This is a genomic window from Cryobacterium sp. 10S3, from assembly GCF_034344045.1.
In the GTDB taxonomy this organism is placed as follows: Bacteria; Actinomycetota; Actinomycetes; order Actinomycetales; family Microbacteriaceae; genus Cryobacterium; species Cryobacterium glucosi.
Window position 1 is genome coordinate 345,848 of sequence record NZ_CP133773.1, and the last position, 115,343, is coordinate 461,190.

Consider the following 115,343-nt stretch of genomic DNA (forward strand, 5'->3'; position numbering starts at 1 on the left):
CCGTCCGAGACGCGAGCCAGATGGTGATCCAGATAGGTCCGGGAGCGGAGACCACCGTCTCAACGGGCTGGGGTGCCGAATAGTCCCATGGAACGTCCAGGACGGAGGTGCAGTACGTCCCGGGGAGAAGCGAGATCCCGAAACCGCCGCTGGACCACTGGTTCGTTGCGGTGATGTTTTGCCAGACGCCCTGGCCCGCGGATGCACAAGATCCCTGACGGATGAACGCTGTGACGCCATTTATTCCGTAGCCGAGCGAGTTCTTCGCGACGACGGCGCCGGCCAGCGGCCCGGGCAGCCACACGGTGACCCAGTTGCCTGTTCCGGACCCCATCTGGAACGGGGTGTTCGCTGGCATCCCGTACGGTGCCGGAACGGAGAGGGTAACGACGCAGTAGGCGCCGGGTGCGAGGCCGATCCCGAATGCGCCATAAGCACTGGGGGTATTGCCGGTGGTCGTTCGCCAAACTGCTGGCCCGGAGCAGTCACCCTGCCGAATCTCGACAGTCGCGCCTGGGACGAGTTCTGAACTCTGGCCCTTGATCGAAACGGCACCGGTACCGATGCTCGCGGCTTGTGCCGGTGCTGCAACGGTGAGCCCAAATAGGAGGCTCACTGCCAGCGCCAACCCAAGAAACGAAGATCTCTGCGTGCGGTGCGCTCGTGCGCGAGGCCTGACCCCACGAACGGCCGCTGCTGACAACAATTTCAACAAGTTTCCCCCAGATTTTTTCAGTTATGCGTGATCTCACGCTGGCGCGTGGTTGGGCGCTCGTCAAGACCCGTGTTCGAGGGTGTGACCGTTCAGGTTTGGAGTTTTTGGTTCGTGTCGACGCCGGCCCAAGACAGTGCCGCACAGTGCAGGCCCGATCTGGCCGAGTCCGTCCTGGCCGGTGCCACCGCGTCTAGTGCGTGGGCGGGCCCGGTATCCATGCGGTGATCCAGAGGGGTCCTGGGGCGGCCACGGTGACGTCTGCTGGAGCGGGAATCGAAAAGCCGCTCGGGACCTGGACGATAGTGGTGCAATAGGCCCCTGGGCTCAGGGAAATTCCGAATCCGCCTGAAGACCATTGGTTTGTTGCGGTCGTGTTCAGCCACACCCCGGGTCCTTGCGTCGCACAGGATCCCTGACGGATAAGTGCTGTGACACCGTTGATTCCGATTCCTTGCGCGTCTTTGGCGACGAGGGCCCCCGAGATCGGTCCAGGAAGCCACACTGTGACCCAGTTCCCGGCTCCCGCGCCCATCTGGAACAGTGTGTTCCCGGACGGCATGCCGTAGGGGGCCGGAACGGCGAGGGTGACGATGCAGTACGAGCCCGGCGTCAGGCCGATTCCGAAGGCGCCGTATGCGCTGGGAATGCTTCCGGTGGTTGTGCGCCACACGGCCGGGCCAGCACAGTCGCCTTGACGGATCTCGACAGTCGTCCCGGGCACGAGCTCGGAATTCTGGCCCTTGATGGCTACGGCCCCCGTCCCCATTTTCGGCGCGCCAGCCGCGTCGCCGAGGGAGACGGTGACGCCGGCTGTCCCGGAGACACTCGTGACGGCGACGGTCACCCCGCCGGAACGTGATGTGAGCGACTGGGACACCCCCAATGCCATCGACCGGGTGCCGTCATCGTTCGGCAAAGTCAGGACGGCGGAGGTGGAATCGTCCCGCTGGCGCAGAACACGAACGCCTCGCGTCATCCCTGGTACACGACCGGAGGCGTAGAGCGAGCCGGCGTCCATGCCGGTTCCGGATCGGTACTCCACGAAATACACGCCCCCGTCCCTAGGGTCCGTGATCTTCAAGCCGCGCACCCCAGTGGCGTCGGAGATCGGGTGCAGGGTGAAACTACCGGCGCCGGAGGTGACGCCTGCGACGAGGCTCACGGGAACCAGATCAGCGCTCGTGATGGCATCCAATTTGTACTTCTGGGTGATATTCAGGGCGGGCAATTGGGCGTTGGTCATGCCGTCGTAGCTCAAGCCTCCGCCCATGACATCGTAGAAGTCCTGATATTCCACGTCACTGCAGCCGTCGGAAAAAGTTCCACCAGAAAAGGCGCCCTCGACTATCGGATTCGGACAGGTGTGTTTGTTCGAGTGCCTCAGCCCGAGGTTGTGGCCGATCTCGTGGGCCACAGCGTTCGTCCCGAACAGGGCGCTGTAGCTGGCCCAGACGACTCCGCCGGACGGCACCAGCCCGACACTTCCCAGCCCGCTCCCCTCGCCGCATGATGCGGGAGCGAGGATGACCAGGTGGTGAGCGTTGAAGCCGGTGGTGTACCAGCCTTGCGGATGACCGAAAGCGGCAGCCGCCTCCTTGAACATGCTCGTCGCCTGGCAGGAATTCGCAGTGACGACGCGCTTCGTTGCGAGCGGTTGGGTGAAGCCGATGATCTGGCCGGCACTTTGTGATGACCAAAAGGTGCTCACCGTCGCCTCGAGCGCAGCGATCCCGGGGTCGTCGAGGACAGGCGTCGTCGGAGCCGCCGGCAAGGTGGCCACGAATACGTCGAACGCATGCGTTGCTGCGGCGGACGTCTGGGCGACCTGCGCCTCGATCGTCGCGGAAACGACGGGCAAGGCTGCGTCCAGTGCGACACTGGCCGATACGACCTCCTTACCGGTTTCCGACGTTGCCTCCACCGGCCCGGTTACCTCGGTCACGGCGGGGACGGCGGCGACGACAGAGGTGGGGACGGTGAGCGTTCCGCTGAATGTGCTGCCCGACGTCACGTCGTCTGGCAGGTTCCCGGTCAGTTCGACGGATGCGCCGTCATCGGTGAGCAGGCGCACTTGGTCGGCGAGGTTCTGAACGGGACTGGAGGGGTCTTCCTCACCCGAGAGGATGACAATGGTGCCCGTCGCGTGAAGAGTCGCGGTGTCGGCGGTGTCGGCCGTGGTTGCCGGGAGCGCTTGCGCGGGGACTACTGCCGCACTGACGACCAGCACTGCAGCGAGCACTGTGCCTGATCCCAAGCGGGAGAAGTGGAGCATGCAGTGTCCGATCCTGTTGTGATGCGGGGCCTCACCTGACGGTGAACGCTCCGGAACCACGACCGTCGAATCCGCGCCGCCCCCTGAGTCATCCGTTCCTCACTCTACCGACTTGGCCGCACGCTGCTCCTGTCCCTGAACCGGGGGGTACATGCCATCGAGGACCGGAGAAGATCACCGTCGGGTCGCGGAAAGAGCGCCCGCTCGCCGGCTAGGACTTCGGGTGCCTACGTTCCGAAACGGCAGCCCGAAGCCGAAGGCCGGCTGCTAGGAGGAGGCGGACCGGCAGGAGAAGCGGTCCAGAATATTTCTTGGACAGGAAGCGTTCGGCACTGGCGTGGTGTGCCCGAATCATTCGGGCGTTGTCGTCCTGGGTCGAGTGCGCCCCGGAGTGGACTACCGTGGCCGACGGTTCGTATACGTTCCGCAGACCGAGCTTTCCGATCCGGAATCCGAGGTCAACGTCTTCGAAGTACATGAAGTAGCCCTCGTCGAACCCGCCCAGCTCGTCCAGCACCGAGCGGCGCACCATCACGAATGCGCCGGACAACCATCCGGCGTCGCGACGAGAGACGCTCGCCGCACCTTGTTGCCGATAGCTGCGGCTCCAGGGATTGTTGGGCCACACCAACGCGAACAGGCCGTGGCCGATGCCCGTTCGCAACGAGGGAATAACGCGGGCGGATGGGTAGACCTCGCCGGCCGAGGTGAGGATGCCCGGTCCGATCGCGGCGATCTTCGCGTCATCCCCGACGGACTTCAGGAGCGTGTCGATCGCGCCCGCCCGGGCGATGATGTCCGGATTGCTCACAACAACCCAGTCGATTTCAGCGGGCAGTGTCTTGAGGGCTTGATTGATGGCGTGACCATAACCCAGATTGTCGGCGAGAGGCAGGTATTCGGCGTGGGCGGCACGAGCGAGACCCGAGACCGTCGTGTCACCCTCGAGTACCTTGTTGTCTGCGACGACGATGTGCAGCGGACCGGTGAGCGCCGAACCGAGGGAACCGAGAAAATCGCCCAGCACTTTTCCCGACCCGTAGCTCACGGTCACGACGGCCACGTGGGCGGTCGTTGACTGTGATTTGGCTGCGACGGCCATACGGTTGCTCCTCATCGTTCTAGGCTAGATTGGTTTGCGGCCATCCGACCGGCCACTCAGTGAGGCTACATGCGATACATGAAGGAAGTTCTCGATTCCCGGGAGCTCTTGGCCAATCTCACCTTGCGTGAGATTCGTGGCCAGTACAAACGCACAATATTCGGGCAGCTGTGGTCGTTGGTCAACCCACTGGCGACGATGCTGGTGTACACAATTGTGTTCGCGTTTATTCTCCGGGTCACTCCACCTCCCGGCAATCCCAGTGGGCTCAACATCTTCGCGGTCTGGCTGCTCTGCGGCTTGCTGCCGTGGGCCTTTTTCGCGAACGTCGTGCAGACCGGCATGGGATCGATCATTGCCAACGCGGGCCTGGTGCAGAAGGTCTATTTCTCTCGAATTGTGCTCCCGCTCTCGACGGTCGGTTCCATCGGCTACAACTGGCTCTTCGAGATGGGCGTCCTCGTCCTCGTCCTGGCGATCTGCGGGTCGTTCGTCTGGCCGTGGATCCCGCTGGTGCTCTTCGTCATGGTGCTGCTCGCTATTTTCGCGTCAGGCCTGGCCCTGATGCTCTCGGTGGCGAACGTCCGTTTCCGGGACACGCAGTACCTCGTCTCGATCGTCATGCAGATCTGGATGTACCTCACGCCGATCATCTATCCCATCAGCCTGGTCGAGGACCAGTCTCGGGCGCATGGGGGGCTGTTCGGGACGTCTATCACCCTGATGGACATCTACCGGCTCAATCCGCTCGAACGGTTTGTCGCCGTTTTCCGGCAGTTGCTCTACGACAACACCTGGCCCAACCCACAGGACCTCTTATTCTGTGCTGTGTGGGCGTTCGCGGCAATCGTCGTGGGCGTGTGGGTGTTTCGTAAGAGCGAGAAGGGCCTGGCGGAGGCATTATGAGTGACATTGCAGTGAGCGTTGACCATGTCAGCAAGAGATTCCGTTTGTATCACGAACGAAACCAGTCCCTTAAGTCCGCGATTATGCGAGGGCGCCGGTCGGTTCACGAGGATTTCTGGGCGCTCAAGGACGTGAGCTTCGAGGTCCCGACCGGGTCGACGTTCGGTCTGATCGGCAGCAACGGTTCCGGCAAGTCCACCTTGCTCAAATGCCTCGCCAAGATCTACTTCCCGCAGAAGGGCTCCATCACCTACAACGGGAAGATCGCAGCCCTGCTTGAAGTGGGGTCCGGCTTCCACCCGGAGCTGTCCGGCCGTGAGAACGTGTTCCTCAACGGATCGATCCTCGGGATGTCCAAGCGCGAAATCACCCGCAAGTTCGACGAAATCGTCGACTTCTCCGGGGTGGAACAGTTCATCGACCAGCCCGTCAAGAACTACTCCTCGGGAATGTATGTCCGTCTTGGATTCGCGATCGCCATCAATGTCGACCCGGACGTACTCGTGGTCGATGAGGTGCTTTCCGTAGGCGATGCAGAGTTCCAGGAGAAATGCAGTCAGAAGTTCATCGATTTCAAGCGCGCGGGAAAGACCGTGATCCTGGTCAGCCATGCGATGACCGCGGTCCAGGAGATGTGCGATCACGCCGCCTGGCTGAGGCACGGCGAACTCGTCACCGTGGGGGAGGCAGAACCAACAATCGCGGCGTATCTCGACTCTCTGAACCGGGGCGAGACCAGTGCCGCCTGAGAGATCGGATGTCGCACCCCGACAGGTGGGGCTGACGATTGCGGAGGCCCTCGGTGGACACCGCAACTCTCTGGGGTTACTCAGACTGCTGTTGGCCTCGCTGGTCATCTTCGACCACGCCTTTCCCACGGGTGGCTTCGGACGGGACCCGTTCTGGGAACTCACCCGCGGCCAGGCCTCGCTGGGAAGCATCGCCGTCGGAGGGTTCTTCGCGATCAGCGGCTACCTCATCGCCAAGAGCGGGATGTCGAGTGACATCCTCCAGTTCATGTGGAGGCGCATTCTTAGGATCTTTCCCGCGTACTGGGGCGTCCTTCTCATCACCGCGTTCGTCGTTGCTCCGGTGATCTGGGTCACGGCGGGCGGCGCCCTCGGCGACTTCTTCGCCCGCGCCCCGAACGGTCCGTTCCACTATGTCGCCGGCAACTGGACCATGAACATCGGCACCTACGGGATCTACGATATTTTTGCGGAGACGACGCCATACGGGCAGAGCGTCAAGGCATCGGTCTTCAACGGTTCGATCTGGACACTCATCTATGAATGGCGCTGTTATCTGGTCATCGGGGTCTTCGTTGCGTTCGGCGTGCTGGCCAGAGCGAAGGCAGTTGTCCCGGCTCTCACCGTCGGCTTCTTCGTACTGCAGATCATCAACCTGTCGAATCCGGCGAGTCTCGGGTCCATCGCGCCCTTCCTCGCAGACACCCAGCTTGTCGCCCTGACCTTCACCTTCCTGGTCGGCTCCACGCTCGCGGTGTATTCCAGGTCGGTCCCCTTCGACGATCGTCTGGGTGTGCTTGCCGGACTCATCGTGATCGTCACCTTGCGTTATGGCGCGTTCAACACCCTCGGCATCATCGCCGGAGCCTATTTCGTCCTCTATCTCGCGGCCCGACTTCCTCGCCGGCTCCAGTGGATCGGTGCACGGAACGACTACTCATACGGTGTGTACATCTATGGCTTCCTTGTCCAGCAGGTCCTTGCCTACCTGGGCGTCTACCGCTGGGGCTACGGCTGGTTCGCACTCACCGCCCTCGTCATTTCTCTTGGCTGCGCCTGGCTGAGCTGGCACGGCGTCGAGAAATGGGCGATGTCGCTCAAAAATTGGGGCCCGGGAAAGGGACTCGTATTCTGGGCTGCGATGATTCGGGGCCGGTGGCCGGGACGGAAACGGATCCGATCCACGGTGGGGGCGGACAAGACTGACCGCATCCTTGATTCAGAGACAAAGAGGAACGCAAAGTAATGGACATGTTCTGTGTGACGCCAGGTACCGACAAGAGCGGCGACTGGAGCACGGGGTTACCCCGTGGCTGACCCTCGGTCGGTGTCGGTGCAGTCCGTATTGTTCGGCAACGATGCGCACGAAGTCCTCCGAGCCGCCCAGGCGATGGCCAACTCCGTGAAGTGGGCGCGGTCAGACGGCCTGGTCGGGGCGTGGACGCTTCTCCTGGGTGACTGCAGCGCCGAACCCGTTCTGGGCGCGGACATTCTCGAGGAGATCCGCGCCGTCGTCGCGGCGGAAGCCGGAGAGCTCATCTACCGGGTCTTCGGCAAGAACCTTGGGTCTGCAGCGGGCCACAATGCTCTCGCCGCGCTCTCGGACGCGGACCTGATCCTCATCCTCAACCCCGATGCCATCGTTGCGCCGGACACGGTGCGCGCGCTCACCCGAGCCGTCACAGGTTCGGTAGGAATCGCTGAAGCCCGCCAGATCCCCATCGAGCACCCTAAAGACTTCGAGGTGAACACCGGCAACACGAGCTGGGCTTCGACGGCTTGTGCGCTGACCCCCCGGGCGGCATTCGACACGATCGGCGGATTCGATTCCGACACGTTCTTTCTCTACTGCGATGACGTCGATTACTCGTGGCGGCTGCGCCTGGCCGGCTATCGGGTCGTGTTCGAACCCTCCGCTCGGGTCTTCCACGACAAACGTCTCACTCAAACCGGTGATTGGCCACCGACGAGCGCCGAGGTGTACTACTCGGCTGAGGCCGCGCTGTTCATCGCGCACAAGTATTCGCATCCCGAGATCGTCGAGAAGCTCATCGCCCAATTCCAGAATGAGGGCACCGACGCCGTTCTGAAGGCTGTTGCGGCCTTCCACACGAAGAGCAAGAGTGGATCGCTGCCGGCGCCCCTCGACGCCGGGCACCTGGTGGGACAGTTCATTGGAGACAAGTATGCAGTCCACCGCTTCTGACGTGACCGTGGGTGATGATCGTCGCTCTCCCCAGACGGCGACAATCCAGATCCTGCTGTCCGAGCTGATGTCGGGACCGCGCATCGACCCGCGCCTCCGGAACGCGCTGGAGAGCGCGAAACAGCTCATCGCAGAGGAGCAGGAGGGTGGGGTCTTCCTCAGCGTGCTTCTGCGGACTCAGGGAAAACGACCAGAGCCTCTCCGCGACGCGCTGCTGTGCCTGGCGGCGCAGAGCGACCAGGACTTTGAGGTCATTGTGATCGATCACGATGCCACCCCGGCCGATGCCGCCGAAGTCCGCGCGATTGTCGCTCAGCAGTCGACGGGCTTCCTCGATCGGATTTCCCTCATTGAAGTTCACGGCGGAAACCGGGGAAAGCCACTGAACGCGGGTATCCGCGCCGCACAGGGTCGGTTCGTCGCGGTCTACGACGATGACGATCTCCTGTTCGGGAACTGGGTGGAAGAGTTCAAGATCGCCTCACGAACGAGCGAGGGACGGCTTCTTCGCTCCCTGGTCGCCACCCAGATGGTCAAGCCGGAGCTCTGGCCACAGGACCAGATCGGCTTCCGCACCCTGTCCTGGCCCAAGGCGGAGTACCCGCGCGAATTCGATCAGCTGGCCCACCTGCAGATGAACTACTCACCGTTCATGTCGTGGGCGTTTCCTGCGGCGCTCTTCAGCATCCTCGGATTCGAGTTCGACGAAGAATTGACCGTCTGCGAGGACTGGGACATGATCCTGCGCGGTTCCCTGCTCCTCGGCGTCACCGAAGTCGACTCATTGACGGCCATCTATCGCCGTTGGGAGGGAGGAAACTCGTCATACACCGAGCACTCCAAGAAGTCCTGGGCCTGGTCGGAGGCGAAAGTGCTCGATCGACTCGAGAGTTCACTTCTGATCATGCCCGGGGACATCGTTCCCTATCTGCGGAAATCCTTCGCCCTTCTCGGCGTTCACGAGCAGCTTGCCGGGCTGCTGCACAGCCGCGCGTGGCGGTATGGGCGTCCCATCCGCGGGGCGCTCCGAGTAGCCGGCTTCGTGAAGCGGCGGGTGAACCGAATCCGCGGTGCGACCGAACCGAGCCGCACCGACGTTCCCGCAGATTTTGCGCCCATGATCCACCCGGTCTCGGATGAATCGCTCCGGTCCGTCGTCGACGTTCTCGACGACGTGCACGGTCTGACCGACCCCGCCGGGAGGACCACCGACTGAATATTCCACTGCGATTCCTTTTCGTCCACGCATGCACGTAACGTGTACCTATCTAGCTGGAAGATCAGGGTGAGCCAATGTTCGAGATCGTAGCCTTTTCCGTCGCAGAACTGATATTGCCGGCACAGCCGTTTCCCGGTGTAGACCTGTGACAGTGCTCGTGAGCGAGGTTCGACCGAGCAGGCGGCCGCTGCGCCGATTCGGGGCAATGATCGCAATGGCGTCCCTCGTGGCAGCCGTGCTCACAGTACCGACGTTTGTCACCCCGGTCGACAGCGCTGCCGCGGTCACCGGCTCGCAGTTCCAACCAGGCAATATCATCAGCGATCAGGTTTTCTTTAACACGCAGACAATGAGTGAGGCTGATATTCAGGCGTTCCTCGTTGGCAAGGAGAGCGCGTGCAATGCGGGCTATACCTGCCTCAAGGACTATCGGATGGACACGGTGTCGCGTGCAGCCGTCGCCCCGGGGCACTGCGCCGCGTACGACGGCGTGCCCAACGAACTGGCGAGCAGCATCATCTACAAAGCGGCACAGGCGTGCGGTATCAATCCGCAAGTCCTCTTGGTCCTTCTCCAGAAAGAGACGTCGCTCGTGTCGAGTTCCAGCCCGACGGCGAGCACCTACCGGAAGGCGGCGGGCTATGGCTGTCCAGACACGAGTAACTGCGACGCGGCCTTCTACGGATTCTACAATCAGGTCTACAAGGCAGCGTGGCAGTTTCGGCAGTACACGAACTTCCCCGCGCGAACATACGCCATAGGTCCCACCAGGATCCAGTGGAGTCCTGACGCCAGTTGTGGGGCATCGACAGTCACGATCGAGAACCAGGCAACGGCAAACCTGTACAACTACACGCCTTACCAGCCCAATGGTGCCTCTTTGGCCAGCCTGTACACCACGGGTGATAACTGCTCCTCGTATGGGAACCGCAACTTCTGGGTCTTCTTCAACAATTGGTTCGGTCCGAGCACAACGGCCCTCGGCTCGCCCGTCGGCCAGGTCAAGGAGATTTGGGCGACCAACAACATGATCAATATGTGGGGCTGGGCTGTCGATGGCAGCGCTTCCAGCAACGCGCTGGCAATCCACGTGAAGGTCAACGACCAATGGGTTGCCTGGACCGCTGATGCGCCCAATTCAACCGCCGAAACGATGTATCCAGGTGCCGGACAGAACCACGGCTTCGGGGGAAGCATCGCCGTTCCCCAGGCTGGTCCCTACAGTGTGTGCGTTTTCGCTGTGAACCAAGGGGTAGGCGAGAATACCCAGCTCGGTTGCTATAACATCACGGTTCCCGACGGCTCGCCTGCCGGCGAACTGAAGGATGTCTTTTCCAGCCCCGGGTCCGTAAGCCTCTGGGGTTGGGGACTGGACCCGGACACGACGAATCCGATTCAGATACACGTCACGGTGAATGGGATCTGGACCGTTCTGCAGGCGAACAGTCCGAGCACAGCCAGCCTGGGAACTTATCCGGCCAGCGGCTCCAACCATGGGTTCGGGGGGGTCATACCTGCAGCAGGTGGACCTGCAACGGTCTGTGTCTACGCTGTGAATATCGGGGCTGGATCGAATACTACCCTCGGGTGTCGAACGGTCGTCGTGCCGTCAGGTTCGCCGATCGGTGTCATGAGCGACATGTGGACCACTCCTAATGGAATCAGCATGTGGGGTTGGGCACTTGATCCCGACACCGTCGCTGCCATCCCGGTTCACGTCACGGTCGACGGCGTCTGGACCGTATTCACTGCCGACGCAGCGAACGCGGGCGTTGGGCAGGCCTATCCCGCATATGGTCCGAACCACGGATTCGGCGGGACGATCAAGGCGACCCCTGGAAAACACACGGTCTGCGCCTGGGGCGTCAATCAGGGCCTTGGCGCAAACCTGGCCCTCGGTTGCCGCACTGTCATGGTCTTGTCGGGTTCGCCCGTTGGCGCGCTGAACCAGGTGTGGGGAACCGCGGGCGGTGTGAGCATGTGGGGTTGGGCGCTCGACCCTGACCAGACAGGACCAATCCCGGTCCAGGTGCGCATCGACGGACAATGGACCGTGCTTAGCGCAAACTCCGCGAACGCCGCGGTCGGCGCCGCCTATCCCGGCTACGGACCCAATCATGGTTTCGGCGCCACGATTGCCGCAGCGCCGGGAGCTCACGAAGTGTGTGCATGGGGTATCAACGTGGCGTCTGGCGCGAACCTTAATTTCGGGTGCCAGACCATCATCGTGCCCGCGGCGCCGAGTGGTCCGCCCGTGGGCCTCGTCCAGGACCTGTGGGCGACCGCGGGAACCGTCGAGTCGTGGGGATGGGCGATCGATCCCGATTCGACCGGCCCTGTCACTGTCATCGTCACGGTCAATGGAACGAAGACGACAGTGGTGGCCGACGCCCCGAGTGCAGCTGCCGCTGCGCAGATGCCGGGATACGGCGCCAACCACGGCTATGGGATTCGCATCCCTGCCCAAACCGGCTCAAACGACGTGTGCGTGACGGCGCAGAATATCGGCGCGGGTGCGGACACCCCGCTGCTGTGTCGAACCATCACGGTTCCGTGAACGGGAGGCGCGGCGGCTGCCGCTGAAAGCGTGGTACCGGACAGAGTCCGGCGTTGCGTCAGCGGGGGCTTGGTAGGGTTTATGCGCACACCCACAAGTCAGGAAGCCATTCATGCCGAAGAAGCAAGCGGGCGTAGTGTCCGTCATCCTCGTTAATTTCCGAGGAACCGATGACACCATCGAGGCCATCGCCCAGCTCGGCCGGATCGATTGGCCGGCAGATCTCCTCGAAATCGTCGTGGTCGAGAATGCCTCCGGTGACGACAGCGCCGCGCGAATCCGAGCTGCAGCACCTCATGTCGTTCTGGTCGAATCAAAGGATAACCTCGGGTTCGCCGGGGGCTGCAATCTGGGCGTGAAGGCATCCTCAGGAGAATTTCTGGCGTTCCTGAACAACGATGCCAAGCCTGACTCCGCCTGGGTGAGGTCCGCAATCAGTCGTTTCGACCAGGATCCAGAGATCGGCGCCATCGCGAGTCGAGTGCTCGATTGGGACGGTCTTCTCGTCGACTACATCGGATCGGCCATGACCTGGTTCGGGCAGGGTTATAAGCCCTTGACCGCCCAGGCGGTCCCCACCGAACCAGACCACGCGCGCGACGTGCTGTTCGGGACGGGTTCGGCGATGTTCGTTCGTCGAAGTGTCTACGATGCGCTCGGCGGGTTTGATGAGCGATTCTTCATGTTCTTCGAGGATGTCGACTTCGGCTGGAGACTCAACCTCCGCGGATGGCGTTTCGTGTACGAGCCGGCGTCCCTGGCGTTCCACAAACACCACGCGTCCATGACGTCGTTCGGCGCCTTCAAGGAAACCTATCTTCTCGAACGAAACGCACTGTTCACCCAGTACAAGAACCTCGGCGACGAGGCGCTCGCGAAGATCTTTCCAGCGACCCTGGCGCTGACTGTTCGTCGGGCAGTGGCTCGTGGCAAATTGGATTCGACGTCACTCGATCTTCGCAAGGGTGGCGACAACGGCCCCGTTCAGGAAGTCGCCAGGGATACCCTCGCCGGTGTATACGCCATTGACCAATTCGTCGAGAACCTGCCATCCCTCGTGGAGTCTCGGGACCTGATCCAGTCGACTCGTGTCGTTCCCGACAAGACCATCTGGCGATTCTTCGGTGAGACCGACGCCCCGTCCTACCATTCAGAGCATTATCTGAAGGGCTATGAAAAGATCGTCAACGCGTTCGGTGTCACGGAAGCTCCGGTCGTGACGCGTGTCCTCGTGATCACAGGCGATCCCATCGGCGCCAAAATGGCAGGTCCGGCGATCCGAGCCTGGAACATGGCCGCAGCCCTCGCCCGTGAAAATGACGTCACGCTGGTCACCCTCGCCGGTGCCGAACCCGTGGATGCTCCGTTCGAGATCGTGCATGTGCACCCGGGCGATGACCGAATGATGGGTCGCCTGGAGCAGCGGGCGGACGTGATTGTCTTCCAGGGGCTCGCGATGGCGCTCTTCGATTCACTGAGGAAGACCAACAAGATCGTCGTTGCCGATATTTACGACCCGATGCACCTCGAACAACTGGAGCAGGGCCGCGAGCAGGGTGCGGTGCAGTGGAACAAGCAGGTTTCCGATGCGACCGACGTGCTGAATGAACAACTTTCGCGCGGCGACTTCTTCATGTGCGCCTCCGAGCGCCAGCGGCATTTCTATCTCGGCCAGCTCGCAGCCCTTGGTCGTCTGAACCCCGCGAATTATGCCTCCGATCCGGATCTGACCGGTTTGATCGAAGTCGTCCCGTTCGGCCTCAACGGAGTATTTCCTCCTGCGACTCGGCCCGTACTGAAGGGTGTCCTGCCGGGAATCGGGGCGACTGACAAGCTTCTGCTCTGGAGCGGAGGTTTGTATAACTGGTTCGACCCGGAAACCCTGATTCGCGCCGTTGCCCGACTGTCGGAAACTCACAACAACGTCCGGCTCTATTTCCAGGGGACGAAGCATCCGCACCCTGGCGTACCCGAGATGGGCATCGTCGCCGAATCACGGTCCCTCGCCTCAGATCTCGGCGTGCTCGACAGCAGCGTCTTCTTCAACTCCTCGTGGGTCGACTACGCGGAAAGGCACAACTACCTCGGAGAGGCCGATGCAGGTGTCAGTACCCACTTCGCTCATGTCGAGACGACCTTCTCCTTCCGCACCCGAATCCTGGACTATCTGTGGGCCGGGCTCCCCATGGTCGTCACAGAGGGCGACCACTTTGCGGCCCTCGTCCAGAGTGAAGGCCTCGGTATTGTCGTACCGCCCAACGACATCGACGCACTCGCGGTCGCATTGGAAAGAGTTCTCTTCGACGACGAATTCGCTCAGGGAGCGCGGGCGAACATTCAGCGCGTGCGCGCTGACTATGAATGGAAGACGGTCCTTGCTCCGCTCGTCGACTTCGTCGCCAATCCTCGTCATTCGCCCGATCTCCTGGCCAGCGGCGTCGTGACTCCCGGAGAAGCCAGAAAGTCGCATCGACGTCCAGAGGTGCGACGCAAGAAGCATGGTCTTCGCTATGACGCTGGACTCTTTGTGCACTACTGGCGCGCCGGAGGCGTCAGGGCAGTCGCCAAGAAGGTTCGGAGCCGGCTCAGCTATATGCGCTAGTCCGGAGCCCGACCCGTCTGCCATCGCTCGGTGGTGCGCTCGGTGGCGGCGGGCTCCACTTCGAAGAGGCCGACGTACCGGGATTGAGTCATCATCAGCAGAACGGCTGCAACACCGGCGAACGCCAAAGTCCCGGTGATCCAAACGGCCATCGGTGACGGACCGATTTTCCACCACCATTCGAGACCAGCGTTGAGATTCCAACCGATGGCATCGCTCCCTGTGACATAACGCCGAAGGTTGAAGTGCAGAGCCACGGAATTGGCGACACTGAGACCGACGACGATGAGACCCGCTTGAACCCGTCCAAGTGCGAGCGCGCGCCCGACGGGCTGGAGAAGGGTAATCCCCGCCAGCAGGATCATGAGCGGCAAGATGTAACGGGGCTGGACCTGCTCTCCTACGAAGGCCTGGGAGCGCACGAGAACGTAGGTCGGAATCGCCCACATCATGCTGAATACAGCAGTGGTCGCCAGACCCTTGCGCCATGACGTCGACTGAAGGCCGGCAAAGACCGTTGCGCTGAATACGGAGACGGCCAGAACCCATACAAGACTCGGAAGTATTGTGTCCAGCCAGCCGAGCCCCCAGAAGCCCAAGGCGCCCACCCAGAGTTGGGGAACATTGAGGACGTTCACGAACAGAAGCTGCTGCCAATCGCTTCCGCTTGCGTTCGAGGCAAGCCCGGATTCGGCAAACGAAGACTGGCCCGACGAGAAGTAGAAGAACGCAGCCGTCAGCGCCAGGGCGACAGGCAGGGCCAATGACACCAGAAAACGCCGGGTTCGCCGGGCGGCGATCAGGACGACAATCCCGATGGCAAGGACTGCGTAGAGGGCGGCATCGGCTCGCGCCGCAGATCCGATGACCGTGGCTGCTGCGGCTAGCAGGCCGAGTCCCAGACGGCGCCGACCGTGCGTCTCAAAGTATCCCAGAAGGGAGATCCAGAGGGTGCCGGCCGAAAGAATCGCCCAACTGCCGGGATTGGTCGACGGGATCAGGAACATACCCAGTGGAACGACCGAGACGACCAGGGCGATGGGTAACAGCGGTCGTCTGGCGGGTGGCAACAGCCAGAACAACGCCGTCGTGAACGCGACGAACAGGAGGGCGTTGAACGCTCGCATCAGGAGGACTGAGATCGTGATGTTCGGCCCGGCAAACATCCCCATGACGGAATAGAACAGTGGGGGGTATGCGCCGGTCCAGTTGCCGCGACCAGTCGCGATCATCGTCGTGACGCTGGATGCGATGTCTCCGCCCTGGCAGGACGCGGTCTCCGTGGGTTTGAACGCGTAACACGCGGAGGTCGTCACCGATTCAGGCACAACTCGCTCTGCCTCCGACGGCCCCGTCTCGCAGAGGCCCGCACGCAGTCCGTCCCCGCACCAGATGCTCGCGAGGTGAAAGTCGTCATCGGGGCTCGCGCCGACAGGCGAGGCTGTCGCCCAGCTCAGGAGAGCCACGAGAGCGAGGAGGGGAACCATCACCGCCGTCAACATCCGCGCCTGCGCAGGAGAAATCACAGTGAGTGTCACGTGGTGAGCTTACCTGCCGCCCGTTCGCGGTCGTCCGGAACACCGGACCGCGGATGCCGCCCCGAGCGGATGCCCCGCGACCGTCCCCGTCGACGCGAACCGCAGGGGGAATAGACTCAGAGCGAAAACGGATATCCGGGGGAGCACCGTGGCGATAGAGGTCGAACCGGGTGACTCTGGTGCCGTTCACGTGGCGATCATCGTCAACAGTTATCCCCCACGCCTGGGCGGACTCGAGAGCCACGTCTTCCAGCTGGCCAACGCCGTGCGCGCTGCGGGCGCACGGGTGACGGTGGTGACACTGGACGTCACCCCCTCCGACGTCGACGAGGACGGAATTCGTGTTGTCCGGTTGCGCAGGCATGTCCCGGTCGCATCCGTCATATCGTTTCCGGCGTGGGGAACGGCTCGTCGGCTCAGTATCCTGCTTTCAACGATCGGTGCGACTGTAGTGTCCACCCACACGCGCTTCTTCCCGATGTCCTACGTCGGGCTCCGGGCCGCGCGGCTCGCGGGCATTCCCGTGATCCACACGGAGCACGGAGCCGGGTTCGTCCGAACCCCTTCCCGCGTCATCCAACTTGCCTCACGTCTGGTCGACCTCAGCGTCGGCCGGACCGTCTTGCGGCGTGCGGCTGCAGTGCTCGCCGTGTCGGCACCGGTTGCCGAGTTCGTTTCCGCGCTCGCTCGCCGGGAGTCTGTAATCTTCCCCAACGCCCTCCGGATGGAGGACTGGCCCGCGTTTGCCGATGATGCCCCGCCGACTGGAATAGCGTTCATCGGCCGGCTGGTGGGGGGAAAGGGATGGGAGGAATTCGTCGACGTTGCAGCGACGCTTCTGACGGAACCCGAGTTCGACGGGCTTCAGGTCCATATGCTCGGTGACGGGCCGGACCGTGAGAATCTCCGGACGCGGATTCGGTCTCGCGGGATTGACGGTCGTGTCCATCTCTACGGCCACGCGGATATCGCGGTCATCAGGTCAGTCCTGCACGGTTCGGTGCTCGTCAACCCCAGCCGGCTGGCGGAGGGATTCCAGATCACGCTGCTCGAGGCCGCAGCATCCGGTGCCCAGATCGTTTCGTTTCCGGTTCCGTCGGTTGCGCCTATTCGTGCGGATGGAGGTCCCGTGCGTGAAGTCCGCGAGCTCTCACTGCAACCACTCATTGACGGCGTTCGGGATGCCTTGCGACGCCCATTGCCCGCCATGCCCAGGCCCGTTCTGGAGGCCCACTGGGCATGGGCGAGCCGGGCTCGGGAATATCTCGCGATCGTCTCGCGCCTGCATGGCGGGCACCCAACGCAGACTCCGGGCGCCCCCACGCGCCCGGAAGACGTGACGGGCCGAGAATAAGATGGAGCACGTGCAAACGGCTTTGGAGAAAACCCTCATCGTGATGCCTGCATTCAACGAGGAAGAATCGGTGGGCGCCGTCGTCCGTGAAGTACTCGACCAGCTGCCCGGTGCCGGGTGCCTCGTGGTTGACGATGGCTCGTCAGACAACACGGCCGTTGCGGCGCGTGCGGCGGGAGCGCTGGTGGCCGTTCTGCCGATCAACCTGGGCGTGGGTGGGGCGATGCGACTGGGATTTCGCTACGCCCTCGAACATGGCTACTCGAACGTCGTCCAAATCGATTCCGATGGCCAGCACGATCCGGGCACCGTACCGGCGATGCTCGCCGGTCTCGCAGACGCGGATCTGGTCATCGGCGCCCGATTCGCCGGGGCAGGAGAGTATGTGGCGTCCGGTCCCAGACGGTGGGCGATGATCGTTCTCTCGTCACTCTTGAGCAGAATATCCGGGACCAGGCTCACCGACACCACGTCCGGCCTGAGAGCCAGTGGCCCCCGAGCGGTCATGCTCTTTTCGAAGCACTATCCGGCCGAGTACCTCGGCGACACGGTCGAGTCTCTCGTCATTGCCGTTCGTGGAGGGTGTCGTGTCATGCAGGTTCCCGCATCCATGCGCGTGCGATCCGGCGGAACGCCCTCGCATGGCGCCGGCAAGTCGGCGGTCTATCTCGGCAGGGCGATGATCGCACTGTTGTTCGCCCTCCTAAGACCCCCACTGGGCCGACGCGCCGAGGGCGGCACAGCATGACCCTGACGAGCTATGTGCTCGGGATAGCCGCCGCGCTCCTGACACTGGTCATCGTCGTCGAGCTGCTCCGCCGAGGACGCCTGCGCGAGAGGCATGCCATCTGGTGGATGGTCGCCGGCATTGCCGCGCTCCTGGCCAGCATCTTCCCGGTCACGCTCGAGTGGACCGCGCAGCTCCTCGGTATTCAGGTTCCGACGAACCTCGTTTTCTTCGTGAGCATCGCGATCCTCTTCCTCGTCTGCCTTCAGCACAGTTCCGAGCTGACCCGCATGGAGGGGCGGGCGAGAAGTCTCGCGGAATCCATCGCCCTGCTCGAACTGCGGCTGCGCGACGTCGAAGGAGAGGTGCCCGAACGGCAGCCTCCACCCCGCTGACGACCCAAAGTGGTGCTCCGCCGCGACTATGGGGCTTTCCACGGGGCGTCTAGACTGGTCGAGTTGTCCAAACGGGGCAGGGGGAGGACGGTCACACCATGTCGGCTGGCACTGTACTGATTACGGGAGGAGCGGGCTTCATCGGCTCGCGACTCTCACATTCGCTCATCAACCATTTTGACGAGGTCGTCATCGTGGACAACTTCAGTCCGCAGGTGCACAACGGCCGCCGGCACTCACAAGACCTCCATCCCGCCGCGGTTGTAATCGAAGGCGATGTGACCGAGGTCGAGACGTGGAACCGCGTCCTCGACCGTACCCACCCTCGCGTCGTCGTGCATCTGGCCGCCGAGACGGGCACAGCCCAGTCCTACGACGAAGCCACGCTCCACAGCATGACCAACGTGGTCGGGACGACCCGCATGCTGGACGCCCTCGGTGCGTCCGGAGCGCTGCCCGAGGAGATCGTGCTCGCCAGCAGCCGTGCCGTGTACGGGGAAGGATCCCTCCGCAACGCCGACGGCATCGTCGTGCCCGCGGAACCGCGGACCACAGCAGACCTCACCCAGGGAATCTGGGCTGCGGCGGGCTCCGAACCTGTTGCCATGGACGCGCGCTTCACGCAGACACGCCCGGTCAGTATCTACGGTGCCACCAAGGTCGCGCAGGAGCTCCTGCTCAGGGCATGGTGCACCCCGCGCGATGTTGCTCTCGGAATCGTCCGGCTTCAGAACGTCTACGGTGCGGGCCAGTCGCCGACGAATTCGTACACGGGAATTCTCCCGCTGTTCTGCGGCGTCGCCAGAAGCGGTGAGAGCATTCCTGTCTACGAGGACGGCGAGATCCTGCGTGACTTCGTTCACGTCAGCGACGTCGTTGAAAGCATCCGCCTGGCGATCGTTCACGGACGCAGCGGACTCTGGGACATCGGATCCGGAGTCCCGGCGACGATCGGCCAGGTCGCCACGATGATCGCGGACAGGTATTCCGCGCCGGCCCCCACGGTCACCGGCCAGTACCGTCCGGGCGATGTCCGCGCCGCGTTTGCGGACAATTCCGCTGCGACTGCGGACCTCGGCTGGTCGCCGCGAGTCTCCCTCGATGAAGGGCTGACCGAACTCATCTCCTGGCTGGAAGACATCCGTGCCTGAGTACGCTGAACAGTCCGTCACCGTTCAGTGCGTCCTCTACAATAACGACGTCGGCGCCATCGAACGGGCACTCGAAAGTCTCAACCGCTGCGCTGAACTGGCCGTCCCCGAGGGAGCCGTCTGGCCTATGCAGGTGGCCTACGGGGATGCGTCCCCGCGTCCCCTGCTCGACACCGACGTCCTTGAGGCCTGGGCCGAGAGGTTTCCCTCCCTCCGAATCCGCTACGAATGGTTCGGCAGGAATACCGGTTCCGCTCTCGGGCACAATCTCATTGCCGAGCATCTGGACACGGACCTCGTCCTCATCATGAACCCGGATGTCGTGCTCGCCCCCCGTGCCCTCGGGTTCCTGATCCGTTCTCTGGACGACCCGCTCGTGGGCATGGCCGAGGCGAAACAGCTCCCCATCGAACACCCCAAGGACTACGACCCGGTGACCGGGGAGACGATGTGGGCTACCACGGCCTGCGCGCTGATCCCGCGCGATCTCTTCGTCGAACTCGGCGGCTTCGACAGCGACACCTTCTTCATGTACTGCGATGATGTGGACTTCTCGTGGCGTGTTCGTCTAGCCGGCCGGCTGGTCGTCTTCCAGCCCGCCGCGACGGTGTTCCATGACAAGCGCCTCGGCGACGACGGACAGTGGCAGCCCACCTCGGCCGAGCAGTATTACTCGGCTGAGGCAGGGCTCCTCCTGGCGCACAAGTGGTCTCGCGATGACCTCGTCGAGAAGATAGCCGGCTACTTCCGCTCTTCCAAGGACGAAACACTGCTTCGCGCGGTCGCCGAGTATGAGCGGCGGCGTCTTGCCGGTTTACTCGCCCCCCAGGTGGATTCCGACCATGTCGTCGGAGTGTTCACTCCGACGAACGAATACGCGAAGCACAGGTACCTTCTATGAGCGGCAACCCGTATGACAACGCCTATGCGGTGGACAACGTCTATGGGCACACGATCGCGCTCCTCAAGGAGTACCGGATTTCCGACGGGGACGGTGTCCACCTCGACCTCGCGGCCGGATTCGGCGTCATCGGCGAGGTCGTCCAATCGGAACTGGGCAGGCAGTACGTGGGGGTTGACCTCGATTCCGAGGGTCTTCGCTCGGCACGCGCCCGTGGCCTCGAGATGCACGCTCACGACCTGACACTGCCGGACACGTTCTCGTTCATCGAGAAGATCCTGGCCGGTCGCAGGGTGCGTTCCATCTCCATCCTGGACGGGCTCGAGCACATCGGCACCGCGAGCGGCCTTCTCGATGTCATCGCCCAGCTCTGCCGCAGCAACGACGCGCACGTCGTCGTCAGCGTGCCCAACGTCACGCACCAGGACGTGACCCACAAGCTTCTGCTCGGCGAGTGGGACTACACCGTGTCCGGTCTCCTCGACGCGACGCACATCGAATTCTTCAGCGAAAAGTCCCTCGTGGCGAAGTTGGGCGCTGCCGGACTGCACAGGGTCGGGATGCAGAACGTCGAGCTGTCGCAGAGCGACCAGCATTTCCCGTCCACCCATCCTGCGTTGCAGGACGGAACGACTCTCAACTCCTTCCTCCGCTACGTCCGTGAATCCGCCGAGTCCAATGGCCGCGTGAACCAATTCGTGTGGTCCTGCGTTGCGGGTCCCGCGCAGGCGTCTCATCTTGTCGACAGCACCGACGTCCAGGACGACCGCCCGTTCCTGACGATTCTCACTCGCACACAAGGCCGACGCATCGCTGAACTGCGGGAAGTGTTCAACTGCCTCGCAGGACAAACGTCTGACGACTTTGAGGTCCTTGTCCTCGGGCACAAAGTGCTCACCTCTGACCAAATTCAGGTAGAACAAGCCATCGAAGATAATCCGCGGTGGCTCAGAGAGCGAATTCGTTATGTCAAGGTGGACCACGGTGGGCGTGCGACTCCGCTGAACGTCGGAATGCAGTCTGCACGTGGTCGGTATGTCGTTGTGCTGGATGACGACGACAATGTGTTCGCCCACTGGGTCGAGGCCTTCCTGACCAGCGAGAGAAGGAAGCCCGGTGCGCTCCTGCGCGCGGTCGCGACCATGCAATCGGTCGATCGGGTCACGGTGCGTCAGGTTCCGGGGATCCGGGCGATCGGCAGCCCCAAGTTCCCATACGCCCCGAGTTTTTCGTTCACATCGCACCTCGTGAGCAACAGCACGCCGCTTATGTCGATCGCTTTCCCGCGAGGGATTTTCGACGACCTCGGAATGACCTTCGACGAGACCATGACGACCACCGAGGACTGGGACCTGATCCTGCGCAGTGCGGCGATCGTCGGCGTGGAGGACTCCAAGAAGATCACCGCGATCTATCACTGGTGGGAGACCGAAGAGTCCTCGAGAACGGAACATGAATCCCGCGAGTGGCAACTCAACCATCTCGCCATCGACCGAAAGCTCGATGCCTTACCCATACTTCTGCCGATCGGGGAGGCCCGCGCGGTACGGGACCTCGTGACAGGACGGGCGGGGAATGGCGGCGATGAGGACCACAATTCGGCAGTCCAGACCAACACGCACCTTCGGATCGGGCTGCTGCGGCGGATCGCGACCATCCTCGAATCGCGATCGTGGCGCATCCAGGCGCCCATGCGTGCCCTGTCGCAGCTCTTCGGCGGCGGACCGGCCCTTCGCATGAGCGACTGCGTCACCTACTCCACGGACGAGCTGGCATCGACGATCCAGAAGCTCGAGGCATCGCGGTCCTGGCGAACGACGTCCTGGATGAGACGGGCGCGTCGCGTCCAATAGGACCGGCGGGGTCTGCGGGGAGAGGGCACGATGACTGGCGAATCCACACCACCCTCACACGTTTCGGTTGCTTTGTGCACGTACAACGGGGCCGCATTCGTCGGTGAGCAACTCGCCAGCATCCTGGGCCAGACGCTCCGGCCCGACCAGATCGTTGTTTCGGATGATGGGTCAAACGACGCGACCCTGGATGTGATCGATCGTGTCGTTCGCGAGTGGCGCAGGACGAACGCGGGGCTCGGCATCGAGCTCGTCATCATCCGGAACCCCGAACCACTGGGCGTGGCAGTGAACTTCGAGCAGGCTCTGGGCGCATGCACCGGCGACCTCCTTGCGCTGAGCGACCAGGACGATGTCTGGAAGCCGAACCGCCTTGAGCGGATGGAGACGGAATTTGCGCGGCGCTCTGACTTGCTGCTCCTGCACACCGACGCCCGGCTCGTAGACGGCGCCGGGCATCCGCTCGGCACCACCCTTCTGCGGACCCTTTGCGTGACCGACGCGGAACAGAACCTGGAACACCAGGGCCGGGCCTTCGAACTCCTCCTCCGACGCAACATCGTCACCGGGGCCACCACGATGCTGCGGCGGGAGCTCCTGGAGCGCGCCCGCCCGTTTCCGATCGCGTGGGTGCACGACGAATGGCTGGCCATCGTGGCCGCAGCGACCGGGAGCATGGATCTCCTCGACGAGCAACTCGTCGACTACCGACAGCATGGCGGGAATCAGATCGGGGTGACGACCTTGGATGCCGCGGGTCGACTCGGGCGCCTGCAGGCATCCCGCAGTGAACGAAACCGGCGCCTGCTGGAGAGGGCTGAGGTTCTCGCCCAACGCGCACCTGAACTCGCCCCACAACCTGGACCGACCGAGCTCGCACTCATTAACGAAAAGCTCGATCATGAGCTGATGCGCAGTTCGTTGCCCGCAGCGTACGCGGCGCGCATCCTCCCCGTTGTCCGTGAGTGGCGTACCGGACGCTACGCCCGGTTCGGGCGTGGCGCCCAGGACGTGCTGCGCGACCTTGTGCAGCCCGTCTAGGCCCTTTCGATGGCCCTGGCACCAATCGTCTACTCTGGGTGAGGGTCGGCGCCGGGGGTGCCCGTGGCCCCGATGCGGACGTATTCCGCGCAAGTGATGGAGGAACTCGCCGTGCCACAGGATCTGACGCCCGTTGTCGGGCGATCGCGGCTGCACGCCTGGCGCGACGGCTATCGGCGGTTCACCGAACCGGGTACGGACGGCCTGCCGCGCACGCGGGTCCTCCTCGCCTTCCCCGCGCTGCTCCTGATCCTGGGCATCGTGCTCGTCGCACTCGGAATCAACGGGTCGTCCTCAGGCGTCTTCCACAGCCAGATCGCCTACGGCAGTGACTCGAGCCTGATCGCGGGCACGCCACAGCTCACCAGGTCCGATGAATGGAACGTGCAGACGGTGTGGGCGATCGCCCAGGTGCAGCAGGGGCTTCCGCTCGTGAACGAGACGTTCCCCGGCGGGATGGATGCGACGTTGCCGCAGGACCTGCCCCGGGTCGACTGGACGGTGGCCTTCCGGCCCCACCTCTGGGGATTCATGGTCATGGACGTCGACCACGCGATCGCCTTCAAATGGTGGCTCCCCGGGCTCGCACTGGCGGCCGCCGCGTACATGTTCCTCGTCACGTTGCTGCCCAGGCGGCCCGGCGTCTCCGCGATGATCGCCGTCGGATTCCTCTACAGCCCGCTCTTCCAGTGGTGGTACCTGTCCACGACGCTGTGGCCGGTCGTGTGGGCACTCACCGCCATGACGGCGTTGATCCACGCGTTCTCGAGCAGCTCCCTGCGGTCCCGATGGGGCTGGGCGGCCCTCGTGGGCTACCTCACGGTGGTCATGGCGACAGGCATCTACGTGCCCTTCATCGTCCCGGCGGTACTCGTCGTGCTGTTCTTCGCGATCGGCCTCGTGATCGAGCGTCGCCGGGAGAACAGAGGGCTGCGGGCAGTGCTCTCGCGGGTCGGACCGGTGCTCGTGGCCGGGCTCGCGGCATCCGCCGTGACGGTTCTCTGGCTCGCGACCAAACTCACGACCGTCGAGGCGTTCCTCGGCACCACATACCCGGGCAACCGGGTGACACCGACCGGTGGCGGCAGCCTGCTGAGCTTCGCCTCTGCGATCGGATCCTCGTTCACGCAGACCCTCAATGCGCAACGCCCAGGACTGCTCGGAGCGAACGGCTCTGAAGCATCGACCTTCTTCTACATCGGCATCTACCTGCTGCCCGTCGTCGGGTGGATCGTGTTCAGGCAGGCCAGGGCGAAGCGGATGCTGCCCTGGACCCTCATCGGGCTCACCGCGGTGGTCCTGCTGCTGCTCGCCTACCTGTACGTGCCCGGATGGGATGCGATCGCCCGGCTCCTGCTGCTCGACAAGACCAGCCAGAACCGCGTGCGGCTGGGCATGGGGCTCGCGTCCCTCGGCCTGCTCGCCTACGTGCTGCGGTACCTGGACGAACACCGGGTGCGGGCAGGCTTCTGGATCGCCGCGATCTCGGCCGGCCTGTTCGCGCTCTCCCAGGCTGCGATCGGATATGTGGCCATCCGGCACCTCCCCGGAATGCTCGAGGCCGTGCAGCTCTGGTGGCTCTGGGCGCTGCTCTCAGCGGCGGCCATCTACTTCGCCGCGCGGCGTCAGCCGAGGCTCGCCGCGACCGCGTTCCTGATCGTGACGATCGCCGGCTCTGGCCTGAGCAACCCGATCTACAGCGGGGTACTCGACCTGCGCGAGACGGCGGTGTCCCGGGCCGTTGTCGCCCTCGACGCTTCGGCGCCGAAGACGTGGGTCGGGATCGGCGGCGGACTCACGACTGCGGTACTGCTGGAGTCCGGCGTGCGTGCGGAGAACGGCTTCCAGGGTGCACCCTCCCGCGCCATGTGGGGCGTCATCGACCCGGCGAACCAGTATGCCTTCCAGTGGAACCGACTCGCCGGCGTGAGCTGGGTCGCGGGCCCCGGGGAGCCCGTGGTCTCCAATCCCGCTGAGGACCAGATTCGGGTCACCTTCGACGCCTGCTCCGCGTTCGCCCAAGCGAACGTGGGCTACGTGCTCGCAGACGACCACCGTCTTGACGCGACCTGCCTGAAGCCCGTGCAGGCTTTCGAGCTGCCGAAGGCGACCCTGGAGATCTACCAGGTCGTCCCGCGCTAGAAACACGCCGCCCGGCTCTCGCCGGCACCTACCGGCGTTCGACCGGCTCTGCGAGGCTCAGGCCGAGGGCGTGCCTGGCCAGAATGCGGATGCCGGCCGTCTGACGAGCGGAGACGGCCTCGGGCAGGCGTGTGAGGGCATTGATCCGCGAGGAGATGTGCCAGCGGGCCGTGCGGGCCGCTCGAGGCCAGCCGTGCTCCTCGAACTCGGCCGCGAGTGCCCGGAAGAAGCGCTGCTCCTCGACGAACCTGCTGCCCTCCGCCGCCCGCCACGACGAGACGCTCGAGGCATGGCGGCGATATTCGAAGACGACCTCGTCGTCGAGCAGCAGGCTGCCGCCCTGGAACGCCACGTCGAGGGCGAGGCCGAGGTCCTGGATGACCGAGAGGTTCGGCCGGAACCCCACCGAGGCAACGGCCGAGCGGCGCCAGGCGATCGCGGGGAAGTTCATCCAGTTGCCCCTCGTCACGCTCACGGCGAGCTTCTCGCCGCCCAGCTCGATGGTGCCGCGCACGTGCGGGCGGTAGAGCGCCTTCATCCGGTCGACGAGCGGCCGGTAGACCCGGCCGTCGCCGTCGATGACCCGGGTGCCCGGGTGGATGAAGTCCGCGGTCGGATGCGCCTGGCCGAGCGCCTTGACCCGGGCGACATAGCCGGGCAGCATCACGTCGTCGCAGCCGAAGATGGTCAGCCACTCGTTCACGGCCAGGTCGATCGAGGCCTGGAAGTTCACGTTGATGCCCGCGTTCACCGGGTTGCGCCGGTAGACGATCCGCGGGTCGGCGAGGCCGACGAGCCACTCGCCGGCCGTGACGTCGGGATAGCAATCGTCGATGACGACGAGACGCCAGTCGGGATCCGTCTGCGCGAGGACGCTCTCCACGGCGATGCGGAAATGGTCGACGCGGCCGTAGAACGGCATCATGATGTCGAGTGTCACGCGGTTCTCCCTCGCGGCATCCGGTTTGGAACCGCTGCTTCCGTGTTCGCCGAGTAGCATTCACAGGTGAAACCATCTTCGCTCATGTCCCAGGCAGCCATCTCCACCGGTGGTGTCCTCGCCCAGGGACTGGCCCGTTTTGCCTATACGGTGTTGATCGGCCGTGTGATGGGGCCGGAGGATCTGGCTCACGTTTCGGCCTGGATCGCCCTGGCCCTGATCCTCTCACTGCTCTGGCCGACCGGAGCGGGAAACGCGGCCGCGCACTTCCTCGCGCACGAGCGCGCCCTCGGCCATTCTCCTGTGACCGCCCTCCGACTGATCCAGCGATCGTTCTGGATCTCCTGCGCCGGAATGCTGCTGATCGGGCTTCCTGTCGCCATGATCGCGCTCGGGGCGGACATCGGCGACACCATCGCGATCGGGGTTCTGATCGTGACGTGGTCCGGCTATGTCCTCGCGCGGGGGATCGAGGTCGGCCTCGGCCGGATCACGTCTGCGGCAATCTGGGACGTCATCTCCTCGGCGACGACGATCGGTCTCCTCACGATCGTCCTGGTGACACGCCTTCCCGGGGCGCTCCTCTGGCCGATCGCGATCGGCTACGCCGTCTTCGCGCTGCACTCGCTCCGTGGCGCACACCTCGGCCACGACGAGCTCCGGCAGGAGAGCGCGCTGGAGCCGGCGCGCATCCTGAAGTTCATCTCCTGGAATTCCCTCGGATTGCTCGCCTCGAACGGGCTGATCCAGTTCGCGATGGTGTTCGTATTCATCGTCGAGCCACCGCTCACGGCCGGGTTGTTCGCCGCGGCGATGTCGCTCGCCACCCCCGCGTCGATGCTCAGCCAGGCCATCACCCAGGTGCTGATCCCGCGCTTCACCGAGTGGGTGGCGGCCGATCGGGTCGCGTCGCGGCGCCGGTACCTGATCGTGTTCGGAGTAATGTTCCTCGGCCTCGGCGCCGTCTTCGGAGCTGTCGCCCTCGCCAGCCCGATCGTCGTCGACGTCGTCTTCCACGCGACCTACCGGGAAGCCGCACCGATCATGGCCTTCCTCCTGATCGGCGTCTTCGCCTTCTCGATCTCCCTGGTCGCCACGGCATACCTGCTGACGACGGGGCGCACCCGGGTTGCGACGGCCGCGTCGGTCGTCGGCCTGGTCGTCGGCCTGATCGTCATGGTCGCGGGCACGCCGGTCCTGACCGGGTCGTGGGCGGCCGTGGCCGGAGTCATCTCCGGGTATACCGTGACCGCAGTGTGGGTCATCGCCGCGTCGTTCGGGCGCGTGCAGGCGGATGCACCGCGCGGCATCCGTGTTCCACTCGTCTAGGGTGAAGGATTAGCTGTACCCGCCGTCCCGAAGGAAATGATGTCCGACACGTCTGTCGCCGAGCTCGAACTGTCCATTGTCATGCCGTGCCTGAACGAGGCCGAGACGCTGGCGATCTGCATCGACAAAGCGCAGGGCTACCTGGTACGGTCGGGAGTCCGCGGAGAAGTCGTCATCGCCGACAACGGCAGCACCGACGGATCCCAGCAGATCGCGATCGAGCACGGCGCCCGCGTCGTCGACGTCGCGGCCAAGGGCTACGGCAACGCCCTGATGGGCGGCATCGAAGCAGCCAAGGGCACCTACGTGATCATGGGTGACGCCGACGACAGCTACGACTTCAGTTCCCTCGACCAGTTCGTCGAACGGCTCAGGGCCGGCGACGAGCTCGTGATGGGCAACCGGTTCCGCGGCGGCATCGAGCCCGGCGCCATGCCGCCCCTGCACAAGTACCTCGGCAATCCCGTGCTCTCGACCATCGGGCGGATGCTGTTCCGCTCGGAGATCCGCGACTTCCACTGCGGCCTGCGCGGCTTCAACCGGCAGTCGATTCTCGACCTCGGCCTGATCACGACCGGCATGGAATTCGCCAGCGAGATCGTCGTCAAGTCGACCCTCGACGGCCTCCGGGTGAGCGAAGTGCCCACGACGCTCAAAAAGGACGGCCGCAGCCGTCCGCCGCACCTCCGCAGCTGGCACGACGGCTGGCGCCACCTCCGGTTCCTGCTGCTCTTCAACCCGCGCTGGTTGTTCCTGATCCCGGGTTCCGTCGCGTTCGCCCTCGGAATCCTCGGCTCCATCCTGCTCGCCTTCGGACCGGTGAAGATCGGCACCGTGGGCCTCGACGTATCCAGCCAGGTCTACCTCGCAGCGCTCGCCGTCGTGGGCTACCAGGCGATGCTCTTTGCGCTGCTGACGAAGCTCTACGCGCAACACGAGGGTTTCCACCTGCCGCGCAGCCGGGCCTTCGAACGATTCGCCCAGCGGGCGAGCCTCGAAAGCGGCGTGATCGTCGGCCTGATCCTCTTCGTGATCGGCTTCGCCGTTGCCATCCTCCAGCTGAGCGTCTGGGCCGCCTCCGGATTCGGCGCCCAGGACCCTGTCGACACGATGCGGCTCGCGGTTCCGGCGGCCCTGTTCATGATGCTCGGGTTCCAGACCGCGATGTCGGGGATGTTCCTCGGGATCCTGTCCATCGACATCCGTCGCCCGCGCTAGCGCCCCGAGCGGCGTCGCGGGCCTAGGTGAGGTGTCGCAGATCGACGTTCGTGAGCACTTTTAACGTCGATATGCGACACCTCACGTGGGGTGTTCGGCCTCGTCGTCGGTCTCGGGCGGGCGGGGCCTGGGCGGCAGGGCGCTGCGCCAGCTCTTGCCCTGCGCGGCGGAGAGGGCGCAGATCAGGAGCAGCAGCCAGCCGGCCTCCACGAGAACAGTGCTCTCCGCGAGGCTCGTGACGATCAGCACCACGAGGATGAGCGGCGCCCACGCGTAGATGAGGGTGCGCTTGTTGGAGGCGAGCACCCAGGACCGCCAGAAGGCGAGTACGACGAGGACCAGGAAGCTCAGGAAGCCGATCACGCCGAGCTGGAAGTACACATCGAGGAACGCGTTCAGTCCGGTCTCGTAGTGTCGGCGGGTGCTGAAGTCGAGCCACCCGTACGGGGTCGCGGTCCCCGGCCACAGGCCCGACCAGCCCCAGCCCTCGAGCGGGTGCAGACCCACGAGGCGCCACATCTCCCGCCACAGGGTCGCGCGCACGCCGAATTCGCTGCGGGCGTTGAGCGCTTCGACAATGGCCCCGCGGGTGAGGAACGCGACGACCCCGGCGACGACGGTCACGCCGAGGAGGGCGAACTGCAGCAACCGGCGGCGCGGCTGGGGAGTGTTGCGCAGCCAGGTCAGGGCGAGACCGGCGAGACCGACGAAGACCGCGACGATGAAGATGACCGGAGACCCGGTGAGCAGGAGGCAGGCGGTCGCCCCGATCAGTGAGACGATCGCCACCCCGCGCCGCACCGACCGGGTCCGCAGCTCGATGACGAAGGTGACACCCGCGATGAGGGCAGCGAACCCGAGCGCGTTGCGGGAGCCGAAGATGCCCTGGATCGGGCCGAGCTCGTCAAGATGCCCCTGGATGTCGAGGAACCGGATCGGCGCGTCGAGCAGCAGTCCGGCGACGATCTCCAGGGCGACGGAGGTCGCGAGCAGCACCCGGAGCACGTCCCCTGTCGCCCGCACGATCTGGATCATGGTGCGCGCGAGCACGATGTAGAGCGCGAGGAAGGCGAAGGCGAGCTGGTAGATGAGCCCGATCGCCGTCGCGAACGGGTACCCGGTCCAGAGCAAGGACAGTGCGCACCAGCCGAGGAATACCAGGATCGAGATCGGCAGCAGCCCGTGCCATTCGATCTGTTTCCTGCGGGCGACGAGGGAGAACGCGGCGAGCACGACGAGTCCGCCGAGCACGCCGATCAGGCCGGGCCAGCCGACCAGCCCGCGCAGGAAGACCGAGCCGAACGCTGTCGCGATCGTCGCCTGGGTCAGCGCCGTGGCGAAGTGCGGGCCCCGGAAGAGCCGCATGAGTGCCCTCGGTAGTTCGGGGGAGTGCGCGCGGGAGTTCATGGGCTTCCTAGGCTACCCGCCGGCATCCGCCCCGCCCGGTCTGGCGTGTTCCGCAGTCACACGGATGCCTATGGCATCGGCCGGTTCAAGGCCTGCTGTCTCTTGGTGGTGACGCTGACGAGCACGAGGAGAACCCAGCCGTATTCGATGAGCAGCCGGCTCTCTGCGACACTCTGGGCGATGAGCGCGGCCATCAGGAGCAGCGGGAGCAGGGCGGAGACGGTGTACGGGGCGGTGTCGGAGACGGTCGTGCGCGGCCGGTCGACCGCGAGGAACCAGGACCGCCAGAGGGCGCCGGCGACGATCGCGACGAAGGCGATGAGGCCGATCATCCCGACCTGGAACCAGACGTCGAGCCAGGCGTTGTGCGCCTGCAGGTAGACGACGCCCTTGCGGTTCGCGAGGCCCGCGAAGGGTTCGGCCCACGGCACCCAGTAACTGACCCAGCCCCAGCCGAATGCCGGCCGCTGCACGGCGAGGCCGGTGACGCTCGCCCAGATGTCGAGGCGGCCGGTGAGGTCCTCGCTTTTACCGAAGAGGCTGAGCAGCCACGGCGACAGGGTTGCCACCGCGACCCCGCCGGCGACGATGAGGCCCGTGGCGGCGACATAGACGGGACGGCGGCGCTGCGGGCCGCGGCGGCGGGTCCAGAGGGCGAAGATCAGCACGATCGCGACGAAGCCGGCGGCGAGGGTCACGGTCGCAGAGCGGGTCAGCACCAGCACGACCGCGGCGGCGGCGAGCCAGGCGATGCCCCAGCCGCGCCGGACTGTGCGGGCGGCGAGCTGTACCGCGAAGACGATGACCGCGAGGAGAGCGACGAAGCCGAGCAGGTTGCGGTTGGCGACGATGCCCTCGATCGGGCCGCCGTGGAAGAGCAGGCCGCGGGACCAGTAGAACGCGTCCGGGATCTTCTCGCCGGGGTAGGACACCCAGAGCGGGAGCACCGGCTGCCGCACGAAGGCGCCCACGATCACTTCGAAGAGCAGCGACAGGGCGATCACCCAGCGGAGCGCCGCGGCCAGGGTGCGGAGCAGTTCGGCCCAGCTGAGCACGAGGGCGAGGAAGAGCGCGGCGATCGTCGTGGCCCAGAGCACGGCGACGCCGATGGTCGAGGCGCCCGGGTAGAAGGACCAGGCGATGGACAGCGTCGTGATCACGAGGAAGACGCCGATCGAGCGCGGGAACTTCGACCAGACCCAGTCCGGCTTGAGGCGGACGAGCAACACCACGCTGCCGACGAGAACCACGACCGCGATGGCGCCGAAGCCCCACCAGCCGAGCAGGTTGCGCCAGAATTGACCGGCGAGGGCCGTGAAGAACACGAGCGTCGCAAAGGACCGGACGACGAAACGGCTCTGTACGGCGGGCATGAGTCCTAGAGTACTGCCGAGGTTCCCGCCCAGCTGCTGTCGAGCACACAGCCACCCAGACATTTTTATACCCATGGGGGTATAGTTCAGCCATGAAGATTCTTATTGTGGGCGGAGTGGCGGGCGGCATGTCCGCTGCGACGCGGATGCGCCGGCTCGACGAAGCGGCAGAAATCATTGTATTCGAGCGCGGGCACTACGTGTCCTTCGCGAACTGCGGGCTGCCCTACTACGTGGGCGGCCTCATCGAAGACCGGTCGGCGCTGCTCCTGCAGACGCCCGAGTCACTCGCGAGTCGTTTCCGCCTCGACGTGCGCATCGACCACGAAGTCACCGGCATCGACCGTGCGGCCCGGACGGTCAGCGTGCGGGACACGGTGACCGGGACCGTCACGACCGAAGGCTTTGACCGTCTGGTGCTCGCGGCAGGGGCGACGACCCGCAGCGTGCTCCCTGCCGGGTCGGACCTGCCGGTGCACACCCTGCGCACGGTCGACGACGTCGACCAGATCACCGCGCTCCTCACGCGCGCGTCCGGGCCGGGCTCCGCCGTCACTGGCCCCGCCGCCACGGTCGCCGCCGTCGTGATCGGCGCCGGCTTCATCGGCCTCGAAGCTGTCGAGAACCTCGTCCTGCGCGGCGTGCAGGTCACGGCCGTCGAATTCGCCGGCCAGGTGCTCGGGCCGCTCGACCCCGAGATGGCGGCCCCGGTTGCCGCGGTGCTGAAAGCGCACGGCGTGGACGTGCGGGTGGACACCTCGGTGCGGGGCGCATCCGCCGGGCGCGTGCTGCTCAGCGACGGAACGGATGTCGCGGCTGACCTGATCATCGAGGCGACCGGAGTGCTCCCGGACACCTCGCTCGCCGCTGCGGCCGGCCTGCGGATCGGCGAGAGCGGTGCGATCTGGGTGGACGACACCCAGCGGACGAGCGACCCGCTCATCTATGCCGTCGGCGACGGCGCCGAGAAGATCGATGCGATCAGCGGCGGGCCGACCCGGATCGCGATGGCCGGGCTCGCCAACCGGCACGGCCGCGCCGCCGCGGACAGCATTGCCGACAGCGCAGCCGGCGCTTCCGGGGTCTCCGTCGCCGCGGAGCCGGCCTTCGGCGTCGCGATCGTCGGCGTCTTCGGCACGACCGTCGCCATGGTCGGCTGGAGTGAACGGCGCCTGCTGGCCTCCGGCCGGGGGCACCGGGTCGTGCACACCCACCCGAGCGACCACGCCGGCTACTACCCGAGGGCCGAGCAGATGTCGGTCAAGCTCCTGGTCGATGCCGCGACGGACGCGATCCTCGGCGCCCAGATCGTGGGCGGTCACGGGGTCGACAAGCGGATCGACGTGATCGCGACGGCGATGGCCGGCGGGCTGACGGCATCCGCTCTCAGCAGGCTCGAGCTCGCCTATGCGCCGCAGTACGGCTCGGCGAAGGACCCGATCAACCAGCTCGGCTACGTCGCGGACAACCTCGCGGCCGGCACCACCCGCAGCCTGCAGTGGCACGAACTGGCCGCGGCGCTCGCCGCGGGCGAGGCGTTGGTCGATGTGCGCACGGCGGGTGAGTTCGCGGCCGGGAGCATCCCTGGGGCGGTCAATGTGCCGCTCGATGAGCTCCGCGACCGGTTCGGCGACCTGCCGGCCGGGCCGCTCGTGGTGCACTGCCAGGTCGGGCAGCGCGGGCACACCGCCGCGCGGCTGCTCAGCCAGCTCGGCCGTGAGGTGCGTAACCTCGATGGAGGCTACAAGACCTGGGCGGCGGGCGCCGCGGCGCTCGCCGCGTCGCCGCGCGCCGCGGTCGCTCCTGCTCCTCCTGTTTTCCCCGTAGTTCCCACTCTCTCCACCGAAAGGATCGTCGCATGAAGGAAATCACCGTCACGGAGCTCGCCGCGCTCGACCACCCCGCCGTCGTCGACGTGCGCGAGCAGTCCGAATACGACACTGTCCACGCCGAGGGAGTGCGGTTGATCCCGCTCGGCGAGCTCGTGCAGCGCGTCGACGAGGTGCCGCGAACGGGCCCCGTCTACGTGGTGTGCCACCTCGGCGGGCGCAGCGCCCAGGCGACCGGCTTCCTCGCGGCGCAGGGCATCGACGCGATCAACGTCGTCGGCGGCATGGACGCGTGGCAGCGCGCCGGGCTGCCCGTTTCCGGAAAGGCCTGAGATGACTACTGAAACTGTCGCCGTAGCGGATGCCGCCGTTCAGCCCACCGCTGTGCAGGGGGCCGCGCACGCCGCGAACCAGAAGAAGATCCTGAACCGGTTGCGCCGGGCACAGGGCCAGCTCGGCGCGGTGATCGCCGCGGTCGAATCCGGCGGTAGCTGCAAGGACGTCGTGACCCAGCTCGCCGCGGTGTCGAGCGCCCTCGACAAGGCGGGCTTCGTGATCGTGTCCACCGCGATGCGCGACTGCATCGACAACCCGGACACCCCGAACGCGCTCACGGTCGACGAACTCGAGAAACTCTTCCTCACCCTCGCCTGACCCCGCGCGCCCGCCCCTGACCACAGGTCAGGGGCGGGCTGGGCATCAGCGCCGTACGAGGTGCGTGACCGTGAAGCCGCCGGGGGCGACCGCGACGGATGCGCGAGCCGGGTTCCCCCGCTCATCCGCGTGGGCGACGGGCCGGCCAGCGGCATCGTAAGCGGCCTGCTCCAGCCGGAACCCGCGCGGCACGAGCACGGGCCGCACGCTGGACTCCCGCGCGGCGCTCACGTACAGCGTCGAATCGCCGGCCGGTCCGGTCACCGTGACCGTGGACACGAGCGGCTGCAGCAGCAACGCGTCGATCGCCGCCGCCCCGCTCGACGTGCCGGTCACAGCGGTCGAGCCGGCCGGCAGCGTGCGGGACAGTGAGAGCGGCAGCAGGCGGCCGGGGGCATCCGTGATTCCCTGCGCCCCCGCGCCACCGTTCGCCGTGCTGCCCAGCGCTGCCCGGGCGGATGCCCAGCTCGTGTTCCCTGAGCGGGCTTCGGTCTGGTTCACGATCGGGTAGACGTTGCGGGCCTGGTCGTTCGCCGGGACGGGGACGCTGAGCGACCCGCCCTTCGTGAGGCTCACGTATGCACCGCCGGAGAGGTTGGCCTCGCCGGTCCACGCCGATGCGGGGGTGACGACCGAGCCGCCGGTGATCGTGCCGGACTCGGCTTCGACGACGCTGAGCCCTGCGGTTGCGACGGTCTTCTCGATTCCGAGCGCCTTGGCCCTAAGCTCGGGGTTCGCGTCGAGGGTGAGCATGGTCAGCAGGGTGTGGATCGTGGATTCGGCGCCCGAGTTCGGGTTGACCCGGCCGTCGCGCTCGATGCCGTCGATCGCGGTGCCTGTCGCCGGGTTGTATGCCGGGAGGCCGCTGCGGTTGGCGCCGAAGAACCAGCCGGCGTAGATCGCGGCGACGTCGAGCAGGCCGGGCGCGTTCGCGGCCTTCGCGGTCGCGACGAGGCCTTCGACCCGGGAGTCGACGCCGTAGGCGATCTGCGCCTCGCCGGGGGTCGGGCTCCACGCGTTGTCCGCCCCGCCCGCGGCGAGGAGCTGCGGGGTGAACTGGGCGGAGTCGGCGACGGCGGCTTTCAGTAGGTCGGGCCGGCCGAGCACGGTCCCGGCCGTCGCGACGGCGGCAGGGGCCAGGCCGCCCCAGGCGTGCCAGAGCGACTGCGACTTGTTCCACGGCAGGATCGCGCCGAACGGCCACTGGGTGAGCGAACCGGAGGACATCGCGGCGACGCCCTCGGTCAGCCGGGTGAGCGCGGTGCGCACAACGGTGTCGCCGGGGTCGGCCGCGCTGAAGGCGGCGAGGCCGATGGCGGCCTCTGCTGAGGCATCCGCCCCGCCGGCGATGAGCCAGGCCGGGACCTTCACGCCGTCGGCGACGTCGAAGGTGCCGTACCGGGCGAGGGACTGCCGGTTGAGCGCGTCGAGGCTGAGGTGCAGCCGGTCCTGGAGGAACGCGGCGAAGGCGGGGTCTCCGCCCGCGCCAGTGCCAGAGAAGGCCGCGTAGCCCTCGCCGAGGGCCCAGAGGGTGCGGGCGACCCAGTACGACTCCGCGGAGTCGCTCGGGTCCGGCAGTTCCTTGGGCGTTGCGCTCGGGGTCAGGGTGCCGTCGGCCTGTTGCCAGAGCACGACGTTGCCGGCGTTCGGGCCGGTCGCGGTCTGGAGGTAGGTCAGGGCGCGCAGGGTCTGCACCGCGTGGTCGCGGCTCGAGGCGTCGCCGGTGAGCTTCCAGTGCCGCAGGTAGACGACGGCGGTGCGGGCGATGTCGTCGGCGTTGTATGCGCCCTGGCTCCAGTGGCCGGTGCCTGCGTCGAGGGAGCCGCCGCCGATGCGGGTGTAGCTCCCGTCCGCGTTGCGGTTGGCGTAGGTCCATGGCGCCTGCGCGGTCGGCTGTTCGGCGAGGCGGTAGGTCGTGTGCTCCGCGGTCTGCGTGAGTGGAACCGCGTCGAGCAGGAAGTCCAGGTGAGCGAGGTTGGTGAGCGGCTGGCCTGCGGCGGGGGCCGGTGGCGTGGTGGTGCTGACGACCGCGGTTGCGGTGCCGCCGGCGACGGATGCGGCCGCCCGGCCGGGCTGTGCGGCCGCGGCTCCCGCACCGGCTCCCCACAACAGCAGCGAGACCGCGCTCGCGAGGGCGACGGAGCCCAGCGCCGATCGGCGCGGGGTGAAACGGAAACGAACGGCATTGTGCGTCATGCGTGACTCTCCTTTGAGTACTGAACCGGTTCAGCACTCTCCACTAAACCGGTTAAGGTAGCGAGTGTCAAGGGGGACCGTCGCCGGGCATCCGTGGGCGCCTTGATAGTTTGGACTCAACCGAGACGCACGAGACGTACAGGAGCAGTCATGTTTGTGGGCATCAGCAATACACCGCGGGACTACGCGTGGGGCTCGACGATCGCGATCTCGGGGCTGCTCGGCACGACTCCGTCTGGCAAGCCGGAGGCCGAACTCTGGCTCGGGGCGCACCCGGGGTCGCCGTCGGTAATCGAGGATCCCTCGCGCACGGGCGGGGCCAGGACCCTCGTCGACTGGATCCTCGCGGACCCCGAGCGGGCGCTCGGCTCCGCGCTCGCGGAGCGGGAGACCGACGCAGGGTCGGTGCCTCCGCGGCTGCCGTTCCTGCTCAAGGTACTCGCCGCCGCGAGCCCGCTCTCGCTGCAGGCGCATCCCACGAGTGAGCGGGCGCGCACCGGCTTCGCCCTCGAGAACGCCGCGGGCGTCCCCATCGATGCCTTCGACCGCAACTACCGCGACCAGTTCCACAAGCCCGAGATCATCTTCGCGCTGAGCGAGACCTTCGAGGCGCTCTGCGGTTTCCGCGAGCTCGGCGAGGTGCGGCGCATCGTGGGGGAGTTGCGCGCCCTCGACGCCGCGTCGGAGAACCCGCAGCCCGGAGCCCTCGACGCCCTCGAGAGCCGGCTGCTCGGTGACACCGGCCTGCGGGACACCGTGGACTGGCTGCTGCGTGACGGGCGCGGCGGCGACACCGGCGAGGTCTCCTGGCTCGTCGAGCGCATGGTCAGCCTCGCGAAGGACGCCGTGTATCTCGCGGAGGGCGGGGCCGCGATCCGGTTCCCGCTCGAGCTCGCGACCGTGCGCGACCTCGCCGTGGCGTACCCCGGCGACCCCGGCATCGTGATCTCCCTCCTGACCAACCGGGTCTCCCTGAAACGCGGAGAGGCCCTCTATCTGCCGGCCGGCAACATCCACGCCTACCTGCTCGGGCTCGGCATCGAACTCATGGCGGCGTCGGACAACGTGCTCCGCGGCGGGCTCACCCCCAAGCACATCGACGTCGACGAACTTCTCGACGTGCTCGCCTTCTCTCCGGTTCCGGTGCCCTACCTGGCCCCGATCGTGCACACGCCCGGCGTGTCCGAGTACCGGCCCGACGTGGACGACTTCGCGCTCGTGCACATCGAGGCCTCTGCGGCGGATGCTGCCGCTCCCGCCGCCGGGGTCCCGATGCGCCAGTTCACGCTCACGGGACCGGGAATCGCGCTCTGCACGGCCGGAGGCTTCCTCGTGGCCGGCGCCACGGCATCCGTCACCCTGAAGCGCGGCGAATCGGTCTACATCACCCCCGACGAGGGCACCCTCACCTTCGCGGGCGCCGGAGACGTCTTCCTCGCCACAACCCCCTAGTCCCCGCTCGCCGGTCCCTGCTCGGCGCGAGGAGCCCGGAGGTCAGCCGGCGCGGCGGGCCCCGAAGGTGCGCCGGTACGCGGTCGGGGTGGTCTGCAGTACCTTGAGGAAGTGGTGCCGCATCACGGCGGCCCCGCCGAACCCGGTGTCGCCGGCGATCTCCTCGAGGCTCCGCGTGCTCTCCTCGAGCAACTGCTGCGCCCGCAGCAGGCGCTGCCGGTTGAGCCACGCCGTCGGCGTCGTGCCGAGCTCCGCGCGGAAGCGCCGGGCGAAGGTGCGCGGCGACATCAGCGAGCGCCGGGCGAGTTCCTCGACGGGCAGCTCGCGGTCGAGGTTCTCGAGCATCCACGCGGTCACGCTCGCGAACGAGTCGCTGTCGCAGTCGACGACGGGCGCCTCGATGAACTGGCACTGGCCGCCGTCGCGCTGAGGCGGCACGACCATCCGCCTGGCGATGTTGTTGGCGACGGATGCCCCGAGCACCTTCCGCACGATGTGCAGGCACGCGTCGATGCCGGCCGCAGTACCGGCCCCGGTCACCACGCGGCGGTCCTCGACGAAGAGCACGTCGGGGTCGACCCGGGTCTGGGGGAATCGGCGCGCGAGGGCATCCGTGTACATCCAGTGCGTGGTGCTGCGCCGGCCGTCGAGGATGCCCGCCTCGCCGAGCACGAACGCGCCGCTGCAGACGCTCAGCACCCAGGCGCCCCGGGCCTCGGCGTCGCGCACGGCCTGCAGCACGGCGGGATGCACCGGTGTGCCCTTGTCGAATGCGGGAATCGCGAGCAGGTCGGCGTCGGCCGCCGCGGAGAGGTCTTCCGTCACGATGATGTCGAAGCCGAGCTTGGTGCGGATCGGCCCGGGCTCGGCGGCCGTCACGTGGAAGTCGAAGACGGGACCGCCGGTGTCGCTCCTGTCGATGCCGAAGACCTCGCAGATCACGCCGAACTCGAACGGCGCCATGTCGGGCAGGGCGATGCAGACGACCTTGTTGAGCGAGGCAGGGGCGAGCGCGGCGGGCATGCGAACCTCCGGTAACGGCATTGGCAGGAAATGGTCGAACACTGGCAAGACTGCCACTCGCGGCAGGATATCGCAATGCCTAGAGTTCCTGCCATGATGACATTCCTGGTCCTGGTTCTCGCCCTCCTCACCCTCTGGAGCGTCGTCGCGACGTTCACCACGGTGACCCGCGACGGCTACGGCGACCCGCAGATCGCCCGGCGCACCCACGGCCCCGACGACGACTGGCCCTGACCCACACGCGCTACTTCCGCTGCTTCGCGCCTGGCACGCCTGGCGCGAAGCGGCGCAGGGGGCGCGCAGCGCCGGAATCGGCCCGAACGCTAGGCTGGCAGCACCGGCATCGCTAGGTTGCCGAGCGATCCTGCGAGGGTAAACATGGCGTGGCTTGTCACCGGCGGAGCCGGCTATATCGGATCCCACATCGTCCGCGCGTTCCTCGCCGAGGGCATCGACGTCGTCGTGGTCGACGACCTCTCGAGCGGCCACGCCGAATTCGTCCCTGAGTCCGTGCCGTTCGTTCACGGCGACCTGCTCGACGGCCCTCTTCTCCTCAACACCTTCTCCGATCACCCGATCACGGGCGTCGTGCACGTCGCCGGTTTCAAGTACGCCGGGGTCTCGGTGCAGCGCCCGCTGCACGCCTATGAGCAGAACGTCACGGCCATGGCCACCCTCCTCGCTGCAATGCAGGAAGCCGACGTGAAGCGGATGGTGTTCTCCTCGAGCGCGGCCGTCTACGGCACCCCGACGACCTCGCTCGTCACCGAGGAGACCCCGAAGAGCCCGGAGTCCCCGTACGGCGAGACCAAGCTCATCGGCGAGTGGCTGCTCCGCGACCAGGCCGTCGCGGCCGGACTCAGCTACACCGCGCTCCGCTACTTCAACGTTGTCGGCTCCGGTGCTCGCGAGCTCCGCGACACGAGCCCGCACAACCTGTTCCCGATCATCTTCGACGCGCTCCTCGCCGGCCACACCCCGCGGATCAACGGCAACGACTACGCGACCCCCGACGGCACCTGCGTGCGCGACTACATCCACGTCGCCGACCTCGCCGTCTCGCACGTCGCGGCCGCCCGACTCCTCGACGCCGGCACGGCGATCGAACCCGTCTACAACCTCGGCAGCGGCGACGGCGTCTCCGTCGGCGAGATCATGACGACGGTCGCCCGCGTGACCGGCATCGACTTCACGCCCGACATCGGTCCCCGCCGGGCCGGTGACCCCGACCGCATCGTCACGAGCGGCGCGCTCGCGGCACGCGACCTCGACTGGAAGATGCGGCACAGCCTCGAAGAAATGGTGCGCAGCGCCTGGGAATCGCGGCAGGCGGCATCCGTTTCATAGGGCTCTGGACGCATATTCGTCAAGCCCCCGGCGAGGTCACATTTTCTGTCTTTGGGCGAGTCGAAACTCTCCAGCCGACATTGAGGGTTTATTATCGGCGACTTGACGTGGGGGAATTACACGGCTGTAATTAGTGCGGACGAGTTATTAGGGCACGTATTGCAAGGGGTGGGAGACGATATGACGCAAGCCGAGTATCGTTCCGGAGTACCCGAGGACTGGTTCGTCGATCCCGTTCGCTTGGGCATTCCCGGAATTCGCAAGGACAGCACCGGACACACCCTTCCCGACGAAGGTGACGCCCTCGCCTGGCAGGCGGATTCGCTGTGCGCCCAGACCGACCCCGAGGCGTTCTTCCCCGAAAAGGGCGGCTCCACCCGGGACGCGAAGAAGATCTGCACCTCGTGCGAGGTGCGCACCCAGTGCCTGCAGTACGCGCTCGCCAACGACGAACGCTTCGGCATCTGGGGCGGTCTCTCCGAACGCGAGCGGCGTAAACTGCGCAAGCGCGCCAGCTGACGCCGTTCCCACCCACATCGGCCGCGTGAATCGGGCCGTGCATATCGGGCACGCCCGTCCAGGGGCCACCGCACAACGACGATGCAACCTAGGCTTGGCTTGATATGCATGCACGAGTCACAGCCATCCTTGTCGCCCGCAACGGCGCGAAACACCTTGAGCGCACTCTCGAGGCTCTGAGTCGGCAAACCCGTCAGCCGGATGTCGTCATCACCGTCGACTGCGGATCCAGCGACGCGACGGCCCAGCTGCTCGCCGCGCACGGTCCGACGCACTTCATCTCCGCCGACTCCGACCTGACCTTCGGGCAGGCGATCGCCGCCGCCGTGCGCGTGATGGCGCCGCCGGAATCCGACAGCGAGATGCTCTGGCTGCTCGCCCAGGACAGTGCCCCCGAACCCGGCGCGCTCGAAGCGCTGCTCGGCGAACTCGAGATCGCACCCTCCGTCGCCGTCGCTGGACCCAAGATCATGGACTGGCGCGCCCACGACTACATCCACGACGTCGGCCTGTCGATGACGCCGGGCGGGGCGACCGTGACCCTCGTCGAGAGCGAACTCGACCAGGGCCAGCACGACGGCATGAGCGACGTGCTCGCCGTCGACGCCGGCGGAATGCTCGTGCGACACAGCGTCTGGAACCAGCTCGGCGGTTTCGACCCCGGCCTGCCGTCCGCGGACGACGCCCTCGACTTCTGCGTGCGCGTGCGCCTGTCCGGCCGCCGGGTGTCGGTCGTCGCCGCGGCGCGCGTCGCCTCGGCGGGCGACGGTGTCGCCGGGCTCAGCGGGTCCTCGCGCGGACGGGCCCGCCGCAAGCGGCTTCGGGTGGCCAGGACCGCACAGCTGCACCGGCGCCTCGTCTACTCCGCGGGGTGGCTGATCCCCCTGCACTGGATCGCGCTCGTGCCTTTCGCCTTCTTCCGCTCCATCGGAGCGCTGCTGCAGAAGGAGCCCGGCGCGATTCCCGGCGAGTTCTCGGCCGCATTCCGCACTGCCTTCAGCGGCTCCCGGGTGCACAACGCCCGCCGTCGACTCGCCGAGACCCGCACGCTCGGCTGGGGGTCGATCGCGTCCCTGCGCCTGACGAATGCCGAGGTCCGCCGCAGGCACGCCCTCAAACGCGAAGCGGTGCTCGTCGGCCTCGGCTCCGACCGGCCGGAGATCCGCTTCTTCGCGAGCGGCGGCGCCTGGACCGTGCTCGCGGCTGCGCTCGTCGGAATCATCATGTTCGCCTCACTGCTCGGTGCGCAGAACCTCGCCGGCGGGGGACTCCTGCCGTTGTCGAGCACCCCGGCCGGGCTCTGGGCGAGCGTTGGATACGGCTGGCGCGACCTCGGCCTCGGCTTCGTCGGCGCCGCAGATCCTTTCGCCGCCGTGCTCGCCGTGCTCGGCTCGCTCACGTTCTGGGCCCCGTCGTACTCGCTCGTGCTGCTCTACTTCGTCGCCCTCCCGCTCGCGGCACTCGGCGCCTGGCTCGCGGCGACCCGCCTGACCGACCGCGGGCTCCTCCGCTTCACCGCCGCAGCACTGTGGGTGCTCGCCCCGACCTTCCTCACGGCGTTCTCGGCCGGTCGCCCTACCGCGATCCTCGCGCACCTGCTGCTGCCCTGGCTGTTCTTTGCCGGCTATTCCGCCGGCCGGTCGTGGTCCGCGTCGGCGACAGCATCCCTGCTCTTCGCCGCCGTGCTGTTCTGCGCCCCCTCGCTCACGCCCGCGCTGCTCATCCTGTGGTTGCTCTGCTCGGTCGCGAGCGGACGCGGCATCGCCCGGTTCATCGGCATCCCGCTGCCCGCCGTCGCCCTCGCGCTCCCGCTGATCCTGGACCAGGGCCTGCGCGGCTCGTGGCTCGCGCTCCTCGCCGACCCCGGGGTGCCGGTGCCCAGCACCCCCGCCCCGGACTGGCAGCTGCTGCTCGGCTTCCCGACCGGCGACTTCGGTGGCTGGAGCACGCTGCTGGGCCAGGCCCCCGCGTTGCAGGGCCTGCCGCTGTCCTGGATCATCCCGGTCCTGTTCGCCCCGCTCGCGATCCTCGCCGCACTCTCGTTGTTCCTGCCCAGCATCCGTAATGCGAGCGTCGCGGTCCTGACCGCCCTGCTCGGCGCCGGCACCGCGATCGCCGCGACGCAGCTCAGCCTCGCGACGACGGGCGCCGCGAGCGTCAGCATCTGGCCCGGCTCCGGCCTGAGCCTCTACTGGCTCGGCCTCGTCGGCGCCGTGATCTTCGCCCTGCGCGAGTTCCGCCGCTTCGCCGTCGCCCCTGCCGTCGCCGCAACCGTCCTTCTCGCTGTCGCCGTCGTCCCGCTCGCCGGAGCACTCCCGCTCGAGCTGAGCGCCGTCCATGAGGGCAGCGACCGCACCCAGCCCGCCTTCGTGACGGCAGAAGCGCAGACGGATGCCCGGGTCGGCACCCTCGAAATCGTCCCGCAGTCCAACGGCGGCATCCTCGCCACGATCGTGCGCGGCGCGGGCACCACCCTCAACGAGCAGAGCACCCTCGTCAACACCACGACCACGCTCTCCGCGGCGGATAAGGAACTCGCCACGCTCGCGGGAAACCTGGCCTCACGCAGCGGACTGGATGCCTCGGCCGGACTGGCCGACCTCGGCATCCGCTTCGTGCTGCTGCGGCCGGCCGCCCTCACCGACACCGGCAGAGGTGCCGCGGCGGCAAGCGTCGCGGCCACGGAGACCCTCGCCAGGGCGACGACCGCGCTCGACGGCGAAGCAGCGCTCGTGCCCGTCGGGGACACCGCGTACGGGCGGCTCTGGCGCCATGACGGGCCCGCCTCCGCCGCCGGTGTCACGGCGAGCGAGGTCCCGGCCCACGCCGGGGGAGTCTTCTCTCTCGCCGCCCTGCTTCTTGCCGCGATCACGGTCGGCTCAGCCCTGCTCCTGTCGATCCCGACCGGGGCGGGCCCCGAAGCCGTACGCCAGGCGAACCGCGACGCCATGCGCCGATCGGCCCGCTCGGACACCCAGGACCGCAAGGCAGAGGCACGGGATCTCCACCGCGAAGAACGCAGTGCGAAGTCCGAGGCGCGGTCTGCCCGCTCCGAGGCTCGTGCCGCACTGCGGCGCAGCGTGAAGGCCGGCGCGATCGTGCCGGCCGAGGGCACCCCGGCCGCCCAGGCGATCGAGTCTGCTGAAGCCGCCGAAGCCGCCGAGGCCGCGGAGGCCGGGGAGCTCGCCGCCGCTGTCGAACTCGCGCACGCCGCGGAACGGGAGAGCTCCTCCGACCTCGCCCTCACTTCGGGCCACGGCCACGAGACCGAGGACGGCCCTGCCGACGTGACCGCGGGCGAGATTGCCGAGCACGTCGCCCCCAGCACTGCTCCGCCCAAAAAACCGGCAGCGTCACCCCGCGAGGAGAAGGCGACGGACCCCGTCGAGCCTGCCGACCGTCCGAGTGGACAGGAGGACCCGAACAATGCCAGGTAAGCGCGCCATCGCCCGGACCGGTGCCCGGTTCCTCATCGCCTTCGGCGTGCTCGGCGTCGCCGGCGTGCTCGGAGCGGCCGCCGTCGTCGTGCCCTGGCCAGCCTTCGGCACCGCCCCGGCCTATCTCGCCGTCGCGCCGGTTCCGAGCGAGCAGGTCCGGGTCTGCCCGGGTCCGCTGCTCACCCTCGCAGAGGACTCGACGCAGGCGAAGTCCGCGAGCTCGCTCGGGCGCCCGGACACCGCATCCGGCGCCTGGGCTCCCGCCACGACCGCATCCAAGGCGGCGGTCCCCGCGGGCGCATGGAGCGCACCGTCAGCGAGCCTGCTCAGCGCCGTCGACAACCGCAAGACCACGGACGGCGCCCCCGTCAAGCTCAACATCCCCGTCGCGAAGGGCGCGTCCACGGCACCGCTCGTGGCCGGCAGCCAGTCCCAGTCCGTGGCGGCGGAGGCCGTCCTCGGCGGCCTCGCCGTCGCGGCCTGCGGCGAGGCCACCGGCGAATCCTGGCTCGTCGGCGGGTCGACGGATGTCGGCCGCACGACCCTCGTGCTGCTCAGCAACCCGACAACGGTCGTTGCAACCGTCGACCTCGACGTCTTCGGCGAATCGGGCCGGGTCACCGCGCCGGGCTCCACAGGGATCCTCGTCCAGCCCGGCGCCCAGCGCGTCGTCTCGCTCGCCGGCCTCGCGCCGAACCTCCGCTCTCCCGTCGTGCACGTGACGACCCACGGCGGCCAGGTCGTGGCCACCCTGCAGCAGAGCATCGTGCGCGGCCTCGCGACCGGCGGGGTCGACCTGCTCGGGACATCCGTCGACCGGAGCCTCAAGCAGAGCATCGCCGGCCTGCGCATCGAGAACCTTCCAGCAGACGACGCCGGAAGCGACGCGGGAGGGGTCGCGAGTGACACACCCTCTGTGCGTCTGCTCGCCCCCGGTGATACGGCTGCGACCGTGCAGATCGGCGTGATGAGCGAGGGAGGCCAGGCCGCGGGTACCTCCGTCGAGGTCACCCTCCAGCCCGGACTCGCGACCGACGTGCCGCTCTCCGGACTCGCCGTCGGCAGCTATTCGCTCACCGTCTCGAGCGACCAGCCCGTCGTGGCCTCGGCCCTCGGCTCGGCGACCGGTACCAACGGCCGTGACTTCGCCTGGTTCGCATCCTCCGCCTCGCTCACCGGCGACTTCGCCGTCGTCACGGCGCCGGGACCCTCGCCGCTGCTCAACCTGCTGAATCAGAGCACCAAGGACGTGACCTATACGGCGACCGCCGAGAACGGTGCATCCGGCAGCGTGACGGTCGCGGCCGGTGCGGCCGGAGCGCTGCCGCTCTTCGCGTCGACGCGGTACATCGTGTCGGGCGGCTCCGAGACGGTGTCGTCGGTCGGCTATGCGGATGCCGGCATGGTCGCCTCGTTCCCGGTGCGCCCGCCGGGCCCGCTCGCCGAGTCGATCCGCGTCTACACGCACTGACGTCTTCACGCACTGACGGCTGCACGCACTGACCGGTACCTTTCCGGTCGAGAGTGACCCGCGTACCGGGAACTTTCGACCGGAAAGGTGACGGGGTCGGCGCTGCCCGGACGGAGTTCAGCGCACGCCGGCGCGGGATGCAAGACTGGACACCCCGCCCGCCGAACGAGGAGCACAGAGTGACCGAGCAGACTCCCGCGCAACCACTCGCACATGCCCCGGTGGAGATCGCGGTGATCGGCGGATCCGGACTGTACCGGCTCTTCGATGCCGGCACCGTCACCTCGATCACCATCGACACCCCGTACGGGTCGACCTCCGCGCCGATCACGGTCGGCGAGCGCGCCGGACGTCGGGTCGCATTCCTGCCCCGGCATGGAGCGGGGCACACCGAGGCGCCGCATCGGATCAACTACCGCGCCAATATCTGGGCGCTCGCCTCCCTCGGCGTCCGCGCGATCATCTCCTCCTCCGCCGTCGGCGGCGTCAGCCCTGAGTACCCGCCGGGGCTCCTCGTCGTCACCGACCAGTTCATCGACCGCACGAACGGCCGCGCCGACACCTTCTTCGACGAAGGCGTCGTCGCGCACCTCGCCGCTGCCGACCCCTTCGACCCGGTGCTCCGACGCACCGCGGTAGCCGCCCTGAACGCACTCGGCGAGCGGTTCGCGCCCACAGGGACCGTCGTCGTGATCCAGGGCCCCCGGTTCTCCACCCGGGCGGAGTCGCTCTGGTTCCGTGCGGCCGGCGCCCACATCGTCAACATGACCCAGTACCCCGAGGTCGTCCTCGCATCCGAACTGGGCATCGGAACGGTCAACCTCTCCTTCGTCACCGATGCAGACGCCGGACTCGCCCCCGCCGAACCCGGCGCGGACGCGGCGGCATCCGCTCTCGAGGCGCACCTGCCCGAGACAGCCCTGACCGAGACAGCCCTGCCCGGGACTACCGAGACGGATGCCGTCACGGCCGAGCTCGTCTTCGCTCGGCTGGCCGCGGCGCAGCCCCGAATCCTCGCGGCCATCGACGGCATCCTCCGCGGCATTCCCGCCGGGTACGCCCCGCGGACCCTGATCGATCCCGAGCTGGTCCGGACCGTGCTCGACCGGCCCGTGCGACCGGTCCGGCCCGGGCAGCCCACCCGGCTCTCGACCGAGACGGCAACGGACGCCGAAACGGAGCCCGGCACTGTGCCGACGCCGGATCCCCGGCCGTTCCCTGGCCCTCCTCCGGTTCCGCATCCCGTTCCCGTGCCCGCGCCGACGACCGAACCCGGGCCCGCCCGATGAGCCCCCGGCTGCTCGTCACGGGCGGTGCCGGGTTCATTGGCGGCGTCATCGTGAGCCAGGCGCTCGGGCGCGGCTGGGACGTGCGCGTGCTCGACTCTCTGCGCCCCGACGTGCACGGCGGCTTGCCGTCGATCGACGCGCGGGTCGACCTCCTCGTCGGCGACACGACGGACCCGGCGACGGTCGACCTCGCCCTCTCCGGAGTCGACGCGGTCTGCCACCAGGCCGCGAAGGTCGGGCTCGGCGTCGCCTTCTCCGACGCGCCGGACTATGTCCGCAGCAACGAGGTCGGCACTGCCGTGCTCCTCGCGGGCATGACCACCGCGGGCATCGACCGGCTCGTGCTCGCCTCCTCCATGGTCGTCTACGGCGAGGGCAGCTACCGCGGCCCGCACGGCTTCACCCGGCCCGGCCCGCGCCAGGAGGCCGACCTCGCCGCCGGCCGGTTCGACCCGCTCGACCCGGAAACCGGAGAGCCCCTCGAACCGCTGCTCGTCACCGAGGACGACCCGCTCGACCCCCGCAACGTCTACGCCTCGAGCAAGCTCGGCCAGGAGTACCTCGCGAGCAGCTGGGCCCGCTCGACGGGCGGGCGCGCGCTCGCCCTCCGGTACCACAACGTCTACGGGCCGGGGATGCCGCAGAACACGCCGTACGCCGGGGTCGCGTCCCTGTTCCGGTCGGCCCTCGAACGCGGAGAGGCACCGCGCGTCTTCGAGGATGGCAGGCAGCGCCGCGACTTCGTGCACGTCGCCGACGTCGCATCCGCCAACCTGGCCGCGCTCGAGCACACCGCGGACGCCCCCGCCGCCCTGTTCCGGGCGTTCAATGTGGGCTCGGGGGTCGTGCACACGATCGGGGACATGGCCGGGGCGCTCAGCCGCGCGGCCGGCGGCCCCGACCCCGTCACGACGGGGGAGTACCGGCTCGGTGACGTGCGGCACATCACCGCGTCCTCCGAGCGGCTGCGCACCGAGCTCGGCTGGATGCCCGCCGTCACCTTCGCGGACGGCATGCGCGCCTTCGCGACCGCTCCGCTCCGGGCTGCCGTCCGCCGCTGACGCGTTCCGGAGGGGGTCCCTGCCGGGACGGCAACAGGAACGAGAGCGCGACTCCGAGCCCGGTGAAGCCGACGGCCCACCAGAACGCCTGGTCGAAGGCCGTGGCGAGGTCGGCGCCGCCCACGACCCGGGCGTGCAGGATCACTGCGAGCACGGCGACCCCGAAGGACCCGCCGACCTGGGTCGCGATCCGGGTGATGACGCTCTCGTGCGGGACCTCGGCCCGTTCGAGCCCGACAAACCCGCCTGCCATCAGGGGGATCGTGACCGCCCCGAGTCCGAAACCGCGCACGAGCAACGCGGCCATCAGCATCCACTCGTTCGTCGACGCGGTCGCGACGGCGAACGGGAGCGTTCCGACGCCGACGATCGCGAAGCCGGCCATGGAGACCCAACGGGCACCGAACCGGTCGGTGAGACGACCGGCGGACGACCGGCTGAGGAAGGTCCCCACGCCCTGCGAGATGAGGAGCAGGCCGGCGCCGAGTGGGTCGAAGCCGCGCACCTCCTGCCAGTACAGCGGAAGTAGGAGCATGGCGCCGTAGAGCGAGACGCCGGTCAGGAACAGCAGGGCGGAGGAGGTCGCGAGGGGGCGGTGCGTCAGGAGGCGCACGTCGATGAGGGCTGTGCCCGGGCGCCGGATCGCCCAGGCGACGAATCCTGTGAGGAGGGCAGCGCCGAAGATCAGAGGCAAGACGACGTCGGCACGGCCAAATCCGCCGTCCCTGGCGCCGTTGGAGAGGCCGAAGAGTAGCCAGACGATGCTGGGCGAGAGCAGCAGGAGGCCGACGACGTCTAGCCGCACCGGCCTGGCGGGCTCATCCTTCGGGAGCAGGAGCGTGGCGAGGATGAGCCCGACCACGCAGAACGGGACGTTCACCCAGAACAGCCAGCGCCAGTCGAGGGTGTTCAGGATCAGGCCGCCGAGGACGGGACCGAGAATCGGGCCGAGCACAGCGGGCAGGCTCAGCGTCGCCATCACCCGGCCGAGGTTCCGGCCCTGGGCGGCCTGGATCACGAGGGTCGACGACAGCGGCAGGAGTGCGCCGCCGCCGAGGCCCTGCACTATGCGGGAGGCGATCAGGCTCTGCGGGTCCCCGGCGAGGCTGCACAGGACGGACGCGACCAGGAAGAGCGACAGGGCCGCGATCCAGAGGCGCTTCCCACCGATCCGGCTCTGCGCCCAGCCGACAAGCGGGATGGCGACGCCGAGGGCGAGCAGGTAGCCCGTCGTCACCCATTGGATGACGTCGACGGTCGTGTTCAGCTCCGTCGCGAGCGTGCGGAGGGCGATACTGACGATCGTGGTGTCGAACACCACCGCGAGCGCCCCGACGACAACGGCGATCGCGGTCCGCCGCAGGACGGGATCCAACGTCTCCATCTCAGCCATGGCTCCTCATAAGGTACAGTGTGTATCGAATGATTCGAAGCATAGACGAGGAGTTTAGGATACGCAATGTCTCTTAGTGGCCAGGATGACGCCCGCACGCGCCGCCGCGGACCCGCGCTCGAGGGCGCCCTGCTCGACGCGGCGTGGGCCGAGCTGACCGAGCGTGGCTACGAGAGTTTCACGATCGACGCCGTCGCCACCCGCGCAGGAACGAGCCGCGCCGTGCTTTACCGGCGCTGGCCGGGCAAGCCGGAGCTGGCCCGCGCGGCCATCGTCCACGTCGTTGCGCAGGACCCGATCGAGGTGAAGGACACCGGAAGCCTGCGCGGGGACGTGATCGCGCTCCTCCGGCAAGCGAACGAGCGCCGCGTCCGGATCGCGACGCAGCTCGTCGTGTCCCTCGCCGACTACTACCGCGCCACCGGGACGAGCCTGGCCGACCTCCGGGAATCGATCTCCGGTGGCCAGGGCCCGATCATGGACGGCGTGATCGCCCGGGCACTCGAGCGCGGCGAGATCGATGCCTCGAGGCTGACCCCGAGGATCAGGAACCTTCCCGTCGACCTGTTCCGGCACGAGGTCCTGATGACGCACTCCGCCGTGCCGGAGGAGACCATCCTGGAGATCGTCGACACGATCTTCCTCCCGCTCGTGCGGGCCTAGACGGCGACCGCGCGCCGCGGCAGCAACACGTCGAAACGGCATCCGTTCGGCACGTTCTGCACGATCACCTCGCCCTGGTGCGCTGTGACGATGCCCTGCACGATGGCGAGGCCGAGTCCAGCCCCGCCGGGGGTGCGCGGCTCGCTCGCCCGCCAGCCGGCCTCGAACACCCGGTCGATGTCCTGTTCCGGGATGCCGCCTGCCGCGTCCTCGACGGAGATCACGGCTCCGCCGTCCCCCCGTTCGCGCACCGACACCGTGATCGGGCTCCCGGACGGCGAATGCTGGATCGCATTCATCACGAGGTTCCCGACAACGCGGGACAGTTCGCGCGGATCGGCAAGGACCGTCAGCCCCGTCTCGCCGGCGAATCGCAGGTCGAGGGACTTCGCGTGCGCTACGGGTCCGAAGCCCGCGACGGTGTCACTGATCAGGTCGTAGAGCGCGACCGGCTCGAGCGCGAGGCGCAGCGTCCCTGAATGGATCCGCGACAGTTCGAAGAGGTCGTCGACCATCCCGCTCAACCGGTCGACCTGGTCGCGCATCCGCGGGTAATACCGGGCGGGGTCCTCGACCATCCCGTCCTCGAGCGCCTCCGCCATGGCGCGGATGCCGGCGAGCGGCGTCCGCAGGTCGTGCGAGATCCACGCGATCAGTTCGCGCCGGGATTCCTCCACGCGTCGTTCGCGAGCCCGGGACTCGGCGAGGCGGGCCCCCGTCGCGGCGAGTTCCCCGGCGAGGTCGCTGAACTCGGTCGTGCTGTGCCGCGGGGCGGCGGCGTCGCCGTCGGCCGCGACCGATTCGCCGCGGCCGAGGCGTTCGGCCGCGCTGCGCAGGTGCCTGCTGTCGCGCACGAGGGTGCGTCCGAGAAGCGCGGCCATCACGAGCGACACGAGCCCGGCGACTGCGGCGACCGAGTAGAAGACGCCGAGGTCGTGGGTCGAGACGTACATCTGGGTGGCGACCGCCGACATCCCCCCGACGACGGAGACGATCGCCGCGAGGGCGACGAGCATGAGCTGGACCACGAACGAGGACCGCTTCATCATCCGCAGCGCGAGCAGGCCGAGCGCGCCGGTGACGACCGCGCACGCAAGGGCGTTGAGCGCGACGATGACGAGCACCTCGGTCGTCACGAGATCGTCCGGTCTTCTGCGGTCGCGGAATCCGGTGCGCCGCGGGTTCCCGACGGGCCGAGCGGGACAGGGTCGAACCGGTAGCCGACGCCCCACACCGTCTGCAACAGCAGCGGATGCGCCGGGTCGGCCTCGATCTTCTCCCGCAGCCTCCGCACATGCACGGTCACGGTCGAGAGGTCGCCGAATTCCCACCCCCACACCGAGCGGAGCAGGTCCTCCCGGCCGAGGACCGTGTGCGGGTGCCGGAGCAGGTAGGAGAGCAGGTCGAACTCGCGCACCGTGAGCACGAGCGGCGTTCCGTGCAGGCGCAGCTCGTGTGCGGCGGTGTCGAGGGTGAAGTCGCCGATCGCGAGCGGCACGGTCGGCAGGCCCGATGCCCCGCCCGCGCCCTGCCCGGCCGATTGCGCGGCAGCCTGGGCTGCGGCCTGGCCGGTGCGCCGCAACACGGCCTGCACCCGCAGCACGAGCTCGCGCGGCGAGAACGGTTTGGCGAGGTAGTCGTCCGCACCGGCCTCGAGGCCGTCGATGCGGTCGTCCTCCTGGTTGAGGGCGGTGAGCATGATCACGGGGATGGCCCAGGTGCTGCGCACCCGGCGGCACACCTCGATCCCGTCCAGGAGCGGAAGCATCCGGTCGAGGACAACGAGGTGCGGCCGCTTCTCCTCGGCGAGGCGGAGCGCGCTCAGCCCGTCCGGGGCCTCATCGACCAGGAACCCGGCGGCGCGGAGGTACCGGCAGACGATCTCGAGCACGGTCGGGTCGTCGTCGACCACGAGGATGCGCCGTTCCTCAGGGGGAGCGGGGGGAACCGGGGCGGTGGGAGTGGAAGGGGCTGTCACGGTCTCAGGATACGGTGGCCCCGGCCGGCCGGAAACGCCGCGGGGCTGCTCCCGGTGTTCTTCCTCAGTCCGTAATGTTCTCGGCTCTGTTCCGGGTCGGCGCCCCTTTAGGGTCGGAAGATGACTCCGATCCAGGTCGACCTCGTGCTCCCGTGCCTCAACGAGGCCGGCGCCCTGCCGTGGGTGCTGTCGCGCCTGCCGGAGGGCTACCGGGCGATCGTCGTCGACAACGGGTCGACCGACGGCTCGGCCGAGATCGCCGCAGCGGCGGGCGCCCTCGTCGTGCACGAGGAGCGCCGCGGCTTCGGCGCCGCCGCCCACGCGGGGCTCCTTGCCGCGACCGCCCCGATCGTAGCGTTCTGCGACGCCGACGCGTCGATGGACCCGGCCGAACTTCCGCGCATCGTCGGCCCGATCCTCGCCGGAGACGCCGACCTCGTGCTCGGCCGCCGCCGTCCCACGACCCGCGGATCCTGGCCACTGCACGCCCGCCTGGCCAATTCCAGTCTTTCCTGGCGCCTGCGCCGAATAACCGGTGTGAACATACATGACCTCGGCCCCATGCGGGCCGCCCGGCGCCCGGCGCTGCTGTCCCTCGACCTCCAGGACCGACGCAGCGGCTACCCGCTCGAGATGTTCCTCCGTGCGTCCGACGCGGGATGGAGCATCCGCGAGGTCGACTCCTCCTATTCGCCGCGGGTCGGGCGCAGCAAAGTGACCGGAACGATCCGCGGCACCGTGACCGCGATCGGCGACATGTCCGCCCTGCTGCGCGAGGCCCGGAAATGACGGCCCTCGTCGTGATCGCCAAAGAGTGCCTGCCCGGCCGGGTCAAGACCCGCCTGCACCCGGCGCTCTCCTTCGAGCAGGCCGCCGAGCTCGCTGCGGCGAGCCTCGACGACACCCTGACCGCAGCGCTCGCCCTCCCGGCCTCGCGCCGCATCCTCGCCTTCGACGGGGTCACCCCGCCGCGCCTGGCCGCTGAGTTCGAGATCCTGCCCCAGGTCGCCGGCGGTCTCGACGAGCGCCTCGCCGCCATCTTCGACGGGCTCGACGAACCGACCGTCCTGATCGGCATGGACACCCCGCAGGTGACCACCGAGCTGCTCGCGCCGGTCTTCACCGACTGGCCAGACGACACGGATGCCTGGCTCGGCCTCGCGGACGACGGCGGCTTCTGGGCGCTCGCGCTCGCCGAGCCGCGCGGAGGGTCGAGCCGCGGTCACTCCCGGAACGGTCACTCCCGGCGCGGGGACCTGATTCGCGGCGTCGCGATGTCGATGGACGACACCGGGGCCCGGCAGCTCGATCGCTTGGAGGAGGCGGGCCTCCGGGTGCGGCACCTGCCCGTGCTCACCGATGTCGACACGATCGCAGATGCGCACTCCGTCGCCGCCACGGTTCCGAATGGGCGCTTCGCACGTACCCTCGCCGCACTGCTCCCCGGCGCTACGGCCGCCCGCACGGACGCCCGCCCCGCCGATCGCGACGCGACCGGCGCTGTCGCCACCGGAATTCCGGTGCGCGCATGAACGCGCAGGCCGCCCGCATCCTCGAATGGGACATCCTCGAACCCGATCGCCTCGATCGCGTCCCCGGCGAGCGGACATCCGCCCTCGACCTCGCCCCCGCGACCTTCGGCGCCGGCGGGGCGGAACCCTATGCGGCCGCGCTGCGCAACGCCGACAACGTTCTCTACCTCCGCCGTTCCCGGGACGGCGGCCTCATCGCCGCCGCGACCATGGACGCCGCCCGGTGGAGCGCCGACGCCGACGACACCGACCAGCTCCTGCTCGACGGCCTGACCGGTCCTGTCCTCGACATCGGCTGCGGCCCTGGTCGGATGGTGCGTGCCGCGATGGACCGCGGCCTGTCCGCGCTTGGAATCGACGTTTCGCCGACCGCCGTACGGATCGCCGTCGACGCCGGCCTCAGCGTGCTCAAGCGCAGCGTCTTCGACCCGATGCCGCTCGAGGGCGGCTGGGCGGGCGCGCTCCTCGTCGACGGGAACATCGGCATCGGCGGCGACGTGACCGCGCTCCTGACCCGCTGCGCCGAACTTCTCGCGCCCCGGGGCGCGCTCCTCGTCGAGGTCAGCCACGACCCGGCGCGCAATGAACGCTACGAGGGCCGGCTCGAGGATGCCTCCGGCCTCCTCAGCGACGTCTTCCCCTGGGCGGAGGTCGGCGTCGACGCCCTCGCCGGCCATGCCGCCGACGCGGGGCTCCGGGTCGCGCACGACTGGCGCCTGGATGGCCGCTGGTTCGCCCGCCTCCTCCACGCCTGAGTCCCCGCGCTCGCCCCGCGCCCGCAACCGGGCATTCGCCCGTCGTCTCGATCGGCGTGAAGTCGGAGTTTTTCGCGACACTCCGTCACCTCCGGCAGCGGATGAGGTGTGTCGCGAATTTCTCCGACCTTACGGTTCTCGCGCGCGACGCGGGTCAGCGCAGCCGGCGCCGGCCCCGCGCGTAGAGGCCGAACGACACGGCCGCGGTGACGACGGCGACAGCTGCCCAGAACACGGCGAAGTTCACGCCGTAGTCGAGGGGCAACACCGTCGGGTTGCCGGTGCCGCGCGACTGCGCGATCAGCAACGGCACCACGATCAGGCTCATGACGGAGCCGACCACAATCGCCCCCTGCACGACGAGGATGACCGTTCCGCTGATTCGGTGCCCGGCCCGGCGCAGCAGGATCCCGCAGAAGAACACGAGCGGCGAGATCACCCCGTCGTGCAACACGATCGCCGCGCCCATCCACAGGGCGATACCGGGAATCCGCGCGGGCTTCACGCTGTCGAACAGTACATAGGCGCCCCAGGCGAGACCAGCGAGGCCGAGCGTGATCAGCACGATCCGCGTGACGCGGAGGGCCGGCCCCAGTTCGCCGGATCCGGATGCTTCGACGCTTCGGTTTCCTGCAGTGCGTGCGGTACTCATACGTCCATCGCCTCGATCCGGCTCAGCCATTTGGTTTGCAGCACCCCGGGCCGCCCGGGGGCGATCATCCGGGCCGGGTAACCGTGCTCGAGGTCGAGGGTCTCCCCGTTGAGCTCGAGAGCGACGAGAGTGAGCTGGTCGCGCACGTACTCCGACCCCATCGTGGTCTGGCGGTACGCGCCCTTCTTCTCGAGGCTGGTCAGGCGAAAGGATGCCGCGGCATCCGCCGACACCAGATCGGCCAGATCGCTCAGGCGAACCCCGCGCCACCGCGCCAGCTGGCTCCAGCCCTCGACGCAGGCGATCGGCAGATCGACCTCGGTCTGGGGCATGGCGAGGAGTTCGGACCGGCTGAAGCTGCGCTCCACCCCGGCGTGCGCCACCGTCAGTACCCAGCCGGCCGCGAGGGCATCCGCGGCCACGTCCGCCTGCTTCGAGGTGCGATTGACCGGCACCCCCTGTTGACCGACGCCCTTCTTCCGCGGTGCGAAGGCATTGACCGCGTCGAGCGGGGCGACCGTCTGCCCGGCGGTCAGCACGACGACCGTGCCGACGCTCACCCCGACCGTGGTGAGGAAGCCGCGCCGACTGAGGCGCGTGTGAGCCGTGCGCGCTGCGTCTTCCGCGTCGGCCGTGTCGTCCCGGGAAGCTGAGGCGGATCCTGTGTCGAGCCCTGACGGCGCGCGTTCCGCAGTGGCGTCCGCCCGAAGGTCCGGTGTCGCGTCGATCCAGGCGAGCAGCCGGCCGGTGACCCCGGTCGGCCGGCTCGAGCCGAACAGGCGAACGGCCTCCGGCGTCGCCGTGCGGTCGCGGGCGACGGCATCCGTCAGGTGGTCGTCGTCGCCGGAGCCATCGTCGGCCTCTTTGCGCCAGACCCGGGCGATGATCGGCAGCTTGATGCCGATGTGCAGGGCGAGCGATCCGATCAGCACCCAGCCGAGCGCGAAGTGCGTCTCCCGGAACGGGAACGGCCACGGGTACCACTGGTAGGTGTTGAGCAGGCCGATCGTGATCTGCACGAGCGAGGCGCCCACGAACAGGGCGATCGACGCGCGTTCGAGGAAATTGAGGAACGATTTCACCGGCGGCTGCTGGAACAGGTCGGGGAAGACGATGTACAGCTTCGCGAGCAGCAGCGGGAAGCAGGCGATGCCCGCGATGATGTGGGTGCCCTGGGTGAACTGGTAGAGCAGCTCCGGCCGGGTCGCGAAGTGCATGCCCGGCAGCGGCTCCTGCAGAAAGTGGCTGTACAGCCCGGTACCGAAGCACAGCACGAAGGCGAGCCCGAGCAGTCGACCGATCACGGTCGCCATCCGCGGGTTTCGCACGGGGGAGGCCAGCGCTCGCTGGGCTTCGTACATTACTTGGCGCATGTTCCATTGCACCATCCAGCGGATGCCCGCGGGCGGGTCTACACCTTACGGTTCCGTGACGGGGCGGGTCCGTTCGGCTCTCCGAACCGGGATTCGGCGGCGCTCGCCGCGGAACTCCGACAGGATGGCCTCGTGCGCATTACGATCATCTCCCTCCTCCTGGCCGCGAGTGCGACGCTGACCGGGTACTGCGTGCTGGTCTTCTCGCTCTTCCAACCGACGCGGGACACGGTCCCCCTCCTGGTCTGCACCGGGGTGCTCTGGGCGCTGTTCGCAGCGGCCGTCTTCCTGCTGCGGCGGGTCCGGGGGCGCGCGGTGGTGGTGCTCGTGCTCGCCGGGTCGCTCGGCATCGGGGTCGCTGCGATGATCGGGCCGCCGAACACGAGCACGGACTCGGCACGGTATGCCTGGGACGGCATCGTGCAGAACGCCGGCATCTCGCCGTACGCCTACGTCCCGGCCGACGACCGGCTCGACTCCCTTCGCCCGGAGTGGTTGTTCCCGGCGACGGTGCCGTCGGGCACGGTCCCGGAGACCTGCCAGGGCCGGCGCATCGTGGTGACGCACAAGACCGCCTCGGACGCCGTGCTCTGCACCGCGCTCAACCGGCCGACCGTCCCGACGATCTACCCGCCGGCGGCGGAGCTCTACTTTGCGGGCATCCGCTTCCTGGTGCCGCCGACGGCGACCTACTGGCCGCTGCAACTCGGCGGGCTGGTGCTCAGCCTCGGAACGACCGTGCTCCTTCTCGCCGGGATGCGGCGCCGCGGCATCGACCCGCGGTACGCCGCGTACTGGGCGTGGTGCCCGCTCGTGGCCTCAGAGGCGATCACGAATTCGCACGTCGACCTGCTCGGCGTGGTGTTCACCCTCGCCGCGGCGCTTCTCGTCACCCGGGCGCGGTATTGGCGGGGCGGCATCGCCCTCGGGATCGCGATCGCCGTGAAGCTCGTCCCCGTGATCGCGGCCCCGGCGATGCTCCGCAGGCAGGGCTGGAAGGTCGGCCTCGCCGCGGTCGTCACGTTCTTCGCGCTCTACGTGCCGTACGTTCTCACGACCGGGATCGGCGTGCTCGGCTACCTGCCCGGCTATCTCAGCGAGGAGGGCTACGACAACGGCAAACGCTTTGCGCTCGTCTCGCTCGTGGCCCCCGGCGGTGCCGCGGTCTTCGTTGCCGGCGGCCTGCTCGTGATCATTGCGGCGCTCGTGTTCTGGAAGACCGATCCCGATCGGCCCTGGCTCGGCCAGCTCGTGATGATCGGCAGCACCCTGCTCATCCTGAGCCCGCGGTACCCGTGGTACGCGCTGCTGCTGCTGCCGTTCGTGGCGCTCAGCGGTCGCTGGGAGTGGCTCGCCATCCCGCTCGCTCTCACACTGCGGCAGATCCTGCCTTCGCTCGAGCTGACCTGGGCGATCACGGCTGCGCTCGTCATCGTTCTCGCCGGGTCGGCCGTCCGGCTCGACCCAGCCGTGCGGGCGCGGATGCTCGGTGCGCCCCTCCGCGCCGTGCGCTTCCTGCGCCCCCCGCGCTGAGCATCCGCCAGCGCACCCCGCCCCCGAAACGGTCCGGTTAACGCCGAATTGCGGACAGAGCACCTTCGTCGTGTCGACGAAGGTGCTCTGTCCGCAATTCAACCGGGCCGGTCGGGCCCGCTTCGAGCGGTGTTACTTGGTGGCGACGGTGATCTTCGCGATGCCGACGAGGAGCTGGTCCTTGACGGCGTCGGTTCCGAAGGTCTTGTTGAGCAGGCCGGCGGCGACGGACGAGATGTGCACGGTCGTGCCCTCGAGGATCGCGTTGTCGCCGTCCATCTGCAGCGGCTTCAGGGTTCCGCCGTAGAGGTCGAACAGGAGGACCTGGGTGGCGGCGGAGGTGCCGTTGACCGACACGTCACCGAAGAGCTTCGAGGTGCCGGGGTCGATCGTGAAGTTGGTCAGTTCGACGACGGTCGAGCCGGCCGTGAGCGAGAAGCCGGAACCCTCGTGCTTGATCGAACCCTGGACGAACGGGCGGTAGCTCTGTGCGGGGTCGTAGTAGTCCACGTTTCCGCCGGTGATCGGGAAGTGCAGGCTGCCATCGGTGAGGGTGGCGGTGCCGACGGTGCCGGGGGTCAGGCCGAGGCTCGTGAGCGCCGCGGCGAAGTCGCCGTCGAGGAGAACGGCCGTGTCGACGCCCTTGAGGGAGGGGATCGAGGCGACGGGCGTCGGAGCGGACGAGGAGGTTGCGGAGGGAGTCGACGCCGCGGAGCCTGCGGTCGCGGTGCTGGAGCAGGCGGCGAGGCCTCCGAGGAGGAGGGCTGCTGCGGCGAAGCTGATGGTTGCCTTCTGGAAAGTGCGCATGATGTGATCCTTCGTGTCTGTGGGGGAAGTGGTTGTCTGTGGTGCTGACAATGGTTCGGCCCCGACACGGAATCGGTTTGGAATTACTTTTTGGGCGGCATCCGCTCACCCGCATTCACTGTGAGAAGTGGTGCTGTTAGAAGTGCCGGAAGCGATCGGGCGCGAGGTCCCAGGGATCCTTGCCGAGCAGCTCGGCGATCGCGCGGAAGACGCAGCTCTCGATCACCATGCGGCGGTGCAGGTCGTCATTGCGGTGCAGCCGGGTGAGGCGCTGGATCGGCAGCCGGTAGAACACGATGCGCCGCTCGGCGGCGTGAACGGCCCAGCGTTCGACGCCGACGCCCGGAACGACAGAATAGGGGCCTGCCGCGACCTCGAAGGCCACGTCGGCGAGCTGGTCCGGCCAGACCGAACGCAGGTAGTCGACGGTCGAGGCGACGGTCATGTCGAACAGGTCGATCCGGGTGTTCAGCGGCGGCAGGAACGGCCCCGTCGCCGAGCTGCGGATGCCGCGCCCGTGCCGATCGCGCCCGCTTCCGCGCTGCATCGGCGCGGGCGGCGGCGCGGCAGATCTACGGGATCGGGACATGCCTTCATCTTACTTCTGGCGCCGACGCGGGTAGCCTGAACGGTAATGTCATTCCGCCCTTGCTCCCGCGTCGCCTGTCCGGACGAGTCCGTCGCGACGCTCACCTTCGACTACGGCGACTCCATGGCCGTGCTCGGCCCGCTTTCGATCGAGCGTGAACCGCACGCCTTCGACCTCTGCGACCGGCACGCCCGCCTGACAAGCGTCCCGCACGGCTGGCAGCTCATCCGGCTCAGCACGATGGGCGCGATGAGCGAAGCGGACACCCCGGGCGGCCCCGACGCCTGAACCCCGGGCGGGCGAGGGCGAACCCCGGCCGTGGGACACACCCAGCCGGGGCGGCGCAGGGAATGGCATGATGGTCGCATGACTGTCGCCTCGTCCCCTGTATCCACCGCGCCCTCGCTCGCGCCCATCTTCAAGATCGCCGACCCGCAGCTCGCCGAGGCGGGCCGGCACCAGTTGCGTCTCGCCGAGAACGAGATGCCCGGCCTGATGGCCCTCCGCGCCGAATTCGGCGAATCGAAGCCGCTCACCGGCGCACGCATCGCAGGGTCCCTGCACATGACCGTGCAGACCGCCGTCCTCATCGAGACCCTCGTGGCCCTCGGCGCGCAGGTGCGCTGGGCGAGCTGCAACATCTTCTCCACCCAGGACGACGCCGCCGCGGCCATCGCGGTCGGCCCGACCGGGACCCCGGAGAACCCGGCCGGCGTTCCCGTCTTCGCCTGGAAGGGTGAATCGCTCGAGGACTACTGGTGGTGCACCCAGCAGATCTTCGACTGGAGCATCGAGGCCGCGGCGGCGGGGGAGACCTGGGCCGGACCGAACATGATCCTCGACGACGGCGGCGACGCCACGATGCTCGTGCACAAGGGCCGCGAATTCGAACTTGCCGGCGCCGTCCCCGAGGCGACCGCGTCCGACAGCCATGAGTACCGGGTGGTACTGGACGTCCTCCGTCACTCGCTCGCGGAATCTTCCAACCGCTGGACCGAGATCGCCGCCGGTCTCGCCGGCGTGACCGAGGAGACCACGACGGGCGTCCACCGCCTGTACGAACTGGCCAGCGCCCACGAACTGCTCTTCCCCGCGATCAATGTGAACGACTCGGTGACGAAGTCGAAGTTCGACAACAAGTACGGCATCCGCCACTCCCTGCCCGACGGGCTCAACCGGGCGACCGACGTGCTCATCGGAGGCAAGGTCGTCTTCGTCGCCGGATACGGCGACGTGGGCAAGGGTGCGGCAGAGGCCCTGCGCGGCCAGGGCGCTCGCGTGATCGTAAGCGAGATCGACCCGATCAACGCCCTGCAGGCCGCGATGGACGGCTTCCAGGTCGCCCGGCTGGAGTCGGTCGTCGAGCAGGTCGACATCTTCGTGAGCGGCACCGGCAACTTCAACGTAATCCGCACCGAGCACATGCTCAAGATGAAGCACCTCGCGATCATCGCGAACGTCGGCCACTTCGACAACGAGATCGACATGGCCGCGCTCGAGACCCTCGAAGGCGCCGTACGGGTGGAGATCAAGCCGCAGGTCGACGAGTGGCACCTGCCGAGCGGGCGCAGCATCCTCGTGCTCTCCGAGGGGCGCCTGATGAACCTCGGCAACGCGACCGGACACCCCTCCTTCGTGATGAGCAACTCCTTCACGAACCAGGTGCTCGCCCAGATCGAGCTGTACTGCTACCCGGAGAAGTACCCGGTCGGCGTGTACGTGCTGCCGAAGCACCTCGACGAGAAGGTCGCCCGGCTGCACCTCGACGCCCTCGGCGTCGAACTCACCGTGCTGAGCCCCGAGCAGTCCGCCTACATCGGCGTGCCCATCGACGGCCCATACAAGGTCGACCAGTACCGCTACTGACCCGCACGCCGTGTTTCAGAGCGCCCGCATCCACCGCTCCTGCGGCGGTTGCGGGCGCTCTGTCGTATCCGCCGGCGTCCCCGCCCGCCGCCCGCCCGCAGTCGGGTGGGCTTCTTTCGTGCCGCGAGAGCGCACTTTTGGCCCTTAAACCGCGGGTTTAAGGGCCAAATGTGTACTCTCGCGGATGCTCGTGGGCGGGCATCGGGGGTGGTGACACGCCCGGGGTGGTCCGGGTTTTGACGGGGGTGGTGGAGGCACGTAATGTCTTCACGTACCCCAAAGGTGCGGAAAAGCCGCAGTGCTTTCCGGCCTCACGTGGGACCGAAGTTTTACGCTTTTCTCACTCTCGAATCCTTGATTCGGATGTGCGAGGCGTAGGCTTGAAAGTCTTCCTCCCGTAAGTTTTGTCGGATTGGTTGAACTCCTTTTGTGGACGCGTTTTCGTGTCGAGAAGCGGGGTTCCGGCCGATTTGACAGGGGCTGCGGGGGAGGTTAGGTTAGACAAGTTGCCTCGGAGCGACAGCCACTAAGCCGGTTACGGTGTGGCCTGAAGCCGGGTGCGTCCGATCCTTGAGAACTCAACAGCGTGCACAATGTCAAATGCCAAAAACCTCGTGGTTTGGATCCGTTTCTAGCGGTGAAGGGCCAGGAGATTCCTTTGGAAAACATTTATAACAACAAAGCAAGTCAGTAATGATTTGTTCTGTCAGTTTCAAACTTGTGTCTGGTCCGCCCATTCCGGCGGTCAGTCACACTAGATGTGCCGGGGCTTTCGGGTCTTGTGCAATCAAACATTTACGGAGAGTTTGATCCTGGCTCAGGACGAACGCTGGCGGCGTGCTTAACACATGCAAGTCGAACGATGATGGAGAGCTTGCTCTTCGGATTAGTGGCGAACGGGTGAGTAACACGTGAGCAATCTGCCCTTGACTCTGGGATAAGCGTTGGAAACGACGTCTAATACCGGATACGACCCTTGGAGGCATCTCTGGGGGTGGAAAGAATTTTGGTCAGGGATGAGCTCGCGGCCTATCAGCTAGTTGGTGAGGTAATGGCTCACCAAGGCGACGACGGGTAGCCGGCCTGAGAGGGTGACCGGCCACACTGGGACTGAGACACGGCCCAGACTCCTACGGGAGGCAGCAGTGGGGAATATTGCACAATGGGCGAAAGCCTGATGCAGCAACGCCGCGTGAGGGACGACGGCCTTCGGGTTGTAAACCTCTTTTAGTAGGGAAGAAGCGAAAGTGACGGTACCTGCAGAAAAAGCACCGGCTAACTACGTGCCAGCAGCCGCGGTAATACGTAGGGTGCAAGCGTTGTCCGGAATTATTGGGCGTAAAGAGCTCGTAGGCGGTTTGTCGCGTCTGCTGTGAAAACCCGAGGCTCAACCTCGGGCCTGCAGTGGGTACGGGCAGACTAGAGTGCGGTAGGGGAGATTGGAATTCCTGGTGTAGCGGTGGAATGCGCAGATATCAGGAGGAACACCAATGGCGAAGGCAGATCTCTGGGCCGTAACTGACGCTGAGGAGCGAAAGCATGGGGAGCGAACAGGATTAGATACCCTGGTAGTCCATGCCGTAAACGTTGGGAACTAGATGTGGGGACCATTCCACGGTCTCCGTGTCGCAGCTAACGCATTAAGTTCCCCGCCTGGGGAGTACGGCCGCAAGGCTAAAACTCAAAGGAATTGACGGGGGCCCGCACAAGCGGCGGAGCATGCGGATTAATTCGATGCAACGCGAAGAACCTTACCAAGGCTTGACATATAGAGGAAACGGCTGGAAACAGTCGCCCCGCAAGGTCTCTATACAGGTGGTGCATGGTTGTCGTCAGCTCGTGTCGTGAGATGTTGGGTTAAGTCCCGCAACGAGCGCAACCCTCGTCCTATGTTGCCAGCACGTAATGGTGGGAACTCATGGGATACTGCCGGGGTCAACTCGGAGGAAGGTGGGGATGACGTCAAATCATCATGCCCCTTATGTCTTGGGCTTCACGCATGCTACAATGGCCGGTACAAAGGGCTGCAATACCGCAAGGTGGAGCGAATCCCAAAAAGCCGGTCTCAGTTCGGATTGAGGTCTGCAACTCGACCTCATGAAGTCGGAGTCGCTAGTAATCGCAGATCAGCAACGCTGCGGTGAATACGTTCCCGGGCCTTGTACACACCGCCCGTCAAGTCATGAAAGTCGGTAACACCCGAAGCCGGTGGCCTAACCCTCACGGGAAGGAGCTGTCGAAGGTGGGATCGGTGATTAGGACTAAGTCGTAACAAGGTAGCCGTACCGGAAGGTGCGGCTGGATCACCTCCTTTCTAAGGAGCACAGCAGTGCCGTCTGTATACAGCGGAGTAACACTGCCAAGCCATACGAAGACGAATGTTCTTCGATGGCGCTCATGGGTGGAACATTGACATTGATATGCAGAGATCATCTCTGGATCCAGTACGCCTGGTACCGCTTGCGGTGCCTCGTTGGAAAGGTCCGGTTATGAAGGAAACATATATGCACGCTGTTGGGTCCTGAGGGACCGGAACAACTGGGTTTTGCCTGGTTGGACTGTTCCTCTGGACCTTTTCTTGTTCACATCAATCGTGGGCAGGTGAGGGTACCGCCCGTACTTTGAGAACTACACAGTGGACGCGAGCATCTTAAATTTGACAGTCTTCGGACTGCAAATTACAAAGATCTATTTATAGATCATTGGTCAATTTCGATTCTGAATTTATTCAGAATACTTAATCGATTCAAACTCATGTGATTTCAAATTTCTAAGAGCAAACGGTGAATGCCTTGGCATGTAGAGCCGAAGAAGGACGTAGTAATCTGCGATAAGCCTCGGGGAGTTGATAAACGAACTGTGATCCGAGGATGTCCGAATGGGGAAACCCCGCCAGGCCCGTAAGGTGACCTGGTGACTCCCGCCTGAATATATAGGGCGGGTAGAGGGAACGTGGGGAAGTGAAACATCTCAGTACCCACAGGAAGAGAAAACAATAGTGATTCCGTTAGTAGTGGCGAGCGAACCCGGATGAGGCTAAACCGATCATGTGTGATAGCCGGCAGGCGTTGCATGGTCGGGGTTGCGGGACTTTTCTGCTGATTCTGCCGAACAGTGAGGGTTAGAGCGTTGTATAGACGAACAGGATTGAAAGCCTGGTCATAGAGGGTGCGAACCCCGTAGTCGAAATGCAGTAATCGCCCGAAGAGTATCCCAAGTAGCACGGGGCCCGAGAAATCCCGTGTGAATCTGTCAGGACCACCTGATAAGCCTAAATACTCCTACATGACCGATAGTGAACAAGTACCGTGAGGGAAAGGTGAAAAGTACCCCGGGAGGGGAGTGAAATAGTACCTGAAACCGTTTGCTTACAAACCGTTGGAGCCAGTCTGATTCTGGTGACAGCGTGCCTTTTGAAGAATGAGCCTGCGAGTTAGTGATATGTGGCGAGCTTAACCCGAGAGGGGAATGCGTAGCGAAAGCGAGTCTGAATAGGGCGATTCAGTCGCATGTCCTAGACCCGAAGCGAAGTGATCTATCCATGGCCAGGTTGAAGCGACGGTAAGACGTCGTGGAGGACCGAACCCACTTCAGTTGAAAATGGAGGGGATGAGCTGTGGATAGGGGTGAAAGGCCAATCAAACTTCGTGATAGCTGGTTCTCTCCGAAATGCATTTAGGTGCAGCGTTGCGTGTTTCTTGCCGGAGGTAGAGCTACTGGATGGCCGATGGGGCCTAAAAGCTTACTGACGTCAGCCAAACTCCGAATGCCGGTAAGTGAGAGCGCAGCAGTGAGACGGTGGGGGATAAGCTTCATCGTCGAGAGGGAAACAACCCAGACCACCAACTAAGGTCCCAAAGCGCGTGCTAAGTGGGAAAGGATGTGGAGTTGCACAGACAACCAGGAGGTTGGCTTAGAAGCAGCCACCCTTGAAAGAGTGCGTAATAGCTCACTGGTCAAGTGATTCCGCGCCGACAATGTAACGGGGCTCAAGCACGCCACCGAAGTTGTGGCATTGATATTTTTGGTAAGCCGCACACTTGTTGTGTTGGTTCAGCCGTGTTGATGGGTAGGAGAGCGTCGTGTGGCCAGCGAAGCGGCGGTGTAAACCAGCCGTGGAGGCTACACGAGTGAGAATGCAGGCATGAGTAGCGAAAGACGGGTGAGAAACCCGTCCTCCGAAAGATCAAGGTTTCCAGGGCCAGGCTAATCCGCCCTGGGTAAGTCGGGACCTAAGGCGAGGCCGACAGGCGTAGTCGATGGACAACGGGTTTATATTCCCGTACTGGCGAAAAACCGTCCAAGCTAATCCAGTAATGCTAAGCATCTGAATCCTCTAGATGGATCCCTTCGGGGTGAAGCGTGAGGCCTAGCGTGCGACCCTATGCTGGTGCGGTTAGCGTATTAACAGGTGTGACGCAGGAAGGTAGCTGAGCCGGGCGATGGTTGTCCCGGTCTAAGGATGTAGGCCGAGAGATAGGCAAATCCGTCTCTCATATAAGGCTGAGACCCGATGGGTAGCCCGTAAGGGCGAAATCAGTGATCCTATGCTGCCAAGAAAAGCATCGACGCGAGGTTTTAGTCACCCGTACCCCAAACCGACTCAGGTGATCAGGTAGAGAATACTAAGGAGATCGAGAGAATCGTGGTTAAGGAACTCGGCAAAATGCCCCCGTAACTTCGGGAGAAGGGGGCCGGAGGCGTGAAGGGATTTACTCCTGGAGCGTTCGAAGGCCGCAGAGACCAGTGGGAAGCGACTGTTTACTAAAAACACAGGTCCGTGCCAAGTCGCAAGACGATGTATACGGACTGACGCCTGCCCGGTGCTGGAAGGTTAAGAGGAACGGTTAGCCGCAAGGCGAAGCTGAGAATTTAAGCCCCAGTAAACGGCGGTGGTAACTATAACCATCCTAAGGTAGCGAAATTCCTTGTCGGGTAAGTTCCGACCTGCACGAATGGCGTAACGACTTCCCAGCTGTCTCAACCGCGAACTCGGCGAAATTGCATTACGAGTAAAGATGCTCGTTACGCGCAGCAGGACGGAAAGACCCCGTGACCTTTACTACAGCTTGGTATTGGTGTTCGGTGTGGCTTGTGTAGGATAGGTGGGAGACTGTGAAGCTTGGACGCTAGTTCAGGTGGAGTCAACGTTGAAATACCACTCTGGTCATATTGGATATCTAACTTCGAACCGTGATCCGGTTCAGGGACAGTGCCTGGTGGGTAGTTTAACTGGGGCGGTTGCCTCCTAAAAAGTAACGGAGGCGCCCAAAGGTTCCCTCAACCTGGTTGGCAATCAGGTGTCGAGTGTAAGTGCACAAGGGAGCTTGACTGTGAGACTGACAAGTCGAGCAGGGACGAAAGTCGGGACTAGTGATCCGGCAGTGGCTTGTGGAAGCGCTGTCGCTCAACGGATAAAAGGTACCTCGGGGATAACAGGCTGATCTTGCCCAAGAGTCCATATCGACGGCATGGTTTGGCACCTCGATGTCGGCTCGTCGCATCCTGGGGCTGGAGTAGGTCCCAAGGGTTGGGCTGTTCGCCCATTAAAGCGGTACGCGAGCTGGGTTTAGAACGTCGTGAGACAGTTCGGTCCCTATCCGCTGCGCGCGCAGGAAATTTGAGAAGATCTATCCCTAGTACGAGAGGACCGGGATGGACGAACCTCTGGTGTGTCAGTTGTTCCGCCAGGAGCACCGCTGATTAGCTACGTTCGGAACGGATAACCGCTGAAAGCATCTAAGCGGGAAGCCGGCTTCGAGATGAGATTTCCATCCCTTCGGGGGAGAGGCTCGCAGCTAGACTACTGCGTTGATAGGCCGGATGTGGAAGAGGGGACTAAAGACCCTTGGAGCTGACCGGTACTAATAAGCCAATAATTTGATAACACACCAGTTTGAATAAGCTGCAAGCGTCCACTATGTGGTTCTCGACGTACGGTCGAGAACAAACCCCTTCCAGGAGGGGTCTATAACTGAAAAATATAGAATCGATCCATCGAAAGATGTTTCGGCGGCTATAGCGAGAGGGAAACGCCCGGTCACATTCCGAACCCGGAAGCTAAGACTCTCAGCGCCGATGGTACTGCAGGGGGGACCCTGTGGGAGAGTAGGACACCGCCGGACTTAACTTAGAAACACCAGAAAAGCCACCCCACGGGGTGGCTTTTCTGCTTTAACCCGCACACCGCACACCGCAACCACCAGCCAGCCAGCCAGCCAGCCCGCCAGCCAGCCCGCCCTGCACTGGCCCCGCCCTGCACTGGCCCCGCGCGACACCAGCGCCGCTACGCCCCGGACACGCCGGGCGCGTAACGGCGCAACCGGCGCGCAACCCGTAGCGGGGCGGCGCAGCATCCGCTCAGCGGTTGGGGAAATCGTGGGGGAGGCGCGTGAGCACCGGGCGGAGGCGTTCGAGGCGATCTCGTTCCAGGAGGAGTGCCGCGTACTCGCGGCTGCGGCGCACGGCGGCGACGCCGGCGAGGAACTCCTCGGGGGAGACGGCGGGAACCGGGGAGACGAAGGGCGCCGCTTCCGCCGCGAGGTCACTTGCTACGCGCACGCGTGTCTCCGGGGTCAGGCGTCCGGACTGGCGGAGGAACTGGGCGATGCGGCGCGAGAGCCGGTCAGGCAGCCGCACGACATCGACGGTGTACGACCAGGTGGTGAGCTCTTGCGGAAGCCCGAGGACCGGCTCGTCGAACCGGGCCACCCGTTCATACTGGCTGTACGTGCCGGCCATCAGGTCGCCGAGGCGCTTGGACTTGCCGTTCAGCAGAGCCGTCGTGGCGGCCAGGCCGCCGAAGGTGAGGTAGATCTCGAAGATTCCGCTGAGGGCGCGGGTGAAGGCGTGCCGCAGCTGAATGGACCCGCCGTCGTCACGCACGATGCGGGCGCCGATCGCGAGCTTGCCGAGCGAGCGTCCTCCGGTCACGGTCTCCACGACAGTCGGGAGGATGAGGATCGAGAACGCGAGCCCTGAAATCGCCAGCGTCTGTGCGAGCGCTGGATCCAGGGCGTCGCCCATGACGAAGTCGACCGCGAAGGCGAGTCCCACGAAGAAACCGAGATAGGCGAGCCAGTCGATGATGGCGCCGGCCGCGCGCAGGATGAAACTCGCCGGCCGCACATCAAGCGCGACCGCCTCGCCAGTGACGAGTTCGTACTCATAGGGAGAACTTTCTCCCTGATCCGCCGCGTTTCCGGGGTGTGCCATGTCTACTATTAGAGCAGATGGACCTCGACGCATATTCAACGGCGCACCGCGCCCAGTGGGACCGCCTCGCCGAGCTCGGCAGGGAGCGGCGGCTCTCCGGCGCGCAGTCCGACGAACTGATCGGCCTGTACCAGTCCGGCGCGACCCAGCTGTCCGCAATCAAGAGCACGGCCGGCTCCACGATCCCGGGCGACCGGCTCTCCGTCGCGTTGTCCCGCGCCCGGCTGCGCTTCACCGGAGCCGGCGCGAACGTCGTGTCCCAGGTGCCTCGGTTCTTCGTCCTTCAACTGCCCGCCGCGCTCTACCGCCTGCGCTGGCTCACGCTGTGCGTCGCGGTCGTGACGGTCGCGGTCGCGGTGCTCTATGCCGTCTGGATCACCGGCGACCCCCGGGTGCTCGCCAACCTCGGCTCCGACGCCCAGCTCCAGCAACTCGTGAACTCTGAATTCGTCGACTACTACTCCGCCAACCCCGCCGCGTCGTTCACCGGCCAGGTCTGGACGAACAACGCCTGGATCGCCGCGCAGTGCGTCGCCTTCGGTATCCTCGGCCTCTACGTGCCGTACATCGTGCTCTCGAATGCCCAGAACATCGGCACGACAGCCGCGGTGATGTTCGCATACGGCAAGGGCGACGTCTTCTTCCTCTACATCGCGCCGCACGGGATGCTGGAGCTCACCGCGATCTTCGTCGCTGCGGCCGCGGGGCTTCGCATCTTCTGGTCCTGGATCGCCCCCGGTGGGCGTACCCGCGGGCAGGCTCTCGCGGCGGACTCGCGCGCCCTCGCGACGGTTGCGATCGGCCTCGTCTTCGTCCTCCTCGTCTCCGGCGTGATCGAAGGCTTCGTGACCCCGGCGCCGTGGCCGTGGCCGGTCAAGATCGGCATCGGCTTCGCCGCGCTGTGTGCGTTCCTGACGTACATGCTCGTGCTCGGCCGACGGGCCGCACGTTCCGGCGAGACCGGCGACATCGGTGAGTTCGAGGCCGGCAGCACCCGCATCTACGCGTCCTGAGGGCCGCGAGCGGGCTACAGTCGGCCGGCGAGCTTCAGGGCGAGGTAGTGATCGGCGAGGCGGGGCGGCAGGTCCGCTGGCGGACCGGTGACGACGTCGGCACCCTGCTGGCGGATCGCCGCGGCGACCCTGGCGACGTCGAGCAGCGCCCGTTCGGCAGCGGCGGCGCGGTAGACCTGCTCCCGGTCGGCGCGTTCGTGGGTCGCCTGCACGGTCGTCGGGTCGGTGACCGACGCGACGACGACGGTGTGGCGGCGGGTCAGCTGGGGCAGTACCGCGAGCAGTCCGGTCGACGCCCCCGCGGCATCGATCGAGGTCAGCAGCACGACGAGGGCGCGCTGGCTCGTGATCGCGCGCACCTGGGCCGGCACTCCGGCCCAGTCCATTTCGAGGAGTTCGGGGTCGATCACCGCAAGGGTGTCGACCATCCGCGACAGCAGTTCTGCGCCCTGCGCGCCCTGCACCCGGCCGCGCACCCGCCGGTCGAAGGCGACCATGTCGACACGGTCTCCGGCCTTCGACGCGAGCGCGGCGAGCAGCAGCGCCGCCTCGAACGCGGTGTCGAGCCTCGTCTCGTTGTCGATCCGCGCGGCGGAGGTGCGTCCGGTGTCGATCACGATGACCACCCGCCGGTCGCGCTCCGGTCGCCAGGTGCGCACGACCACGTCGTTGTGCCGCGCCGTAGCCCGCCAGTCGATCGAGCGCACGTCGTCGCCGCGCACATACTCCCGCAGCGAGTCGAACTCGGTGCCCTGTCCGCGCACGAGCACGCTCGTGCGCCCGTCGAGTTCCTTGAGCCGGGTGATGCGCGAGGGCAGGTGCTTCCGGGCGTTGAAGGGCGGCAGGACACGGATGCGCCCGGGCGCCTCGAGCGTGGCCTGGCGCGCCCACAGGCCGAGCGGCCCGTACGAGCGGATCGTGACCCGGTCCACCCGTCGTTCTCCCCTCCGGAACGGAGTCAGCGGGAGGGACACGAGCCGGCGTTCCCCTGTCGGGACGGACAGAGGGGTGCGGTTGTTGCCTGCGCCGGCCGACGGTTGCCAGGCGTCCCGCACGAGGGCGCGGAGGCGACGGGAGCCGGAATTGGTGACGTACAGCAGGCTCGTCACGGTTTCGCCGAGGCGCACCCTTGCCGGCAGCCTGCGTTCGAGGCGCACGGCCCTGGGCGAGCCGGCCAGCGCGAGGTCGAGCAGGCCGAGCCCGACCGAAAGCAGCAGCCACAGGGCGAGGATGCCGCCCGCGGCCGCCTGGCTGCGTCCGAGCAGCACAATTGGCACGACGCCGAGGGCGACGAGCAGTGTGAACCGACCGGAGACCGTCACCTTAGATCGGAACCTGGACCTGCTGGAGCACGCTGCGCAGGATGGCGTCCACGAACACGCCCTCGAGCTCGGCTTCCGGCTGGAGCTGGATCCGGTGCCGCCAGACCGGGAGGACCATCGCCTGGACGTGGTCGGGAGTGATCGAGTCGTAGCCGCTGAGCCACGCCCAGGCTTTCGTCGCCGCGAGAAGCGCCGTCGTCCCGCGGGGGCTCACGCCGAGCTTGACCGAGGGGCTGCGCCGGGTCGCGCGCGCGAGATCCACGATGTATGCGAGCACGTCCGCGCTCGAGCCGACCTCCATGACGGCGGCCTGCGCGGCGGTGAGCTGCTCGGCGCCGAGCACGGGAGTGACCCCGGCCGCGGTGAGGTCGCGGGGGTTGAAACCGGCGGCGTGGCGGCGGAGCACCTCGAACTCCGCGTCGCGTTCCGGCACGTCGAGCACGAGCTTGAGCAGGAACCGGTCGAGCTGCGCCTCGGGCAGCGAGTACGTGCCCTCGTATTCGATCGGATTCATGGTCGCGGCGACGATGAACGGGTCCGGCAACGGAATCGTCCGGCCGTCGACGCTGACCTGGCGTTCCTCCATCGCCTCGAGCAGTGCGGACTGGGTCTTCGGCGGTGTCCGGTTGATCTCGTCCGCGAGCAGGATGTTCGTGAACACCGGGCCCTTCCGGAACTCGAACTCGCCGGCCCGCGCGTCGTAGATGAGCGACCCTGTGACGTCGCCCGGCATCAGGTCGGGCGTGAACTGAACCCGTTTCGTCTCGAGGCTGAGCGCGTGGCTGAGCGAGCGCACTAGGAGGGTCTTGGCGACACCGGGCACGCCCTCGAGCAGCACGTGGCCGCGCGCGAGCAGGGCGATGATGAGTCCCGTCACTGCGCCGTCCTGGCCGACGACGGCCTTGCCGACCTCGGTGCGAACCTGCGCGAGCGATTCCCGAAGGGAAACGATGGTATCGGTCGGTGTGCTCATGGGTCCATTCTTCCGGGGGTGGTTGCGGTGGGTGGGGCGGATGCCGGCGGATCAGCGGGCAGGCCGCTCGCGGCGATCACGGCTCGCTCCAGGTCCTGGAGGAGGTCGGACTGGGCAATGAGGTCGCGGTCCGTCGCCGGGACTCCGTCGACGAGGACGAAGCGCACCTCGGCCGGTGCCCGACCGGTCAGTGCGGACACCGCGAGCACGACGTCGTCGAGGCTCGCGAGCCTGGACAGCCCGACCCGGGTCGCGAGGCGCTGCACGGTGGCGACCCGCAGGGAGTCGAGGGCGCGGAGGCGCGCGTTGCCGCGGGCATAGAGGCGGGCCCTGCCTTCCATCGTCTCGCTCGCGCGTACGGTCACCGGCAGGTTCTCGGCGACGAGCGGTCCGAGTCGCCTGCCCTGCCACACGGCCGCGGCGAGGAAGACGACCGCGAGCAGCAGGATCGAGGGCGTGACCCAGCCCGGCGTCAACTCGCCGAGGCTCGGCGGGCCGGTGACCGCGACATCCGTCAGGGTCGGCAGGTACCAGATCAGGTCGGCGCTCGGCCCGAGCAGCCCGAGTGCGAGCGCCGCGTGACCGGATGCCGTGATCTCGTCGTTGCTGAAGATGGCGCCATCGGCGACGAGGGTCAGCTCTGTGGACGGCAGGGTCGCGCCGACGACGGCGAATGAGTTCCGACCGGACGGGAAACAACCGCTTTCCGCGGAGTCGGCGGGGAGGCTGAGCGTCTTCCCGCCGGGGGCGACGCCGCCTGCCCTGATCGCAGCGGGCAGGTCGCAGCGATCGCCAGGGCCGTCCAGGCTGTCGGCGACCCCGCCGAAGCCGACTGCGGGGGTCAGCGTCTGCAGCAGGAGGAAATCGGGGGAGACCACGACGGTCCGGGGTGCGAGGGCCGCCATGGCCGAGATCCGGTCGTTCGTCAGATAGCCGTTCGGGTCACTGAAGAACAGGGTCGGATCCGTGCTCGCCGCGGCGATCGTGCGAGCCTCGTCCAGGGAGTCCGCTGTCGTGACGCGCACCCCCTGCTGGCGCAGCACCTCGACGAGGGCGCGGGCGCCCGCCGGTGCGGCGTTGTCGGCGGCGAGCGGGGTCCCTCCGCTTGAACCGGCGCCCGCGAGCAGCGTCGCCGCGATGGCGACGAGCAGGGCGCCGACGCCGGCGAGCACCCAGAACCGCGAGCGCCGTGCGGCGGCGCGCAGGGTCGGGGTCGTCGCTACGGCATCGGCGCCCGCGAGAGTGGTCACCGCATTGCCGTCGGGGCCGGGTCTTCGCGGGTCGTCGGCGTCCGCGTGCGCAGGGCGCTTTCGAGCGCGGCGAGGGACAGGAAGCCGGACTCGGTGCCCTCGGCGTTGAGGTAGCGCACGCCGTCGAAGAGGTCAGCCGCCGTCCGGAGGCTGACCCGCTCCTCCGGGAACGCCGTTGCCGCCCGGTCGGCGAAGTTGTGCGCGGTCGTGCCGGGCGTGATGAAGAGCACCGTGCGTTCGATGAGCGACCGTGCCAGGGCCCGGAACATCTCGCTGATCGCGAGGTTCCAGTCCTTGTGCGATGCTGCCGACAGCGCCGCCCGGCGCAACTCGTCTGAGGACCGGGCGTCGTTCCTGCCGAACATCTCGTGCTGCAGGGCGCTGCGCCTGTTCCACCGAGGCAACCCGAAGACGAGCACGGCGACCACGACGACGGCGACGACGACAAGCGTCACGACGAGCGGGACCCAGGGTCCGAGGCCCGCGCCAGACGGCACGCCCAGTGAAGCGAACCAGTCGAAGAAGGCCTTGCTGACCAGGTCGAACCAGGTCGGCCGCGCGGCCTGGTACGGCGGCTTGGCGAGCTCGTCCCGCAACCAGGCCGTGGCCGTCGGGGCATCGGGATCGACAGGGATGCCCCCCAGGAACGGACCAGACCACGTGCCCCCCGCACCGGTCATGACTGCGGGGCCGCCGGCATCCGCCCGGCAGGGATCAGGTACGGGTCGGCAGCGTCGTTGCCGGGGGAAGACTCGACGAAGCGCTGCAGGTCGAGGTCGAGGCCTTCCTTGCGCATCCGCAGGTCGATGTAGATCAGCGCTGTCGTGCCGGACTGGACCACCGCGGCGACGGCCCCGAGTACGAGGCTCAGGAGAATGGTCAGCACGTACAGCACGATCACGGGGATCCAGGAGTCGATGGCGCCGGTCGGGTCGATGAGGGAGACCGCGACGCCGCCGAGCAGCGACAGCGGTGTCGAGACGATCTGCGAGACGATGTTCACAATCGCGGCGACAAGGAACTGCACTCCGAGCGTGCGCCAGAAATAGCCCCTCGTGAGCGACCACGATCGGGCGATGGCCGCCCCGATGCCGAGGCGTTCGAGCACGATCAGGCTCGGGACGAGGGACGTCTTCGTGGCCAGCCAGGCCGAGAGCGCGAGGATGCCGAGTGCGCCGAGGATGCCGAAGACGATCCCGAAGACGACGCCGGCTCCTCCGAGCAACACGAACACGACGACGACCCCAGCGACGATGGCCAGGCCGAGGAGAAGGGCTCCGCTGAGGATCGCGGACCAGAGTGCGAGCGGCCAGAGGCGTCGGCCGGCCGCCCGCCAGAGCTGGCCGAGCCGGAGCTTCTGGCCGAGCATGGCACGGGAGACCTCGACGACGATGACGCCCTGGAGTATCGCGGAGGCGATCACGGAGAGGAGGATCGGCACGATCGCCGACAACACGATGGTGAGGTTGGCGCCGGCCTGGACCGCGTCCCTGTCCGCGAGCGGGGCGCTGTCGACCCTGCCGAGGGCGAGCACCGTCACCGGGCCGACGATCAGCAGGGTGACCAGGAGGATCGCGCCCTGCACGAGGAGTGCGCTTCCGAACGTGGCCTTGGGATTGCGCCGCAGCACCTGGAAGGGCGCCCAGAGCAGGGAGCCGAAACCGAGCGGCCGCAACGGGAGGAGGCCGGGGCGCGGCGGCGGGGTCCACGCGGGAGGAGGACCCCAGGCCTGGGGTGCACCGGACGCCGGCGGCGGCGCGTATTCGCCGTAGCGCGGTCGATCGTACGCGTCACCTGTCGGTGCGTGCCAGTTCTGCGGGTCCGTCACGAGACCTATGCTGGCATACTCGGCATCGAAACGGGCGCGACGGGCAATGCCAGCCCCCCTCGACTACTCTGGTGTCAGTGATTGCATGACTCACCGGGAGTATTCCCTCCGGTGACCTAAGCAGAAAACGGTTGGATGAACGCACGCATTTTGGTCGTCGACGACGACACCGCGCTGGCGGAAATGATCGGCATTGTCTTGCAGGGTGAAGGTTTCGACCCGCACTTCTGCGAAGACGGCTCACTCGCGCTCGACGCATTCCGGACGATCAAACCCGATCTGGTTCTGCTCGACCTGATGCTGCCCGGCCTCGACGGCATCGAGGTGTGCACCCTGATCCGCGCCGAATCGGGAACGCCCATCATCATGCTCACCGCTCGCACCGATACGACGGATGTGGTCAAGGGCCTCGAATCCGGCGCGGACGACTACATGGTCAAACCGTTCAACCCGAAGGAACTCGTCGCCAGGATCCGCACGCGGCTGCGGCCGGTGTCAACGGATTCTCCCGCGAACCTCTCGATCGGCGACCTCACCGTCGACGCCGCCGGGCACGAGGTGCGCCGCGGCGACCGGCAGATCGGCCTGACCCCACTCGAATTCGACCTCCTCCTCACCCTCGCGTCCCGTCCCCAGCAGGTGTTCACCCGGGAGATGCTGCTCGAGCAGGTGTGGGGCTACCACTACAAGGCCGACACCCGGCTCGTGAACGTGCACGTGCAACGCCTCCGCGCCAAGGTCGAGGACGATCCGGACAACCCCCGCATCGTGATGACGGTCCGCGGTGTCGGGTACCGGGCCGGCGCGGCCATCTAGGCTCCGCATGGCCGAACCGACCGGGTTTGCCCGAACATGGCGCAGGGGGTGGCGGGACTGGCGCGACTGGAGATCCTGGCGTGCCCGCCTGCTTCGCACCTGGCGGTCCTCCCTGCAGTTCCGCACCGTGACCATCACGGTCGTGCTGTCCGGCATCGCCATCGTCATGGTCGGCGTGTATGTCTCGGTGAGCGTCGGCAACGATCTCTTCCAGTCCCGGCTCAGCCAGGTCGAGCTCGACTCGAACCGGGCGACGAGCGCGGCCCAGGGGATCCTGGATTCCTCGGACGCGGCCGACCGGGTCCAGGTGCAGAGCCTGCTTGCCTCGGCGCGGAGCGCCATTTCCGCGGCGTCCTCGAGCCGGCTTGTCGCCGTGTTCCGGGTTCCCGGCCAGGACCCGTCGACGTCCGTGCCCCAGGACTTCTCGACATTCGGCGACTCGACCGAGGTCATCTCGCCCGAGCTGCGCACCGCCGTCCAGGGCTCGCCGGGCACCCAGTTCTGGCAGTCGGTGGCCCTGGCGACGGATGACGACGGCCAGGTCGCCGGGATCGTCGTCGGTTCGCAGATCACCGTCCCCGTCGCCGGCCGGTACGAGCTCTACATCGGCTACAACCTCGGCGAGGCGGAAACGACACTGCAGTTCGTGCAGCGAACCCTCGGCATCGCCGGGCTCCTGCTCATCATCCTGATCGGTGCGGTGACCTGGATCGTGGTCCGCTTCGTGGTGACGCCGATCCGGGTCGCGGCCGAGACCAGCCAGCGGCTGGCCTCCGGGGACCTCGGTGTGCGGCTGCCCGTCAAGGGCGACGACGTCATCACGACCCTCGCCCGGTCGTTCAATGGGATGGCGGACAGCCTGCAGAGCCAGATCAAGGAGCTCGCCGACCTCTCCGAGGTGCAGCAGCGCTTCGTCTCCGACGTGTCGCATGAGCTGCGCACCCCACTGACGACGATCCGGCTGGCCGGCGACATGCTCTACGACCAGCGGGCCGCCTTCCCCCCTGCGACGGGTCGTACTGCGGAACTCCTGCACACCCAGGTCGAGCGATTCGAACTCCTGCTCGCGGACCTGCTCGAGATCAGCAAATACGACGCCGGGTCGGTCGAACTCGAGGCCGAGCCGACGAACCTCGTGCACCTCGCCGCAGATGCCGTCGAGGGCCTGCGGTCGCTCGCCGAATCCAAGGGCACCCGGCTCAACCTCGTCGCCCCGGGAGGACACCTCGACGCGGAGGTCGATCCCCGTCGCATCCGCCGGATCATGCACAACCTGATCGGCAACGCGATCGAGCACGGCGAGGGCAAGCCCGTCATCGTCTCGGTCGACAGCAACGAGTCCGCCGTTGCCCTCTCGGTGCGCGACTACGGCCTCGGCATGAGCCAGGTCGACGTCAACCACGTCTTCGACCGGTTCTGGCGGGCAGACCCCTCCCGCAAGCGCACCATCGGCGGCACGGGCCTCGGCCTCTCGATCTCACTCGAGGACGCGACCGTGCACCGCGGCTGGCTCCAGGTCTGGTCGAGCCCCGGGAAGGGCTCGTGCTTCCGGCTGACCCTGCCCCGGACCGCGCGCGGCGAGATCACGAGCTCGCCGAGCCCGCTGCCGCCGGAGGACGCCGGGTCCGACGGAACCCTGCCGCGCCTCACGGTCGGCGAGGTCGGCCGGGCCGGGGTCAAGGGCGCCCAACACGGTGAGGGAGCGATCCATGACTGACCGGAGCGACGGCATCCGCCGTGCAATCCATGCGACCCGGGAAACCCGTGGAGGCGGACCCTGGCGCGCAGGGGGCACGCTGGCAGCCCTCCTCGTGCTCGCGGTCCTGCTCAGCGGATGCTCGGGGATTCCCCGGAGCGGCAGCGTGCGCACCGGGCAGGCGGTCGCAGCCGGGGACAACCCCGCACCCGTCTTCCTGCCGTCGCACCCGCAGGCCGATGCCAGCCAGGAAAGCATCCTGCGCGGTTTCATCGACGCCCAGACCAGCCCGGAGAACGACTACGCGATCGCCCGCGAATTCCTCGCCCCCGGTTTCAGCGGCGCCTGGGCGGCGGATGCCGGGGTGACGGTCGACGACGGGACGGCGCGCACCATCATCCCCGTCGACGGCCAGACCATGCAGTTCTCGGTGAATCCCATCGCCGACGTCGACGGGATCGGTGAATACCACGAGGTCGAGTCTCCCTCGCCCGTCGTGCTGCGCTACCAGTTCCAGAAGGTCGGTGACCAGTGGCGGATCAGCGCTGCGCCGAACGGCACCGTCGTCGACCAGACCACGTTCAGCGACGTGTTCAGCTCCCAGGCGCTCTACTTCTTCGATTCGAGCTTCGCGTTCCTGGTGCCAGACCTGCGCTGGTTCCCGCGCGGGGGCGCCACCCTGACCAAGATCGTCAACGGAGTGCTGCACGGGCCGAGCCCGTGGCTGGGCGGGGCCGTTGTCAGCGCGTTCCCCGATGGAACCAAGCTCACCGCGGATGCCGTGCAGGTCGTCTCGCGGGACGCGAAGGTCGACCTCAACGGCGAAGCCCTGAACGCAGACAGGGTCACCCTGCAGCGGATGCGGGCGCAGCTCACAAACAGCCTCCCCACGGGCATCACCGTCACGATCTCGATCAACCAGAACTCCCAGGACATCGGGGACCTCGGCGCCAACGCCCCGATCGTCAACCCGCGGGTGGACGCCCGGGCGCTCGTGCTCCGTCAGGGCGCCTTCGGGTTCCTGTCCGCAGCAGGGAAGACGGTCACCCCGATCCCCGGGCTCTCCGACCAGGTCGTCGCGCTCGGCCCGACGGCGGTCACCCTCTCACCGGGGCAGACCGTCGCGGCGGCGCGGGCCGCGACAGGGGTCTCCTCCGTCCGGGTCGGCGAGGTCGCGAAGCTGCTCGATCCGCGGCCCGGCCTCATCGCGCCGGCCGTAGACAACTTCGGCTACGTCTGGTCCGTGCCCTCGAACCGTCCCGGTGAGCTGTTCGTCTACAGCCCGAACGGGGATGCGACGGCCGTGCCGACCTCCTGGCCGGAGGCCTCCGGAATCGTGGCGTTGCGGGTGTCCCGGGACGGTACCCGGCTGATCGCGCTGCTCACCTCTGGAACGGAGACCCGCTTCGTGGTCGTCTCGATCAAGCGGGACAAGTCCGTTCCTGTCGCCCTCGGAGACGAAGTCCAGCTCCAGTCCGTCCCGGGCATCCCCCTCGACGCCACCTGGATCGACGAGCTCACGGTCGCCTACCTCGTCGCGCTCCCGAGCGGAGAGGACCGCATCGTGACCCAGCAGCTCGGCGGCGTCAGTTCCAGCATCGAGTCAGCGCCGGGCAGTGCGACGATCACGGGAAGCAACACCCTGAGGGACGTGCGCGCACTCGCCACAACGGGCGGCCTGATGATGCAGCGCGGAGTCGGCTGGCAGGAGCGCATCGACGACGTGACTCTCGTGGCCACCCAGCAGGGAATCGGCGGGTAGGCGCGGGCCTGTCCTCCACAGCGCCGGCGCACGACCGCGCGCGCACCGCCGTGCGCTCGCGATCATGCGCTCGCGTCAGGTCGGGCAGTCTGGCGGCATGACCGGGACCGGTGCGGCACGAACGGCACGAACGGCACGGGAGGCGTGGCGGGCCGTCCTGGACGCGTGGGCCGTTCTCCTGCCCACGGCGTGCAGCGGTTGCGGGGCGCCGGACCGCGCCCTCTGCGTGGCCTGCCGCGCCCTCCTGGTGCCTGCCGTGCGCGTGACCGAGCGCGGCGGCCTGCGGGTCTGGGCGGGGCTCGACTATGCCGGCGTTCCGCGACGCGTGATCGCGAGTTTCAAGGACGGCGGGCGAACGGATGCCGCCGCCGCGCTCGCTCCTGCGCTCCTGGCCGCGGTCGTGGCCGCGCTCGCCGCAGTGGAGTCCGGCGGACCAGTGGAGTCCCGCGGCGCTGCGGAGACCGGCATCCGCCTGGTCACGATTCCCTCGTCGCGACGGGCCTGGCGGGCGCGCGGTTTCCTCCCGGTCGAGCTGCTGCTCCGCCGGGCCGGACTCGCACCGCACCGGGTCCTCACCGGCCGGGAGACCGCCGACCAGGTCGGGCTCGACCGTGCCGCCAGGTCCAGGAACCGGGACGGTTCGCTGCGCGCCCTTCGTTCCCTGACCGGGGTGCGCTGCCTGCTCGTCGACGACATCGTGACGACGGGCGCCACCGTTCTCGAAGCCCGCCGCGCCATCCTCGCCGCCGGGGGAGAGGTCGTGGGCGTGGCCGCCCTCGCGGAAACCCGGAGACGCCTACCGGTCACACATCGTTCATCAGAAACCGATTGACAAATTGCGGTGACTTCTCCCGCCGGCAGGGCTACGGTGGAGCTAAAGGCGCGCACCAATCGCCCGGGACCGGGCGGTTCGCCAGATCTGGAGGTCGTCATGGAAACTAACATCGTCGGACGAAACCTGGGGATCACTGATCGTTTCCGGTCATATGCGTCGGAAAAGGCTGAGAAGATCGCCGGCCTTGCCGACAAGGCCCTCGCCCTCGAAGTCAAGCTCAGCCGGAACCGCGAAAAGGGTTCAGCCACCGGCAATGACAGGGTCGAGCTGACCCTGATCGGGAAGGGTCCCATCGTCCGCGCTGAAGCGGACGGTTCGGACAAGTATGCAGCCTTCGACGTGGCACTCGGACGGCTCCTCGAGCGCGTGCGCCGCGCCAAGGACCGCCAGAAGCTGCACCGTGGCGGAGCGCACCGCCCCACCTCGCTGCACGACGCGGCATCCGTTGACTTCAGCGTCGTCGACATCAAGCCGGCCGACGCCGAAACCCTCGACGAGGTGCGCACCGGAGTCATCCGGGTGATCCGCCCCACCGAGTCGGAGGCGGCCGCCGCGGCCACCGCCGCCGAGGAGGAAGCGGACGAGGTGTACACGCCGGTCGTCATCCGCCGCAAGGTCTTCTCCGCCGCCCCGATGACCGTCGACGACGCCCTGTACTTCATGGAACTCGTCGGGCACGACTTCTACCTGTTCCAGGACTCCGAGACGAACCGGCCGAGTGTGGTCTACCGCCGCAAGGGCTGGGACTACGGCGTCATCGAACTGGCCGAGAACAGCGAGGAGTTGCGGGTCGCCGCCGAGTAAGGCGTCCGGTAGGCCGTCGAGTGCACTCCCTGACCAACTAGCATTGTTATAGTTGCCGCACACCGGCGCACAACAGTGCCGGCGTGGTTCAATCCGTCGCGTGAGCAGCCAGACCCTGGTTCATCTCACCGAGACGACAGGCGTAACGGCGCCGTGACTAGTGGAGTGCATTCGTGGCCTCAATCCTTGAAAAGGTTCTTCGTGTTGGTGAAGGACGCGTCCTGCGTCGTCTCGAGCAGTATGCGAAAGCCATCAATGCGCTGGAAGAAGACTTCAGCCAGCTCACCGACGAGGAGCTGAAGAACGAAACCGTCGTGCTGCGGGAACGCTACTCGAACGGCGAGTCGCTCGACGACTTGCTGCCAGAGGCGTTCGCCGCCGTACGCGAGGCCTCGACCCGCACCCTGGGCTTGCGGCACTTCGACGTGCAGCTCATGGGCGGGGCGGCCCTGCACCTCGGCAACATCGCCGAGATGAAGACCGGTGAGGGCAAGACGCTCGTCGCGACGACCGCGGCGTACCTCAACGCCATCACAAGCCGCGGTGTGCACATCATCACCGTGAACGACTACCTCGCGAGCTACCAGAGCGAGCTGATGGGCCGCGTGTTCCGTGCCCTCGGCATGACCACCGGGTGCATCCTCTCCGGCCAGACCCCCGCGCAGCGCCATGACCAGTACCTCGCGGACATCACCTACGGCACGAACAATGAGTTCGGCTTCGACTACCTGCGCGACAACATGGCGTGGCAGGCAGCCGACATGGTCCAGCGCGGCCACTACTACGCGATCGTCGACGAGGTCGACTCGATCCTGATCGACGAGGCCCGCACCCCGCTGATCATCTCCGGCCCGGCATCTGGCGAGGCGAACCGCTGGTTCACCGAGTTCGCGAGCCTGACCAAGCGGCTCGTTCCCGAGGTCGACTTCGAGGTCGACGAGAAGAAGCGCACCGTCGGCGTGCTCGAACCCGGCATCGAAAAGGTCGAGGACTACCTCGGCATCGACAACCTCTACGAATCGGCGAACACCCCGCTGATCTCGTTCCTGAACAACGCGATCAAGGCGAACGCCCTGTTCAAGAAGGACAAGGACTACGTCGTGATGAACGGCGAGGTTCTCATCGTCGACGAGCACACCGGTCGCATCCTGATGGGCCGACGGTACAACGAGGGCATTCACCAGGCCATCGAGGCCAAGGAGGGTGTCGCGGTCAAGGCCGAGAACCAGACCCTCGCGACAGTCACCCTGCAGAACTACTTCCGGCTCTACACGAAGCTGTCCGGCATGACCGGAACCGCCGAGACCGAGGCAGCCGAGTTCATGAGCACATACAAGCTCGGCGTGGTCTCGATCCCCACCAACAAGCCGATGAAGCGCATCGACCAGTCCGACCTCGTCTACAAGAACGAGGAGGCCAAGTTCGGCCAGGTCGTCGAGGACATCGTCGGCAGGCACGAGAAGGGCCAGCCCGTCCTCGTCGGAACGACGAGCGTCGAGAAGAGCGAATACCTCTCCCGCCTGCTCGCCAAGCGCGGGGTCCGCCACGAGGTTCTCAACGCGAAGAACCACGCGCGGGAAGCCGCGATCGTCGCCCAGGCCGGTCGCCTCGGCTCCGTCACGGTCGCCACGAACATGGCCGGTCGTGGAACCGACGTCATGCTCGGTGGCAACGCCGAGTTCCTCGCCGTCGCCGAGATGAACGCGAAGGGCCTCAGCCCCATCGAGACGCCCGAAGAATACGAGACCGAGTGGGACGACGTCTTCGCCGCGGTCAAGGCGAAGGTTTCCGAGGAGGCCGAGAAGGTAGTCGAGGCCGGCGGTCTCTACGTTCTCGGCACAGAGCGCCACGAATCGCGCCGCATCGACAACCAGCTCCGCGGACGCAGCGGACGCCAGGGCGACCCGGGAGAGAGCCGCTTCTACCTGTCCCTGACCGACGACCTGATGCGCCTCTTCAACGCGGGAGCCGCCGAGAGCCTGATGAGCCGCCAGGGTGTGCCCGATGACATGGCGATCGAATCCAAGGTCGTGAGCCGCGCCATCCGCTCTGCCCAGTCGCAGGTCGAGGGCCGCAACGCCGAGATTCGCAAGAACGTGCTCAAGTACGACGACGTGCTCAACCGCCAGCGCGAAGCGATCTACGGCGACCGCCGTCACATCCTCGAGGGTGACGACCTCCACGAGCGCACCCAGCGCTTCCTGGAAGACGTGATCGACGAGGTTCTCAGCGTGCACACCGGTGAGGGCAACGGCGACGACTGGGACTTCGACGCGCTGTGGACCGAGCTCAGAACCCTCTATCCCGTCGGCATCACCATCGACGAGGTCATCTCCGAGGCAGGCAACCGGGGCAGGATCAACCGCGACTTCATGCGCAGGGAGATCCTCTCCGACGCTCGGGTCGCCTACCAGAAGCGCGAGGCGAGCCTCGGCTCCCCGGCCATGCGCGAACTCGAGCGCCGCGTCGTGCTCTCCGTGATCGACCGCCGCTGGCGCGAGCACCTCTACGAGATGGACTACCTCAAGGACGGCATCGGCCTCCGTGCGATGGCCCAGCGTGACCCGCTCGTCGAGTACCAGCGTGAGGGTTTCGCCATGTTCCAGCAGATGATGGGCCAGATCCGCGAGGAGACCGTCGGCTTCCTGTTCAACCTCGAGGTCGAGGTCAACCAGGCGCCAGATCCCGTCGCCGCGCCCGTCGTCGTCGCCAAGGGCCTCACCCCCGGTGAGGATTCCGGTGCCGACAAGCTCAGCTACACCGCACCGAGCGATTCCGGCGGAGTCGAGGTGCGCAACCAGCGCGGCCAGATCCAGCAGGCCGCGACCGACCGTGCCCGCCGGGCCGAGACGGACGCGAACGCAGGAGATGCCCCTGCGGAGGAGTCAGCGGCTCCCGCTGGTCCTCCCCGTCGCGGCGCCTTCGGCCAGCGCGACTCCGGGACGCCGGCCGTTCCGGTGAACCGCGCCGAGCGTCGGGCCCAGGGCAAGAAGTAGCACCGCCCGTCGCACACGACGGAAGGCCGGGTCCCGAGGGACCCGGCCTTCCGTCGTGTGCGACCCGTGCCTAGTGCACCGGAAGCGGCACTTCGGTGGGCGCTGCCGCGGGGGTGCCGTGCGGGTTCGAGAGCGACACGCCATGGCCCATCCGCCGGAAGAGCAGCGCCGCGAGGACCGCGCCGACGGCGAAGAAGCCGGCGCCCCACCAGTATGCGACCGCGTAGCTGTGGATTGCGGCATCCGCGGCCACCGCAGCGGTGAGCGGGGTGTTCGCGGCCAGGAAGTTCGTCGCGGCGGTCGCGGCGAGCGTGTTGAGAAGAGCGGTGCCGATCGACCCGCCGACCTGCTGGCTCGTGTTCACCATCGCGGAGGCGACCCCGGCGAACTGCCGGTCGACGCCGAGCGTCGCCGTCTGCATCGAGGCGGGCATGATCGAGCCCATCGCGAAGCCGAGGATCATCAGGGGCGGCAGTATGTCGGCGGCATAGGTGCTGCCCAGGTCGAGATGGGTCAGGTAGATCATCCCGAGGGCTCCGAGCGTCATGCCGAACGGCACCATGATCTTCGGGCCGAACCGGGGCACGAAGATGTTCGTCGACAACTGGGCCGCGACGACGAGCATGGCGATCATCGGCAGGAACGACAGTCCGGTCTGGACCGGGGTGTAGCCCAGTGAGACCTGCAGGTAGTACGTGACGAACAGGAAGATGCCGAACATGCCTGCGCCGGCGATCAGCACCGAGAGGTACGCGGCACCGCGGTTGCGGTCGAGCACGATCACGAGCGGCAGAAGCGGATGCGCGGCACGGCGCTGCCACAGCACGAACGCGACGAGCAGCACGACGGCCCCCGCGAGCATGCCCCAGGTCAGCGGTGAGTCCCAGCCGTCGGTCTCGGCGTTGGAGAAGCCGTAGACGAGGCCGAAGAGGGCTCCGGAGACCAGGATCGTGCCGGGAATGTCGAGCTTCGGGCGCGGGCCGGTGCGCTCGAGGTGGTCGACGAAGACGATCGCACCGATCACCCCGATCACGGCGATGGGGATGTTGATGTAGAGGTTCCAGCGCCAGTCGAGGTTCTGGGTGAGGAAGCCGCCGAGGAGCAGTCCGACGGCGCCGCCGGCACCGGCGATCGCTCCGAAGATCCCGAAGGCACGGGCGCGTTCCTTCGGAATGGTGAACGTCGTCGTGAGAACGGCGAGGGCGGTCGGGGCGAGGAGGGCGCCGAACGCGCCCTGCAGGGCCCGGGCGCCGACGAGCAGCCCGAAGGTGCCTGCCGCACCGCCGAGTGCCGAGGCGGCTGCGAAGCCGATCAGTCCGATGATGAAGGTGCGCTTCCGGCCGATCAGGTCGGACAGGCGTCCGCCGAGCAGGAGGAGGCTCGCGAACGCGAGGGAATACGCGGTGATGATCCACTGGCGGTCTCCGTTGGAGAAGCCGAGGTCGGTCTGCGCGGAGGGCAGGGCGATGTTGACCACGGTCGAGTCGAGTACGACCATGAGCTGGGCGAGGGCGACGGTGCTGAGGGTCCACCAGCGCCGGGAATGCGGCACGGGCGTGCTCGTTAGAGTGGACGAAGTGGCGGAAGTCTTTGGCATGAAGGCGACTATATACGATACTGTGGAGTTCCGGATCTTAACAGTTCCTGAATTTACCTCCGGGTAACATTCGATCAGAAGACTTCGATCAGAAAGTGGTGAGTGTGGCGACGACGCAGCTCGATCCCGCCGAGGAGACGGAGCCCGTCAAGCTCGGACGCAGACGGGACCACACCCGCGACCCCGACATCCTCGCCGCTGCCGTCGACGTGCTCGCCGAATGCGGGTATGAGGGCATGACCATCGACATGGTCGCGGCCCGGGCCAAAGCGGGCAAGGCCACCCTCTACCGGCGATGGCCCTCGAAGGGCGAACTTGTCATCGACGCGGTCGCGTGCATGAAGAACGGTGACCTGAACCTGTCCCAACTCCCGGACACGGGCACGCTGCGCGGGGACCTGATCGCCATGATCAAGCCGCACTCGATCGAGGACGGCGAGAAGAAGCTCCGGGTCATCGCCGGCCTGATGTCCCTCCTCGCCCACTCGCCCGAGCTCGCCGAAACCGCCCGCGTCTCCGTCGTCGAACCCCGGGTGACCGCGCATCGCTTCCTGTTGCGCCGGGCCGTCGAGCGCGGCGAGATCTCGTCGCGCTGCGACATCGACAACCTGTCGACAGTGACCACGGCCATGGCCTCCATGCGGATCCTGTTCGAGCGCAAGACCATCGACAGGGAATTCCTGATCTCCTTGATCGACGGGGTGATCCTTCCCGCGGTGGGCCTGGGTGCCGGTCCGGCGGCCGGCGCGGACCCGGAGTCGCGAGCTGCAGGGGATACTGCCGTCACAGCACGTTGACCGCGCTGGCCCGCCAGCGGTTGTCGAGGCCCTCGAGGCGCAACGCCACCGCGCGCACCCGCACCTTGCTGTGCACGATGACGACGGCTTCGACCACCCCGTCCCTCGGTTCCGTGATGGTGACCCTGCCGATGGAGATCGTGGGCCGTTGCGCCCGGAGCCCTTTGACCGCCCGCGCCCGGTTGGAGAGGACGACCCGTTTCAGCAGGTGCCGGTAGACGTCGTCGCTCACCCAGCGCGCGAGCTGGTCGAGTTCGCGGGCCCCGGAGAGCACCTCGATCACGCACCGGGTGAGGTTGATGAGCAGCGGCTCCGGATCCGGCAGTTGCCCGCGGGAACTCGGCTGCTGCCCGAAGTAATCTTCCTCGGCGAACCGCTCCGCTCGGGCGCTCGCCTGCTCACTCTTGCCGACTGAATCGCTCATGACTCCTCCGGGGGTTCCGGGTGCTGAGGTGCAGGTTCGCTACTCAACCAGCGGATGCCCGCGGTGTCGAGCGCTTATATGTCCTGTGGATAACCCGGCTGGCCGGTTCGCGGCGAGTTAGCGTCGTGTGTGTGCGCTGGGACAACCTGTTCGACGACCTCGAGGGACAGCTCGAACACGAGCTGAACGCCGAGGACCTCGAGCTGCGCGCGGAAGAGGAACGGCTCCGGCTCGGCCGGTTATCGCTGCGGCACCGGCTGATGGGCCTGGGCGCCGGTTCGGGCCCGCGCGCGGGCGGCGGTGTCGTGCGGCTGGTGCTCACCTCCGGGGTCACGCTGGCCATCCGCCCGACGACGTTCGGGCGGGACTGGCTCGCCGCCGAGATCCTCGACACGCCAACGGCGTCGGCAGGGACGGCCCCGCCCGGTGTCCCCGCCCGGGGCGCTCCGCAGTGCGTCGTTCCGATCGCGGCGATCGCCGGGGTGATCCTGCAGTCTGCGGAGGTGCGTGCCTCCCTCGCCGCGCCCGCGGAACCCGGGTCGGGGGTCGTCGACCGCATCGGGTTCGCCTTCGTGCTCCGCGACCTGGCCAGGCGGCGCAGGTTCGTCGAGGTGCACACGCCGGGTGGTCTCCTCAGTGGAACGATCGACCGGGTCGGTCGCGACCACATCGACCTCGCGATGCACGACCGCGGGGTGCCGCGCCGCAGCTCCGAGGTGAGGCAATACCGGATCATTCCCCTCGCCGGGATCCAGCTGCTGTGCCTGCCCTGACCGCGCCGGCCGGGTTCAGTCGGGCGGCCGGATGATCGTGCCGCCGGAGAGCTCGGGGATGTTCGCGTAGTCGGACTGCTCCCACAGCGACAGCCGCCTGGCCTCTTCGTACTTGGCCTCGATGTACGACTCGAGCACGACCCGCTCCACGCGCCAGTGCTGCATCCGCTCGGGCGCGGACGGGCCGATCCGGATGGCAGGAAGCTCGCCCGTGTGCACAAGCTCGCTCACCTCTGCCGCGGTCAGGGCGAGTATGTCGGCGGTGTCCGCGAGGGTGAGGAAGCGGCCCAGCCCACGATAGGCGTCGGGAGCGTTCATGCTTCGATTATCGGGGGTTCCCGCGGTGTCCCGCCGGGAAAACGACAGCCTGTGGATAACTTTCCCGCCGTGGGCCGGGAACGGCGACGATAGAGACCACTGATCAGGCGGGCGGCAGCTGCCCTCGCCGAGGAGAGGGGCGACCATGGTCTCGAGGCCGAATCGGGCACGACGCCCGGGAGCCTGGTTCGACCCGCGCCTGCTCATCGGCCTGGTGTTCGTGCTCGGTGCGGTCGGCGGCGTCTCTGCGGTCGTCGCAGGCAGCGACCGCACGACCGCCGTCTACGCCGCCCGTGGCGCCCTCATCGTCGGCGACCGGGTGACGGCCGCCGACCTCGAGCTCAGCCAGGTCCGCCTGGACGGCGCGCTCCCGCTCTACGTGACCCCCGAGCGGATGCCCGCGGACGGCCTGGTCCTGGCCAGGACCGTCGCAGCAGGCGAGCTGATCCCGGTGTCCGCGGTCGGCGCATCCGCTGAGGCGGGCGTGACGACGGTCGTCGTCGAACCGACGGACGCCCTCGCGCAGGCGGTCGCGCCTGGCGCTGTTGTCGACGTGTGGTCGTCGCCGCAGACCGAGCGGGGTGCGTTCGGGCCGCCTGCCGTGCTCGTCGGGCAGGCCGGGGTGGTGCGCGTGCTTGAACCGGGCGGGCTTTCGGTGGGAGCCGGCCGCCGCTCGGTCGAGCTCCGGGTGCCCAGGGAGGCCGTCGCCGCCGTACTCACTGCGATCGCCAACGGAGCGGCGATCGCGGTCGTTCCGGCCAACCAGCCCCTCGGAGGTTGACCATGGCCCGGCTGCTGCTCGCGCTCGACCGTTCGACGGAAGACCGCCTCCTCGCGGATATCGTGCAGTACGGGCACTCCGTCCTCGCCCGGCTGTCGGGGGGAGCGGAACTGCTCGCGGTCCTGGACCGCACAGAGGCCGACGTCGCGCTCGTGAGCGCGGGACGGGCGACGCTGAGTGCCGCCGTGATCCGGGCGTGCGACGAGCACGGTGTGCGCGTGATCGCCCTCGCCGCGACCGACCAGGACCGCAGGAACGCGGCGGGACTCGGCCTCCTCGACGTGATCGACGCGACAGCGGAATGGGCGGGCATCGAGGCGGTGATCGAGGCCGGCGTGGTGATCCCGTTGCGGGTCGCCGAGCGGGAGGCCACGCGCACAGTGTCCGCTCGTGGCACCGTGATCGCGGTCTGGGGGCCCTCCGGCGCGCCGGGCCGCACGACGCTCGCGATCAACATCGCCGCCGAGGTCGCGGCGGCGGGCCACACCGTGGCGCTCGTCGACGTCGACAGCTACGGAGGCGGGATCGCGCCGGCCCTCGGGATGCTCGACGAATCGCCCGGTTTCGCCGCGGCCTGCCGCCTCGCAGGGACCGACAGCCTCACCCGGCCGGAACTCGAACGCATCGCGCAGCGCTACACCTCGCCGCGCGGCGCGTTCTGGGTGCTCACGGGCATCGGGCGCCCCTCGCGCTGGCCGGAGCTGTCGGGCGAGCGCGTCTCGAAGACCATCGAGGTGCTGCGGAAGTGGGCCGACTACGTCGTCCTCGACACCGGCTTCAGCCTCGAAAGCGACGAGGAGATCTCGAGCGACCTGTACATGTCTCCATACGTCGGTATTGACACGGGGTAGGGGATGCCTCATAGTCAGCGCTGAAAGCGAGACATACCCCAGATGAACCCCAGAATCGGTGCCTACAACAGAATCAGCCTGGACGTCCAGGGAGAGGCCCTAGGGGTCGCCAGGCAGCAGCAGGACAACGCTGAGCAGGCATCCCGCCGACACTGGCAGATCGTCGAGAGCTACACAGACAACAACCTCAGCGCCTACAAGCGTGCGGTAGTCCGTCCCGCCTTTGAGAAGCTTCTGACCGACCTTGAGTCTGGCTTCCTAGATGGCTTTGTTGCGTACGACATCGACCGACTCTGGCGTCAGCCCTCAGACCTCGAAAGAGTCATTCGCATCTATGAGGACAAGCCGTCGCTGGTATTCGCTACGGTCCAGGGCGATATCGACCTCTCGACGTCACAGGGTCGCACTATGGCGCGCATCATGGTCGCTCTAGCTAACAAGTCCAGTGCCGATACCTCGCGACGTGTGAAGCGCAAGATTATCGAACAGGCCGAAGCAGGTGAGCCGCACTGGTCCAGGCGTCCCTATGGCTACACGCTTGAGAAGACTCTTGACCCGATCGAAGCGCCGGTTGTTAAAGAGATGGGGGAGTGGTTCGTTCAGGGATTCAGCTACCGAGAGATCGCGTGGCGCTTGAATGAGACGGGGATCATGACGCGTGCTGGTTCGCCTTGGTACGTGGGTACTATCCGACAGTTCATAAAGGCTGAGCGCTTCGCTGCTATCCGTATTCACGATGGCAAGATGTACGACGGTACTTGGCCAGCTATCTTCACTAAAGAGGAATGGGCTGAGATTCAACTCGAAGTCATGATGCGTAAGGACAAGTATTCAGGGCGACCAGTAAGTAAGAAATACATGCTCACTGGAATCCTGATGTGTACCTGTGGCGGCTACCTCAGGGGAATGACCAAACGAGACGCACCTGATCGTCCACTACGGCGAACGTATCAATGCCCTACAAGTAGTGAGACTGAACGCCGGATGAAGACCTGCGCTGGTATCTGTGTTGATGCTGCCTCGCTAGAGCACTACGTCCGTGAGTCGGTCCTGGCCCGTATTGAGATACCTGAGCTTTCTGATGTAGTCGGTACCTCGTCAGTAGATAGGGAACGTATTGCGGTCCTACGTCAGGAAGTCCTCGATATCAAGACGCGCCGCGATGGCTTATTGGACGACTACACAGACGGCACGCTGAACAAGGACGAACTAAAGCATACTCAAGACCGCCTAAGCGCCCGCAAGGCACTTATTGATACCGAGCTGGATAAGTTGCAACGCGCCAAGTTCAACATCTCTCTGAACCCAGGAGAAACGGCGCGGGAAGCTTGGATGGATCGGCCTGATGGTTGGCGTCGTGCATTCGTTGATCTGCTCATCAATGAGATCACTATCGGCAAGAGTTCCCACAAGCCTTTTTATGATGTCGATGGCAAGCGCACTCGCTTTGATATTGAGCGCGTACAGATTGACTGGAAAACCGATATTGACAAATAAATGACCATGCCCATAATCAGCCACAGGCAATAGCACCCCGCTATTGCTCGTAGATTGATTGGAAGTGATACCAATGGCAAGAGTTTCAAAGATGGTGAGCGATATCACTGGTGTCGAAGCATCTGAAGACGACTTCGTGCAGCTGGTCGTTCGGAACCACAAGGCCGTCGACGAAGCCAAGCAGCTCGACGTTCTCCCCGGTGAGATCGCAGCTTTGAAAGAAGCCGCCGATCTCGTCATCCTCGAAGTCAAGAACAACGGTGACTCGCGTCAGATCGTGACCACGCTCGCCGAGTTTCGCAAGGTCGTTCCGGACGAGATCATCGTCGGAGCACAAGGGACTCGTGGCCGCAGAATTGGGGTCAGCCCCAAGGCATAACCCCTCAACCCTCTTCAACATCTCAGTTCAAATGAGCCGGAAAAGAAGGATGAGGTGACCACATCTACTGCCCCTACTTAGCTTGAGAAGTTTTCTCGCTAGGTAGGGGCTTTTCCTATTTAGCCCTTCTCTCGTTTCAAATCTGCAATAAAATTCGGCTTCAGCTTCAAAGCAATTTCGCGTGACTCTTTATCCCCTAGGGCAAATCCATTGTGAACGTTGTAGATGAACCAGGCGTCTTTCTCATGTTTAGTCGCAACAACCTTGACGGCAGTTGCGCTTTCCACTGTCTGCGGATTGACAGTTGATTTTGCTACTGCGTCAGCAAGACTCGCAACAAGTTCGTTCAACGACCTTACTTCGAGAAGAAGGCTACTGATTGTGACGCCGGTTGGACTGACTTCTGATGCTGCAAGGTGATATCTGATGGCCGATACTTCCTCGTTGGTCAGCTCGCCAGTCCTATTTGGCGTGTCAGCGATCTTCTCAAAGAGTTCAGCCTGTCGTACCAAAGTGGCGGAAATCTCGTACAGTTCAGCCTTGTTTTCGCTCATAGCTCATTCTCTCGGTAAAAGGGAAAAACCCGCCACCATTTCGGTAACGGGTCTTCCACTTTCAGGCAGGAACTACACGGGCACGAATGACAGCTGCCCAGCGATCGAACTTCACGAGTGCTGCGTTGGCTGCTTCCCAGTAGTCGTCGTAGACCATGGAGTTGCTGTTGAACGCGTCGTCGTTATCTGCCGTCTGGTACTCAGCCTTGTAGGACTTCGTATTGAACAGCAGGGCGATCAGCTCGTCAGGGACACTCTTGGTGTCTCCTTCGGCATCAGGTAGCCCGATGAGCACAACGTCACCGCCGATGGTGTCTCGGTGCCTCATATAGGGGCAGGCAAGCCACCAGGCGAGTGTTGCGCGTCGGTTCATTGGTGCACCAACCAGCTTGCTCTCGTCGTGGGCGAAGAACGATGCGCCTAGCGATCCAAGGTCAACAGCTTCAATGTATCCGCCGACTACCTCCTGGTACTCACTGAGGCCTCTGAACTCTCTTTGAAAGATCGGCTGATCTTCATCAGCTGGGATCACGATGCCAGTAACCATGTGCTCCACATCCTTATCGTGGGTTGATTTGCAAAGCCGATTAGCTTCACAAGCAAGCCCGCGATTAATTCCCTCGAATTCGAGGGAATTAGAACTGCTACTTCTTGATCTTCTTCGCCTTGTACCCGGCGCTGTACGGGCATCCCTTAGCGAAACACTGAGTTCGGCCAGGGCTGAGCAAGTGACCATTGCGGCAGGCTTTGGCGCCCTTCTGCACGGTAGAAGCAACTACTTCATCTAGGCCGGCTACCTCGATTGGTCGCCGTAGATCAGTGATGGTCTTCGTACCGTCTTGAATTTCAACAATGAAGTCCACGAGGTCAGAGAACCTAAGTACGGCCAGGTCATCGAGTACGCCGCCGTTGTCATCTTCCAAACGAACGACGAGTGTTGGGATGCGACCTAGGCTCGCGCCCTGTACAGTCTGCTTCCAGAACTCACGGAGCTTGATCGTCTTGTGGTTCTTTGCTTCGATGTCTAGGGGAGTGTCCCTGAAGAAATCGGTCAGGTCCATTTTCTGGTGACTACCTGCCCCACTGCGCTTGTCCCTGGCTACGCGTGCGCCTAGCTTCTTGCGAAGTAACGTGGCTATGTCGTTTTCTAGGTCAACACCTCTCTTGCTTGATTCGCTCATTCATAGTTCCCCTGTTTAGTTTTAGATTTGCGGTCAGATCACCGCCTCTCGCAGTTGACGGCGATCTGACCTGACTGACTTAATGAACAAGCATCGTGACTTTGGGATTCATCCCAGCATTTCGGAGCTATATAGGACAGTGGGAGCTGCCCTTGTGTTCGTCTCCGGTTACACACTCATCGGCTTTCTAATTCACCTAGGGTTCGTGCTACCCGCATTCTCACGATGCTTGTTCAATAAATCATCTTGTAAAGGTACGACTCGGCAGTGCTTATTACGTTGCGCACTTCATACGTCTGCCACGATGTTTGACGCTCACCGGGTACGTGCTACTTGTAGTTGCTAGAGGCGAACAAGGTTGCACAAAATTGAACGGTACCGGCTATCTGTTTTTGCAGCTTGCGTTCTCTAGAACGACGATTCAGCTGTGCCACTCTGCGCGGGTCTGGCTCGGACTCAAGTCGCTCGAAGTAAATCGTTAGCGACCCGTATTGGTTAGGTATCACCATAGGATCTCCTTCGCCCAGTTTCTCATTTTCACCTAATAGCTGCAATGCTAATTTGTGAGAATAGTGGATAAACCAGTTGATGATGTCTTGTACTGGGTCAGCTTGAGGTGTCACTTCTTTTCCCCCCAGAGAGCTAGACGTTGTAACTTCTTATTTCTATTTTTTGCTTCTGGTTCTAAATGGTCAAAGGGACGTACTCTATAATCTTCCCCAATCACATACTTATCAACTGCTTGCTTGATAGCAGTTTTGAACCCAATGATGTGTTCATTTACATCCTTGCCTTTAAGGACGAAGCCAATTTCAAATTTTCCTAGGATCTGATCTAGCTCTTTATCGAACTCTGTCTGGGTACTCATTCCTGTTCCTCCTTAGGCTGTTCACGCCCTGCATTTAGTACTTTGGTGCTCACGTTCAGGACGCTTCTCAGGCTGCCCTCGCTTGGCTCTTGATCTCGTACCCAGGACTTCACATATCCGCGACTGATGCTGGCTGTCTCGTCGTCCAGCTCACCCAGCTCGTTTAGGCAGACATAGGCGCTGGCTTCAGCTTCAAACTCGTACTGACCACGGTGGCCCTGGTACTGAGCCAGCTGATCTGGTGACGTGTGGCCGTGCTCGATATGCGAAATCTCATGCAGTGTGGTGCGCAGGGGATTAGGTGCCAGGGGATTGATCGCAATCGTCCTACCAACTGCCATTCCGCCGATGTTGCCGTTGTACGACTCAAACGGCACTCGCTCGATGGCTAGAGCGCCCAGGGCGCGGTCTACGCTCCAATGCTCAGGCTCATACGGTGGCAACTCTTCGCCTTCTGTCTGGCTCAGCGGGAAGAGTGCACGGACTACCTTGAAGCGCCGGATCATCTTCTGCTCGTCGTCATCGTTCTTTGACTCGACCTTGACCGTAATTGGCCGCAGGATTGAGAACGCTTTGCTACCCTTTTGAACTTGTCGATTTAGTTGAGACCAGCGCTGGTAAGTTGCCACAGGTTCAGGTGGACAACCTTGCAGCGCTAGGAAGCCCATGTTGCGAGGTGAGTAGTTCCAAAATCTTCGGTACGTCTCACCTGTTGATCCCTCAATCGTGAGCAGACCCTCAAGAAGCTCTCTATTACTTGGTGTCTCAAGTTTCGGCCGGCTGTTGGTTAGAAGCTCACTCACCTAGCGGCTCCGGCGATATCACCTCAATGCGGGTCTGTTCTTGCAGCGCTTCGATATCAACCTGATCGGCTCGCACCGTCATTGTGATTTCAATCAGCTCGTTCGGCTGTATGTCGATTCGAAGACCGAGGTTAGGAATAGCGTGATCACCAATAGAAACGATTGCACGGCGACCAAGTGGTCCATTACTGATGACCCGTATTTTGTCATCACGGAAAAATACTGGGCTTACTTCTGGTACTTCGATTAATGTCATTCATGTGGTTCCTGTTTAGTTTGATTCTCTATTTCTCGTTGGCTGCATTCAAAGTACCTTCGGTTCCTGATTAGAGCAACGATACTTAGCAGGGCAGGGAAGTCTTCAGCGAATTGACCGATTACGTCTAGGTGCTGCTCAACAGTCCCGAGTGCGCTGTCACTGAACTTCTCTAGGTCCGCATAGTCCGTTGACTTGCGCAGCTCTCGCGTAGTGAGCTCAATGGCTACGTCTTGCTTCATTGATCGAAGCTGCCTACTGTTCAGATACTCAGGCTGATTTTCCATCGTTCAATGTCTTCTAATGTCTTCTTCAGATCGTTCAGTAGAAGGATCGCGACATCGACAGCTGTGAGGCCGCCCTTGATTGCCGTCGGGAAGTTCTTCATGAGGTATGCAGCTAATCGAGTAATTTCTTCTTGTGTGTTTGGCATCTTGGTTCTCCTGTGTTTGGTTGTATTGTTTGGTCCTGGCCTGAATCGACCGTCGCGGTATAGTCCTAATAGGAGTTAGTTATATTTCCGCGACGTTCGAGCCAAGCCGGGACCTGGCTGTGGATAACTCCGGGAATCGTGTCGTTTGACAGTTGCCGGAGTCTCGTGGTCTTGTAACGTTATTTCGCAAGTATTCGCGTGCTTTGTCCACAGTGCTTATCTAATGGACTTTTTCGTGATTCCATGGTGTAGCTATGCGACGTTTGACTCCTTGTGGTCAGAACGTCCCACAACCTACATTTCAGCACTCGACACTATTCCGACAAAGTGGTAGTTATCGCCTCACGTTCCATGACTGCCTTAACTAACTCCGCTGCGTCTTTGATATTGAAGTCATCAGCATCGTATGAGTCGAACATTCCCTTTATTGTGGAGTGAAGCAGGTCAGTGTCTAGGCTTTTCAATAACATTGCAGGCATGACGTATTGCGGCTTTGACTCGGCTACGTAGTCGAGCGCTGTCTTGTACTCAATGAAGCCGTCATAGTCTCGCTCACCTTCAAGGAAGTCGCAGCCACTACACGAGCCGTATGACCCAATGTAGAAGAAGTATCTGGCACTCTCATCACGAGTGACAACGATATATTCGCCTTGGTAGCTACCGATCTCCCGCTGGAAAATCATTTCTGTGTCTGTTACTGCTGCGATCATGTCGCCGTAACCATCCACCTTTATTTTTGCTTCTTTGATATCGGTCATATGACCTCCTTGTGTTTAAATAGTTGTATTGATGACTAGCCATGAAGACCTAGACCAAATCCTTTACCTCTCCGAAGAGAAGGGGATGTCAGCTGCTTTCATAAAAGAAGAGCTGAGCCTTCCGATTAGTGAGCGCCAGGTGCAGCGTCTCATCGCAAGTCGTCTAGGTCGTCGCCCAACGCGGTTCGCTGTCAGGCGTGCTGATCCACTCAGAAGCCGCGTGGTGACCTATATGGAGATGCAAGGACTGGATCAGTACTACTGCTCGTCTTGTTTGAAACCGCGCTTAGAGCCTGGCTTCATCCGAGCGCTGAATAGTGATCTCAGCCTTGATGTCCTTGTGTTCGTGTGTCGTCACTGCTCTGTGGCAAGCGATCGGTAGGTACTAGCTGCGTTCTCGGAACCAGCCTGGTTTACGGCGAATGATTGTGTTCAGGATGCCACCTTGGATCGAGGCGTTCTTATCAGCGCTGACTGCGATACCTTTTGCTACACCGATACGGCCGCCTAGGTCTTCCATTGCTTTCTCAAACTGTTTGACTGTGACGTACTCAGACGGACTCTTTACCTGGTTCGCTAGCCCTTTGGCCAATTGCTTCTCAGCTGATGTGTCCTTCGGAGCATCACCACGCTTCGCCTGGCGGGCTTGCTTGTATGTCTTGAAGGCTGGCCAGGTCTTCACGCGTTTGACGGTGTTGATCGTGGTTTCGCTGACATCAAAGTACGATGCGAGCTTCTTTGTGTCATAGCGTTTGTCTGCGACTCGCGCCTTGATCTCACGGCTGATAGTGAGGAAGAATCTTTGATCGATTCGTTTACTTGCTGACATTCGGGTTGTTTCTCCTGGGCTTCATTGCCCGTTATTTAGTTATGTGGTCCTAGGCGATAGCGACTTCAACCGTGATCGGTTCGTCACTCGGTGCATAGAACTCAGGCTCTAGGTGGTACACGCCGCTCTCTAGTCCCGTCAGGAACAGATCGAGGGCTTTGAAGTCATCATCTGTCTTCAGGAAACTGAGTTTTGGCTTTTTCGTAGCGATACGAACGACCTTGTTCTCAAACGACTGATTCCTCAGGTTGAGAGCTTTGATCCGTTGACCTAGCGTCCCAGCCGGCGTGCTCTCATCGATGACAGCTTCAGCGTTGCTCTTCACAGGGATCTTGGTAGCGTCCGCGTTCGTTATAGCTTCCTGGTCTCGCTTGATCTCTGATGTAATGCGCTCATACTTGGCAACTGCTAGATCGGCCGCATCAGCTGTTCTAATGGATCTAACGGCTTTGTCAATCTGTTCTTTCGGCCAGGGGATGAGACTGAGAAGCATTCTGATGCTGTCTAGTTGTTCCTGACGTACGGGTGCCAGTGTGTTAGCCGCCTTGTTGCCATCGTCGTCCTCATCCTTTGCGGTGAGTCCGATCATGGCCATCAGTGCATAGCGGCGTGTATATGTAACTGCTGATCCGTGGGATTGTGGATCGATCTTGCTCATTGCGAGCTTGGTGGTCCGGCTGAAACTACGACCGTCTTCGTAAACCAGAATCGTTTCGAGTGCTGCGTGACCTTGATCATCAGTGACCATGGGCTGCATCACCGCGATCTTCCGTGCGGCAAGCAGATGGTGAGCGGTCTCTGTTACAACATCAAGCGGAACATAGTTGCTACCGTATGCATCGTTTTCGGCGCTCTTAGTAAGGGCGGAAAGTTCCTTCTGAACGGCTATCAATGCTTTCGCAATGATTGGAGGCACAAGGTAGTCCGCATGCTTCTTTGGTGCGCTTGGTTCTAGATCAGGGTTGGCCATACATTGGTCCTCAGCGCAGTTGAGAGCGCTTCTCGTACACGTTGACGTGGTGTGGTGAAGTCATGTCGCTTTGGTGTGAATGCGGCTCTCTTTGCCTCCGCAATGCTGCGACGCATATTGACGCGTTCTGCTGCGGCCTTACTCACTAGTGTTCGTTTGCTTGACAGGTGTTTCGTTGTTGCCATTTCGTTTGTATTCCCTTTTTAGTTGTATGTATCGCCGTCTTAGGGCTGTGCGTAACTCGTCGTTGCCTCTGTTTAGCGCCAGGGTCATGATCACCGTTACTACGGAGACACTGCCCTGCCCTAGATTGCTCTGCTCTGTTGCTAGTTCAAGTACTGCTTGGTGGAACGCTGGGTCCCATCTAAGCGACTTCATTTCAAGGTTGTACCCCTTGTTGTGCTTTGGAAGCATCCATGGAAAGTTAATCTTTGACATTATGTGAGTGACCTATATCTTCCCCCTCTTAGAAATGGAGTCATACAGTCCGAAGGGCACGTGAGCGACGATAGGCGTGTAGAGACGCCTCGTTTTACTTGACCAGCATGCCGTCCTCAGAACTACGCTTCAAACGCATGATCATCACCAGCCTGCGGCCTTGGCTGCTCGTTTAGGGAATACTCCACTATTACCAGCCAAGCTCTCGTGCTCGCGTGCCCATAGGGCCGTATGACTTAGTTGTTAATGTGTGCAGACTAATCACTGTCGGACCAATCAATTGATGTCCCGCTTTTGTCTAGGTCGTATTATGATCCGATTGTTTCTAATGTCAAGACGATTATGAGACGCTTTTGTCCAGACGTTCAGTGACCTCTGGAACGTCGGAATAACGTCGTTCGTGAAGTGTGACTTTGGATGTGCCCGTGATGTGCCCCTCGGGGCACCCTGAACCCGCTTATTTACTGGGATGCGCGGCGAATTGACACGCGTACTACGTACCCTCATAGTGATACCCATGCCACCCCTCGATCGTGACCACCAAATTGTCCTGTCTGTTGCCCGCTTCGGACAGCTGACTTCAGGACACTTGGCTGACATGCACTTCAGTGACCTGGCTAGTCCTACCCCACTCAAGCGTGCCGTTATCCGCCTTGTAGCTAGTAAGCACCTAGCGATTATTGAGCGTCGTCCCACTGGTGGAACAGGGGCGGGGAGTGGTCAGCGGGTGTTGCAGCTCGGCTCAGCTGGTTGGACCTTCGCACGGCGTGAGGGGCGCTACTGGCCCTATAGAACGATCAACCTGCACACACTTGCCATAGTGGACGCTTACGTTGAACTGACGCGCTTAGAACGCCTCGGGCGTATTCGCATTGATGGCTTCTCAACTGAACCTGATAGCTGGTTCAATATTGCGGGCGCAGACATCAGGCCTGACATCACGGTCGATGTGAGCGGAAGCTTTCCAATGAAGAGTATCCGGCTATGGATTGAAATAGACATGGGTACTGAGCGACAGAAGGCGATCAAAGACAAACTTGAACGCTACTGGTATGGATATGTGAAGGCAGACAATGGTGAGCTTGATGACATTGAAAACCTACAGGTTCTATTCATAGCCCCAGACGACGCCAGGGCGCGTGAGTTGCGTTGGATCATTGAACGTGGAGACAAAGACGCTCAGGCGCTTTTCATGGTAAGCAAGCTCTCTGAGTTCGCTGGGTTGATGTTTGGTTAAGTCTTAACTACAACGAATATGTCTTGACGTTTCTATCTGTAAAGCGCATTATATATACATAACTAAACAGGAAATATATCCATGATCGAAATCGCTCGCAATGTGACTACAAACCTCCGAGCCAACACCGTTGATCTTTATGCTGCTGTGGACGGCAAGAAGGTTGTGTTTGTTTACGCAGATCGTTCAACTGCTTTCAAGGCGTATCGCAAACTATCAAAGCAAGGTGCTCAATATCTTAATACGAGCGAAGAACAGAAAACACACTTATGGGCAAGTGCTGAACGCATATGATCGTCAATACAGTAACCGGTGAGATACTCGACCTAAGGCAACTAAGACGAACTCCAACACGTAGAACTCGCCGCGTAATGTACAGACGGCAGGTCAACGATGACACAGGCATATGGCTCGGAGTCCTTGCTCTCCTGGTCGCCTCAATGTCTCTCCTCCACTAAAAGAAGAACCCCGCCTATTGAGCGGGGTTTATTTCTTCTGGCAGTGAGGACGAAGGACGACGCCTGCGAGGGGGCTGTCCTTTCATTCTCTCGACTAATTGTGACAGGTATTGCATCTTTGTCCTATCGTCTGCTCTGTCGGCGTCTATAGCGCTTTGAGGGCGGGGAAAGATGAGGTCTGGTACTTCTATAACTCTGAAAAGTGATTGTTTGTTTTGCCCATGTTGCATGCCCCGTATTATGCAGATTCGTAAGCGGTTTGTATAGTGCCTAATAAATAGGGCCAGAGTTGAGATCGGATTGAATAACATCCATGGTGAGGCCGTATCTAGCCATGATCTGTTCGACCAGTTCTTTTATCCACTCCTGGGCATCCGGCGCGATGTAGATACTTTGAATCAGGTCTAAAAGATCGACGGGGATCTTGAATCCTGGCTTTACGAAGTGTTCCATAACTATGTACCCATCTTCTTTATAGGGAGCATAGCGATCTTCATCTTCTTCCGCCTCAGTCATTTCTGGCTCAGCTAGGGACCAAAGTAGTAGTCGTGCTTCCTGCTCATGCGCAAAGCTCTTTCGCTTAAAGTTATAGGGGGACAATATGTTCGCACTATTGACATTTAGGGTCTCGTAGTCGACGTACTGTACTAGGCCGCCATGAATGGGCTTTTTTGTATGAAGCGAGTGCTTGAGATGGCCCCACGTCGTTCTAATAGCGACGCCTCGACCTTCGCGCTGATATATATCCCACATGGCGGCTGATTCGTACTCAGATACAAACCAACAGCTTAGATACATGGACTCTTGAATTAGGGCCCCAGCAATGTACCGTGATGACTTTGACGGCGGCACATAGTTAGTGCCATAAGCGCCCTCCCACTTGTCAGACATTGACGCTGCCGATGCGAAATAGAGAGCTTGATCTTCCAGAATCGAGATGAACCTCGCAAGATCCATGTATCGCCAGATGGTCGCATCATCTGCGGGCTGATCAGGGAAAGAGTCGTGAACTGAGAACATAATCCTCACCCTATAGGACTGCCCATATTTAGAGTAGTTGTCCTCAAGTTCTCCACACGTGGTGGTTGACTTAAATGGATCAATTCCTCATAGTGATGCTCAACCGTTTGTCGAGTTAAACCACGACTCTCGGGGGTATAAGAATGCAAATGAAAAGCCCCGCATATTGCGGAGCCTTGTTTGCCGAGCTAAACCTGTATCTATTTTAACAGGTCTTGTTCCTTATGCAAATACTTTACTCACAGATCATAAGCCGTAACCCCTCCCTTTACAGGACGAAAAACGAAGCCAAGGTAATGATAGAACTTGCGAGTAGCGCTAAACCCAGGCTCTGATTTGGTAGGGACACAGATGTCCCAACCTAACTGCCCCCTAAACGTCAACCTGGTCTATGCGGTGTTCACAAACAGTTCGGCAGTTCTCACCCAGTACCTAGGAAAGGGAACGGTCGTAGAGAACAGGTGAAGTTTTGGAATCTCCCATCTCAGCAGCTAGCTAGGGAAGGGGGGCTCTATGCGCGCAGGAAGTCGGCTATAGCGATTCCCGCTACAGCGGCTCCCAAAGACAGCAGGGTTCCGATGACGATTAGGAAAGCGAGCCAGATAAATATTGGTGCCACCGTATTCGACCGCATCAACTTGGGTTCTACATACCTCTTGCTTACGATCAGCGCCCCTGTCATCGCACAACCACCGAGTACCAAAGTGATGATCCAGTTTTCAGCCCCAGTGGATATCTTGGCAAAAAGTGCGATTATGAGCGTCGCTACCAGTGAACTAAGAACACCGATGACGTATTGACCGACAGTAGGGTTATTGCTCTTCAAGGCATGCATACGCAAACAGTACCGTGGGAGCGGTGGCCACTTGACTAAATCATGTCGCTCCTACACATTGAGTCGCATGATCCCCCTGCCCGCAAAGATCTTCAAGCACTGGTTTGGCTACGTCATCATCGCTGTAGCCTCTGCTTCGTTGCTCGGGCTTCTTTACGTTGGCTTCGCCTCAATGGTTGATGCGGGAGTGGCTGACCCTCAACTGCTTTTCATGATCTACCTAATAGCGGTCCTATCAATCATCACGATCACCATCGTTCAAACATGGGTCTACAGCCTTAGCTACATAGAACTCAACTCAGACGGCATTGTCATCAAGAACTGGTTTACGTTATTCGTTAGCAAGGAAGAGAAGTTCGAGTGGGTACGTGTCTCACGCTCTACGGCTGCTAAAGGCGGCATCTTCGGCCAGGTCTTGAACTACGGGACTATCAGCATTGAAACAAACGGTGGATCGGTCCAGGCAAAGATCATAATGATCCCTAGGCCTGAGTATTGGCAGGACCAGATCAATCTGAAGGCTGACCAGGCGACTAGTGATGGCTCTGTTTAGTGACGAAATGTCTTGACTTTTCAATCGGGTGCGCGCATAGTACGTGGCATAACTAAACAAGGAACATCAATGTGCAACAGAAATCAAATCTTAAACCAATAATCATCTTCCTCACACTGGCACTAGCCATTGTGATTGGCATCATATTTCTATTCGGCTTTGTCATTCATACGATTGCCGCCGAACCAGCAAGCACCAGTACTGTCTCTGCTCTTACTGAGCCCAGTGCTGTACCCAATAAGCCTGTAGCAGTTGAAGCTGTTCAAGCTCCCGCAGCCCCAGCAGTTGATACCGCGATACCAGCAGCGGCGCCTGTTGCAGCTGTAGCCCCAGCAGCTACCGTGCAGCCGGCCTACACGTACTCAGCTGAGATGAGCGCAGCGGGGGTTTCCCAGGCTGACTATGGCTATGTAACCGATATGGTTCTAGGCGATCACGGTTGGCGCACTGTTGGTCCTGCTCTTTGGAAGTACGCAACCCGTAACGCATCAGAAGGATTGTTCTGGAACCTTCAGCGGGTAGATCACTACGTCTCAATCACCTACGGCTCATGGGCGGCAGCTCACGATGCATGGGTAAGCGGGGGTGACTTCTAATGCGTTGTGGGGACGGCCCAGCCTGGAGTGAGCTGAGCTGGATCGGAGTATCGACATTCAGAGTTAGTACACCGATCGGGCATCGGGTAGTAGCTCGGGCTCATTGATCCATTGACTGCGTTGGATTGCACCTGGATCATGTGGGCTCGGGACCCGCAGGCTGCGCATGTGAACTGGCTAGCGACGGGATTGCTGTTGTCGGTCATAGCCAAACTCTAGCCCTGTGGCCTAGTGAACAGCAGTAGGGCAATACGCACCCTCTGCACTACCCATGACGGCTCCGGCTAGATGCGGATGTGCATTGAGGACGGCAAGCGACAGTATGAGTTGAGACTCTTTGATACCCGACTCAAGCAATGAGCACACGGAATGACCTAAAGCAATTATCTCAGCGATGGTTAGACTTCCGTCTTCCCCCTGTGAGTACTGGTGGACATTCGTCACATATGCTGCATCAGTCCCGGCGAGCGGTGCGGTATCTTTTGTGGGATTGAGTACGTTGAACAGAACGATGTTGCCAATGATTAATAGAACGACGACGAGAGCAATGCGCTTCCGGAACCGCTTCTTCGGCTGCTGTGGTGCACTTGGCGCTACCGGTATGTTGTAGGACATTTGATGGCTCTCGTCTAACAGGCTGGAACTACAGGCACTAACCCCTAATAGGGGTGTGCTGTGAATCCATCCCCCACCCGAACTCTAGCGCGTCAGGTCTTACCCAGGCGTCGCGCGGAAGATCTACTCTCACTCTCTACGACCGTCACGAGCGTGGATACATCTAGCACCGCAGGTCGGACGAAAATTTCTGCCTGTCGGTTGCCCTACCTTTATTCCATGGATCTTTTAGGGTGGTGGGTCGAGATTTGGCACGGCTGGGGTGAGTGGTGGCCAACTATCAATTGGGGAAACGCTCCAGCCTGGTTCAGTAGCGTCCTCACTTCCGTATCTGTGCTGCTGGCAGTCCTCATCATTCGGCGAGACAAGGACAAAGCGGCTAGATCAGACGCTGAGAGCTTCGTGACCTGGGTACAGTACAGTGCTCGCACAAAGAGCACAGGACAGCAGACGATTTGGACTGTGACTATCCATGGTTACAACGCGGGTACTGCGCCAATCCCATACGCGTATCTACTTGTTCCAACCGACAAGAACGATAATGCAGGTGGTTCGATGAAGGAGCTTGCGCCTAAGTGGGACGGGAAAGAGTTCATCTTTTCTTCTGATGATGCAGTCAGACCTAGCGAATCAGTCACCCTTGCCTATGATTACGATGCAAATCCCGATCATTCTAAATTCTTTGTTAGATTCTCGGATTCACGCGGAAAGATTTGGCACCGAGCAATTAACTCTGGTCGTTACCTAAATAAAAGAGCCGCAGCTAAAGCGCTTCAGGACTACCTGCAATCTCAGTAGTGTGAAATTGCTCTACGTTTAGAGGTATGAATCTAGGGGAATTCGGGCAATGGTGGAGCAGTCAAGAATGGGGAAGTGTAGGCCAATGGTTCAGCGGACTTCTCACAGCCGCAACATTGGCAACCACGCTGCTGCTGCTATCTGCAAATCGAAAGAAAGATACGCACGCACAAGCTGATTCCTTTCTGAGCCTTGAAGATACCGTGATGGATGAGACCGGAATCCACTGGCGCGTGCGTCTGGTTAATGCGAGCGATGGACCAATTTCTGGTGTGATCGTTAGATCTCGTCCACATGCAGAAGAATTCGCGTATCAAGGTATCGAGCCGGAGGAGGACAGCGAAGGTCTCAGATATAAGGATTTCGGCCTCATCCGCACGGACGAAGAACGAATGGTTCTCATAGTGCGCGACAAACTCTATGGCAATCCTGGATTCATTCTCCGGTTCAATGACTCAAGAAGCCACACCTGGTACCGAGAGTTGAAAAATGGACGATATCTCAGTGAAAGAGAGATAAGCAAATATCGGAAAGAGACCATCAAAATGAAGGAATCCGGCAACGACCATCCGAGCTGGTAAATACCAAGCTTTCATTTCAGCCTAGTTTGTGTATAAATAGACGCAACATTATGGCTAACAAAGAAATACCAGTAGAAGAACAACCAGAAAAACACCCAGGCGGTCGTCCTTTAGCTTTCGGCACCATCGATGAGCTAGAACAGGCCATCAAGTCCTACTTCAATGAATGTGATCCACACATCGCTAAGCGAATAGTTGAAACTGGTCGCACTGCTAAGGATGAGGCGATTTGGGAACTGCGCGAAGTCATGACCGAGCAAAAGCCATACACAATGTCTGGCTTGGCTCGACATATGGAAATCGACCGTCGAACACTGGTCAACTACGCAAAAATGGAACAGTTCTTTCCCACGGTACAAGCTGCTAGAGAGCGTGTACACGAGTTCGCAGAAGAGCAACTGTATGGGAAGAGCGCTGGTGGTGCTCAATTCGTGTTGAAAAACAACTTTGACTGGAAAGACCGCAGCGAAGTCGATCTAACAACTAAGGACCAACCACTCGCAATGGTGGAGTTTATTGGCGGTGGATCAACGACCAACAGTCAAGATCCAGTTTCTTAACGAGTTTCGTGAGCTCTTCAACGAGTCCTGGCGAAATATCGTCTTTTACGGTGGACGTGGCTCAGGTAAGACTCGGCACATCGGACTAGCACTTGTTCTACGCGGTCGCACGAAGCGTCTTCGCATCCTGGCTACTCGTGAGATACAGAACACCCTGGCTGACTCGGTCCACAAGGTCTTGAAGGACATCATCGAGCAGTATGGCTTCACCGACTATGAGGTCACCGATAAGACGATCCGCAACCGCATCACTGGGACGGAGTTCCTATTCGCTGGTCTTCGGCATAACGTCAATGAGATCAAGTCGATGGAAGGTATCGACATTGCTTGGGTAGAAGAGGCCCAGAGCATCAGCGAAGACAGTCTCAAAGTCCTGGCTCCGACGATCCGTAAGACAGGCAGCCAACTGATCTTCAGCTACAACCGTCTCAACGAGCTCGACCCGGTACATGTGCGCTACGTCATCAAGAACCCCGCGAAGACCTACGCCCGCAAGGTGAACTTTGATGTGCTAGAACGCGCTGGACTGTTGCCTGAAGCATTGAAGCTGGAACGCGACGAAGATGCCAAAGACCCGGCGCTGTACGCCCACGTGTGGCTCGGTGAGCCTGTCTCACAAGAAGACACTGCCATTATTGGTCGCCTGGCGATCTTGGAGGCCATGAAGCGCAAGGTAGACGACGACGGGGCAATTGAGATCGGTGCTGACATCGCGCGCATGGGCAACGACCGGACTGTGTTCAAGAAGCGCAAGGGTCTGAGGCTCATTGAAACGCGGTCTTATACGAAGCTGCGTACGACAGAGGTCTGCGACAAGTTAGAGGCCTTCGCCGGCTACGACAAGAAGACACTCATCAAGGTGGACGACACAGGAGTTGGTGGGGGAGTCACCGACGAGATGATGAAGCGCGGTTACAACGTGCTCGCAATCAACTTTGGTGCAAAGCCGATGGATTCCGACAAGTACCCGAACCTCATCAGTGAAGCCTGGTTCTACATGGCCACGATCATGCCAACTATTCAGCTCGACATGAAAGATGACGTGCTCATGGAGCTATCGAATCGTCACTGGAAGATGGACACCAAAGGGCGTCGCGGTGTTGAGAGCAAAGACGACTATAAGAAGCGTGGCTTTAGATCACCGGATGAAGCAGACGCAACAATTCTTTGCTTTTATACTCCCCATTCAACTAGTGAGTTTCGATTGCGCATCATCTAAAGTCCATTTGTCTATGTATGCGCGGGAATATTGATGTTAAGATCAAAATAGAACCATAAACAGGCAAATAAATAGCTTCATGCAAAAAAAGTCAACATTCAGACAGCGCCTTGCAACAGTAATCTCTGGTACTTCGACTAAAGAGTTTGTGCAGCCACTCCGTCCTGATGGAGGAATGGGCTTTGATGATTCGAGTCGCATAAAGGACTACATCTCAAAGGCCGAACAGCTCTCTGCCAACGTCGGTTGGGCTGCTGCGGCATCTGATGCAATCGCCGAGGCCTGTGCGGCCGTGCAGATCCAGCTCTATCGAAAGAAGAGCGACGGCGACCGAGAAGAGATCAAAGATCATGAACTGCTTGAACTCCTGAAAGACCCGAATAACATTCATTCGGGCGAGCAGATACGTCAGCTTCACTTTAGCTACCTGAACTTCACGGGTGAGAGCTACGAGCTAATGCTCAAGGCCGGCCAACCTTTTGTACCTACGCCGGGCAAGCTTCCTGATTCGCTCCTAATCCTTCCGTCTCACCAGGTCCAGTTCAAGCTAGAGCCTCTCTACTCCCAGAGTGTTGTGAAGTACGGGCAGGTGGAGTACAAGCTTGCGACGATCATTCGAGACATTAATCCTGATCCAGCCAATCCCTATATAGGACGTTCACGCATTGCAGCAAGCGCAGCTGCAATCGACACTGACGATCAGATGAAGCAATGGAACCGACGTTTCTTTGCTAACAACGCGCGCCCAGGCATGGTGATCAACACCAACGGTGAGTTGTCGGATAAGTCGTTCGATCGTCTCACTCAGTCACTTGATGACCTGCACAGTGGCACGGACAACGCCTACAAGAACATCGTCATTGAGAACGGTGATGCAAAGCCGTACAGCCTGACGCAGAGTGACCTCGACTTCCTGGCAAGTCGTGCCTTCAGTCGCGACGAGATCCTTGCGATGTTCCGCTTATCTCCTGCCCTGCTAGGTATGGCTGAGAACGTCAACAAGGCCACAGCCGACGCGGCAACCTACATCAATGCAATTATCAATACGGTTCCCCGTATGAGGCAGTACATCAACCTGCTCAACAAGATATTGGTAAAGGTCTATGACCCAACGCTGGAACTTGACTTTAAAAACCCAGTACCGGAAGACGTAGAAGCCAAGCTCAAGCAGGCCATGGAGCTCACAAATAAGGTCTTCACCATTGACGAGATACGCGCACTGTATGGCCTCAAACCACTACCGGACAATCTCGGTGACCAGTTCTATATACCAACCGCAACGGTCACTCTTGAGTCTGTCGCTAATGCTGAACCCATAGAGGATCCAAACGTTCCTGATGAAGTGGACCCAACCGTGGATGAGAATGGCAAGCCGATAAAGCCTGTCGCTGGCAAGAAAACCCTCGAAGGGGTAAAAAAAAGATCTAGCTGCGGCTCGTGAGACTCGGGGCGAAGAGAAGGTAGCTCGATACCGCAATCGAGCAGACCGATATGAAGCACAGCTTTCGGTTGTTCTTCGTGTTCAGTTCGAGGCGCAGCGCTCAGAGATCAAGTCCAACCTCAAGGCGCTAAGGAATCAGAAGTCATTCGCGACCAAGGACGCAAAGCAAGACGAGAAGGATAAGAAGGAACTACTCGCTGCACTCCTACTCTGGTCTTCGGCAACTGTCGCCCTGGCGGATGCAATGTATCCGATTATTTACAGCCTGACCGTTGAAACAGGCCAAGATGCTGTCCGACAGATCGGCATGGACCCTAGCCAGTTCAACCCGATCACAGCGGGGGTCGTCAATGGTTCGCGTAACCAGGCGAACAAAGCTGCTCAGGCGATCAACGATGAGACCGAGAAGCAGCTCCGAGCCACATTAAGCGCAGGCATCGATGAAGGTGAGTCAGATGAAGAGTTGCTTGCTCGTGTAGAGGCCGTTTTGGGAAGCGCCCTCACGATGCGTACAGCCCGTATAAGCACGTCTGAGGCCTATAGGGCAATGGGTAAGGCAGATATAGAGGCTTGGACCCAATCGGGCAAGGTGACGGGCAAGGAATGGTACACAGCTAAGGATGAGCGCGTGTGCAACATGTGCAACTCGATGGATGGAGTAATTATCGCTATTGATCAACCATTCTTTGAATTAGGTGATGTAGTCCGCGTTGGGAGTCAAACACTCAATATCAGCTATGGAAGCGTGGAAGCGCCACCGATGCATGTTAGTTGTCGATGCGTAGCGCTTGATGTTGATCTAAATTAGCCCTATTGCAAAAGCGTTCACAGTTGTTTAATCTAAGTTTAGAAAGAAGCGTAAAAATCGAATGCTAAAAGGAAGTCTACAAACAGCACTAGTCACTACTGGAATCCAGACGATTAGTAGTTTTTCCGGTACAACTGAAGTCGGAACATTCAATGGTGTCGTTGCCTATCTAAACGTCACAGCTGCCTCTGGTACAACTCCAACCTTGGCAGTGAAACTGCAAGATAGCCCCGACAAGGTGACTTGGTATGACATCCCCGGTGCAGCGTTCACATCAATGACGACGACAGGTACGCAACGTATCTCGGCAATCAATATTGGTGCGTATGTTCGTGCAGCTATCACCATTACAGGGACCACACCTAGCTTCACAACCAACATTCAAATGGTTGGAATTAACTAGGCGACCATCATGAAGAAAGTCACCAAACTCTTCAGATCATCAGCCAGCACGATAAACGAGTCTGACAAGACCGTTGTTTTCAAAATTAGTGATGGCAAGGTTGACCGCCAGGGCGAGATCGTTGATCAGAAGAGTTGGGACTTCACTGAATATCTAGACAATCCGATCCTGATCGCGTCACATGACAGCAGTGACCTCGAGAACGGTCTCGGCACATGCGAAGAGCTGTGGTACGAGTCAGCCGACGACGCAACGTACGGACGCTTCAAGTTCGCAACTGAAGCAAGCGACAAGGCGTTGCTGGCCTGGAAGCTCATCGTGGCTGGTGTACTGCGGACCGTCTCAGTTGGATTCATATCTGAGAAGACCGAGTACAACGCCGAGGGCATCGCAATCCTCTTCAATAACAAACTGATCGAAACGAGCTGTGTCCTAGTGCCGGCCAACCCTAGAGCCATTGCTCTTAGCTACCGAGAAGGCTCGATCACGCGCAAAGACGCTACATGGCTGATGGACAGCATGAAGAAGGAAGCCGAGTTCCTCAAAGAGCAACTAACGAAAGACGAGACGTTCAACGTCAAGGAGAAACAAGTGGAAGAACTCACCCAACAAGTTACGAACCTCACGGCACTCGTGAGCAAGCTCGCAGAGAGCCAGGTCGCTCTCACAGAGGCCGTAGCAGCGCAGACACCTGCGCCCGAGACCGAAGAGGCGAAGGCCGAACGCGAAGCGGCTGAGGCGGACGCAGTCGCTGCTCAAAAGGTGATTGATGACCAGGTTGAAGCAGATCGCATTGCCAAGGAAGCATCGGACGCAGCTAACGACGGCGGAAACGACCAGTCGGGTGCTGAGGATGAAGATGCTGAATTGACTGCTGAACAAGAAGCAGAGCTGGACGCGATGTTAGAAGATAACCTCGCCAAGCTAGAGACGGCCAACCAAAACTAACCAACAACAACCACCTGAGGAGGTGATATGACATTTGCAGAAAAACAAGCAGCAATGGCAAAGGCCATGGATGCGAAACTTAAGACGCTTAGCCGGGACAAGGTCCTTCAAGCTGATCAGAACCGTAACAAGCACACGACAGAAGAGAAAGCATCCATCAAGGCTTACTTCTTAGCCCTTGCATCAGGTGATCCAGAGCAGCACGCTAAAGCGAACGCACTCATCATCAAAGACTACGAAGCACACGACATTGAATGGCGCGATGAAGCTGAGCTCAAGTCAAAGGCACAGTCAGTAGGCACATCAGGTGCCGGTGGCGTTCTTGTTCCAACGATTCTTCGTCAGAACATCATTGAGAAGCTGCACTACATCAGTCCCGTCCGTCAACTTGCAACTGTCATCACCGACATGCCCGCAGTGCTGGACATGCCTTACGACAACGCTTTACCAACGACTTACTGGGTCGGTGAAGGTGTGTCTATTACTCCAAGTGGTGCGACATTTGCGAAGAAGCAACTTGTTCCATTCAAACTTGCTGGACTAGACCCATTCACCAGCGAATCACTTGCTGATACCGCTGTGAGCCCAGACCTACAACGACTGGTTGAAGACCGATTCACTATCGCAATTGCACTTGCAGAAAATGCAGCCTTTGTTTCAGGTGATGGTGCCAGCAAACCATTCGGCTTCCGATCAAGCGACATCACACCAGCCATTGCAACAGGTAACACCACAGTTGGAAACCTTGCATTCAACGACATCCTCGGACTTGAATACACACTCCCAACGGCCTACCGCGCCCTAGGAACATATGTAACTTCAAGCAAGGGACTTCAATTGATCCAAGGCATGAAAGATAGCGCTGGACGCCCAATCTACCTACCAGGTCAAGCCGGACTGAACGGTGCATTCGGAGCAACCTTTAATAGCCGCCCAATCACGATTGTTGATGAAATCCCAACAAACCTCGGTGCAGGAACAAACGAGACAGAACTTTGGTACTCAGTATTCAGCATGTACTGGATCGGAAACCGTGGAGCAATGCGTACGGACTACGGAACAAATGGTACCGATTTTGCGCAAGACCAAATCAGCCTCCGCATGATCGAACGTGTTGCAGGCCGTCCATTCCTCGATGAGGCTTGGGCAAAGATGAACATCAAGTAAGAAAACTTTAGGAAAAGGAGAACATTCAGATATGGCAAACAGTAACCAAAAAGTAGTAGAAGGTGCGCGTCTAAGTGGTCAAGGTCACTTAGTTGGCAAGCTTGTCGAGTTCTTTCAAGATGTATTCCCTCATGTAAAAGGGGAAATCAAACGACTTGGAAAAGACGAGCTAGCACGAATAGATGAAATCGCAAAGGGGCGAAACCTTAGCGGCAACGTCTACGTCGAACGAAAGCTAACTAGTGACGAGCAAGCTGTCGTGAAAGCTGATGCAGACGCCGCAGCAACTGCCTAGTTGTGATTCATAAAACAAAAGTCCCGCTTTAAATAGTGGGACTTTTGTTTTATGCTAAGGGCAGATGAGCGTAATTATACAAACCACTGATTTGAACACCTATATGAATAAGATACTGGTAGCGGCCATTGCTACTCAAGTTGTATCGGCTGTAAATCAGTGGGTTGAATCACGTACGCGTCGCTCTTGGGGTGCAACCGTACAGGTTGTTGAGCGATATGACTATAAGCCACGTGGTGTCTTCCTAAGAAAAATGGACATTGTTTCTGTTGACCTAATACGGCTTGGATGGCCGAATCAACCTTCTGGAATGTCCACCATCAATGCATCTTCTTACTACGTTAACGAATTCGGCCGACTGACTATGCTCTCGCCGTTCGCTAACTCGGTAAATTCGACTACCCGATTCTTCAATGATCTTCTTGAAGTCACCTACACGTACGGCGTTACAAAAGTCCCAGACGACCTCAAGCTCGCTGCCCTGGGCATTGCAGCAGTCATGTACAACTTCGCCGTCAACGGTCAGCAGAACATCGTTGCTAGTTCAGTCGGTAACTATCACATCCAGACCATTGGAGCGATCCGCGGAGCTGGGGGAGTCGCACCAAACCCTGCGATGAACACTGCTGAGGCTAACTACGCAATCATCGACAGCTACGTAATGCGGAGACAGTAGGGGTGATCGACCTCTTTCATGTCTGCGATGTAGCCCGCAATCAAGCAGTAGGCACCAACGGGCGTAAACAGTTCAGCTCGCTCTATACCGCTGTCCCCTCGCTCTTCCTTCCCATGTCAGCTCAGGCTGCTATTCAAAATGGCTACTCCGTTGGCTTCGCCTGGGACATCTACGTTGACGACGGTACGGACATTCAGATCGGTGACAAGCTGACCTATTCCGGCCAGACCTACATCGTTCGCGGACGACAGCCTTATGCAGGCCTTCCAATCGTGAGCCACCTGCACCTCATGGCTGAGACTGAGCACGCGAATGGTCAATAGCGGCATCAACTACGAGATCTTCATGGATGCTACTCAGGTCGAGAGCGTGCTTGTGCGCACCGCCGAGCTGTTCCCTAGGTACATCAACTCGTGGCTTGTGGAGACAGGAACACTCGTCAAAGAAGAGGTAAGCGCTAGGGCACCTGAAGGCGTGGCCTTTGCCTATGGGGCAGGCCTCAAGCGCAACATCGGCCTCACGGTGAACCCAGTGCTTCAAACAGCAGATATCCGACCAACTGACCAGGTTCAGTACGCGGACGCTGTAGAGACAGGCTCACGACCTCACAGGCCACCAGCTGGCCCCGATAGCGCCCTGGCGCAGTGGTGCGAGATGAAGGGGCTCAATGTCTGGGCCGTCGCTAAGAGCATCGAGCTCAGTGGAACAAAGGCGCATCCCTACATCGAGCCAGCTTATGACGCGACGAAAGAGACGGTAGCCGAGCGGTTCAACACAGGCGTCGAACAATACTTAATGAGGATGCAAACACTATGAGTAGCTATAAAGGCAAGAATCGAAGAATAAAAGATGCACTCGTAACGATCTTAAGTGGGATTACCTACGACACGGGATCAGGCGCCGAGCCGGCCTTCGTTAGCGTCCTAGACAACACCAAGGATGAGTTTGAGGGTTATCCAGCTGTCCGAGTCTTACCGAACACCATTGCTAGCACGACATCATCTAACTCAAGTAAAGACCATGTTGTCTCGTTCGCAGTCATCATGCACTTTCCACTGAACTCACCAAGTGAGATTGAAAGCAATGTCTATAACCGCATGTACGACCTGACAGACCTTATCATCGACACGACTGAGCACTCGGACTACATCGGAAAGCTCTCAACCATTGATCCACTTATTCAAAACTGGATGATGGACGTGACATCTGTCCGTTGGCATATCGCGAGTGGCAAGAGTGGCTCTCTCCTTCTATGCAACATGAATATAGATATTAGCTATAGCAAAGACGTTTACTAGATGTTAAATTAAACCTCATGAGTGATATAACTCCCGAAACACCCAAAGCAATCATCGCTAAAAGTGTAGTAACACCTAAGCGTATGTACTTCAGCCCTATTCATGGGTCAATTGAAGCAAAGTCTTTAGAGGAAGTTGTATCAAAAGTCAGCAAACTAGTAGAGAAACTTAAAACGAAAGAAACAAAGGTGAGTGATGGCAGGTAATCCATATATTGGACGACGAGAGTCCGTAGGCGTAGGAATTGAAACAGTCCCCGGTACAGGCATCGCGCCTCAAGCGTGGCAACGTCACCTGGCACTGACTCTTGATCCAAAGACAACCGTCGTACAGAACAAGAGTGCACTAGGACGTATTGAAGACATCAATAACTCAGCAGTCACTGAACAATGGGTAGAAGGCTCGATTAACGGCAAGATCACCGACCTCACAATCGGATACTTCCTAGCCAACATCTTCGGCAGTAACGCAGCAGTGCTTCACCCAACTGAGACAACTGTCTACGACAACAGCTTCTCTGTTTCATCTAGTGCGCTACCTCCAAGCCTTACCTTTGCTCGTGTCAGCCCAGTACGCTCACGACGCTTCGCAATGGGCACCCTGACCGACCTTGAGATTGATATCAAGCAGAACGACTGGATTATGGTCACTGCGACAGTCACCGCTAAGTCCGGCGTTACTAGCACCGAGACCGTTGCCTACGCCTCTGAGAACGAATTTACCTCTAAGCACGCTGTTACCAAGATCGCTGCAAACATCGCCGGTCTAACCGGAGCTACTGCGCTTCAGATCAAGAGCTTGAAAATAAAGATCTCCCGCAAGGCTGAACGCTTCACACCAGTAGGTGTCATCGACCCTGTTTCATTCGATCCAAATGCCTGGGGAGTTACCGGCACAATCGTTACTCGATATACCGACACGACTCTCGAAGACATCGCCTTCCTGAACACGTCTCAAGCGCTCAGCATCGCCATAGTCAACACTGACGTGACTATCGGTACGACTTCGAACCCTGGCCTTGTCCTGACAGCTCCTAAGGTATGTTTCAGCCCAATGACACTCGACAACAAGCTTGACCAGACACTCAGCTCGACGTACAACTTCACTTGTGAACTCGACCTGATCTCTGGCTACATGCTCAAAGCTGTCCTAACGAACACGCAGAACGGATACGCACATGCCTAGGCAGCTAGCGATCACCAAGCGGATTTCACTTGAAGGACTTTCCGAAGGATGGACAAGCGACTGTTACGCACTTGTCACCCCTGCAAGCTACGCAGAGTACATCGACTTTGCTGACCTGACCGATGCTGGCAAGAGCAATACCGATCTTCTGAAGTTCCAACTCAGCTTTGTAAAGAAGCACCTTGTATCAGGAAAGGTCAACATTCTTGATGACAAGGGTCAACTTGAGCTCGATGACCTACAGCCTGAAGACGTTGATGCAAGCAAAGACCTAGCTGACAAGCTATTCACCGAGATCGTAGGGGTAAACCTCGACCCAAAAGCTTCATCGACAGCGACGGAGACGTCACCGATCAGCGCCGCTACGAAGTAGCACTAAGCCTCTACGAGCAATACGAGGACGCAATTGTCCACGAAGATAGCTCAGCAATAAGCCGTACTGTCGCCAATGACATACGGCTATTTCGCTATATGGAGAAGATGCACCTCACGTATGAGCAGGCCATGAATGAGCCTA

108 protein-coding genes and 3 rRNA genes (1 of these 111 cut by a window edge) are annotated in these 115,343 nt (G+C 63.3%); 72 read left to right on the forward strand and 39 right to left on the reverse strand.

From position 1 onward, the window contains the following. From RHM57_RS01540 to RHM57_RS01550, 3 genes are all read right to left on the reverse strand, one after another. Positions 1-616, reverse strand: partial view of a hypothetical protein gene (locus tag RHM57_RS01540; protein ID WP_322189449.1) — the 5' portion only. It extends 512 nt beyond the left edge of the window; the window shows 616 of its 1,128 coding nt (coding positions 1-616); its start codon is at positions 614-616; its stop codon lies beyond the left edge, outside the window. 289 nt (positions 617-905) lie between these two features. After that, the gene (locus RHM57_RS01545) at positions 906-2,954 is read right to left on the reverse strand and encodes a zinc-dependent metalloprotease family protein (protein WP_322189450.1); all 2,049 of its coding nucleotides are present in this window, start codon (positions 2,952-2,954) and stop codon (positions 906-908) included. Positions 2,955-3,198: 244 nt separating this feature from the next. After that, positions 3,199-4,104, reverse strand: coding sequence for a glycosyltransferase family 2 protein (locus tag RHM57_RS01550; RefSeq protein WP_322189451.1), 906 nt, complete (start codon positions 4,102-4,104; stop codon positions 3,199-3,201). Positions 4,105-4,167: 63 nt separating this feature from the next. Here RHM57_RS01550 and RHM57_RS01555 point away from each other — a divergent pair, with 63 nt between their 5' ends. From RHM57_RS01555 to RHM57_RS01585, 7 genes are all read left to right on the forward strand, one after another. Continuing rightward, entirely contained in the window at positions 4,168-4,995 is an 828-nt protein-coding gene (locus RHM57_RS01555) for an ABC transporter permease (protein ID WP_322189452.1), read from the forward strand. 83 nt (positions 4,996-5,078) lie between these two features. Then, positions 5,079-5,744, forward strand: coding sequence for an ABC transporter ATP-binding protein (locus RHM57_RS01560; RefSeq protein WP_241985001.1), 666 nt, complete (start codon positions 5,079-5,081; stop codon positions 5,742-5,744). A 25-nt stretch (positions 5,745-5,769) separates the two neighbouring features. Further along, positions 5,770-6,990, forward strand: a complete 1,221-nt coding sequence (locus RHM57_RS01565) for an acyltransferase (protein WP_322189453.1) — start codon at positions 5,770-5,772, stop codon at positions 6,988-6,990. A gap of 63 nt (positions 6,991-7,053) precedes the next feature. After that, positions 7,054-7,950, forward strand: a complete 897-nt coding sequence (locus tag RHM57_RS01570) for a hypothetical protein (protein ID WP_322189454.1) — start codon at positions 7,054-7,056, stop codon at positions 7,948-7,950. Then, positions 7,931-9,166, forward strand: a complete 1,236-nt coding sequence (locus tag RHM57_RS01575; RefSeq protein ID WP_322189455.1) for a glycosyltransferase family A protein — start codon at positions 7,931-7,933, stop codon at positions 9,164-9,166. Before RHM57_RS01570 ends, RHM57_RS01575 begins: the two co-directional genes overlap by 20 nt. A gap of 229 nt (positions 9,167-9,395) precedes the next feature. Beyond that, positions 9,396-11,726 carry a hypothetical protein gene (locus RHM57_RS01580; RefSeq protein ID WP_322189456.1) on the forward strand — a complete coding sequence of 777 codons (2,331 nt, stop codon included), beginning with the start codon at positions 9,396-9,398 and terminating at the stop codon, positions 11,724-11,726. A gap of 112 nt (positions 11,727-11,838) precedes the next feature. Then, complete coding sequence (locus RHM57_RS01585) at positions 11,839-14,328, forward strand: glycosyltransferase (protein ID WP_322189457.1); 2,490 nt, start codon at positions 11,839-11,841, stop codon at positions 14,326-14,328. Here the strand turns inward: RHM57_RS01585 and RHM57_RS01590 are convergent. Further along, positions 14,325-15,866 (reverse strand): DUF2142 domain-containing protein, encoded by a 1,542-nt coding sequence (locus RHM57_RS01590; RefSeq protein ID WP_322189458.1) that lies wholly within the window; start codon positions 15,864-15,866, stop codon positions 14,325-14,327. The two genes, RHM57_RS01585 and RHM57_RS01590, sit on opposite strands and share 4 nt — an antisense overlap. Before the next feature lie 190 nt (positions 15,867-16,056). Between RHM57_RS01590 and RHM57_RS01595 the strand changes: the two genes are divergently transcribed. The 8 genes from RHM57_RS01595 (at position 16,057) to RHM57_RS01630 (ending at position 25,430) form a co-directional block, all read left to right on the forward strand. Then, complete coding sequence (locus RHM57_RS01595) at positions 16,057-17,220, forward strand: glycosyltransferase family 4 protein (RefSeq protein WP_322189459.1); 1,164 nt, start codon at positions 16,057-16,059, stop codon at positions 17,218-17,220. Position 17,221: 1 nt separating this feature from the next. Beyond that, positions 17,222-17,968, forward strand: a complete 747-nt coding sequence (locus RHM57_RS01600) for a glycosyltransferase family 2 protein (RefSeq protein WP_416173102.1) — start codon at positions 17,222-17,224, stop codon at positions 17,966-17,968. Next, positions 17,965-18,342 carry a DUF2304 domain-containing protein gene (locus tag RHM57_RS01605; RefSeq protein ID WP_322189460.1) on the forward strand — a complete coding sequence of 126 codons (378 nt, stop codon included), beginning with the start codon at positions 17,965-17,967 and terminating at the stop codon, positions 18,340-18,342. The genes RHM57_RS01600 and RHM57_RS01605 overlap by 4 nt, the downstream gene beginning before the upstream one ends. 98 nt (positions 18,343-18,440) lie before the next feature. Beyond that, entirely contained in the window at positions 18,441-19,493 is a 1,053-nt protein-coding gene (locus tag RHM57_RS01610; RefSeq protein WP_322189461.1) for an NAD-dependent epimerase/dehydratase family protein, read from the forward strand. Continuing rightward, the gene (locus tag RHM57_RS01615) at positions 19,486-20,394 is read left to right on the forward strand and encodes a glycosyltransferase family 2 protein (RefSeq protein WP_134449045.1); all 909 of its coding nucleotides are present in this window, start codon (positions 19,486-19,488) and stop codon (positions 20,392-20,394) included. The genes RHM57_RS01610 and RHM57_RS01615 overlap by 8 nt, the downstream gene beginning before the upstream one ends. Continuing rightward, the gene (locus RHM57_RS01620; RefSeq protein ID WP_322189462.1) at positions 20,391-22,247 is read left to right on the forward strand and encodes a methyltransferase domain-containing protein; all 1,857 of its coding nucleotides are present in this window, start codon (positions 20,391-20,393) and stop codon (positions 22,245-22,247) included. Before RHM57_RS01615 ends, RHM57_RS01620 begins: the two co-directional genes overlap by 4 nt. A gap of 30 nt (positions 22,248-22,277) precedes the next feature. Continuing rightward, the gene (locus RHM57_RS01625) at positions 22,278-23,288 is read left to right on the forward strand and encodes a glycosyltransferase family 2 protein (protein WP_322189463.1); all 1,011 of its coding nucleotides are present in this window, start codon (positions 22,278-22,280) and stop codon (positions 23,286-23,288) included. 111 nt (positions 23,289-23,399) lie between these two features. Continuing rightward, positions 23,400-25,430, forward strand: a complete 2,031-nt coding sequence (locus RHM57_RS01630) for a hypothetical protein (protein ID WP_322189464.1) — start codon at positions 23,400-23,402, stop codon at positions 25,428-25,430. Positions 25,431-25,458: 28 nt separating this feature from the next. Here RHM57_RS01630 and RHM57_RS01635 read toward each other — a convergent pair whose 3' ends face one another. Further along, positions 25,459-26,370, reverse strand: coding sequence for a glycosyltransferase family 2 protein (locus tag RHM57_RS01635; protein ID WP_322189465.1), 912 nt, complete (start codon positions 26,368-26,370; stop codon positions 25,459-25,461). A gap of 66 nt (positions 26,371-26,436) precedes the next feature. On the opposite strand from RHM57_RS01635, the gene RHM57_RS01640 reads away from it, so the two are divergent. Together RHM57_RS01640 and RHM57_RS01645 are read left to right on the forward strand one after the other, a co-directional pair. Then, entirely contained in the window at positions 26,437-27,699 is a 1,263-nt protein-coding gene (locus RHM57_RS01640; protein WP_322189466.1) for a lipopolysaccharide biosynthesis protein, read from the forward strand. Positions 27,700-27,738: 39 nt separating this feature from the next. Then, positions 27,739-28,917, forward strand: a complete 1,179-nt coding sequence (locus RHM57_RS01645) for a glycosyltransferase family 2 protein (protein ID WP_322189467.1) — start codon at positions 27,739-27,741, stop codon at positions 28,915-28,917. An 81-nt stretch (positions 28,918-28,998) separates the two neighbouring features. Here RHM57_RS01645 and RHM57_RS01650 read toward each other — a convergent pair whose 3' ends face one another. Further along, positions 28,999-30,324, reverse strand: coding sequence for an O-antigen ligase family protein (locus RHM57_RS01650; RefSeq protein WP_322189468.1), 1,326 nt, complete (start codon positions 30,322-30,324; stop codon positions 28,999-29,001). 68 nt (positions 30,325-30,392) lie between these two features. Further along, positions 30,393-31,697, reverse strand: a complete 1,305-nt coding sequence (locus tag RHM57_RS01655; RefSeq protein ID WP_322189469.1) for an O-antigen ligase family protein — start codon at positions 31,695-31,697, stop codon at positions 30,393-30,395. Between the two features lie 92 nt (positions 31,698-31,789). On the opposite strand from RHM57_RS01655, the gene RHM57_RS01660 reads away from it, so the two are divergent. From RHM57_RS01660 to RHM57_RS01670, 3 genes are read left to right on the forward strand one after another with little or no spacing between them, the layout of a single operon-like run. Then, entirely contained in the window at positions 31,790-33,559 is a 1,770-nt protein-coding gene (locus RHM57_RS01660) for an FAD-dependent oxidoreductase (RefSeq protein WP_322189470.1), read from the forward strand. Then, positions 33,556-33,858, forward strand: a complete 303-nt coding sequence (locus tag RHM57_RS01665; RefSeq protein WP_322136378.1) for a rhodanese-like domain-containing protein — start codon at positions 33,556-33,558, stop codon at positions 33,856-33,858. The genes RHM57_RS01660 and RHM57_RS01665 overlap by 4 nt, the downstream gene beginning before the upstream one ends. A 1-nt stretch (position 33,859) precedes the next feature. Beyond that, entirely contained in the window at positions 33,860-34,180 is a 321-nt protein-coding gene (locus RHM57_RS01670) for a metal-sensitive transcriptional regulator (protein ID WP_134449034.1), read from the forward strand. Between the two features lie 45 nt (positions 34,181-34,225). Here RHM57_RS01670 and RHM57_RS01675 read toward each other — a convergent pair whose 3' ends face one another. Continuing rightward, on the reverse strand, positions 34,226-36,376 hold the full coding sequence (locus RHM57_RS01675) for a hypothetical protein (RefSeq protein WP_322189471.1): 2,151 nt from the start codon (positions 36,374-36,376) through the stop codon (positions 34,226-34,228). 150 nt (positions 36,377-36,526) lie between these two features. Here RHM57_RS01675 and manA point away from each other — a divergent pair, with 150 nt between their 5' ends. Beyond that, complete coding sequence (manA, locus tag RHM57_RS01680) at positions 36,527-37,828, forward strand: mannose-6-phosphate isomerase, class I (protein ID WP_322189472.1); 1,302 nt, start codon at positions 36,527-36,529, stop codon at positions 37,826-37,828. Between the two features lie 42 nt (positions 37,829-37,870). Here the strand turns inward: manA and RHM57_RS01685 are convergent, their stop codons facing one another. Then, positions 37,871-38,851 carry a GlxA family transcriptional regulator gene (locus RHM57_RS01685; protein WP_134449031.1) on the reverse strand — a complete coding sequence of 327 codons (981 nt, stop codon included), beginning with the start codon at positions 38,849-38,851 and terminating at the stop codon, positions 37,871-37,873. A 93-nt stretch (positions 38,852-38,944) separates the two neighbouring features. Between RHM57_RS01685 and RHM57_RS01690 the strand changes: the two genes are divergently transcribed. The 7 genes from RHM57_RS01690 to RHM57_RS01720 all read left to right on the forward strand — a co-directional run bounded on the left by RHM57_RS01690 (position 38,945) and on the right by RHM57_RS01720 (position 47,975). After that, positions 38,945-39,085 carry a hypothetical protein gene (locus RHM57_RS01690; RefSeq protein WP_322189473.1) on the forward strand — a complete coding sequence of 47 codons (141 nt, stop codon included), beginning with the start codon at positions 38,945-38,947 and terminating at the stop codon, positions 39,083-39,085. 144 nt (positions 39,086-39,229) lie between these two features. Then, entirely contained in the window at positions 39,230-40,198 is a 969-nt protein-coding gene (gene galE, locus RHM57_RS01695; RefSeq protein WP_322189474.1) for a UDP-glucose 4-epimerase GalE, read from the forward strand. Positions 40,199-40,378: 180 nt separating this feature from the next. Beyond that, a complete protein-coding gene (locus RHM57_RS01700; RefSeq protein ID WP_134449029.1) occupies positions 40,379-40,717 on the forward strand; it encodes a WhiB family transcriptional regulator in 339 nt (112 codons plus the stop codon). 104 nt (positions 40,718-40,821) lie between these two features. Beyond that, positions 40,822-44,154 carry a glycosyltransferase gene (locus tag RHM57_RS01705; protein ID WP_322189475.1) on the forward strand — a complete coding sequence of 1,111 codons (3,333 nt, stop codon included), beginning with the start codon at positions 40,822-40,824 and terminating at the stop codon, positions 44,152-44,154. After that, the gene (locus RHM57_RS01710) at positions 44,144-45,625 is read left to right on the forward strand and encodes a DUF5719 family protein (protein WP_322189476.1); all 1,482 of its coding nucleotides are present in this window, start codon (positions 44,144-44,146) and stop codon (positions 45,623-45,625) included. Before RHM57_RS01705 ends, RHM57_RS01710 begins: the two co-directional genes overlap by 11 nt. 179 nt (positions 45,626-45,804) lie before the next feature. Next, positions 45,805-46,914: an MTAP family purine nucleoside phosphorylase gene (locus RHM57_RS01715; protein WP_322189477.1), complete on the forward strand. Its 1,110-nt coding sequence runs from the start codon at positions 45,805-45,807 to the stop codon at positions 46,912-46,914. Further along, positions 46,911-47,975, forward strand: a complete 1,065-nt coding sequence (locus tag RHM57_RS01720) for an NAD-dependent epimerase/dehydratase family protein (RefSeq protein ID WP_322189478.1) — start codon at positions 46,911-46,913, stop codon at positions 47,973-47,975. Before RHM57_RS01715 ends, RHM57_RS01720 begins: the two co-directional genes overlap by 4 nt. Here RHM57_RS01720 and RHM57_RS01725 read toward each other — a convergent pair. Beyond that, entirely contained in the window at positions 47,911-49,368 is a 1,458-nt protein-coding gene (locus RHM57_RS01725) for an MDR family MFS transporter (protein WP_322189479.1), read from the reverse strand. The genes RHM57_RS01720 and RHM57_RS01725 overlap by 65 nt on opposite strands. A gap of 66 nt (positions 49,369-49,434) precedes the next feature. Here RHM57_RS01725 and RHM57_RS01730 point away from each other — a divergent pair, with 66 nt between their 5' ends. Continuing rightward, complete coding sequence (locus RHM57_RS01730; RefSeq protein ID WP_322189480.1) at positions 49,435-50,031, forward strand: TetR/AcrR family transcriptional regulator; 597 nt, start codon at positions 49,435-49,437, stop codon at positions 50,029-50,031. Here RHM57_RS01730 and RHM57_RS01735 read toward each other — a convergent pair. After that, complete coding sequence (locus tag RHM57_RS01735) at positions 50,028-51,167, reverse strand: sensor histidine kinase (protein WP_134449022.1); 1,140 nt, start codon at positions 51,165-51,167, stop codon at positions 50,028-50,030. The two genes, RHM57_RS01730 and RHM57_RS01735, sit on opposite strands and share 4 nt — an antisense overlap. After that, positions 51,164-52,009: a response regulator transcription factor gene (locus RHM57_RS01740; RefSeq protein ID WP_198413662.1), complete on the reverse strand. Its 846-nt coding sequence runs from the start codon at positions 52,007-52,009 to the stop codon at positions 51,164-51,166. The genes RHM57_RS01735 and RHM57_RS01740 overlap by 4 nt, the downstream gene beginning before the upstream one ends. Before the next feature lie 120 nt (positions 52,010-52,129). Here RHM57_RS01740 and RHM57_RS01745 point away from each other — a divergent pair, with 120 nt between their 5' ends. The 3 genes from RHM57_RS01745 to RHM57_RS01755 are packed head-to-tail and all read left to right on the forward strand — an operon-like array spanning position 52,130 to position 54,296. Beyond that, positions 52,130-52,798, forward strand: a complete 669-nt coding sequence (locus RHM57_RS01745; RefSeq protein WP_134449021.1) for a glycosyltransferase family 2 protein — start codon at positions 52,130-52,132, stop codon at positions 52,796-52,798. Further along, positions 52,795-53,541, forward strand: a complete 747-nt coding sequence (locus RHM57_RS01750; RefSeq protein ID WP_134449020.1) for a TIGR04282 family arsenosugar biosynthesis glycosyltransferase — start codon at positions 52,795-52,797, stop codon at positions 53,539-53,541. The genes RHM57_RS01745 and RHM57_RS01750 overlap by 4 nt, the downstream gene beginning before the upstream one ends. Next, on the forward strand, positions 53,538-54,296 hold the full coding sequence (locus tag RHM57_RS01755; protein WP_134449019.1) for a class I SAM-dependent methyltransferase: 759 nt from the start codon (positions 53,538-53,540) through the stop codon (positions 54,294-54,296). The genes RHM57_RS01750 and RHM57_RS01755 overlap by 4 nt, the downstream gene beginning before the upstream one ends. A gap of 154 nt (positions 54,297-54,450) precedes the next feature. Here RHM57_RS01755 and RHM57_RS01760 read toward each other — a convergent pair whose 3' ends face one another. Beyond that, positions 54,451-54,948, reverse strand: a complete 498-nt coding sequence (locus tag RHM57_RS01760; RefSeq protein WP_134449018.1) for a hypothetical protein — start codon at positions 54,946-54,948, stop codon at positions 54,451-54,453. Further along, positions 54,945-56,309, reverse strand: coding sequence for a molybdopterin-dependent oxidoreductase (locus RHM57_RS01765; protein ID WP_322189481.1), 1,365 nt, complete (start codon positions 56,307-56,309; stop codon positions 54,945-54,947). The genes RHM57_RS01760 and RHM57_RS01765 overlap by 4 nt, the downstream gene beginning before the upstream one ends. 144 nt (positions 56,310-56,453) lie before the next feature. Here RHM57_RS01765 and RHM57_RS01770 point away from each other — a divergent pair, with 144 nt between their 5' ends. Then, the gene (locus tag RHM57_RS01770; protein ID WP_134449016.1) at positions 56,454-57,854 is read left to right on the forward strand and encodes a glycosyltransferase family 87 protein; all 1,401 of its coding nucleotides are present in this window, start codon (positions 56,454-56,456) and stop codon (positions 57,852-57,854) included. Positions 57,855-57,986: 132 nt separating this feature from the next. On the opposite strand, the gene RHM57_RS01775 is transcribed toward RHM57_RS01770, so the two are convergent. Next, positions 57,987-58,661 (reverse strand): hypothetical protein, encoded by a 675-nt coding sequence (locus RHM57_RS01775; RefSeq protein ID WP_134449015.1) that lies wholly within the window; start codon positions 58,659-58,661, stop codon positions 57,987-57,989. A 136-nt stretch (positions 58,662-58,797) separates the two neighbouring features. Further along, positions 58,798-59,250, reverse strand: a complete 453-nt coding sequence (locus RHM57_RS01780) for a metallopeptidase family protein (protein ID WP_134449014.1) — start codon at positions 59,248-59,250, stop codon at positions 58,798-58,800. A gap of 45 nt (positions 59,251-59,295) precedes the next feature. Here RHM57_RS01780 and RHM57_RS01785 point away from each other — a divergent pair, with 45 nt between their 5' ends. The 5 genes from RHM57_RS01785 to rrf all read left to right on the forward strand — a co-directional run bounded on the left by RHM57_RS01785 (position 59,296) and on the right by rrf (position 67,241). Further along, complete coding sequence (locus RHM57_RS01785) at positions 59,296-59,538, forward strand: DUF3499 family protein (protein WP_134449013.1); 243 nt, start codon at positions 59,296-59,298, stop codon at positions 59,536-59,538. 78 nt (positions 59,539-59,616) lie between these two features. Beyond that, on the forward strand, positions 59,617-61,116 hold the full coding sequence (gene ahcY / locus RHM57_RS01790) for an adenosylhomocysteinase (RefSeq protein ID WP_134449012.1): 1,500 nt from the start codon (positions 59,617-59,619) through the stop codon (positions 61,114-61,116). 794 nt (positions 61,117-61,910) lie between these two features. Continuing rightward, positions 61,911-63,430, forward strand: a 16S ribosomal RNA gene (locus RHM57_RS01795). Positions 63,431-63,876: 446 nt separating this feature from the next. After that, positions 63,877-67,004 (forward strand): 23S ribosomal RNA (locus RHM57_RS01800). 120 nt (positions 67,005-67,124) lie between these two features. Continuing rightward, a 5S ribosomal RNA gene (rrf, locus tag RHM57_RS01805) occupies positions 67,125-67,241 on the forward strand. The 16S, 23S and 5S rRNA genes sit together here, the layout of an rRNA operon. Positions 67,242-67,476: 235 nt before the next feature. Here rrf and RHM57_RS01810 read toward each other — a convergent pair. Then, positions 67,477-68,331: an RDD family protein gene (locus RHM57_RS01810; protein ID WP_322189482.1), complete on the reverse strand. Its 855-nt coding sequence runs from the start codon at positions 68,329-68,331 to the stop codon at positions 67,477-67,479. A 17-nt stretch (positions 68,332-68,348) separates the two neighbouring features. Here RHM57_RS01810 and RHM57_RS01815 point away from each other — a divergent pair, with 17 nt between their 5' ends. Continuing rightward, positions 68,349-69,344, forward strand: coding sequence for a stage II sporulation protein M (locus tag RHM57_RS01815; RefSeq protein WP_134449746.1), 996 nt, complete (start codon positions 68,349-68,351; stop codon positions 69,342-69,344). Positions 69,345-69,358: 14 nt separating this feature from the next. Here the strand turns inward: RHM57_RS01815 and RHM57_RS01820 are convergent, their stop codons facing one another. Genes RHM57_RS01820 through RHM57_RS01840 form a run of 5 tightly spaced genes read right to left on the reverse strand, consistent with a single transcriptional unit; the run spans position 69,359 to position 74,717 of the window. Then, a complete protein-coding gene (locus tag RHM57_RS01820; RefSeq protein ID WP_134449747.1) occupies positions 69,359-70,666 on the reverse strand; it encodes a DUF58 domain-containing protein in 1,308 nt (435 codons plus the stop codon). Between the two features lies 1 nt (position 70,667). Beyond that, entirely contained in the window at positions 70,668-71,639 is a 972-nt protein-coding gene (locus RHM57_RS01825; RefSeq protein ID WP_134449748.1) for an AAA family ATPase, read from the reverse strand. Beyond that, positions 71,636-72,889: a DUF4350 domain-containing protein gene (locus RHM57_RS01830; RefSeq protein ID WP_134560570.1), complete on the reverse strand. Its 1,254-nt coding sequence runs from the start codon at positions 72,887-72,889 to the stop codon at positions 71,636-71,638. The genes RHM57_RS01825 and RHM57_RS01830 overlap by 4 nt, the downstream gene beginning before the upstream one ends. After that, positions 72,886-73,569 carry a DUF4129 domain-containing protein gene (locus tag RHM57_RS01835; protein WP_134560572.1) on the reverse strand — a complete coding sequence of 228 codons (684 nt, stop codon included), beginning with the start codon at positions 73,567-73,569 and terminating at the stop codon, positions 72,886-72,888. Before RHM57_RS01835 ends, RHM57_RS01830 begins: the two co-directional genes overlap by 4 nt. Next, positions 73,566-74,717 carry a hypothetical protein gene (locus RHM57_RS01840; RefSeq protein ID WP_322189483.1) on the reverse strand — a complete coding sequence of 384 codons (1,152 nt, stop codon included), beginning with the start codon at positions 74,715-74,717 and terminating at the stop codon, positions 73,566-73,568. Before RHM57_RS01840 ends, RHM57_RS01835 begins: the two co-directional genes overlap by 4 nt. A 135-nt stretch (positions 74,718-74,852) precedes the next feature. Between RHM57_RS01840 and mtrA the strand changes: the two genes are divergently transcribed. The 6 genes from mtrA (at position 74,853) to secA (ending at position 83,626) form a co-directional block, all read left to right on the forward strand. Continuing rightward, positions 74,853-75,533, forward strand: coding sequence for an MtrAB system response regulator MtrA (mtrA, locus tag RHM57_RS01845; RefSeq protein ID WP_134449752.1), 681 nt, complete (start codon positions 74,853-74,855; stop codon positions 75,531-75,533). A gap of 7 nt (positions 75,534-75,540) precedes the next feature. Further along, the gene (gene mtrB, locus RHM57_RS01850; protein WP_134449753.1) at positions 75,541-77,250 is read left to right on the forward strand and encodes an MtrAB system histidine kinase MtrB; all 1,710 of its coding nucleotides are present in this window, start codon (positions 75,541-75,543) and stop codon (positions 77,248-77,250) included. Then, entirely contained in the window at positions 77,243-78,991 is a 1,749-nt protein-coding gene (locus RHM57_RS01855) for an LpqB family beta-propeller domain-containing protein (RefSeq protein ID WP_322189484.1), read from the forward strand. Before mtrB ends, RHM57_RS01855 begins: the two co-directional genes overlap by 8 nt. A gap of 97 nt (positions 78,992-79,088) precedes the next feature. Next, positions 79,089-79,823 (forward strand): ComF family protein, encoded by a 735-nt coding sequence (locus RHM57_RS01860; RefSeq protein ID WP_322189485.1) that lies wholly within the window; start codon positions 79,089-79,091, stop codon positions 79,821-79,823. A gap of 99 nt (positions 79,824-79,922) precedes the next feature. Beyond that, the gene (hpf, locus tag RHM57_RS01865; RefSeq protein WP_134449756.1) at positions 79,923-80,630 is read left to right on the forward strand and encodes a ribosome hibernation-promoting factor, HPF/YfiA family; all 708 of its coding nucleotides are present in this window, start codon (positions 79,923-79,925) and stop codon (positions 80,628-80,630) included. 173 nt (positions 80,631-80,803) lie between these two features. Beyond that, positions 80,804-83,626, forward strand: coding sequence for a preprotein translocase subunit SecA (secA, locus tag RHM57_RS01870; RefSeq protein ID WP_134449757.1), 2,823 nt, complete (start codon positions 80,804-80,806; stop codon positions 83,624-83,626). Between the two features lie 70 nt (positions 83,627-83,696). Here secA and RHM57_RS01875 read toward each other — a convergent pair whose 3' ends face one another. Next, entirely contained in the window at positions 83,697-85,223 is a 1,527-nt protein-coding gene (locus tag RHM57_RS01875) for an MFS transporter (protein ID WP_134449758.1), read from the reverse strand. A gap of 104 nt (positions 85,224-85,327) precedes the next feature. On the opposite strand from RHM57_RS01875, the gene RHM57_RS01880 reads away from it, so the two are divergent. Then, entirely contained in the window at positions 85,328-86,020 is a 693-nt protein-coding gene (locus tag RHM57_RS01880; RefSeq protein ID WP_134449759.1) for a TetR/AcrR family transcriptional regulator, read from the forward strand. Here the strand turns inward: RHM57_RS01880 and RHM57_RS01885 are convergent. After that, positions 86,007-86,444: an Rv3235 family protein gene (locus RHM57_RS01885; protein ID WP_322189486.1), complete on the reverse strand. Its 438-nt coding sequence runs from the start codon at positions 86,442-86,444 to the stop codon at positions 86,007-86,009. The two genes, RHM57_RS01880 and RHM57_RS01885, sit on opposite strands and share 14 nt — an antisense overlap. Before the next feature lie 131 nt (positions 86,445-86,575). On the opposite strand from RHM57_RS01885, the gene RHM57_RS01890 reads away from it, so the two are divergent. Further along, a complete protein-coding gene (locus RHM57_RS01890) occupies positions 86,576-87,217 on the forward strand; it encodes a hypothetical protein (protein WP_134449760.1) in 642 nt (213 codons plus the stop codon). Between the two features lie 15 nt (positions 87,218-87,232). On the opposite strand, the gene RHM57_RS01895 is transcribed toward RHM57_RS01890, so the two are convergent. Further along, the gene (locus RHM57_RS01895; protein WP_134449761.1) at positions 87,233-87,535 is read right to left on the reverse strand and encodes a helix-turn-helix domain-containing protein; all 303 of its coding nucleotides are present in this window, start codon (positions 87,533-87,535) and stop codon (positions 87,233-87,235) included. 145 nt (positions 87,536-87,680) lie between these two features. On the opposite strand from RHM57_RS01895, the gene RHM57_RS01900 reads away from it, so the two are divergent. The 4 genes from RHM57_RS01900 to RHM57_RS01915 all read left to right on the forward strand — a co-directional run bounded on the left by RHM57_RS01900 (position 87,681) and on the right by RHM57_RS01915 (position 91,043). Next, on the forward strand, positions 87,681-88,316 hold the full coding sequence (locus RHM57_RS01900) for a hypothetical protein (protein ID WP_322189487.1): 636 nt from the start codon (positions 87,681-87,683) through the stop codon (positions 88,314-88,316). A gap of 2 nt (positions 88,317-88,318) precedes the next feature. Then, entirely contained in the window at positions 88,319-89,167 is an 849-nt protein-coding gene (locus RHM57_RS01905) for a hypothetical protein (RefSeq protein WP_322189488.1), read from the forward strand. A gap of 42 nt (positions 89,168-89,209) precedes the next feature. Next, positions 89,210-90,664, forward strand: a complete 1,455-nt coding sequence (locus tag RHM57_RS01910) for a recombinase family protein (protein ID WP_322189489.1) — start codon at positions 89,210-89,212, stop codon at positions 90,662-90,664. 91 nt (positions 90,665-90,755) lie between these two features. Beyond that, positions 90,756-91,043 (forward strand): hypothetical protein, encoded by a 288-nt coding sequence (locus RHM57_RS01915; protein ID WP_322189490.1) that lies wholly within the window; start codon positions 90,756-90,758, stop codon positions 91,041-91,043. 119 nt (positions 91,044-91,162) lie between these two features. Here the strand turns inward: RHM57_RS01915 and RHM57_RS01920 are convergent, their stop codons facing one another. The 11 genes from RHM57_RS01920 to RHM57_RS01970 form a co-directional block, all read right to left on the reverse strand. Continuing rightward, positions 91,163-91,597, reverse strand: a complete 435-nt coding sequence (locus RHM57_RS01920; RefSeq protein WP_322189491.1) for a hypothetical protein — start codon at positions 91,595-91,597, stop codon at positions 91,163-91,165. Positions 91,598-91,658: 61 nt separating this feature from the next. Continuing rightward, positions 91,659-92,144 (reverse strand): DUF3846 domain-containing protein, encoded by a 486-nt coding sequence (locus tag RHM57_RS01925; RefSeq protein WP_322189492.1) that lies wholly within the window; start codon positions 92,142-92,144, stop codon positions 91,659-91,661. Positions 92,145-92,241: 97 nt separating this feature from the next. Beyond that, complete coding sequence (locus RHM57_RS01930; RefSeq protein ID WP_322189493.1) at positions 92,242-92,778, reverse strand: hypothetical protein; 537 nt, start codon at positions 92,776-92,778, stop codon at positions 92,242-92,244. A 329-nt stretch (positions 92,779-93,107) separates the two neighbouring features. Further along, entirely contained in the window at positions 93,108-93,401 is a 294-nt protein-coding gene (locus tag RHM57_RS01935) for a hypothetical protein (RefSeq protein WP_322189494.1), read from the reverse strand. Next, positions 93,398-93,646 (reverse strand): hypothetical protein, encoded by a 249-nt coding sequence (locus RHM57_RS01940; protein ID WP_322189495.1) that lies wholly within the window; start codon positions 93,644-93,646, stop codon positions 93,398-93,400. The genes RHM57_RS01935 and RHM57_RS01940 overlap by 4 nt, the downstream gene beginning before the upstream one ends. Further along, positions 93,643-94,449, reverse strand: a complete 807-nt coding sequence (locus RHM57_RS01945) for an ArdC-like ssDNA-binding domain-containing protein (protein ID WP_323510498.1) — start codon at positions 94,447-94,449, stop codon at positions 93,643-93,645. Before RHM57_RS01945 ends, RHM57_RS01940 begins: the two co-directional genes overlap by 4 nt. Beyond that, positions 94,442-94,705 (reverse strand): hypothetical protein, encoded by a 264-nt coding sequence (locus tag RHM57_RS01950; protein WP_322189497.1) that lies wholly within the window; start codon positions 94,703-94,705, stop codon positions 94,442-94,444. Before RHM57_RS01950 ends, RHM57_RS01945 begins: the two co-directional genes overlap by 8 nt. A 262-nt stretch (positions 94,706-94,967) precedes the next feature. Continuing rightward, complete coding sequence (locus tag RHM57_RS01955; protein ID WP_322189498.1) at positions 94,968-95,138, reverse strand: hypothetical protein; 171 nt, start codon at positions 95,136-95,138, stop codon at positions 94,968-94,970. A 314-nt stretch (positions 95,139-95,452) separates the two neighbouring features. After that, on the reverse strand, positions 95,453-95,896 hold the full coding sequence (locus RHM57_RS01960) for a hypothetical protein (protein WP_322189499.1): 444 nt from the start codon (positions 95,894-95,896) through the stop codon (positions 95,453-95,455). 385 nt (positions 95,897-96,281) lie between these two features. Continuing rightward, positions 96,282-96,725, reverse strand: coding sequence for a hypothetical protein (locus tag RHM57_RS01965; protein WP_322189500.1), 444 nt, complete (start codon positions 96,723-96,725; stop codon positions 96,282-96,284). 49 nt (positions 96,726-96,774) lie between these two features. Then, entirely contained in the window at positions 96,775-97,695 is a 921-nt protein-coding gene (locus RHM57_RS01970) for an ERF family protein (RefSeq protein ID WP_322189501.1), read from the reverse strand. A 955-nt stretch (positions 97,696-98,650) separates the two neighbouring features. On the opposite strand from RHM57_RS01970, the gene RHM57_RS01975 reads away from it, so the two are divergent. Next, the gene (locus tag RHM57_RS01975) at positions 98,651-99,370 is read left to right on the forward strand and encodes a replication-relaxation family protein (RefSeq protein WP_322189502.1); all 720 of its coding nucleotides are present in this window, start codon (positions 98,651-98,653) and stop codon (positions 99,368-99,370) included. 81 nt (positions 99,371-99,451) lie between these two features. Then, complete coding sequence (locus RHM57_RS01980) at positions 99,452-99,664, forward strand: hypothetical protein (protein WP_322189503.1); 213 nt, start codon at positions 99,452-99,454, stop codon at positions 99,662-99,664. Between the two features lie 434 nt (positions 99,665-100,098). On the opposite strand, the gene RHM57_RS01985 is transcribed toward RHM57_RS01980, so the two are convergent. Both RHM57_RS01985 and RHM57_RS01990 read right to left on the reverse strand, forming a co-directional pair. After that, positions 100,099-100,848 (reverse strand): DUF2971 domain-containing protein, encoded by a 750-nt coding sequence (locus RHM57_RS01985; protein ID WP_322189504.1) that lies wholly within the window; start codon positions 100,846-100,848, stop codon positions 100,099-100,101. Positions 100,849-101,359: 511 nt separating this feature from the next. Further along, positions 101,360-101,683 carry a hypothetical protein gene (locus tag RHM57_RS01990; protein WP_322189505.1) on the reverse strand — a complete coding sequence of 108 codons (324 nt, stop codon included), beginning with the start codon at positions 101,681-101,683 and terminating at the stop codon, positions 101,360-101,362. A 67-nt stretch (positions 101,684-101,750) separates the two neighbouring features. On the opposite strand from RHM57_RS01990, the gene RHM57_RS01995 reads away from it, so the two are divergent. Continuing rightward, positions 101,751-102,236, forward strand: a complete 486-nt coding sequence (locus RHM57_RS01995; RefSeq protein WP_322189506.1) for a hypothetical protein — start codon at positions 101,751-101,753, stop codon at positions 102,234-102,236. A gap of 71 nt (positions 102,237-102,307) precedes the next feature. Beyond that, positions 102,308-102,832: a hypothetical protein gene (locus RHM57_RS02000; RefSeq protein ID WP_322189507.1), complete on the forward strand. Its 525-nt coding sequence runs from the start codon at positions 102,308-102,310 to the stop codon at positions 102,830-102,832. 228 nt (positions 102,833-103,060) lie between these two features. Here RHM57_RS02000 and RHM57_RS02005 read toward each other — a convergent pair whose 3' ends face one another. Next, positions 103,061-103,447, reverse strand: a complete 387-nt coding sequence (locus RHM57_RS02005) for a DUF732 domain-containing protein (protein ID WP_322189508.1) — start codon at positions 103,445-103,447, stop codon at positions 103,061-103,063. A gap of 402 nt (positions 103,448-103,849) precedes the next feature. On the opposite strand from RHM57_RS02005, the gene RHM57_RS02010 reads away from it, so the two are divergent. From RHM57_RS02010 to RHM57_RS02090, 17 genes are all read left to right on the forward strand, one after another. After that, positions 103,850-104,245, forward strand: coding sequence for a hypothetical protein (locus RHM57_RS02010; protein WP_322189509.1), 396 nt, complete (start codon positions 103,850-103,852; stop codon positions 104,243-104,245). Positions 104,246-104,271: 26 nt separating this feature from the next. After that, the gene (locus tag RHM57_RS02015; RefSeq protein ID WP_322189510.1) at positions 104,272-104,826 is read left to right on the forward strand and encodes a hypothetical protein; all 555 of its coding nucleotides are present in this window, start codon (positions 104,272-104,274) and stop codon (positions 104,824-104,826) included. Between the two features lie 50 nt (positions 104,827-104,876). Continuing rightward, a complete protein-coding gene (locus RHM57_RS02020) occupies positions 104,877-105,386 on the forward strand; it encodes a terminase small subunit (RefSeq protein WP_322189511.1) in 510 nt (169 codons plus the stop codon). Next, the gene (locus RHM57_RS02025; RefSeq protein ID WP_322189512.1) at positions 105,349-106,605 is read left to right on the forward strand and encodes a PBSX family phage terminase large subunit; all 1,257 of its coding nucleotides are present in this window, start codon (positions 105,349-105,351) and stop codon (positions 106,603-106,605) included. The genes RHM57_RS02020 and RHM57_RS02025 overlap by 38 nt, the downstream gene beginning before the upstream one ends. Before the next feature lie 79 nt (positions 106,606-106,684). Continuing rightward, entirely contained in the window at positions 106,685-108,046 is a 1,362-nt protein-coding gene (locus RHM57_RS02030) for a phage portal protein (RefSeq protein ID WP_322189513.1), read from the forward strand. 244 nt (positions 108,047-108,290) lie between these two features. Beyond that, positions 108,291-108,854, forward strand: coding sequence for a phage minor head protein (locus RHM57_RS02035; RefSeq protein WP_322189514.1), 564 nt, complete (start codon positions 108,291-108,293; stop codon positions 108,852-108,854). Positions 108,855-108,915: 61 nt separating this feature from the next. After that, a complete protein-coding gene (locus RHM57_RS02040; RefSeq protein ID WP_322189515.1) occupies positions 108,916-109,257 on the forward strand; it encodes a hypothetical protein in 342 nt (113 codons plus the stop codon). A gap of 9 nt (positions 109,258-109,266) precedes the next feature. Then, the gene (locus RHM57_RS02045) at positions 109,267-110,205 is read left to right on the forward strand and encodes a hypothetical protein (protein ID WP_322189516.1); all 939 of its coding nucleotides are present in this window, start codon (positions 109,267-109,269) and stop codon (positions 110,203-110,205) included. 27 nt (positions 110,206-110,232) lie between these two features. Continuing rightward, complete coding sequence (locus RHM57_RS02050; protein WP_322189517.1) at positions 110,233-111,372, forward strand: phage major capsid protein; 1,140 nt, start codon at positions 110,233-110,235, stop codon at positions 111,370-111,372. A 31-nt stretch (positions 111,373-111,403) separates the two neighbouring features. Continuing rightward, positions 111,404-111,667, forward strand: a complete 264-nt coding sequence (locus tag RHM57_RS02055; protein WP_322189518.1) for a hypothetical protein — start codon at positions 111,404-111,406, stop codon at positions 111,665-111,667. A gap of 64 nt (positions 111,668-111,731) precedes the next feature. Further along, complete coding sequence (locus RHM57_RS02060; protein WP_322189519.1) at positions 111,732-112,343, forward strand: hypothetical protein; 612 nt, start codon at positions 111,732-111,734, stop codon at positions 112,341-112,343. 2 nt (positions 112,344-112,345) lie between these two features. Continuing rightward, positions 112,346-112,666, forward strand: coding sequence for a hypothetical protein (locus RHM57_RS02065; protein ID WP_322189520.1), 321 nt, complete (start codon positions 112,346-112,348; stop codon positions 112,664-112,666). Further along, positions 112,656-113,159 (forward strand): hypothetical protein, encoded by a 504-nt coding sequence (locus RHM57_RS02070; RefSeq protein ID WP_322189521.1) that lies wholly within the window; start codon positions 112,656-112,658, stop codon positions 113,157-113,159. The genes RHM57_RS02065 and RHM57_RS02070 overlap by 11 nt, the downstream gene beginning before the upstream one ends. After that, entirely contained in the window at positions 113,156-113,641 is a 486-nt protein-coding gene (locus RHM57_RS02075; protein WP_322189522.1) for a hypothetical protein, read from the forward strand. The genes RHM57_RS02070 and RHM57_RS02075 overlap by 4 nt, the downstream gene beginning before the upstream one ends. Before the next feature lie 17 nt (positions 113,642-113,658). Then, complete coding sequence (locus RHM57_RS02080; RefSeq protein WP_322189523.1) at positions 113,659-113,847, forward strand: hypothetical protein; 189 nt, start codon at positions 113,659-113,661, stop codon at positions 113,845-113,847. Beyond that, positions 113,837-114,826 carry a phage tail tube protein gene (locus RHM57_RS02085; protein ID WP_322189524.1) on the forward strand — a complete coding sequence of 330 codons (990 nt, stop codon included), beginning with the start codon at positions 113,837-113,839 and terminating at the stop codon, positions 114,824-114,826. Before RHM57_RS02080 ends, RHM57_RS02085 begins: the two co-directional genes overlap by 11 nt. After that, positions 114,819-115,199 carry a hypothetical protein gene (locus RHM57_RS02090; RefSeq protein ID WP_322189525.1) on the forward strand — a complete coding sequence of 127 codons (381 nt, stop codon included), beginning with the start codon at positions 114,819-114,821 and terminating at the stop codon, positions 115,197-115,199. The genes RHM57_RS02085 and RHM57_RS02090 overlap by 8 nt, the downstream gene beginning before the upstream one ends. The last annotated feature ends 144 nt before the right edge of the window (positions 115,200-115,343 follow it).

Bases quoted from the DNA above. Each gene is read 5' to 3' on its own strand.
- RHM57_RS02045 (WP_322189516.1), top strand. From the start codon at position 109,267: ATGAAGAAAGTCACCAAACTCTTCAGATCATCAGCCAGCACGATAAAC.
- RHM57_RS01855 (WP_322189484.1), top strand. From the start codon at position 77,243: ATGACTGACCGGAGCGACGGCATCCGCCGTGCAATCCATGCGACCCGG.
- RHM57_RS01670 (WP_134449034.1), top strand. From the start codon at position 33,860: ATGACTACTGAAACTGTCGCCGTAGCGGATGCCGCCGTTCAGCCCACC.
- RHM57_RS02020 (WP_322189511.1), top strand. From the start codon at position 104,877: ATGGCTAACAAAGAAATACCAGTAGAAGAACAACCAGAAAAACACCCA.
- RHM57_RS01905 (WP_322189488.1), top strand. From the start codon at position 88,319: ATGGCCCGGCTGCTGCTCGCGCTCGACCGTTCGACGGAAGACCGCCTC.
- RHM57_RS02035 (WP_322189514.1), top strand. From the start codon at position 108,291: ATGTATCCGATTATTTACAGCCTGACCGTTGAAACAGGCCAAGATGCT.
- RHM57_RS02040 (WP_322189515.1), top strand. From the start codon at position 108,916: ATGCTAAAAGGAAGTCTACAAACAGCACTAGTCACTACTGGAATCCAG.
- RHM57_RS01925 (WP_322189492.1), bottom strand. From the start codon at position 92,144: ATGGTTACTGGCATCGTGATCCCAGCTGATGAAGATCAGCCGATCTTT.
- RHM57_RS01940 (WP_322189495.1), bottom strand. From the start codon at position 93,646: ATGAGTACCCAGACAGAGTTCGATAAAGAGCTAGATCAGATCCTAGGA.
- RHM57_RS02080 (WP_322189523.1), top strand. From the start codon at position 113,659: ATGAGTGATATAACTCCCGAAACACCCAAAGCAATCATCGCTAAAAGT.
- RHM57_RS01645 (WP_322189467.1), top strand. From the start codon at position 27,739: ATGTCCGACACGTCTGTCGCCGAGCTCGAACTGTCCATTGTCATGCCG.
- RHM57_RS01950 (WP_322189497.1), bottom strand. From the start codon at position 94,705: ATGACATTAATCGAAGTACCAGAAGTAAGCCCAGTATTTTTCCGTGAT.
- RHM57_RS01895 (WP_134449761.1), bottom strand. From the start codon at position 87,535: ATGAACGCTCCCGACGCCTATCGTGGGCTGGGCCGCTTCCTCACCCTC.
- RHM57_RS01555 (WP_322189452.1), top strand. From the start codon at position 4,168: ATGAAGGAAGTTCTCGATTCCCGGGAGCTCTTGGCCAATCTCACCTTG.
- RHM57_RS01910 (WP_322189489.1), top strand. From the start codon at position 89,210: ATGAACCCCAGAATCGGTGCCTACAACAGAATCAGCCTGGACGTCCAG.
- RHM57_RS01685 (WP_134449031.1), bottom strand. From the start codon at position 38,851: ATGCCCGCCGCGCTCGCCCCTGCCTCGCTCAACAAGGTCGTCTGCATC.
- RHM57_RS02090 (WP_322189525.1), top strand. From the start codon at position 114,819: ATGCCTAGGCAGCTAGCGATCACCAAGCGGATTTCACTTGAAGGACTT.
- RHM57_RS01585 (WP_322189457.1), top strand. From the start codon at position 11,839: ATGCCGAAGAAGCAAGCGGGCGTAGTGTCCGTCATCCTCGTTAATTTC.
- RHM57_RS01975 (WP_322189502.1), top strand. From the start codon at position 98,651: ATGCCACCCCTCGATCGTGACCACCAAATTGTCCTGTCTGTTGCCCGC.
- RHM57_RS01550 (WP_322189451.1), bottom strand. From the start codon at position 4,104: ATGAGGAGCAACCGTATGGCCGTCGCAGCCAAATCACAGTCAACGACC.
- RHM57_RS01750 (WP_134449020.1), top strand. From the start codon at position 52,795: ATGACGGCCCTCGTCGTGATCGCCAAAGAGTGCCTGCCCGGCCGGGTC.
- RHM57_RS01990 (WP_322189505.1), bottom strand. From the start codon at position 101,683: ATGCATGCCTTGAAGAGCAATAACCCTACTGTCGGTCAATACGTCATC.
- RHM57_RS01980 (WP_322189503.1), top strand. From the start codon at position 99,452: ATGATCGAAATCGCTCGCAATGTGACTACAAACCTCCGAGCCAACACC.
- RHM57_RS01745 (WP_134449021.1), top strand. From the start codon at position 52,130: ATGACTCCGATCCAGGTCGACCTCGTGCTCCCGTGCCTCAACGAGGCC.
- RHM57_RS02060 (WP_322189519.1), top strand. From the start codon at position 111,732: ATGAGCGTAATTATACAAACCACTGATTTGAACACCTATATGAATAAG.
- RHM57_RS01775 (WP_134449015.1), bottom strand. From the start codon at position 58,661: ATGCGCACTTTCCAGAAGGCAACCATCAGCTTCGCCGCAGCAGCCCTC.
- manA (WP_322189472.1), top strand. From the start codon at position 36,527: ATGTTTGTGGGCATCAGCAATACACCGCGGGACTACGCGTGGGGCTCG.
- galE (WP_322189474.1), top strand. From the start codon at position 39,230: ATGGCGTGGCTTGTCACCGGCGGAGCCGGCTATATCGGATCCCACATC.
- RHM57_RS01825 (WP_134449748.1), bottom strand. From the start codon at position 71,639: ATGAGCACACCGACCGATACCATCGTTTCCCTTCGGGAATCGCTCGCG.
- RHM57_RS02050 (WP_322189517.1), top strand. From the start codon at position 110,233: ATGACATTTGCAGAAAAACAAGCAGCAATGGCAAAGGCCATGGATGCG.
- RHM57_RS01860 (WP_322189485.1), top strand. From the start codon at position 79,089: ATGACCGGGACCGGTGCGGCACGAACGGCACGAACGGCACGGGAGGCG.
- RHM57_RS02085 (WP_322189524.1), top strand. From the start codon at position 113,837: ATGGCAGGTAATCCATATATTGGACGACGAGAGTCCGTAGGCGTAGGA.
- RHM57_RS01700 (WP_134449029.1), top strand. From the start codon at position 40,379: ATGACGCAAGCCGAGTATCGTTCCGGAGTACCCGAGGACTGGTTCGTC.
- RHM57_RS01875 (WP_134449758.1), bottom strand. From the start codon at position 85,223: ATGCCAAAGACTTCCGCCACTTCGTCCACTCTAACGAGCACGCCCGTG.
- RHM57_RS01885 (WP_322189486.1), bottom strand. From the start codon at position 86,444: ATGAGCGATTCAGTCGGCAAGAGTGAGCAGGCGAGCGCCCGAGCGGAG.
- RHM57_RS02070 (WP_322189521.1), top strand. From the start codon at position 112,656: ATGGTCAATAGCGGCATCAACTACGAGATCTTCATGGATGCTACTCAG.
- hpf (WP_134449756.1), top strand. From the start codon at position 79,923: ATGGAAACTAACATCGTCGGACGAAACCTGGGGATCACTGATCGTTTC.
- RHM57_RS01730 (WP_322189480.1), top strand. From the start codon at position 49,435: ATGTCTCTTAGTGGCCAGGATGACGCCCGCACGCGCCGCCGCGGACCC.
- RHM57_RS01675 (WP_322189471.1), bottom strand. From the start codon at position 36,376: ATGACGCACAATGCCGTTCGTTTCCGTTTCACCCCGCGCCGATCGGCG.
- RHM57_RS02055 (WP_322189518.1), top strand. From the start codon at position 111,404: ATGGCAAACAGTAACCAAAAAGTAGTAGAAGGTGCGCGTCTAAGTGGT.
- RHM57_RS01780 (WP_134449014.1), bottom strand. From the start codon at position 59,250: ATGTCCCGATCCCGTAGATCTGCCGCGCCGCCGCCCGCGCCGATGCAG.
- RHM57_RS01810 (WP_322189482.1), bottom strand. From the start codon at position 68,331: ATGGCACACCCCGGAAACGCGGCGGATCAGGGAGAAAGTTCTCCCTAT.
- ahcY (WP_134449012.1), top strand. From the start codon at position 59,617: ATGACTGTCGCCTCGTCCCCTGTATCCACCGCGCCCTCGCTCGCGCCC.
- RHM57_RS01600 (WP_416173102.1), top strand. From the start codon at position 17,222: ATGGAGCACGTGCAAACGGCTTTGGAGAAAACCCTCATCGTGATGCCT.
- RHM57_RS01650 (WP_322189468.1), bottom strand. From the start codon at position 30,324: ATGAACTCCCGCGCGCACTCCCCCGAACTACCGAGGGCACTCATGCGG.
- RHM57_RS01995 (WP_322189506.1), top strand. From the start codon at position 101,751: ATGATCCCCCTGCCCGCAAAGATCTTCAAGCACTGGTTTGGCTACGTC.
- mtrA (WP_134449752.1), top strand. From the start codon at position 74,853: ATGAACGCACGCATTTTGGTCGTCGACGACGACACCGCGCTGGCGGAA.
- RHM57_RS01920 (WP_322189491.1), bottom strand. From the start codon at position 91,597: ATGAGCGAAAACAAGGCTGAACTGTACGAGATTTCCGCCACTTTGGTA.
- RHM57_RS02005 (WP_322189508.1), bottom strand. From the start codon at position 103,447: ATGTCCTACAACATACCGGTAGCGCCAAGTGCACCACAGCAGCCGAAG.
- RHM57_RS01625 (WP_322189463.1), top strand. From the start codon at position 22,278: ATGACTGGCGAATCCACACCACCCTCACACGTTTCGGTTGCTTTGTGC.
- RHM57_RS01710 (WP_322189476.1), top strand. From the start codon at position 44,144: ATGCCAGGTAAGCGCGCCATCGCCCGGACCGGTGCCCGGTTCCTCATC.
- RHM57_RS01655 (WP_322189469.1), bottom strand. From the start codon at position 31,697: ATGCCCGCCGTACAGAGCCGTTTCGTCGTCCGGTCCTTTGCGACGCTC.
- RHM57_RS01915 (WP_322189490.1), top strand. From the start codon at position 90,756: ATGGTGAGCGATATCACTGGTGTCGAAGCATCTGAAGACGACTTCGTG.
- RHM57_RS01900 (WP_322189487.1), top strand. From the start codon at position 87,681: ATGGTCTCGAGGCCGAATCGGGCACGACGCCCGGGAGCCTGGTTCGAC.
- RHM57_RS01665 (WP_322136378.1), top strand. From the start codon at position 33,556: ATGAAGGAAATCACCGTCACGGAGCTCGCCGCGCTCGACCACCCCGCC.
- RHM57_RS01760 (WP_134449018.1), bottom strand. From the start codon at position 54,948: ATGAGTACCGCACGCACTGCAGGAAACCGAAGCGTCGAAGCATCCGGA.
- RHM57_RS01690 (WP_322189473.1), top strand. From the start codon at position 38,945: ATGATGACATTCCTGGTCCTGGTTCTCGCCCTCCTCACCCTCTGGAGC.
- RHM57_RS01785 (WP_134449013.1), top strand. From the start codon at position 59,296: ATGTCATTCCGCCCTTGCTCCCGCGTCGCCTGTCCGGACGAGTCCGTC.
- RHM57_RS01575 (WP_322189455.1), top strand. From the start codon at position 7,931: ATGCAGTCCACCGCTTCTGACGTGACCGTGGGTGATGATCGTCGCTCT.
- RHM57_RS01930 (WP_322189493.1), bottom strand. From the start codon at position 92,778: ATGAGCGAATCAAGCAAGAGAGGTGTTGACCTAGAAAACGACATAGCC.
- RHM57_RS01960 (WP_322189499.1), bottom strand. From the start codon at position 95,896: ATGACCGATATCAAAGAAGCAAAAATAAAGGTGGATGGTTACGGCGAC.
- RHM57_RS01660 (WP_322189470.1), top strand. From the start codon at position 31,790: ATGAAGATTCTTATTGTGGGCGGAGTGGCGGGCGGCATGTCCGCTGCG.
- mtrB (WP_134449753.1), top strand. From the start codon at position 75,541: ATGGCCGAACCGACCGGGTTTGCCCGAACATGGCGCAGGGGGTGGCGG.
- RHM57_RS01610 (WP_322189461.1), top strand. From the start codon at position 18,441: ATGTCGGCTGGCACTGTACTGATTACGGGAGGAGCGGGCTTCATCGGC.
- RHM57_RS01620 (WP_322189462.1), top strand. From the start codon at position 20,391: ATGAGCGGCAACCCGTATGACAACGCCTATGCGGTGGACAACGTCTAT.
- RHM57_RS01965 (WP_322189500.1), bottom strand. From the start codon at position 96,725: ATGTCAGCAAGTAAACGAATCGATCAAAGATTCTTCCTCACTATCAGC.
- RHM57_RS01955 (WP_322189498.1), bottom strand. From the start codon at position 95,138: ATGCCAAACACACAAGAAGAAATTACTCGATTAGCTGCATACCTCATG.
- RHM57_RS01765 (WP_322189481.1), bottom strand. From the start codon at position 56,309: ATGTACGAAGCCCAGCGAGCGCTGGCCTCCCCCGTGCGAAACCCGCGG.
- RHM57_RS02015 (WP_322189510.1), top strand. From the start codon at position 104,272: ATGAATCTAGGGGAATTCGGGCAATGGTGGAGCAGTCAAGAATGGGGA.
- RHM57_RS01755 (WP_134449019.1), top strand. From the start codon at position 53,538: ATGAACGCGCAGGCCGCCCGCATCCTCGAATGGGACATCCTCGAACCC.
- RHM57_RS01605 (WP_322189460.1), top strand. From the start codon at position 17,965: ATGACCCTGACGAGCTATGTGCTCGGGATAGCCGCCGCGCTCCTGACA.
- RHM57_RS01720 (WP_322189478.1), top strand. From the start codon at position 46,911: ATGAGCCCCCGGCTGCTCGTCACGGGCGGTGCCGGGTTCATTGGCGGC.
- RHM57_RS01560 (WP_241985001.1), top strand. From the start codon at position 5,079: ATGCGAGGGCGCCGGTCGGTTCACGAGGATTTCTGGGCGCTCAAGGAC.
- RHM57_RS01705 (WP_322189475.1), top strand. From the start codon at position 40,822: ATGCATGCACGAGTCACAGCCATCCTTGTCGCCCGCAACGGCGCGAAA.
- RHM57_RS01835 (WP_134560572.1), bottom strand. From the start codon at position 73,569: ATGACCGGTGCGGGGGGCACGTGGTCTGGTCCGTTCCTGGGGGGCATC.
- RHM57_RS01970 (WP_322189501.1), bottom strand. From the start codon at position 97,695: ATGGCCAACCCTGATCTAGAACCAAGCGCACCAAAGAAGCATGCGGAC.
- RHM57_RS02075 (WP_322189522.1), top strand. From the start codon at position 113,156: ATGAGTAGCTATAAAGGCAAGAATCGAAGAATAAAAGATGCACTCGTA.
- RHM57_RS01815 (WP_134449746.1), top strand. From the start codon at position 68,349: ATGGACCTCGACGCATATTCAACGGCGCACCGCGCCCAGTGGGACCGC.
- RHM57_RS01725 (WP_322189479.1), bottom strand. From the start codon at position 49,368: ATGGCTGAGATGGAGACGTTGGATCCCGTCCTGCGGCGGACCGCGATC.
- RHM57_RS01985 (WP_322189504.1), bottom strand. From the start codon at position 100,848: ATGTTCTCAGTTCACGACTCTTTCCCTGATCAGCCCGCAGATGATGCG.
- RHM57_RS02030 (WP_322189513.1), top strand. From the start codon at position 106,685: ATGCAAAAAAAGTCAACATTCAGACAGCGCCTTGCAACAGTAATCTCT.